Origin of the sequence: Alteromonas salexigens (genome assembly GCF_025628895.1) — a bacterium.
In the GTDB taxonomy this organism is placed as follows: domain Bacteria; phylum Pseudomonadota; class Gammaproteobacteria; order Enterobacterales; family Alteromonadaceae; genus Alteromonas; species Alteromonas salexigens.
Genome location: NZ_JAOTJC010000006.1, coordinates 103,166 through 190,725 on the forward strand (window position 1 = coordinate 103,166; position 87,560 = coordinate 190,725).

Annotated in this window: 78 protein-coding genes and 2 tRNA genes; 45 read left to right on the forward strand and 35 right to left on the reverse strand. The window is 52.5% G+C overall.

Annotated features, from left to right (window positions below; all coding sequences use genetic code 11):
- The first annotated feature begins 224 nt into the window (after positions 1 to 224).
- On the forward strand, positions 225 to 656 hold the full coding sequence (locus tag OCL06_RS04565; protein WP_262992567.1) for an OsmC family protein: 432 nt from the start codon (positions 225 to 227) through the stop codon (positions 654 to 656).
- 38 nt (positions 657 to 694) lie between these two features.
- On the opposite strand, the gene OCL06_RS04570 is transcribed toward OCL06_RS04565, so the two are convergent.
- Positions 695 to 1,207, reverse strand: a complete 513-nt coding sequence (locus OCL06_RS04570) for a PTS sugar transporter subunit IIA (RefSeq protein WP_262992568.1) — start codon at positions 1,205 to 1,207, stop codon at positions 695 to 697.
- Positions 1,207 to 1,590 carry an ACT domain-containing protein gene (locus OCL06_RS04575; protein ID WP_262992569.1) on the reverse strand — a complete coding sequence of 128 codons (384 nt, stop codon included), beginning with the start codon at positions 1,588 to 1,590 and terminating at the stop codon, positions 1,207 to 1,209. The genes OCL06_RS04570 and OCL06_RS04575 overlap by 1 nt, the downstream gene beginning before the upstream one ends.
- A 301-nt stretch (positions 1,591 to 1,891) precedes the next feature.
- On the opposite strand from OCL06_RS04575, the gene OCL06_RS04580 reads away from it, so the two are divergent.
- The 3 genes from OCL06_RS04580 to OCL06_RS04590 all read left to right on the forward strand — a co-directional run bounded on the left by OCL06_RS04580 (position 1,892) and on the right by OCL06_RS04590 (position 3,689).
- Positions 1,892 to 2,260, forward strand: a complete 369-nt coding sequence (locus OCL06_RS04580; protein ID WP_262992570.1) for a VOC family protein — start codon at positions 1,892 to 1,894, stop codon at positions 2,258 to 2,260.
- 175 nt (positions 2,261 to 2,435) lie between these two features.
- Complete coding sequence (locus OCL06_RS04585) at positions 2,436 to 3,485, forward strand: patatin-like phospholipase domain-containing protein (protein ID WP_262993105.1); 1,050 nt, start codon at positions 2,436 to 2,438, stop codon at positions 3,483 to 3,485.
- A 127-nt stretch (positions 3,486 to 3,612) separates the two neighbouring features.
- Positions 3,613 to 3,689 (forward strand) — tRNA-Val (locus tag OCL06_RS04590).
- Between the two features lie 25 nt (positions 3,690 to 3,714).
- Here the strand turns inward: OCL06_RS04590 and OCL06_RS04595 are convergent.
- The 3 genes from OCL06_RS04595 to guaD all read right to left on the reverse strand — a co-directional run bounded on the left by OCL06_RS04595 (position 3,715) and on the right by guaD (position 8,000).
- The gene (locus tag OCL06_RS04595) at positions 3,715 to 4,374 is read right to left on the reverse strand and encodes a DVUA0089 family protein (protein ID WP_262992571.1); all 660 of its coding nucleotides are present in this window, start codon (positions 4,372 to 4,374) and stop codon (positions 3,715 to 3,717) included.
- A 157-nt stretch (positions 4,375 to 4,531) separates the two neighbouring features.
- Entirely contained in the window at positions 4,532 to 6,163 is a 1,632-nt protein-coding gene (locus tag OCL06_RS04600) for a methyl-accepting chemotaxis protein (RefSeq protein ID WP_262992572.1), read from the reverse strand.
- 529 nt (positions 6,164 to 6,692) lie between these two features.
- A complete protein-coding gene (gene guaD / locus OCL06_RS04605; protein ID WP_262992573.1) occupies positions 6,693 to 8,000 on the reverse strand; it encodes a guanine deaminase in 1,308 nt (435 codons plus the stop codon).
- A gap of 236 nt (positions 8,001 to 8,236) precedes the next feature.
- Here guaD and OCL06_RS04610 point away from each other — a divergent pair, with 236 nt between their 5' ends.
- Together OCL06_RS04610 and OCL06_RS04615 are read left to right on the forward strand one after the other, a co-directional pair.
- Complete coding sequence (locus tag OCL06_RS04610) at positions 8,237 to 8,896, forward strand: TetR/AcrR family transcriptional regulator (protein WP_262992574.1); 660 nt, start codon at positions 8,237 to 8,239, stop codon at positions 8,894 to 8,896.
- A gap of 188 nt (positions 8,897 to 9,084) precedes the next feature.
- Complete coding sequence (locus OCL06_RS04615) at positions 9,085 to 9,339, forward strand: outer membrane protein assembly factor BamE (RefSeq protein ID WP_262992575.1); 255 nt, start codon at positions 9,085 to 9,087, stop codon at positions 9,337 to 9,339.
- A 50-nt stretch (positions 9,340 to 9,389) separates the two neighbouring features.
- Here OCL06_RS04615 and OCL06_RS04620 read toward each other — a convergent pair whose 3' ends face one another.
- Positions 9,390 to 10,721: an NCS2 family permease gene (locus OCL06_RS04620; RefSeq protein ID WP_262992576.1), complete on the reverse strand. Its 1,332-nt coding sequence runs from the start codon at positions 10,719 to 10,721 to the stop codon at positions 9,390 to 9,392.
- 273 nt (positions 10,722 to 10,994) lie between these two features.
- Here OCL06_RS04620 and OCL06_RS04625 point away from each other — a divergent pair, with 273 nt between their 5' ends.
- Positions 10,995 to 12,005, forward strand: coding sequence for an adenosine deaminase (locus OCL06_RS04625; RefSeq protein ID WP_262992577.1), 1,011 nt, complete (start codon positions 10,995 to 10,997; stop codon positions 12,003 to 12,005).
- Here OCL06_RS04625 and OCL06_RS04630 read toward each other — a convergent pair.
- Positions 12,002 to 12,562, reverse strand: coding sequence for a DUF924 family protein (locus OCL06_RS04630; RefSeq protein ID WP_262992578.1), 561 nt, complete (start codon positions 12,560 to 12,562; stop codon positions 12,002 to 12,004). The two genes, OCL06_RS04625 and OCL06_RS04630, sit on opposite strands and share 4 nt — an antisense overlap.
- Positions 12,563 to 12,818: 256 nt before the next feature.
- Between OCL06_RS04630 and OCL06_RS04635 the strand changes: the two genes are divergently transcribed.
- Together OCL06_RS04635 and OCL06_RS04640 are read left to right on the forward strand one after the other, a co-directional pair.
- A complete protein-coding gene (locus tag OCL06_RS04635) occupies positions 12,819 to 14,723 on the forward strand; it encodes a S9 family peptidase (RefSeq protein ID WP_262992579.1) in 1,905 nt (634 codons plus the stop codon).
- Between the two features lie 288 nt (positions 14,724 to 15,011).
- Complete coding sequence (locus OCL06_RS04640) at positions 15,012 to 16,088, forward strand: mechanosensitive ion channel family protein (protein WP_262992580.1); 1,077 nt, start codon at positions 15,012 to 15,014, stop codon at positions 16,086 to 16,088.
- Positions 16,089 to 16,095: 7 nt separating this feature from the next.
- Here the strand turns inward: OCL06_RS04640 and OCL06_RS04645 are convergent, their stop codons facing one another.
- From OCL06_RS04645 to OCL06_RS04655, 3 genes are read right to left on the reverse strand one after another with little or no spacing between them, the layout of a single operon-like run.
- Entirely contained in the window at positions 16,096 to 17,130 is a 1,035-nt protein-coding gene (locus OCL06_RS04645; RefSeq protein ID WP_262992581.1) for a DUF3080 family protein, read from the reverse strand.
- Positions 17,105 to 17,851, reverse strand: coding sequence for a pteridine reductase (locus OCL06_RS04650; RefSeq protein WP_262992582.1), 747 nt, complete (start codon positions 17,849 to 17,851; stop codon positions 17,105 to 17,107). The genes OCL06_RS04645 and OCL06_RS04650 overlap by 26 nt, the downstream gene beginning before the upstream one ends.
- A 7-nt stretch (positions 17,852 to 17,858) precedes the next feature.
- Positions 17,859 to 18,746 carry a fructosamine kinase family protein gene (locus OCL06_RS04655; RefSeq protein WP_262992583.1) on the reverse strand — a complete coding sequence of 296 codons (888 nt, stop codon included), beginning with the start codon at positions 18,744 to 18,746 and terminating at the stop codon, positions 17,859 to 17,861.
- Between the two features lie 391 nt (positions 18,747 to 19,137).
- Here OCL06_RS04655 and thrS point away from each other — a divergent pair, with 391 nt between their 5' ends.
- The 7 genes from thrS (at position 19,138) to ihfA (ending at position 26,323) form a co-directional block, all read left to right on the forward strand.
- Positions 19,138 to 21,051 (forward strand): threonine--tRNA ligase, encoded by a 1,914-nt coding sequence (gene thrS / locus OCL06_RS04660; RefSeq protein ID WP_262992584.1) that lies wholly within the window; start codon positions 19,138 to 19,140, stop codon positions 21,049 to 21,051.
- A gap of 81 nt (positions 21,052 to 21,132) precedes the next feature.
- Positions 21,133 to 21,675, forward strand: a complete 543-nt coding sequence (gene infC, locus OCL06_RS04665; protein ID WP_262993106.1) for a translation initiation factor IF-3 — start codon at positions 21,133 to 21,135, stop codon at positions 21,673 to 21,675.
- 110 nt (positions 21,676 to 21,785) lie between these two features.
- Positions 21,786 to 21,983 carry a 50S ribosomal protein L35 gene (gene rpmI / locus OCL06_RS04670; protein ID WP_189403603.1) on the forward strand — a complete coding sequence of 66 codons (198 nt, stop codon included), beginning with the start codon at positions 21,786 to 21,788 and terminating at the stop codon, positions 21,981 to 21,983.
- Between the two features lie 19 nt (positions 21,984 to 22,002).
- Entirely contained in the window at positions 22,003 to 22,359 is a 357-nt protein-coding gene (gene rplT, locus OCL06_RS04675; RefSeq protein WP_262992585.1) for a 50S ribosomal protein L20, read from the forward strand.
- A gap of 281 nt (positions 22,360 to 22,640) precedes the next feature.
- Positions 22,641 to 23,621, forward strand: coding sequence for a phenylalanine--tRNA ligase subunit alpha (gene pheS / locus OCL06_RS04680; RefSeq protein ID WP_262992586.1), 981 nt, complete (start codon positions 22,641 to 22,643; stop codon positions 23,619 to 23,621).
- Between the two features lie 14 nt (positions 23,622 to 23,635).
- Positions 23,636 to 26,020 carry a phenylalanine--tRNA ligase subunit beta gene (gene pheT, locus OCL06_RS04685; RefSeq protein ID WP_262992587.1) on the forward strand — a complete coding sequence of 795 codons (2,385 nt, stop codon included), beginning with the start codon at positions 23,636 to 23,638 and terminating at the stop codon, positions 26,018 to 26,020.
- Between the two features lie 3 nt (positions 26,021 to 26,023).
- Entirely contained in the window at positions 26,024 to 26,323 is a 300-nt protein-coding gene (gene ihfA, locus OCL06_RS04690; RefSeq protein WP_262992588.1) for an integration host factor subunit alpha, read from the forward strand.
- 105 nt (positions 26,324 to 26,428) lie between these two features.
- Here ihfA and OCL06_RS04695 read toward each other — a convergent pair whose 3' ends face one another.
- On the reverse strand, positions 26,429 to 26,680 hold the full coding sequence (locus OCL06_RS04695) for a hypothetical protein (protein ID WP_262992589.1): 252 nt from the start codon (positions 26,678 to 26,680) through the stop codon (positions 26,429 to 26,431).
- Positions 26,681 to 26,930: 250 nt separating this feature from the next.
- On the opposite strand from OCL06_RS04695, the gene OCL06_RS04700 reads away from it, so the two are divergent.
- Positions 26,931 to 27,515 (forward strand): hypothetical protein, encoded by a 585-nt coding sequence (locus OCL06_RS04700; RefSeq protein ID WP_262992590.1) that lies wholly within the window; start codon positions 26,931 to 26,933, stop codon positions 27,513 to 27,515.
- A 10-nt stretch (positions 27,516 to 27,525) separates the two neighbouring features.
- Here the strand turns inward: OCL06_RS04700 and ybaK are convergent, their stop codons facing one another.
- A complete protein-coding gene (gene ybaK, locus OCL06_RS04705) occupies positions 27,526 to 27,993 on the reverse strand; it encodes a Cys-tRNA(Pro) deacylase (RefSeq protein ID WP_262992591.1) in 468 nt (155 codons plus the stop codon).
- A 148-nt stretch (positions 27,994 to 28,141) separates the two neighbouring features.
- Here ybaK and nagZ point away from each other — a divergent pair, with 148 nt between their 5' ends.
- Together nagZ and OCL06_RS04715 are read left to right on the forward strand one after the other, a co-directional pair.
- Entirely contained in the window at positions 28,142 to 29,122 is a 981-nt protein-coding gene (nagZ, locus tag OCL06_RS04710; RefSeq protein ID WP_308445999.1) for a beta-N-acetylhexosaminidase, read from the forward strand.
- Positions 29,115 to 30,485 carry an SLC13 family permease gene (locus tag OCL06_RS04715; protein WP_262992593.1) on the forward strand — a complete coding sequence of 457 codons (1,371 nt, stop codon included), beginning with the start codon at positions 29,115 to 29,117 and terminating at the stop codon, positions 30,483 to 30,485. The genes nagZ and OCL06_RS04715 overlap by 8 nt, the downstream gene beginning before the upstream one ends.
- A gap of 11 nt (positions 30,486 to 30,496) precedes the next feature.
- Here OCL06_RS04715 and OCL06_RS04720 read toward each other — a convergent pair whose 3' ends face one another.
- Positions 30,497 to 30,907 carry a winged helix-turn-helix domain-containing protein gene (locus OCL06_RS04720; protein ID WP_262992594.1) on the reverse strand — a complete coding sequence of 137 codons (411 nt, stop codon included), beginning with the start codon at positions 30,905 to 30,907 and terminating at the stop codon, positions 30,497 to 30,499.
- Between the two features lie 280 nt (positions 30,908 to 31,187).
- Here OCL06_RS04720 and OCL06_RS04725 point away from each other — a divergent pair, with 280 nt between their 5' ends.
- A complete protein-coding gene (locus tag OCL06_RS04725; protein ID WP_262992595.1) occupies positions 31,188 to 31,565 on the forward strand; it encodes a DUF3718 domain-containing protein in 378 nt (125 codons plus the stop codon).
- Positions 31,566 to 31,630: 65 nt separating this feature from the next.
- On the opposite strand, the gene OCL06_RS04730 is transcribed toward OCL06_RS04725, so the two are convergent.
- The 4 genes from OCL06_RS04730 to OCL06_RS04745 are packed head-to-tail and all read right to left on the reverse strand — an operon-like array spanning position 31,631 to position 37,638.
- Positions 31,631 to 32,152 carry a cob(I)yrinic acid a,c-diamide adenosyltransferase gene (locus tag OCL06_RS04730; RefSeq protein ID WP_262992596.1) on the reverse strand — a complete coding sequence of 174 codons (522 nt, stop codon included), beginning with the start codon at positions 32,150 to 32,152 and terminating at the stop codon, positions 31,631 to 31,633.
- Positions 32,149 to 33,501, reverse strand: a complete 1,353-nt coding sequence (locus OCL06_RS04735) for a CsiV family protein (protein WP_262992597.1) — start codon at positions 33,499 to 33,501, stop codon at positions 32,149 to 32,151. Before OCL06_RS04735 ends, OCL06_RS04730 begins: the two co-directional genes overlap by 4 nt.
- 2 nt (positions 33,502 to 33,503) lie before the next feature.
- Positions 33,504 to 36,992, reverse strand: a complete 3,489-nt coding sequence (gene mfd / locus OCL06_RS04740; protein ID WP_262992598.1) for a transcription-repair coupling factor — start codon at positions 36,990 to 36,992, stop codon at positions 33,504 to 33,506.
- 40 nt (positions 36,993 to 37,032) lie between these two features.
- The gene (locus OCL06_RS04745) at positions 37,033 to 37,638 is read right to left on the reverse strand and encodes a PilZ domain-containing protein (RefSeq protein WP_262992599.1); all 606 of its coding nucleotides are present in this window, start codon (positions 37,636 to 37,638) and stop codon (positions 37,033 to 37,035) included.
- Between the two features lie 195 nt (positions 37,639 to 37,833).
- On the opposite strand from OCL06_RS04745, the gene OCL06_RS04750 reads away from it, so the two are divergent.
- Both OCL06_RS04750 and OCL06_RS04755 read left to right on the forward strand, forming a co-directional pair.
- Positions 37,834 to 39,033 carry a lipoprotein-releasing ABC transporter permease subunit gene (locus tag OCL06_RS04750; RefSeq protein ID WP_262992600.1) on the forward strand — a complete coding sequence of 400 codons (1,200 nt, stop codon included), beginning with the start codon at positions 37,834 to 37,836 and terminating at the stop codon, positions 39,031 to 39,033.
- Positions 39,034 to 39,125: 92 nt separating this feature from the next.
- On the forward strand, positions 39,126 to 39,689 hold the full coding sequence (locus OCL06_RS04755) for a phosphoribosyltransferase (RefSeq protein ID WP_262992601.1): 564 nt from the start codon (positions 39,126 to 39,128) through the stop codon (positions 39,687 to 39,689).
- A 55-nt stretch (positions 39,690 to 39,744) separates the two neighbouring features.
- Here OCL06_RS04755 and OCL06_RS04760 read toward each other — a convergent pair whose 3' ends face one another.
- The 3 genes from OCL06_RS04760 to OCL06_RS04770 all read right to left on the reverse strand — a co-directional run bounded on the left by OCL06_RS04760 (position 39,745) and on the right by OCL06_RS04770 (position 41,876).
- Positions 39,745 to 40,404 carry an energy-coupling factor ABC transporter permease gene (locus OCL06_RS04760; protein ID WP_262992602.1) on the reverse strand — a complete coding sequence of 220 codons (660 nt, stop codon included), beginning with the start codon at positions 40,402 to 40,404 and terminating at the stop codon, positions 39,745 to 39,747.
- Between the two features lie 2 nt (positions 40,405 to 40,406).
- Complete coding sequence (gene xthA / locus OCL06_RS04765) at positions 40,407 to 41,216, reverse strand: exodeoxyribonuclease III (protein ID WP_262992603.1); 810 nt, start codon at positions 41,214 to 41,216, stop codon at positions 40,407 to 40,409.
- 75 nt (positions 41,217 to 41,291) lie between these two features.
- Positions 41,292 to 41,876 carry a biliverdin-producing heme oxygenase gene (locus OCL06_RS04770; RefSeq protein WP_262992604.1) on the reverse strand — a complete coding sequence of 195 codons (585 nt, stop codon included), beginning with the start codon at positions 41,874 to 41,876 and terminating at the stop codon, positions 41,292 to 41,294.
- A gap of 82 nt (positions 41,877 to 41,958) precedes the next feature.
- Between OCL06_RS04770 and OCL06_RS04775 the strand changes: the two genes are divergently transcribed.
- Together OCL06_RS04775 and OCL06_RS04780 are read left to right on the forward strand one after the other, a co-directional pair.
- Entirely contained in the window at positions 41,959 to 44,529 is a 2,571-nt protein-coding gene (locus OCL06_RS04775; protein ID WP_262992605.1) for an HWE histidine kinase domain-containing protein, read from the forward strand.
- A gap of 3 nt (positions 44,530 to 44,532) precedes the next feature.
- Positions 44,533 to 46,917, forward strand: coding sequence for a two-component system response regulator (locus OCL06_RS04780; protein ID WP_262992606.1), 2,385 nt, complete (start codon positions 44,533 to 44,535; stop codon positions 46,915 to 46,917).
- 33 nt (positions 46,918 to 46,950) lie between these two features.
- Here the strand turns inward: OCL06_RS04780 and OCL06_RS04785 are convergent, their stop codons facing one another.
- Positions 46,951 to 47,391 (reverse strand): hypothetical protein, encoded by a 441-nt coding sequence (locus OCL06_RS04785; RefSeq protein ID WP_262992607.1) that lies wholly within the window; start codon positions 47,389 to 47,391, stop codon positions 46,951 to 46,953.
- Positions 47,392 to 47,412: 21 nt separating this feature from the next.
- Complete coding sequence (locus tag OCL06_RS04790; protein WP_262992608.1) at positions 47,413 to 48,264, reverse strand: hypothetical protein; 852 nt, start codon at positions 48,262 to 48,264, stop codon at positions 47,413 to 47,415.
- 211 nt (positions 48,265 to 48,475) lie between these two features.
- On the opposite strand from OCL06_RS04790, the gene OCL06_RS04795 reads away from it, so the two are divergent.
- Complete coding sequence (locus OCL06_RS04795; protein WP_262992609.1) at positions 48,476 to 48,883, forward strand: DUF2750 domain-containing protein; 408 nt, start codon at positions 48,476 to 48,478, stop codon at positions 48,881 to 48,883.
- Positions 48,884 to 49,273, forward strand: a complete 390-nt coding sequence (locus OCL06_RS04800) for a SufE family protein (protein ID WP_262992610.1) — start codon at positions 48,884 to 48,886, stop codon at positions 49,271 to 49,273. It begins immediately after the preceding gene.
- A 110-nt stretch (positions 49,274 to 49,383) separates the two neighbouring features.
- Here OCL06_RS04800 and OCL06_RS04805 read toward each other — a convergent pair whose 3' ends face one another.
- Positions 49,384 to 50,547, reverse strand: a complete 1,164-nt coding sequence (locus OCL06_RS04805; protein ID WP_262992611.1) for a glycosyltransferase — start codon at positions 50,545 to 50,547, stop codon at positions 49,384 to 49,386.
- 171 nt (positions 50,548 to 50,718) lie between these two features.
- Here OCL06_RS04805 and OCL06_RS04810 point away from each other — a divergent pair, with 171 nt between their 5' ends.
- Positions 50,719 to 51,762: a 2-dehydropantoate 2-reductase gene (locus OCL06_RS04810; RefSeq protein ID WP_262992612.1), complete on the forward strand. Its 1,044-nt coding sequence runs from the start codon at positions 50,719 to 50,721 to the stop codon at positions 51,760 to 51,762.
- A gap of 184 nt (positions 51,763 to 51,946) precedes the next feature.
- Positions 51,947 to 52,792, forward strand: coding sequence for an HDOD domain-containing protein (locus OCL06_RS04815; RefSeq protein WP_262992613.1), 846 nt, complete (start codon positions 51,947 to 51,949; stop codon positions 52,790 to 52,792).
- Between the two features lie 14 nt (positions 52,793 to 52,806).
- On the opposite strand, the gene OCL06_RS04820 is transcribed toward OCL06_RS04815, so the two are convergent.
- Complete coding sequence (locus OCL06_RS04820) at positions 52,807 to 53,622, reverse strand: acyl-CoA thioesterase (RefSeq protein ID WP_262992614.1); 816 nt, start codon at positions 53,620 to 53,622, stop codon at positions 52,807 to 52,809.
- A gap of 216 nt (positions 53,623 to 53,838) precedes the next feature.
- Between OCL06_RS04820 and OCL06_RS04825 the strand changes: the two genes are divergently transcribed.
- Positions 53,839 to 54,651 carry an alpha/beta fold hydrolase gene (locus OCL06_RS04825; protein WP_262992615.1) on the forward strand — a complete coding sequence of 271 codons (813 nt, stop codon included), beginning with the start codon at positions 53,839 to 53,841 and terminating at the stop codon, positions 54,649 to 54,651.
- Here OCL06_RS04825 and glgC read toward each other — a convergent pair.
- Positions 54,644 to 55,921 carry a glucose-1-phosphate adenylyltransferase gene (gene glgC / locus OCL06_RS04830; protein WP_262992616.1) on the reverse strand — a complete coding sequence of 426 codons (1,278 nt, stop codon included), beginning with the start codon at positions 55,919 to 55,921 and terminating at the stop codon, positions 54,644 to 54,646. The genes OCL06_RS04825 and glgC overlap by 8 nt on opposite strands.
- A 464-nt stretch (positions 55,922 to 56,385) precedes the next feature.
- Here glgC and OCL06_RS04835 point away from each other — a divergent pair, with 464 nt between their 5' ends.
- From OCL06_RS04835 to OCL06_RS04845, 3 genes are read left to right on the forward strand one after another with little or no spacing between them, the layout of a single operon-like run.
- Positions 56,386 to 56,919, forward strand: a complete 534-nt coding sequence (locus tag OCL06_RS04835) for an SRPBCC family protein (RefSeq protein ID WP_262992617.1) — start codon at positions 56,386 to 56,388, stop codon at positions 56,917 to 56,919.
- A gap of 6 nt (positions 56,920 to 56,925) precedes the next feature.
- Complete coding sequence (locus tag OCL06_RS04840) at positions 56,926 to 57,885, forward strand: fatty acid desaturase family protein (RefSeq protein ID WP_262992618.1); 960 nt, start codon at positions 56,926 to 56,928, stop codon at positions 57,883 to 57,885.
- A 46-nt stretch (positions 57,886 to 57,931) separates the two neighbouring features.
- On the forward strand, positions 57,932 to 59,116 hold the full coding sequence (locus OCL06_RS04845) for an MFS transporter (RefSeq protein ID WP_262992619.1): 1,185 nt from the start codon (positions 57,932 to 57,934) through the stop codon (positions 59,114 to 59,116).
- A 20-nt stretch (positions 59,117 to 59,136) separates the two neighbouring features.
- On the opposite strand, the gene OCL06_RS04850 is transcribed toward OCL06_RS04845, so the two are convergent.
- From OCL06_RS04850 to OCL06_RS04875, 6 genes are all read right to left on the reverse strand, one after another.
- Entirely contained in the window at positions 59,137 to 60,042 is a 906-nt protein-coding gene (locus tag OCL06_RS04850) for a hydroxymethylglutaryl-CoA lyase (RefSeq protein ID WP_262992620.1), read from the reverse strand.
- On the reverse strand, positions 60,035 to 62,041 hold the full coding sequence (locus tag OCL06_RS04855; protein ID WP_262992621.1) for an acetyl/propionyl/methylcrotonyl-CoA carboxylase subunit alpha: 2,007 nt from the start codon (positions 62,039 to 62,041) through the stop codon (positions 60,035 to 60,037). The genes OCL06_RS04850 and OCL06_RS04855 overlap by 8 nt, the downstream gene beginning before the upstream one ends.
- 4 nt (positions 62,042 to 62,045) lie before the next feature.
- Positions 62,046 to 62,843 (reverse strand): enoyl-CoA hydratase/isomerase family protein, encoded by a 798-nt coding sequence (locus OCL06_RS04860; protein ID WP_262992622.1) that lies wholly within the window; start codon positions 62,841 to 62,843, stop codon positions 62,046 to 62,048.
- Between the two features lie 8 nt (positions 62,844 to 62,851).
- Positions 62,852 to 64,459: a carboxyl transferase domain-containing protein gene (locus OCL06_RS04865; protein ID WP_262992623.1), complete on the reverse strand. Its 1,608-nt coding sequence runs from the start codon at positions 64,457 to 64,459 to the stop codon at positions 62,852 to 62,854.
- A gap of 78 nt (positions 64,460 to 64,537) precedes the next feature.
- Entirely contained in the window at positions 64,538 to 65,707 is a 1,170-nt protein-coding gene (locus tag OCL06_RS04870) for an isovaleryl-CoA dehydrogenase (protein ID WP_262992624.1), read from the reverse strand.
- Complete coding sequence (locus tag OCL06_RS04875) at positions 65,704 to 66,111, reverse strand: MerR family transcriptional regulator (protein WP_262992625.1); 408 nt, start codon at positions 66,109 to 66,111, stop codon at positions 65,704 to 65,706. Before OCL06_RS04875 ends, OCL06_RS04870 begins: the two co-directional genes overlap by 4 nt.
- A 269-nt stretch (positions 66,112 to 66,380) precedes the next feature.
- Here OCL06_RS04875 and OCL06_RS04880 point away from each other — a divergent pair, with 269 nt between their 5' ends.
- From OCL06_RS04880 to OCL06_RS04895, 4 genes are all read left to right on the forward strand, one after another.
- On the forward strand, positions 66,381 to 67,556 hold the full coding sequence (locus OCL06_RS04880; RefSeq protein ID WP_262992626.1) for a thiolase family protein: 1,176 nt from the start codon (positions 66,381 to 66,383) through the stop codon (positions 67,554 to 67,556).
- A gap of 85 nt (positions 67,557 to 67,641) precedes the next feature.
- Positions 67,642 to 68,451: an alpha/beta hydrolase family protein gene (locus OCL06_RS04885; protein WP_262992627.1), complete on the forward strand. Its 810-nt coding sequence runs from the start codon at positions 67,642 to 67,644 to the stop codon at positions 68,449 to 68,451.
- Between the two features lie 3 nt (positions 68,452 to 68,454).
- Positions 68,455 to 69,690 (forward strand): kynureninase, encoded by a 1,236-nt coding sequence (kynU, locus tag OCL06_RS04890; RefSeq protein ID WP_262992628.1) that lies wholly within the window; start codon positions 68,455 to 68,457, stop codon positions 69,688 to 69,690.
- A 93-nt stretch (positions 69,691 to 69,783) separates the two neighbouring features.
- The gene (locus OCL06_RS04895; protein WP_262992629.1) at positions 69,784 to 71,187 is read left to right on the forward strand and encodes a diguanylate cyclase domain-containing protein; all 1,404 of its coding nucleotides are present in this window, start codon (positions 69,784 to 69,786) and stop codon (positions 71,185 to 71,187) included.
- Between the two features lie 31 nt (positions 71,188 to 71,218).
- On the opposite strand, the gene OCL06_RS04900 is transcribed toward OCL06_RS04895, so the two are convergent.
- Both OCL06_RS04900 and sbcB read right to left on the reverse strand, forming a co-directional pair.
- On the reverse strand, positions 71,219 to 72,877 hold the full coding sequence (locus OCL06_RS04900; RefSeq protein WP_262993107.1) for a flagellar assembly protein A: 1,659 nt from the start codon (positions 72,875 to 72,877) through the stop codon (positions 71,219 to 71,221).
- 89 nt (positions 72,878 to 72,966) lie between these two features.
- The gene (sbcB, locus tag OCL06_RS04905; RefSeq protein ID WP_262992630.1) at positions 72,967 to 74,397 is read right to left on the reverse strand and encodes an exodeoxyribonuclease I; all 1,431 of its coding nucleotides are present in this window, start codon (positions 74,395 to 74,397) and stop codon (positions 72,967 to 72,969) included.
- Positions 74,398 to 74,569: 172 nt separating this feature from the next.
- On the opposite strand from sbcB, the gene OCL06_RS04910 reads away from it, so the two are divergent.
- From OCL06_RS04910 to OCL06_RS04930, 5 genes are all read left to right on the forward strand, one after another.
- Positions 74,570 to 75,595, forward strand: coding sequence for an isoaspartyl peptidase/L-asparaginase family protein (locus OCL06_RS04910; RefSeq protein WP_262992631.1), 1,026 nt, complete (start codon positions 74,570 to 74,572; stop codon positions 75,593 to 75,595).
- Positions 75,596 to 75,750: 155 nt separating this feature from the next.
- Positions 75,751 to 76,170, forward strand: coding sequence for a CBS domain-containing protein (locus OCL06_RS04915; RefSeq protein ID WP_262992632.1), 420 nt, complete (start codon positions 75,751 to 75,753; stop codon positions 76,168 to 76,170).
- A 156-nt stretch (positions 76,171 to 76,326) separates the two neighbouring features.
- Positions 76,327 to 77,640 (forward strand): Na+/H+ antiporter NhaC family protein, encoded by a 1,314-nt coding sequence (locus OCL06_RS04920; RefSeq protein ID WP_262992633.1) that lies wholly within the window; start codon positions 76,327 to 76,329, stop codon positions 77,638 to 77,640.
- 175 nt (positions 77,641 to 77,815) lie between these two features.
- Positions 77,816 to 81,724 carry an ATP-dependent RNA helicase HrpA gene (gene hrpA / locus OCL06_RS04925; protein WP_262992634.1) on the forward strand — a complete coding sequence of 1,303 codons (3,909 nt, stop codon included), beginning with the start codon at positions 77,816 to 77,818 and terminating at the stop codon, positions 81,722 to 81,724.
- Between the two features lie 99 nt (positions 81,725 to 81,823).
- Positions 81,824 to 82,126: a PilZ domain-containing protein gene (locus OCL06_RS04930; RefSeq protein ID WP_262992635.1), complete on the forward strand. Its 303-nt coding sequence runs from the start codon at positions 81,824 to 81,826 to the stop codon at positions 82,124 to 82,126.
- Between the two features lie 61 nt (positions 82,127 to 82,187).
- On the opposite strand, the gene OCL06_RS04935 is transcribed toward OCL06_RS04930, so the two are convergent.
- Positions 82,188 to 83,378, reverse strand: coding sequence for a class I SAM-dependent rRNA methyltransferase (locus OCL06_RS04935; protein ID WP_262992636.1), 1,191 nt, complete (start codon positions 83,376 to 83,378; stop codon positions 82,188 to 82,190).
- 121 nt (positions 83,379 to 83,499) lie between these two features.
- Here OCL06_RS04935 and OCL06_RS04940 point away from each other — a divergent pair, with 121 nt between their 5' ends.
- Positions 83,500 to 84,477 (forward strand): NAD(P)H-quinone oxidoreductase, encoded by a 978-nt coding sequence (locus tag OCL06_RS04940; protein WP_262992637.1) that lies wholly within the window; start codon positions 83,500 to 83,502, stop codon positions 84,475 to 84,477.
- Positions 84,478 to 84,534: 57 nt separating this feature from the next.
- Here OCL06_RS04940 and rnhA read toward each other — a convergent pair whose 3' ends face one another.
- A complete protein-coding gene (gene rnhA / locus OCL06_RS04945; RefSeq protein ID WP_262992638.1) occupies positions 84,535 to 85,002 on the reverse strand; it encodes a ribonuclease HI in 468 nt (155 codons plus the stop codon).
- 86 nt (positions 85,003 to 85,088) lie between these two features.
- Between rnhA and dnaQ the strand changes: the two genes are divergently transcribed.
- The 3 genes from dnaQ to OCL06_RS04960 all read left to right on the forward strand — a co-directional run bounded on the left by dnaQ (position 85,089) and on the right by OCL06_RS04960 (position 87,558).
- Entirely contained in the window at positions 85,089 to 85,808 is a 720-nt protein-coding gene (dnaQ, locus tag OCL06_RS04950) for a DNA polymerase III subunit epsilon (RefSeq protein WP_262992639.1), read from the forward strand.
- Positions 85,809 to 85,820: 12 nt separating this feature from the next.
- Positions 85,821 to 87,290 carry a TIGR03503 family protein gene (locus OCL06_RS04955; RefSeq protein WP_444541955.1) on the forward strand — a complete coding sequence of 490 codons (1,470 nt, stop codon included), beginning with the start codon at positions 85,821 to 85,823 and terminating at the stop codon, positions 87,288 to 87,290.
- Between the two features lie 191 nt (positions 87,291 to 87,481).
- A tRNA-Asp gene (locus OCL06_RS04960) sits at positions 87,482 to 87,558 on the forward strand.
- Positions 87,559 to 87,560: the final 2 nt, after the last annotated feature.

An 87,560-nucleotide genomic window follows, 5' to 3' on the forward strand; every position in this document is an offset into this window, starting at 1 on the left:
CGCCGGGGAAGGCCGCTAGCCACTGTGGAATGCGCAAACCGGAGCGCTGCCAGCTATACGCGGGGTGGGCACACATTCTGCTTAGTTACTGGTTCAGCTATATTCTGGCGAAACCGATGTGGGCAAGCTGGCAGGTGTAACCGGAAGATACCGGTTTCGGGCGCTGTGCTGCCAGTTATACGTTGTCGCCTGCAATATTAACTATCAACATTAACGGAGTGTTTATGGCTATTGTAAAAAACGCCTCAGCAAGTTATCAACCATTAGGTAAAGACGGCAAAGGGCATGTGAGTCTGGGCAGTGGTGCCATGGCCGAGCAACCTTATGGTTTCAATACCCGGTTCGAAGGTAAATCCGGCACCAATCCCGAAGAGTTAATTGCGGGCGCGCATGCCAGTTGTTATGCCATGGCATTGTCGTTTGCGCTGGCCGATGCAGGGTATGATGTCGGTGAGTTAAACGTTGACGCTGCGGTCACGCTGGAAAAAGACGGTGACGGATTTACTGTGACTGAGTCGGCACTGACCTTAAATGCTAAGGTAGCGGCAATTGAAGAGAGTGAATTTTCTGCTATTGCCAATGACGCAAAAGACAACTGTCCTATTTCCAAGCTATTAAAAGCAGACATCAGCCTGGACTATACATTTTCCAATTAATGGCTGCGAAATCAGGGGGCCATGCCCCCTGACTGATCTTACGCATACACCGTGAATAAAGTGTCGTGCTGCGGGGTGACCTGCCGTGCCGAGGTTATTACCAACGCCCGTAATTTACCGGTATTGCGTACTGTAACTGTACAGCAATTCGGAATTTGCTGGCGCTTGAGCCAAACCGGGTTGATTTGTAATACCACCTGACCCGCCTTCACCTGATCGCCGACACGAACCTTAAACTCGCATTTTTCGCCCATCAAGCGAGCAGTATCGAATCCATACGCTATTGTGAGGCGCAGACCCTGTCGGGTATGTAGGAGAAAGCTGTACGACAGCGGGTCGCACGCCACCACTTTACCTGACATCGGCGCAAGAACCTGGTGAGAAGACGTGGTAAGGACGGCACCCTGACCGAGCAAGCCAGCCTGTACTAACGGGTCGGGATGTTCAGACAGTTTGCCAACCCGGCCACTGACCGGTGGGAGGACATGGATTTTTACCCTGGCATCGGCTGGTATTTCCTCAGACAGCCAGGGAGACGAACTAACTAGCATCAGATATTCACGGTATAGCCGTATTTGCGCAGGGCAGCGACGGCGTCATCCAGCTTCTTTTCTTTAACCAGAAAAAAATCTGTTTCAAACGTGGAGACAACAAAAATAGATACTTTGGCGTCCGCCAGTACGGCGCCAATTTGTGCCATGATCCCTACCATGGACAAATGTAAGGGGCCAAGCAATTCCAGAGCGCGCCACTGTGGATCTGACTCCCGAGAGTGTACAGAAATGTCTGCAGGTACAACGATAGATAACTCGTCCTCGGTTTTTCCCAAAAAATATAGCGGACTGGTTAGGACGCTGGCCGGGATCCCGGCATCAGGATCCAGGCTGTGAATAATAAATTCCTGCGGTAACACAGCCAGTGTTTGTTTTGGCATTTTATATACAACATCTCAAATTACCCGGTCGAAACATTAAATCACTATCTGTTGGTAAGTGCTACGTGTTATCCACTTTATCTGTGGATAAGTTTGTTGAGTAGTTTGGGGATGCCGTATAACTTCATGATAAATATGGCTTTAATTAATCGGTCAAACAATGTGCAGTGGATAAGATCTGACAAATCTCAAGCATTTTCCAACCCGTTTGTCTATACTCAAACGTCAAATTCTGTCAGCAGAATCCCGAATCGTTTGCTTGACAGCGAACCCGGAATGACATTCAAAAGGATAACGTAAGATGGATGATGCAATGTGGCTGGACATGACTGTGGATGATGCCGACAGGGTCAGCCGTTTTTATGAACGGGTCATGGGGTGGAGTCGGCAAACTGTCGAGATGGACGGATATGTTGATTACGTAATGATAAAACCAGACGGGTCTCCGGCAGGCGGAATATGTCATAAGCGCGGCTCAAATTCAGCGTTGCCGGGCGGGTGGATCCCGTATTTCACAGTGGCTAATTTAACAACCGCGCTTAATCAGCTTACCGCCGAGGGTGGGGAACAAATAAGTGAAGTGCGGGCCTATGGTGATGCCGCGTACTGTATTATCCGGGATCCTGCCGGCGCTTGCTGTGCGCTATATGCAGAGGATGCCAGTGCGTGATGACGGGCGCCGGTAACTGACTGACACTGGATGCTGCACCTGTCCTTAGGGCCAGACCGGCTCGTTGTCGATTGCATTCCTGATGGTAACTGATAAATTAACGCAATCTACCCCCTGACCAGGAACGCAAGTGGCTGCCCCTGTTGAAATTTATGCCGGCCCCGGCGCAATACATATGCTCCGGCGCTACGGCTTTCACCCGGATCTGTTTAATTACTTTGTGGGCGCCTCAGGTGGACCAAAATGGTTCACACTCGCTGGCATTGACAGGGTGCTGTTTCCTTATTGGTTAGGTTGCCGGAATGAACCGCTGAATATCATAGGATCTTCTGCCGGGGCATTTCGTGCAGCCTGTGCAGTGCAGTCCAACCCATTACGCGCTTTTGACCGGCTAGCGTATTCCTATGTGCATACGGTGTATTCTAAAAAGCCCACCAAGTTTGAAATTACCCAGAAAGCCAAGGCGTTAATCAAGGACTTACTTGGCGAAGACGGGCGTGCCGAACTGGTTATGAACCAGAAACTAAAAGCCCATTTTATTGCTGCGCGCTGCCGGGGCCCGATGCGCAGTGAAAGCAAGGTTAAGCAGCTGGGTGGTCTGGCAATGACTGCTGCCGCTAACGCCATGTCTCGTAAAAATTTACAGCATTTTTATACCCGTACTGTCTTCAGCCACCCTGACAGTACATTGGAAGTAAACGACCCGTATAATTTGCCCACCGAGTACGTGCCGCTTTCTATCCCAAATATTGACGACGCGCTATTAGCGTCAGGTTCTATTCCAATGATAATTGATGGTGTGAGACACATACTGGATGCGCCAAGGGGCGTATATCGGGACGGTGGCATTATCGACTATCATTTCGATGTTGAGTTTGGGCCTGGCCCCGGGTTGGTATTGTTCCCTCACTTTTATCCTAAGCCCATTCCGGGCTGGTTTGATAAAGGGCTTAAAAACCGCATTCCGCACGCGGTCAGCTATTTTAATATGGTCATGCTGGTGCCTTCCGAAGATTTTGTGTCCCGTTTGCCTTACGGAAAGATTCCGGATCGACGTGACTTCGAGGTGCTGGATGATAAAACCCGGATAGCTTACTGGATAAAGGTGCTTAATGAAGCAGAGCGGGTAGGGGAATACTTTCTTGATTTGGTCCACAAAGAAAAAGCGGTGGATGCTATTAAACCCTTGCCCTTTGAGACTATCCCATACAAGCGTGTCTCATAGGGAAGGGTATATTTAAGCATAATTGACGCGTAATTGAGCAACCGCACCATACATTGAAAAATGTGCTTGCACCTTTACCGGTGCATCGCTATTATACGCGCCGTCTGCACCGGCAGATTTCAAATATGCGTCTATAGCTCAGTTGGTTAGAGCGCTACCTTGACATGGTAGAGGTCCCCTGTTCGAATCAGGGTAGACGCACCACCGCTTTCCCCTGGCAGTGGCAAGTTTACGTTTTATTTTGTCTTAGTAACAATAAAGCCAATCCGCACACTAATATAAAGCTTAGCCCGTTGGTGGCTGCAGAGACCCGCTGGGCAACCGCCTGCAAATTGATATTGTCACTGAAATCCAGTCGATAGCCGCCTGTTACAGGGTGATAATTATCACCGCTCCGACCCTGCCACTGCTGATCAAAGTTGATGGTATTGTTTCCGCAACATCCGCCCACCATGGCAATATACCGCCCGGGTCCCAGATCCAGAGACAGAAACGGATCCAGCGAGTGAGTAGTGCGTACAGGATCGGCCAACGAGCCATTGCTGTCGCTCCCATACAACGCATCATCACTGGACGCAATGAGATCTTCCCAGCCCAGTGAGCCGTTTACCCGAAAGACCCACAGCATACTGTCCATCACATCATCAATACCATTGCCATTAAAATCCACGAAATTGCGAGTTAACGGATCAAATTCATAGGCAAGGATATCTAACGAGACAGTCGTCAGAGCCGAAGTTTGAAAGTACCAAAAGTCCACTGTGTGGAGCTCAGAGAATCCGGCGGGCGGAGGCGTATTGTTCTGGTATTCCGTAATGGTACCGGTGACAAACCCCGCGTGAGTAATTGAAGACCAGCAGAGCAGTATGAGTGAAGCTAAACGTAACATAATGATAACATCCCTGTGTGTGTGTAGTATCTATACAGGGTTTGACGTAACTGGTTCACTGGGGAAAGAAGTTTTGGGGAAGGAAAGGGTGGGCTGCTCAGTTTAATACTGGTAAAAATGGCCCCTGAATTTAGTGCTCAGAGGCCGGGATATGTGATTACAGACGAAAAGCGCTGGTAAGTTCGTTCAGCGAGGCCGCCAGGCGAGCCAGTTCGTCTGCCGACACGCTGGTCTGCTCGGCGCCAGAGGCCGTGGAGTTGGATAAATCTTTTACCTTCACCAGATTCTGATCAATCACCCGCGAAGCCGAAGCCTGCTGTTCTGAGGCGCTGGCTATTGACGCATTGCGGTTCTTAATTTCAGCTACGGCGGCGACAATTTCATCAAGCGCTTCTTCAGCATCTTTGGCCATTTTTAAGGTGTCGCCAGCACGTTCGACACTGCGCTCCATCGTTGATACGGATTCTGAAGAGGAGCTGTTAATGACTGCCACCAGATCCTCAATTTCTACTGTCGATTCCTGAGTACGTTTCGCCAGTGCCCGCACTTCGTCAGCTACCACAGAGAAGCCCCGGCCTGACTCACCCGCACGGGCCGCCTCAATCGCAGCATTAAGCGCCAGTAAGTTAGTTTGTTCGGCAATTTCCCGGATAACCTCCAGTACTTTGGTGATGTCGTTCACCTTTTTCGCCAGCTCAATAACTTTTGAAGAAGAGGTCGTCATTTCGTCGGTGAGCTTTTCAATGGCTTCTTCTGTTTGCTGGACCCGTATGCCGCCCTGGCTGGCTTTGTCGTTAGCAAAGTCGGACGACTTCGAGGCCTGCTGAGCGTCGCCCGCCACGGCTTCAATTGCGGCGGTCAGCTGACTGATGGCCTGCGCTGCCTGATCAACCTGTACACTCTGATCCTGGATATGCTGTGAGGAATCGTTGGTGACTGAACTTAACTCTTCCGAGGTGGTGGCCAGTTGTTCTGAAGACTGCACGATGGCGTAAATGGATTCACGCAAACTTTGCTGAGTATGCTGTAACTGGGTCAGCAAGGCGGTAATCTCATCGTTACCGTCCGGGGTGATGGAGTAGGTGAGATCTTTTTGCGAGATCCGTTCGGCTACGGCCAGGGCTTCCCGAATAGGAGGCACGATACTTTTGGTAAATAAAACCGACAACAGCACGACCAGGCCCACGGTGAGCACGATGGCAATAATGATGGCGGCAGTGGCAGTTTCAGATACTTTGTTTGCAGATTTGGTGGCTTCGTCGACTTTTTCCGCCTGATATTTCAGAAACGCATCCAATGCGGCAGAAATTTCACCGGTCAGAGGCAACTGTTGCTCACGACGGAGTTGGTTAGCCTGGCCTGTGTTACCATTGTTAATAAGCGTCAGGTAGCGGTCATGGAGTGTCCAGTAGCGCTTGTCCAGCCGCTGGTAGGTGGTGAGCAACTGTGCCGCACGGTCACTTTCTACTAAAGCCTGGAGTTTACGTTGATTCTCCTGCAGGTTTTCTTTTGCATCCATTAATCGTTGCAGATATCTGTTACGTGACTCCGCGGTATTGGCTGCTTCCACGTTGGCTGTATGAACCCTAACGCGCAGGAATTCCCGGTCAATATTGTTAACCAACTCTGTACTGGGGATACGTTGTTCGGTGACATAGTCCAGTTGCTCGGAGATACGGCCCATTTCATTGAGGGCATACACGCCAAGACATAAGACAATCAAGCCGATAGCGCCAAACGCTATGGTCGAGCGAACGCCTAAAGAAAAGCGGCGGAGAAAGTGAACCATAATACTGTCCTTCACAGAAACGGTTAAATCATTATCAGGCGGCGTATAACGCCACCGTTTTATTTATTGTCGTCACCTGGCCAGAGAATAACCCTGGCAAGTAAAACGACGTTATGTCAGAGAGTTAATCGGTCGAACTGCAAAAATCTTTATGCCTGGCAACAAAGTTTGGGCAACTCACGGCTGCTTGCCTGGCAGGCTTTTGTGCTCCGCTGCTAAATCAGGCTGTTTAGTGTCATTAAACAAGCAGCGCATTGTAGGGCGAAAACGGCAGAGCTCAAGTGACAATCAAAGGGGTGGTCGTTGAAGCCCGGTTCAAGGTCGCAGCACATAGCATTTTTACTACGCTAAAACTCTGATATACCGTTAATTTTTGATAAATGGTACAGCTGCGGAATTATCTTGCCTCGGCGCCCAGTGATACCGGTGTATAAGTCTTTATACGTTTTGGTGGGCAAGTGTCAGGGCGTCCGGGGGACGGAGATCGTGTTGTGCGGATACACGCGTTTTCGGGGTGCATGTCATCCCGTTAACTATCTGAGTTGCGATCCCGGTCATAACAGCAGTGGCCCGCTATCCAGGTTTGCGCTACGGCGCGTTCGTCACCGAGCATTGCCAGCGCAAACACGACATCACTGATATCAGCGGTGGGAGTAAGCCGTAATTTACTTAATGGCGTGCAGCGAGGCTCCAGCAAGACAAAGTCAGCATAGGTGCCTGGGTTCAGGTTGCCTATTTCATGGTCTAGCTGGTGGGCGATAGCCGCTCCCTGCGTGGTCATGTACAGCCCCTGCAACGGGGATAAGGGCGTACCTTGCAACTGACATGTTCTATACGCATCGGCATAAGTAGACAACATACTAAAGCTGGTGCCGGCGCCAATATCCGTGGCCAGTGCCACGTTCACTCCGTGACTTGCTGCCGCCTGCATATTGAACAGGCCGCTACCAAGGAACAGATTTGAGCTGGGGCAGAAGGCGGCGGTCGCCCCCTGACGGGATAAATGCTGCCATTCCTGCGCTTCAAGATGCAGACAGTGACCGAATACTGCTCTGGGACGAACCATATTATGTGAGTCGTACACGTCCAGATAGTAACGACTGTCAGGAAAGAGTGACTTCACCCAAGCCACTTCTTGCTGATTTTCTGACAGGTGAGTCTGAATAAATACATCAGGGTAGGCTTGTGCCAGTTCACCTAATGCCGCCAGTTGCTGATCTGAACTGGTTGGTGCAAAACGGGGCGTGATGGCGTAGCGTAAACGCCCCTGATCATGCCAGCGTTCAATAAGCGCGTGGCTGTCCGCCACTGCGCTTGCCGCTGTGTCGGACAGCGCGTCAGGGCAGTGACGATCCATACAGACTTTACCGGCCACAAGCGTCATATTCATTGCTTTGGCAGCACTGAACAGCGCGTTTGTTGCGCCTTTATGAACCGAAGAAAATACCAATGCGCTGGTAGTCCCGTTTTTAAGCAACTCCCCTAAAAATACCTGAGCCATTACCGACGCGTGCTGCTCATCGGCAAACCTTTGTTCGGCGGGGAAGGTAAAGGTGTTCAGCCAGGTCAGTAGCTGTTCGCCATAGCTGCCCATTATGGCAGTCTGTGGGAAGTGCAGATGACTGTCTATGAATCCCGGCAATAGCCATTTTCCCTGACAGTTGATTTGTTTTGCTTCTGGGTACGCAGCTGTCTGTGCAGAGTACTCACCAACCGCCAGGATCTTTTCGCCCCGAATTACCAGCGCCCCGTCCGGAAACACGGCAATGTCAGTATCGGGCATGGAGGTTTCTGCCGGAAAATGCGCCACGCTGGCTCTGATAAGTTTCGTCTGCACTGAAATCCCTGAAAATTGTAAACAAGCATTGTAGGTTGAGGTGGGCGAACGAATTAGGTTAGCCCCTGCCTGGGTACGTGTGCCGTCTGTTTAAATACTGCGCTATCTGCTGTGTGTACGCAACTATCCGGTAACGGTAACCGCGTAAATGGTTTGCACGTTGGGCGGCCTGTGGCACTATCCGGTTTAGATGTCGGGGGCGCTACCCGTAAGAACACGCATGGAAACAAATAATTATGAGTACACAGAAAGTGTCAGACGCGGGAGTAGGAGCAAAGAACCGGGCTCGAATTCTCACTGCAGCCGAAAAGGCATTCGCCAGTCACGGCCTTAAAGGGACCTCAGTACAACAAATTGCGGATGAGGCTGGGCTGCCTAAAACCAACGTGTTGTATTACTTTAAAACCAAGTTGGCACTGTATCTTACCATCCTTGAAGACACTCTCGCCCTGTGGAACTCCCACTTTGATCAGGCTACGGCTGATGATGATCCTGCTGACGCCTTAGCCAGTTATATCGCTGAAAAAATGGAACTATCCAGAACGCGTCCTTTGGCTTCAAAAATTTTTGCCATGGAAATTCTCAACGGAGCGCCCAACCTGACGGCCTATTTCGAAGAGGAACATACGGTCTGGATGCGCAGCCGTACTGCGGTGATTCAGGCATGGATTGATCAGGGAAAAATGCAGCCAGTTGCGCCGGAGTACCTGTTATTTACGATTTGGGGGAGTACCCAGCATTATGCTGACTTTGCCGCGCAAATTACGCATCTTCGCGGTCCGATGCGCAAAGAGGAGTTTCGGCAGGCTACCCGGGATCTTGTGCGCTTAATTCTGACCGGCTGCGGTCTGGCAGTACCCGAACAGTATCAGGTAGCAGAGGCGCGCCACGGCTGAATGTTTACGGGATGACCTGTAGCAAGCACACGCATTGACGCCGCCAATCCTGCGCGCAATAAGAGCAGTAGTATGCCAGTCATTCTCCAAACCGCATCAGTGCGTGGCAACTTAGTCACCCTTGTGTGTTGCCTGCCGCCACATTCGCAATTATGCTGCAATAAGTTCTGTTTATCTGGAGACTTACCATGAAATACCGTTTACTCCCATTCATTCTTTCAGCACTGCTACTGGCAGGCTGCTCCAAGCTGACCAAAGAAAATTATGACAAATTGGAGGCGGGTATGAGCCGTGAAGAAGTGGAAGCGATTATTGGTGACGCCGATAATTGTAGCAAGGCGATGGGCACGCAGTCGTGCCTGTGGGGGGAAGAAGAGGGTACTCACGTAAAAGTTGTATTTATGGCAGACCGGGCAATAGGTTACTCCTTCGACGGGCTGTAACCTTTGTTTTCACCAAGGGGGAGTAACTGTGCTCCCTCTTGGTGCAGTCGTTACTTCAAGTCAAAGATATACCGCAATAGAAATACTGCAGCCAGCATGTAGGTGATTGCGCTGACTTCGCGGTGACGGCCCGTGCCCAGCATCACTGCTACGTAGGTAATAAAGCCCAGTGCAATGCCTTCGGAGATGCTAAAAGTAAGCGGCATGGCTAATAACGCCACCGATGCCGTGGCCAGTGCACCGGTGTCGTCGAAATCCAGCTGGCGGATGGAGTCCATCATTAAAATACCCACCATCAACAGCGCCGGCGTTGTGGCCATGAGCGGGATCACTTTCATCAGTGGCGTCAAAAATAATGCCGCCAGAAAACACACCGCCACTACCATTGCCGTCAGCCCTGTTCGCCCACCTGACGATACTCCGGCGGCACTCTCAACATAGCTGGTGACCGGCGATGTGCCCAACGCTGCCCCGGCGATACTGGCCGTCGCATCAGCGGTCATGGCGCGGCCAATTAAAGGTAGTTTGCCCTGACGGTTAAGCAGGTTTGCCCGCCGTGATACCCCCAGCAGGGTGCCAATGGTATCGAACATATTGACAAACATGAGGGCGAAAATCAGGTCCCAGGTTTCCGCAAAGTGCTCCAGTGGATACCAGATATCCATGGCCAGTAAGGTGTCGTTGATGGGGTCCGGCATGCCGATTACGGCCTCGGGTGTTGCGGTCAGCACGCCACTTTCTGTAGGTATCAGTGTACCGGCAAGGGTCAGCGCGATGATGGACAATAAAATTGCACCGGTGACGTTCTTAATGACCAGTACAATGGTCAGCAGAATACCGGCCAGCGCCAGCAACACTGCGGGATCTGATAAGTCGCCCAGGGTCACGAAGGTGGCCGGGTGCGAAACCACCAGCCCCGCATTTTTTAAACCGATAAAGGCAATGAACAAACCGATACCACATTGCACGCCGATCTTCAGTTCTGCGGGTATGGCTTCGGCAATGCGGGTGCGCACGCCGGTAAGTGTGAGCAACAGAAACAGAATTCCATTCCAGAATACGATGCCCAGGGCTGCTTCCCAGGGAATATCCCGGGTAATGCATATAGTGTAGGCGAAAAAGGCATTCAGCCCCATGCCGGGTGCGAGAGCTATGGGGTAATTGGTAGACCATGCCATTAACAGGGTGCCAATGCAGGCAGCCAGCGCCGTGACCGTAATAAGTCCCGCAGTGGGCATGCCGCTCAAACCCAGTATGCTGGGATTGACTACCAGAATATACGACATAGCGGCAAAGGTGGTTAACCCGGCCAGGCACTCGGTCTTTACGTTGGTGCCGTGGGCGCGCAGGTGAAACAGGCGGTCAAGAAACGATGCAAACATATTGGCTTCTTTATAGTGGGATTAAGTGTGTGTCCGTCCCCTGAAAATAAAAATACTGACTACGCGGTCAGTATTCAGGGAGGGAAGTGCTATTATTTTAGTCAGTTTACCTGTTTCTATGCCTGCCTGCGAGTATCGGTTTGTTGTAGGGCCTGACGGTAGCGCCGCCAGAAAAAGAAATAACATGTAGACACAGAGAATCATGTCGCAGTTATGCACGGTTTTCAGGGAAATACAGTATAGTGTGCGTAAATCGCAGTCCGGAGAGTTCCTATGTCACTGACCCCTTTGCTTAATTCACTACCCAAAGCGGAATTGCATTTACACATAGAAGGCACCCTGAGTCCCGCCCTCATGTGGGAGTTAGCGGACAAACACCAGGTAAGGCTGCCGTACAATAGCGAAGCAGAAATAGCCGCGGCGTATCAGTTCGATAATCTGCAAAGTTTCCTCGACCTCTACTACCAGGGCGCTGACGTATTGCGTGACGAAGACGATTTTTACCGTCTGATGTGGGAATACCTCAGGGCATGCCACGAACAAAATATCGTTCACACTGAAGTCATGTTTGATCCTCAGACCCATACGGAGCGGGGCATTGGTTTCGATATCTTTATGCCGGGTTTCTTACGTGCGGCGCAGGAGGCCAGACAGGAGTGGGGTATCTCCTGCTATTTAATTTGTTCCTTCTTACGGCATTTGTCTGAACAGGCTGCATTTGAAACTTTAGAGGCCGCCGCGCCCTGGTACCCGGACATTACTGCGTTTGGGCTGGACAGCTCCGAACTGGGCCATCCACCCGAAAAATTTGCCCGGGTTTTTAAGCGCGTGAAGGAGCTGGGCTTTGCAATTGTCGCCCACGCCGGGGAGGAAGGCCCGCCAGAGTATATCTGGCAGGCCGTCGAGCTGCTGAATGTAGACCGTATTGATCATGGCGTGCGCTGCCAGGAGGATCCCCGGTTACTGGCGTTAATTAGAGAGCGTCAGCTGCCGCTAACCGTGTGCCCTCTGAGTAACTTAAAGCTGTGTGTGATCGATGACCTTGCAAAACACAATATTTTGTCTTTGCTGGATGAAGGGTTACTGGTAACGGTGAACTCTGACGATCCTACTTACTTTGGCGGTTTTCTGAATGATAACTTTTCTGCGCTGGAACACGCGTTGGGAATGAATGAACAGCAACTTCAACAGCTTATCGTCAATAGTTTTAAAGCCAGCTTTCTGCCCGAGGCAGATAAACAGTACTGGACAGAAAAAGTAATCAACGCCGGGCAGGGCTGCTAACCACTTTGCTCTGCCAGCCAGGCACTCTCGGCGGGGGTCGGCGTTCTGCCAAGTGCCTCGTTACGGTTAGGGTAGCGCCCGAACTTTACTAACACATTGCGATGCTCCTGCTCATAGCGAAGGTGCTTTTCCAGACCCTCGGCGGCAAATAACTCCATAGCCACTTCATGAACCGCCAGCGATTCGCTGTGCATAAACGGCATGTACAAAAATGCCCGTTCCCGGGCCGTCATTGCTTTGTCGGCATTGGCGCTCACCGCTTCCTGTGCCAGACATAGCGCCATGGTGTCCTGCGCAAATGCCTGAGCGGTATTGCGATACACGTTGCGTGAAAACTGGTCGAGTACAATGATTTCGGCCAGCCTGCCGTGCGGCGTGGCTCGCCAGGGCCAAAGTTCACAGCGCGCAGCACTACGTAACAGGTTACCAAAACGGGAGGCGATCATTTTATCGATGGTCTCGTGGTGCGCGAACCAGTCTTGTTCGTCAAGTTCTTCAAACCAGAACGACAACACTTCACTGGCTTCCTCCATTGCTACGTGTGTTTCTTCGTTCATAGTGACTCCTCTTATACCCATATTTACACTGGCTTGCCTGTCCAACCCATCTCTGGTTACGTGTGGCTGCCTACTCTAAGAAACCGCCGATCCCTGATTGGTTCCCTGGTATCTATATGCAGTATCGGCTAACAGGATCTCAAGTAGGCCATACAGGAACGAAGTATAAGCAGAAACGTTACATTTTTCGGGTGCATTTTTATGTCAGCATGGCTAATCTGATAAATGGAAAATTCTATCAATCAGGGAGAGAAAGATGCGAGTATTCGCCATCGTTGCAATGCTGATAACACTGGCTGCTTGCCAGTCTGCCAGCGAACCGGAAATTGTGCTTGAACAGCCCCGCAATGTGACCACATATTCAGCCGAAACGTTTTTTACTAATGAATCCGTGTTTGGTAATGATATCAGTCATGATGGTAAAGCGGTGCTGGTGACGTCCGACAAAAGCGGAATCTATAACGTTTACCGTTATCCGATAGACGGCGGGAGCCCTACTCAGCTGACGTTTTCTGACAACCACGCCTATCGTGGCGTAAGCTGGTTTCCTAACGACCAACGGTTTTTATTCACTGCGGATGAGGGCGGCAACGAGCTTAATCATTTGTATGTGCAGCTTCCCAACGGTGAAACCCGGGACCTTACTCCCGGCGCAAACGTGAAAGCCAGTTTTATGGGCTGGGATGACGACAACCGTCATTTTTACGTGGTCACTAACGAGCGTGATCCTAAGGCGTTCGACTTATATCGCTACCGCGCGGATAATTTTTCCCGCAGTCTGATTTATGAAAATGACCAGGCATTGACGCTGATGGCAGTGAGCCCCAATGGTCGGTATCTGGCCGTGCTCGAAGCACACAGCAATGTCGATGACGACCTCTACCTGGTGGATTTAACCTACCCAACCCCGAAAACCATCCTGATTACTGACAGTGAGACCCCTGCCAGCCATTCGGTATTTTCTTTTACACCCGATTCGGGGGCACTGTTATATGGTTCCAATGAGAATGCTGAGTTTGATCAGGCATGGCGGTTCGACATTGCCACCGGTGAAAGGTCGCTGGCGTATGCTGCCGACTGGAATGTCACACGGTATGCCTATTCAGACTCTGGCCGTTATCTGGTGTCTGCGGTAAACGCGGACGGTACTACCCGGGTAACCATCACAGACACGGAAACGGGCAAGCCCGTAGAGATGCCCGACTTACCGCAAGGTAATGTCACCGGGGTGACGTTTTCCGATGATGAGTCCACCATGGTGTTCTACCTGGCGTCCGATACCGCGCCCGCTAATTTATACAGTTACCGTCTTGACGGTGACCTGACTCAGCTTACCCACACCCTTAATCCTGCTATTGACCGTGACGATCTGGTCACTGCCGACGTGGTCAGGTTCAAAAGCTTTGATAATCTGGAAATCCCCGGTTTATTGTATAAACCTCATCAGGCTAACCGGGTGAATCCGGTGCCGGCAGTTATTCTCATTCATGGTGGGCCCGGCGGCCAGTCGCGCACCGGTTACCGTGCCACTGTTCAGCACCTGGTCAATCATGGTTATGCAGTGTTTGCTGTTAATAACCGGGGCTCGTCAGGTTACGGCAAAACCTTTTTCCACCTTGACGATCAGCGTCACGGTGAAGACGACCTACAGGATATTGTGTATGGCAAGCGCTATCTGTCCACTTTGCCCTGGGTCCACAGTGACAAAATTGGCGTGATGGGCGGCAGCTATGGTGGCTATCTGACTATGGCAGCGATGGCATTCACTGACGAGTTTGAAGCCGGCATCAATATATTTGGTGTGACAAACTGGGTGCGTACGCTGAAAAGTATTCCACCCTGGTGGGAAAGCTTCCGCGAGCTTCTCTACGCTGAACTGGGTGACCCCGCTACGGACGAAGAGCGCCTCTATCGTATTTCACCTCTGTTTCATGCCGACCAGGTGAAAAAGCCGGTACTGGTGGTGCAAGGGGCCAATGACCCGCGCGTGCTACAGGTGGAAAGTGACGAAATGGTGGCGGCCATCCGGGACAACAATGTACCGGTGGAATATGTTTTGTTCGAAGATGAAGGTCACGGATTCCGAAAAAAATCTAATCGCATCACAGCGCAGAATGCCTATGTGAACTTCCTGAATACTTACCTGAAAGGAAGCAACTAGCGCACTTGCCTGCGTCTGCCATTCCCGGTAGACGCACTTTTTACTCAGTGGATACGTATCGTTAGGTGGTCTGTGCATTTAAGTGTTCAGACCATTTTGATAGTCGTGTGCTTGCTGCCCGGGTATGTCGGAAAAAACGCAGACCCAAATCCGGGGTATACAAACCACAGAGGGATAACGGTTGGCAGGAGCGCAGGTCTGTCTCGCACATGGCAGTCAGCCGAGATAAGGTAAGCTGCACGATATCGGACTTTTCAGTATTTAACCGGCCACAGGGAGGGCAGTACCATGCAACAAGATACCACATCAGGCGAGGGCCCGGCCGGCGTCAGTGATTTTGCGTCCATGTTTTCCGACTTTTGGCTGGAGCTGATGGCCCGGTTACCAGCGATAGGCGTTGGCTTATTACTGCTCATTGCCGCCGTATTGCTGGCCGCGCCGCTGGCCCGATTAGTTTTACGGCCGTTTGATTATGTTACCCAAAGCGACCTTATCCGCTCAGTGAGCCGGCGCAGTGTCAGTATAATCATCATTCTGCTGGGCACCTATCTGTTTCTTAAGCTCGCCGGCTTGACCGAATTTGCAGTGGCAATTATCAGTGGTACCGGGATGATTGGCCTGATCCTGGGCTTTGCATTTCGCGATATCGCTGAAAACTTTATTTCCAGCTTGTTACTGACTGTTCAACGGCCCTTCCGCATCGGTGATGTGGTGCAAATTAACGATTTTATGGGTGTGGTGCAGAAAGTGACATCTAGAGCGACCACCCTGGTCGACTTCGATGGCAATCATATTCAAATACCCAACGCCACCATTTATAAAGGCGTCATTAAAAACTTTACCGCCAATCCCCGCATGCGCGGCCACTTTGTGATAGGGATTGGCTATGACAGTAATGCCAAAGCGGCCCAGTCCCTGGCTTTATCAGTCATGCAGGCCCACCCGAATGTATTAGCAGACCCTGAGCCCCAGGTGCTGGTGGACAACCTCGGGTCTGCCACGCTAAACCTCAAAGTGTATTTCTGGATAGACGTGGAGCAGACCAGCGTCCTGAAAATGGCCTCTGTGCTTATGCGTGACCTGGTAGGGGCCTTTGAAGAGCAGGGGATCAGCATGCCGGATGACGCGCGGGAGATTATTTTCCCAGAAGGGATCGCGGTGAGTATGCAACAGGCTGATGAAAGCAATACACACAAAGCTTCGTCTGAGACAAAGCCGGCCAAGCCTGTTAAGCAGCCTGTGAAACCACAACGTACATCAGCGAAAAGCGATGTTGGCGCCGATGACGTCTCAAGTGAAACTGATGACATCCGGCGTCAGGCTGCCGAAGCCAGGGATCCGGAGGCCGGCGGCAATATACTTTGAGTGGGTATTAGGTGGCAGGGGCGACGGGCGACAAATTGCAGCGCTTGAGAAATTGCTGCCACAGACTAACGTGCTCACTGACAGCCTGCTGATATTGTTCAAAGCCGGTTAGCCGGTCTGTGAGAAACGCTTTAAAGGCGGGCTGCAAATGACTATCGTTCTGCCATTGTGTGAAAGTGGGTTGCAGCTGGTACTGCAGTTCATTCACCTTGCTTCCCACGGGCTGGATGCGCTCAATAAAATAAAGGTAAAACACGTTGCGTAATATTTCCGCCTGCTCGCTGGCTCGCCCGGCCGTGCAGGTCACCGCGCTAAGATGTGGTGTCAGTCGACGGGTAAGCTGACTTAAACTATCTGCCAGCAATTGCTGAGTGGCCCAGAGCCTGGCCGGTAAACGTGCCGATTCAATTTGTTTGAGCTGGGTTTCCAGTTCGCTGAGCGACAAGGTGTCATTATTTTTGAGTTGGGTGAGAAAGCCTAGGGCAGTCACTGCAGCCCGGGCATCACGGTTTTGTTCGGCCTGCAATAGCTCTCGGGGGAGCGACATAGCCAGACGCATGGCTTTGGCCGTTTGAATCAGGTTTGCCCATACCTGTTTACGCTGCTGCTGTTTCTGTGATTTCCACTCGCTGAGCTTTTGTGCCAGCTCGGGGCGCGTGGACCGCAGGTGTTCAGCACAATCATCTATGGCATGCAGCAGGCGTGTTTCGTAGCTGAGGCGCTGAGCCGGGAAAGGCGTTCTGCCTAGTGCGGTGTTACGCTCGGCAACCAGGGTTCCGATTTCACACTGCTGAAGGGCATGAAATTCACGCAGGTTAATGTTCATCGCAGGTACGTGTTGAAATAACTCATCACGGCCGGGAAAAGGCAGCGGCGTGATCTGCGCAGTCATCTCAAGCTCGGCTTCTAACACCCGCCCTAAGCGCCCGTGATACTCCTCCAAATCATCCACCACCGGCGCACTGCCACATCCGGCGATTACCAGCGACACCAACAGCAGCAGAACGCCGGGCAGGTTAGGCAGTGGCATGGGTGTGTACACTGCGTCCACCATCCACATACAGAATTTGCCCGGTAATATAGGGGGCGTTCAGCAAAAAGCTAATGGCCTGAGCGATATCCTCAGGCGTGCCCAGTCGTTGCAAGGGAATGCTGCTCAGTAGTGCGTCCCGCTCGGTGTCGGTCATCTCTCGCTCGGGCCATAGGATGGCACCGGGGCCGACGCCATTTACCCTTACAGCCGGGGCCAGCTCGGTGGCCAGCGACCTTGTGAGACTGGCAAGTGCACTCTTGGCCAGACAATATATACTGTGGGCAAGTAACGGGCGGTGTATATGCATATCCACCAAATTAATAATGTTGCCTTGTCGCTCTCGCAATGCAGGGGTGAGGGCCTGACTCAGAAACAGTGGCCCCTGTACGTTACTGCCAACCAGTGCCTGCCACTGAAGATCGGTAATTTCGCCGAGGGGGGTAGGGAAAAAGGCAGAGGCATTATTTACCAGCACATCAACCTGCCCCCACTGTTGTTGCGCTTCACGGGCCAGTCGAGCCACATCGTTCATGTCGCAGAGATCAGCCTGGAGCGTGACAGCAGAGTTTGCCCGCTCGCTATTAAGTGCACTTGCCAAAGCGTTAGCTTCGTCAGTCGACTGACCGTAATGAATAATCACCCGGTAGCCCGACTGATGTAAGGTTCTGGCGATGACGGCGCCAATACGTTTTGCGGCGCCGGTGACCAGCGCAACTGCTGTTTCTGTCATAAAACTGTTACTGCTTCTGTTGGATAATACCGATCATGACAGATTTTGCCTGTGACCAATAGGGGTCTCCAAATAGCAGCGCATGATTCAGTATATGATAAAGCTGATACACCGGCTCGCGCTCGGCTGCACCTGACGATAACGGGTAGGTGGCCGTATAGCCATCATAAAATGCCGGTGGAAAGCCCCCAAATAAGCGGGTCATAGCCAGGTCTGCTTCACGGTCGCCCACTGATACCGCCGGGTCGAACACAAGGGGACCGCGGTGGCAAAAGCCGGCATTTCCCGACCACAGATCCCCGTGCAAGAGTGACGGCGTAACCTCATGAGCCTGAAGTAGCTGTTGAATCCGGGTGAGTAGTGCATCATTTTGCCGAAACACGTTGCCGGCACTGGCCAGTCGCTCAAGCATGCTGGCAATACGCTGTTCCGTATAAAACTGCGCCCAGCTAGTCTGCCAGCCGTTGGGTTGCACGCTGGCGCCAATGAAGTTGTCATGCTGCCAGCCAAACTCGGTGTAAGCGTCCACTCTGTGCAGGGCGGCAACGTGCTCCCCCAGCGTGTAATAATCGCTTGGCTCGCCGGGGATGAATCTGACATGCTGGAGAACCAGGTACTCATGGGCCGTTGGCTGCTCGTCAGTCACGCCATGACAAATTACTACGGGGGTTCTTACTGTGTTGGTGTCAGCCAGGGCTGCCAGCCCCTCTTGTTCTGACAACAGCGGACGGCTGCCATCATCGGCACGGACTTTGACAAAGTAACGGCGACGGTCATCGCGTAAAATATAGCACTGATGGGTATCACCCCCATGGGCAGGCTGACTGCTCTGGCATACAAACAGCGAGTCGGTTGCACGGGAGATGTGATCGCTTATGAAATGCCACATAGCCATTATTGTTCGTTACCCTGACACCTGAAGTATGGTCAAAAATATGCGCTTTGCTAATCCAATGTAAGCAAGGCCGATAAAAAACGTCTGGCCATCACCCTGCCGGTAATTAGCGGTCAGATGGTTGTTACCGCCGGGGCAGGGCGACTGTTCACTAACGGGATTATGTTCCGTTCAGTACACTGGATGGCCATAACGTCGCCAGTCAGGCTGTGAAAATCATTGGGAAACCTGTTGCCAGCGTTGCAAGTCACTGTATAGCCGTTATAATCCCAAGCCGGTGACAGGCACTGGTATTGCCTTCACCGCCATGGACACCGTCAGGTGTCTTTTTCGTTTCAGACACTATGCACAAGTGGCGCAGAGTAGGCGTCACCACTGTAAAGGAAATAACATGCCTGTAATTACTCTTCCTGACGGAAGCCAACGCGCTTTCGATCACGCCGTCTCCGTTATGGACGTGGCTGCTGACATCGGCCCGGGCCTCGCCAAAGCCACTATCGCCGGCAAAGTAAACGGTGAACTGGTCGACGCCGTAGATCCCATTGAACATGACGCGGCTTTGCAAATCATTACCGCCCGGGACGAGGAAGGCCTGGAAATTATCCGTCACAGCTGCGCTCACCTTATTGGTCACGCCATTAAACAGCTTTGGCCTGATGCAAAAATGGCTATCGGTCCTACTATCGACAACGGTTTCTACTATGACGTCGATATGGACCACAGCCTGACGCAGGATGATTTGCAGAAACTTGAAAAACGCATGCTTGAGCTGGCTAAAACCAATTATGACGTGGTCAAGAAAACGGTAAGCTGGCAAGAAGCGCGGGATACATTTGTTACCCGCCATGAGCCTTACAAGGTAGAAATTCTGGATGAAAATATCAGCCAGGATGATAAACCAGGGCTGTATCACCACGAAGAATATACAGATATGTGCCGCGGGCCGCATGTCCCGAATATGAAATTCTGTCACCACTTTAAACTGATGAAGGTGGCCGGTGCGTACTGGCGTGGTGACAGCGAAAATAAAATGCTACAGCGCATTTATGGCACAGCATGGGCGGACAAAAAACAGTTAAAAGCGTACCTGAACCGTCTGGAAGAAGCTGAAAAACGCGACCACCGTAAGATTGGTAAGTCGCTGGACCTGTTTCACTGGCAGGAAGAAGCGCCGGGCATGGTGTTCTGGCACAACGACGGCTGGTCAATTTATACCGAGCTGGAAAAGTTCGTGCGTCAGAAACTCCGTGAATATAATTATGACGAGGTGAAAGGGCCTCTCATGATGGATCGTTCCTTGTGGGAAAAATCTGGTCACTGGGATAAATATGCCGAAAACATGTTTACCACTGAATCAGAGAAGCGTGAGTATGCGATCAAGCCGATGAACTGCCCGGGGCACGTGCAAATCTTCAATCAAGGCCTTAAATCGTACCGGGATCTGCCGTTGCGTATGGCGGAGTTTGGCTGTTGTCACCGTAACGAGCCCTCTGGTGCACTGCACGGCCTGATGCGGGTACGTGGTTTCACCCAGGACGATGCGCACATCTTTTGTACAGAAGAGCAGATTATGGACGAGGTCTGTAGCTGTATCGACATGATTTATGACGCGTATAAAACCTTTGGCTTTGAAAAGATTGCCGTAAAATTGTCTACCCGCCCTGAAAAGCGCGTAGGCAGTGACGAAATCTGGGATAAAGCCGAGAAAGCACTGGCAGATGCACTGGTATCAAAAGGCATCGAATTCCAGTATTTACCTGGCGAAGGCGCTTTTTATGGTCCAAAAATAGAGTTTACACTGTATGACTGTCTTGACCGTGCGTGGCAGTGCGGTACGGTTCAGGCAGATTTCTCAATGCCTGGACGCTTGGGGTCAACCTATGTGGCTGAAGATGGCGAACGTCGCGTGCCGGTGATGATTCACCGCGCTGTGCTTGGCTCGCTGGAACGTTTCATTGGTATTCTGACCGAGGAATATGCCGGATTTTTCCCATTGTGGCTGGCGCCGCAGCAGATTGTGGTAATGAATATTACCGACAGTCAGGCTGAATACGCCAACAAAACTGTACAAAAATTGCAGGAAATGGGCTTTAGAGCAAAGTCTGACTTGAGAAATGAGAAGATTGGCTTTAAAATCCGCGAGCATACCCTAAAGCGTGTTCCGTACATGCTGGTGGTTGGCGACAAAGAACGAGACGCAGGCCAGGTTGCCGTGCGCTCGCGCCGGGGAGATGACATGGGCAGTATGCCTCTGGAAGAATTCATTTCCATGGCCCAGCAACAAGTTGCCGAAAAATCCATATAACCGTGTTAGTATGGTAAAGTAACGCGCTTGCCCGATGGGAAACGGGCAAGCACACGATTTTAGTTTTTGGAGGAATAGCACATTAAAGGCGCTAATAATAAGGCTCAGGGCAGCAAAGCCCGCATCAACGACGAAATTACTGCCAGAGAAGTCCGTTTAATCGGGGCTGAAGGCGAGCAGGTAGGTGTTGTAACGCTGGCTGAAGCGGTACAAACAGCAGAGGACGCAAGTCTGGACCTAGTAGAAATCAGTCCGAATGCTGAGCCGCCAGTCTGTAAAGTTATGGACTATGGCAAATTCCTCTTTGAAAAAAGTAAAGCTCAGAAAGAGCAGAAGAAAAAACAGAAGCAAATTCAGGTCAAGGAGGTTAAATTCCGCCCTGGCACTGATGAAGGCGATTACCAGGTAAAACTGCGCAACCTGCGTCGCTTTTTGGAAGGTGGCGATAAAACCAAAGTAACGATCCGCTTCCGCGGCCGTGAAATGGCGCACCAAGAGATCGGCATTGAACTGCTAAATCGCGTTAAAGGTGATTTAGAAGACATTGCTACTTGCGAGTCTTTCCCACGTCGTGTGGAAGGCCGTCAGATGATCATGGTGCTAGCCCCACATAAGAAGCAGTAGTGGTCTAAAGTTTTCGGGAATCTGCACCCCGAAACACCCTGCTGTAAATATTAACCGACCACCGGTGCTGCACACCCACAGGTCGATATTAACAATGCGGAGTTTTAGCAATGCCTAAAATGAAAACTGTAAGCGGTGCCGCCAAGCGTTTCAAGAAAACGGGTTCTGGCCGCTTTAAGAGCAAGCAGTCTCACTTGCGTCACATTCTGACCAAGAAGAGTACTAAGCGTAAACGTCACTTACGTGGCAAAAAACTGGTTCATGATGCCGACACCAAATTGGTGCAGCGCATGTTACCTTACGTTTAAGACCAGAGGAGACTGATTAATGGCTCGAGTAAAACGCGGCACGATTGCACGTGCACGTCATAAAAAAGTCCTCAAGCAGGCAAAAGGTTATTACGGTGCCCGCTCACGCGTATATCGCGTAGCAGTACAAGCTGTAACTAAAGCTGGTCAATACGCTTACCGTGACCGTCGCAACAAAAAGCGTCAATTCCGTCAGTTGTGGATTGCACGTATTAACGCTGCGGCACGTCAGAATGGTATGTCATACAGCCGTTTCATCAACGGTCTGAAAAAAGCGTCTGTCGAAATCGATCGTAAGATCCTTGCCGACATCGCGGTACATGACAAAGCGGCATTCAGTGCGTTAGTCGAAGCGGCTAAAGGCGCACTAGCTTAATTATTAACTAATTAAGTTTAAGTTCTTTCGGAAAACGGCGAGCAGGATGCTCGCCGTTTTTCGTTTGCGTTCCCAAAATTTTCCTGTATCTCCCTGTGGTAACCCCGCGATATTCTTTACTCGCTTTCCGGGTAGCAAAATAATTGGTGAAAATCTGTCATTATCAGCTTGTTAGGGTAGCCTGAATAATTGTCTGTCGTGTAAACTAGCGGGCTTTAACACAATACTTGACGGTGACACGCTGTCAGTTATTTCACGCAACAAGTCATTTGAGGATTACAATGGAGCTTGATTCCATTATCAGTCAGGCCAAGGGCCAGATTGACGCTGCCGAAGATGCAGCCACACTCGACCAGGTGCGCGTCGAATTCATGGGCAAAAAAGGCAAACTGACCGACATGCTTAAAGGTCTGGGTAAACTGTCTGCCGAAGAGCGTCCTGCCGCTGGCCAAAAGATAAACCAGGCTAAACAGCAAATTCAGCAAGCCATTGCCGCCAAGGGTGACGCACTGCGCGAAGCAGAAATGAATGCGCAGCTGGCAGAAGAAGCAATCGACGTTACGCTGCCAGGTCGCACGGTATTGCCCGGCAATCTGCATCCGGTGAGCCGCACCATTGCCCGCATTGAATCCTTTTTTGGCGAGCTGGGTTTTGCGGTAAAAACCGGCCCCGAAGTAGAAGACGGGTTTCACAACTTCGACGCCTTGAATATTCCGGCTAATCATCCGGCGCGCGCCGATCATGATACATTTTACTTCAACCCTGACGTTATGCTGCGTACGCAGACGTCCGGCGTTCAGATTCGCACTATGGAAGCGGAAGCGCCGCCATTGCGGATCATTTCGCCGGGCCGTGTGTATCGTAACGACTACGATCAGACCCACACCCCTATGTTTCATCAGGTTGAAGGCCTGATGGTGGATAAAAACGTGAGCTTTACCGAGCTGAAAGGCATTCTGCATGACTTCCTGAACCACTTTTTTGAGGAGTCACTGCAGGTACGCTTCCGTCCTTCGTATTTCCCGTTTACCGAACCGTCTGCCGAAGTAGACGTCATGGGTAAAAATGGCCAGTGGCTGGAAGTGCTGGGCTGTGGCATGGTGCATCCGAATGTCCTGAAAGCTGTGAATATTGATCCGGAAGAATACACAGGGTTCGCTTTTGGTATGGGCGTGGAGCGCCTCACAATGCTGCGTTATGGCGTAACTGACCTGCGGGCATTCTTCGAAAACGATCTGCGCTTCCTCAAACAGTTCAAGTAAGGCCAAGAATTAGTATGAAAATTAGTGAACAATGGTTAAGAGAATGGGTTAACCCTTCGCTGTCTACCAACGAACTGTCTGAACAGCTGAGCATGGCCGGCCTGGAAGTTGACGAAGCGGCGCCGGTCGCTGGCGACTTCAAAGGCGTGCTGGTCGGTGAAGTAGTGGAATGCGGTCAGCACCCAAATGCCGATAAACTGCGGGTGACTAAGGTCAGTGTGGGTGGCGAAGAGTTGCTGGATATCGTGTGCGGTGCACCCAACTGCCGCCAAGGCATTAAAGTGGCTGTAGCGGTTGTCGGCGCTGTTCTGCCAGGTAACTTTAAAATCAAAAAAGCCAAACTACGCGGTGAGCCTTCAATGGGTATGCTGTGTAGTTTCTCTGAGCTGGGGATAAGCGATGATCATGACGGCATCATCGAACTCCCGGCTGATGCGCCTGTGGGTGCAGATATCCGTGAATATCTGAAGCTGGATGACAGCAGTATCGATATTGACCTTACCCCCAACCGCGCGGACTGCCTGGGTATTCGTGGCATAGCCCGTGAAGTGGGTGTACTGAATAATCTGGATGTGTGCGAACCACAGGTTGACGACGTCGAGCCCCTAACCGACGTAAAACGCGACGTTACCCTAGCAGCCCCTCAGGCTTGCCCACGCTACCTGGGCCGGGTGGTCAGCAATGTGAACGTAAAGGCTGAGTCACCGTTATGGCTGAAGGAAAAGCTTCGTCGCAGCGGCATTCGCAGTATTGACCCTATTGTTGATGTGACCAACTTTGTATTGCTTGAATGGGGGCAGCCCATGCATGCCTTCGACCTCAATAGCATTGAGGGTGGTATCACGGTGCGCATGGCAGAACAGGGCGAGTCACTCACACTGCTTGACGAAAATACCGTTGAGCTGAATGACAACACGCTGGTGATTGCCGACGATAACAAAGCATTAGCCATGGCTGGTGTATTTGGCGGCTTGCACTCAGGTGTGACATTGGATACCAATGACATTTTACTGGAAAGCGCCTTTTTCAGTCCGGATGCCATTATGGGGCGGGCGCGTCAGTATGGTTTGCATACCGATGCTTCTCACCGCTATGAGCGGGGTGTCGATCCCCAGCTACAGCGCCAGGTCATGGAGCGCGCCACGGCCCTTATTATTAATATTTGTGGCGGTGAGCCGGGACCGGTGGTTGAAGCCGTAGACAACGCCTCGTTACCCAAGCCGGCCAGTGTCACCTTGCGCCGTGCCCGCTTGCATAAGGTGCTGGGCATTGCTGTGGACGATAATAAAGTCAGTGAGATCCTGCGCCGTCTGGGTATGGATGTGACAGAATCGCAGGAAGGCTGGACAGCTGATGCGCCAAGCTACCGGTTTGACCTGGCGATTGAAGAAGATCTGATTGAAGAGGTTGCACGGGTGTATGGATATAACAATATTCCCAACGAAGCACCGGTTGCGGCGTTGAATATGCTGCCTGCCAGTGAGGGCACTTTACCGGTTAGTACCCTAAAGGCGTTACTGGTAGATCGGGGTTTCAACGAAGCTATTACCTATTCGTTTGTCGATCCAAAAGTGCAGGATGCGCTGTTCCCGGAACATAAATCACTGGTATTGCCGCACCCCATTGCGTCTGACATGTCAGCTATGCGCGTATCACTATGGCCAGGGTTACTTGGTGCGGCCGCGCATAACCAGAAACGCCAGCAAGCCCATATCCGCTTGTTTGAAACAGGGTTACGCTTTATTGCTGACCCAGCGGCGCCAAGCGGCGTGTCTCAGCAAAATGTGATTGGCGGTATTCTTGCCGGACGCCGTATTCAGGAACATTGGGACGGTACTGATGTGCCAGTGGACTTCTATGACGTGAAAGGCGAAGTGGAAGCGCTGCTTTCGCTGACCGGTAAGCAGAACGTGACCTTCGAAAAGGCTCAACATCACGCGCTTCACCCGGGTATGACTGCCAAAGTGCTGATTGACGGTGAAGAAGTGGGCTTACTAGGGGCGGTTCATCCTCAGTTTACCAAGATGCTGGGTGTTTCCGGCCGTCCATTCCTGTTTGAGCTTGATCTGAGTGCGATAACCGGGCGTAAGCTTCCCGACGCACTACCAGTGTCAAAGTACCCTGCAAACCGCAGAGATATTGCGGTTACGGTGAAAGACGAGGTGAGTGTAGGGGCGCTTCTTTCTTTTGTAGAAAAAGTTGGCGTAAATCAATTAGTTGGCCTAAACTTGTTCGATGTGTATAAAGGAAAGGGAATTGAGCCCGGCTATAAGAGTCTGGCTTTGTCACTTATCCTACAGGATCCGGAAAAAACCCTGGAAGAAACGGAAATTCAACAAGCCGTAGACACCGCGGTAAAAAGTCTGGAAACCAAGTTCGGGGCAGCGTTGAGAGAGTAATTTATGGCATTAACCAAAGCCGAGATGGCTGAACACTTATTCGAAAAACTGGGCATTAACAAGCGTGACGCTAAGGAACTCGTGGAGATGTTCTTTGAGGAAATCAAAGAAGCCCTGGAGTCCGGTGAACAAGTGAAACTGTCAGGTTTTGGTAATTTTGACCTGCGTGATAAGAACGAGCGGCCTGGCAGAAACCCAAAAACGGGTGAAGATATTCCTATCAAAGCCCGCCGGGTGGTGACGTTCAGGCCAGGTCAGAAGCTGAAAAGCCGGGTGGAAAATTCCAAGCCTAACGACGAATAGCCGTTAGTTGTTGTTACACAAGCCTGCCCGGCTTGTGGTAGCGCTGCATGATAGAAAGCAGGCCTGAGGGGCCTGCTTTTTGTTTTCTATGGTTCCCGATGGTGGTTAGCCACCGACGCTGCGAGCCAGGCTGGCCAGTGACGGGGCCAGTTCTTCAAGCCGTGGGTCATTTTGAAACACTGTATAGGTAAGCAGGCGCGTATAAAAACTGCGTACATTGTGCAGATACACCAATCCCTCTTCACTGTTATAAGTGGCCGCCCAGCTGGTAAAACGTGGCGCTGCAGTTGAGTGTGCCTGTAGCTGTTGCAGCCAGTGTTGAACCGGCACTTCTTTCCGTAACAGGACATAGGTCATGGCACGGGCCAGCCGATGGAAACGCTACCTGTGAACCAATTCATGATGTGCTCCGTGCGAAACGATGATCTCAGCATTACAAACATTTGGGGGCATTGCATTGAAAAGCGACAATTAACTGCTAACGGGTCACGAACTACCCGTGCGGTGAGTACGCCGTCGATCACGGTGTGGTACCATGTAAACCTGTGATAATCACCGTACAATAGCCATAAATTAACAAGACTTAGCCAGGCATTTCAGGAGACCTATGAAAAAAATAATCGCTCTTATTGCAGTTGTAATGGTAGCAGTGGGTGGCTGGTTTATTTACCTGTCGCAGTCTTCCTCGAACGACGATGCACAGGTGCCTGTTATCACCGTCATGGAAATATTGCACGCCTCTGATTTGACGGACGGCATTAAAACCGCGGTGAAGCAAAACGATGAAGCGGCAATAACAGACTGGATGGCGCAAGCCCGGGCGGTGGGTGAACAGGCTGCCTTGTCTGAAAGCGACATGCAGTACCTGAACTCGCGTCAGGCTCGCGAGTATGTGGTGTTTAATGCCAGGCGCGCATTGTTTAACGACGCATTTGAACAGCGTTTCCTGAATTTGCAGGATATGGGTGAGTTGAAAAGCCAGTACCCGGAAGCCCGGGACTTATTCCCCCAGGCCGAAGCGTTACTCGATAAACGTGACGATATTATTATGCGGATCGCCCAGACACTGGCGGGGGGAGAGCCACCTACTGAGCAGCATATAAAAGATGCACAGCAACGCTGGCGCGAGCGCTATACAAAATCACAGGAATCACCCTCACAGTCAGCAGGGCCGTCGGACGAGCCCTCTTAATACTGAGACATTACGTTGTCAGGTCAGCCCACTTGCCCCGGGTTACCGTGAGCAAATCGGACGGTGACAATGCCAGCTCCCAGCCTCGACGACCCGCACTGACATAACACACGTCGAGATGACGTACCGTGTCACTGATAAACGTGTCGAGTCGCAGCTTTTGTCCGATGGGGCTCACGCCGCCAATCACATAGCCGGTAGCGCTGCTTACACGCGGGGCTGCCGCCAGTGCGACTTTCTTCAACGCCGCCGTACGGGCCAGCTTTTTCATATTGAGTTGACGGTCAACAGGAACCAGCGCCACTAGAAGCTTACCGGTGTCACTCTCCACGATCAGCGTTTTTAACACCTGCTGGGGTGGCAGCTGCAGTGCATGGGCGGCATTGCGACCATAGTCACCGTTTTCTTTACCGGCATCATAATTGAGCAAAGAGAAATTTACGCCAGCCTTTTCCAGTGTTTCTGTCGCTGGGGTCATTGGTCACCTTCGTTTTTTATCTGCACTAACGTTTTCTATCCTGTCGCTACCCAGATTAATTTAGCGCGTGTAATACCGTGGCTTTTTTCTTATCCTACCTGTCTTTAACTCTTATAAGAAGATGCTCGGAGTTGTCATGGGCCCACTGATGCTGGATTGCCAGGAAGCAATGTTACTGCCTGAAGAACGTGAAAAACTCGCTCACCCAAGCACGGGTGGGGTGATTTTATTTGCACGCAATTATTATGAGCCACGCCAGTTGCAGGCACTCATCAGCGATATCCGTAAAGCTGCCGGAAAACCGGTGCTTATCGCGGTAGATCATGAAGGGGGCAGGGTACAGCGCTTCAAAGAGGGGTTTACCCTTTTGCCAGCTATGGGCAGTATTCCTTCGCTGGCCGGGTCCTCAGAGGGGGCCGAAACACTAGCTCAGGCGTGCGGGACCATTGCCGCCTGGGAACTTAAGCAATTTGATATAGATCTGACCTTTGCGCCGGTGTTGGATATTAACGGGGTCTCCCAGGTTATTGGTGATCGCGCGTTTGCAGATAATGCCGAAGAGGTCATTCGGCTAGCGAAAGCCTTTACCGGTGGGGTGAAGCATTGCAACATGCCGGCTATCGGGAAGCATTTTCCGGGGCATGGCAGCGTAGCGCCAGACTCGCATATCGCCTTGCCTGTTGACGACCGTGGCTGGGATGAGATTACGGTAACTGACATGGTGGTCTTTCAGCAGCTCATTGCTGCATCAGATTTAGACGGTATTATGCCTGCACACGTCATCTATTCGCAGCTGGATGATCAACCCGCCGGCTTTTCTTCATTCTGGTTGCAGCAGGTGTTGCGTAAACAATTGCAATTCCAGGGAGCGGTGTTCTCCGATGATCTCTCTATGCACGGCGCAAGTGTGGCAGGTGACTACCTGAGCCGGGCGACGCTAGCACTGCAGGCAGGCTGTGACATGGTGCTGGCGTGCAATAACGTGGCAGGTGCGGAGCAAATTCTTGATGGCTTGCCACATGCACACGCTGATAGCCCTGCGCTGTTGTCGTTAACCCGCCGACCGTTACCGAAGAGTAGCGAACAGGCTTACCGGCAGGCGAAACAAACACTGGCGAAATATGGATAAGGTACGCCCACGCTACGTATGGCTGGCGGTGGTGGTGGCAGTATTGACCGGCGGCGTAATGATGGCGCTGGGATTGCCCCCCGGTATCATTCTGACTGCGGCCATTACGGTATTGGTGGCAGTCTGCTGGGTGACCGAGGCCATGCCGCTGGCAGTCACTTCCTTGATCCCGTTTGTTGCATTTCCTATGGCCGGTGTCCTCACCTACCAGCAGGCGGCAGCCGCGTTGGGCAACCCGGTCATTCTATTACTTATGGGGGCCTTCATGCTGTCCAAAGCGCTGGAAAAGTCCGGCGTTCATCAGCGGCTGGCTATCTATTTGTTACGTCTTACCGGTACCCGCAGTGCCAGACGTCTGGTTCTTGGCTTTATGCTCACTGCAGCAGTGTTAAGCATGGGGGTCTCCAATACTGCGACTGCGCTAATGTTATTGCCTATTGCGCTGGCCGTCATTGCGCCACTGGAATCACACGCTCTGGCTACAGCCATCCTGCTTGGGATTGCCTATGGCGCCAGTGTGGGCGGAATTGGATCACCTATCGGAACGCCGCCGAATGTCATCTTTATGAGTATGTACGAGCAGGCAACCGGCAACACAATCAGCTTTCTGGAATGGATGAAAACCGGGTTGTGGGTAGTAGTCATTGCTATTCCTCTCATGGCGCTGTGGTTAACCCGGGGGTTATCCACTTTGCCTGTTCTTTCACTGCCAGAGCTCACGCGCTGGCGACCGGCTGAACGTCGGGTGTTGTGGGTGTTTACCGCTATTGCATTGGCCTGGGTGTTCCGGCCCTACTGGACAGCCTGGCTGGGTATGCCATTTATTGGTGACAGTAGCATTGCGCTGGCCGGCGTTATCCTGATGTGCCTGATACCAAACGGAGAGGCCACCGGATCCGGGCGGCTACTGGACTGGAAAACCGCTGAGCAAATACCCTGGGGATTACTATTGGTGTTTGCCGGGGGAATATGTCTGGCCACCGCTTTCACGGCCTCTGGCTTCAGCCAGCGGCTGGGAGAGGCGCTTGGCGGCGTGGGTGATTTACCGGTGATATTGTTGGTACTGGTGCTGTGTGTGGCAGTAAGTTTTCTTACAGAAGTCACCTCGAATACGGCGACAGCCACCTTGCTAATGCCGATCCTGGCCAGCGTGGCAGTGGCGATAGACATCGACCCTGCGCTGTTGATGATGCCAGCAGCAATGAGTGCCAGCTGTGCATTCATGATGCCGGTTGCTACGCCGACCAATGCTATAGTGTATAGTAGCGGCAAACTTGCCATTGCGGATATGGCAAGAGAAGGGCTGATACTGAATTTACTGCTGGCGGTCATTATCACCGGCGTCGTGACAATGACAAGATAAAGAGATCATCTCTACAGCAGAGATAACAGTGAAGCCAGAATAACCCAGTGACGGTAAGGACGCTGGGCGTGGGGGGCATCTTCAACCCCACATAAGCGATAGCCAATACCGGGTAGCGTTTCTATCTGCAGTGGGTCAGGTGTGTCAATGCTGGTAAGTTGCTTGCGTAAACGACAAATAGCATGATTAATGACGTCATCTGATACCACGGCATGGCCCCACAACTGAAAACGGATTTCGTCACGACTCAAAGTGTATTTCGGCGCCCGCAAGAACAACCCGAGTAAGGTGCCCGCTTGCTTGCTCAGCGTCCAGCGCGCGGCCTGGTGTTTTGAGGACAACTCATGCGTTGCAGCGTTGTAATGGTAGGTGGTACGGGCATAGGGTGCTGTATCTGCGTGACTGTCTGCGAGACTGTTCATTCCCTTTCCCCCCCCGATTTTGCGGTAAGAGTAAAGTATAGTTCATGCCTTTGTGAGGCTGCCGAACCTTTGGTCGTATTCTCTCATAACTTGGTCGCAAATCGGTCAGACTACGATAACTCAGGTTCATTGAGACCAGCAGCTTATTTCCTGAGGCAGGCGGTATGACGGGGGCTGCGGGCTTTTATTTCATGTGATTGTCATCGCTCTACGCTGAGACTTACATACACTGTTCAGTGAGGCATGTTGTCTCGAACGTTTGAGATAGATGGAGCAGAACATGAAAACAAGAACCGTAATGACAGTAATGGGTCTGGTCGCGGGCGTATCAATGATAGCGTTTCCTGCAGCGGCTATGGATCGGTATATTGAACAGGCACTGGTCGGCTTTTGTGAGTCCACAATGGACAATAACCGCATGAAGCTCGATAAAAGTATCCGCGCATACCGGTTAGATCACCAAACTGTTGCCAGCAAAGTGGTGTGTAATGGTCAGCCTATTATGGCTTTTGCTGAATATCACAATGCCGACCAGACGCTGGCTGCATTTGAAAACCGGCTGCCTGCCAGATTACGCCCGGTGACAGAGATCCGGGATATCACAGTGATGACTACCGATGACGAAAAATGGTATGTCACGATTGATGAGAATCGCTAATTATGGCCAGACTGTGTGGTTGTATAAAAATGCCGCCCTGGGGCGGCATTTTTTATGGTAAGCAATCAGACCGGGGCTGGCGTGATACCGGCCTGAGCATTTAGCGTTCTGGCAAGCGTGTAGAGGTAATCCGACAACCGGTTAAGGTAAGCCATTACCGCTTCTGGCACTGTGTGATGGCCGGCAAGCCGGGTTACTGTGCGTTCGGCGCGCCGACACACTGTGCGGGCAATATGGCACTGGGCAGCAGCCTGACACCCCCCTGGCAGCAAAAACTGCGTCGGTGCTGGCAGGTTTTCAGAGTGTGTGTCTATTGCTTTTTCCAACGTGGTGACGTCGTCTGGGGTAAGCGTTGAGGACGCAGAAATGGCAAACCCGGCCTGAAAAAGCGTGCGTTGTATGCCTTCCAGGAATGGCCGTTCTTCATGATCCTCACCGAGCAGACACACCAGTAGGCCCACGTGACTGTTAAGTTCGTCGATATCGCCGTATGTATCTAACAGAATGTCATCTTTACTGACTCTGAGTGTCTGAGTAGCATAGACCTGAGTGTTGCCAGTATCACCGGTGCGGGTATAAATTTTCATTGCTGACCTGCTGGTAAATCTGGCCGCTCATAACGGCGAATTTCAACCACCACGCCGAACAAAGGGTGGTCAAAATAATGCAGTTGTTTACTGATAACCCGCCGTAACTGCTTCAGTGGCACCGACGCCAGTTTATACTCCGGGGCGCTGCCATTTTCTGTGCCCTGCACAGGTACCGGCTGACGATAAAATAATTCACTGTCGATATGCAGGTAAGGTACCCGGTTTATATATTTCAGAAACACCCGCATATAGCCGTCGACTTCCCAGATAGGCGTGTGCTCGTCAATGTGACGTATCGGGCCTGGCTCATCTGTGCGGACTTCTTGCTGGCGTTGCTGCAGCACCTCTGAGAAATCCACCGGCGTATTGGCATTCAAACGGGTCTGTAATTCACCGAAAAAGTTGTCCCCCAGTAAGCTGCGGGGCTCTGCTTCCGGTTGCTCGGAGACGAGCGGGGTTTCCACGGGGCCGTCTGACTTCTCTGTACCCAGCAGGGTAAACTGGGAAGCATAATTTTTGCCGGCAAAAAGCCTTACCCGGGCGGCATTTTCCTGTCCAAACATCACTTCTTGCCGCCAGGTGACATGCAGCAGACGATTAAGATCGCGGGACCGCCGGATCTGTGCAGACAGCTTTTCTAACTCTCTGGCATCGACAGACAACAAGTGGGCGTGGGCGGCTCTTGGCCAGTCATTGCCATTCAGCTCTACCGGTAACTGATCAGGCGCGGGCAGACGGTTATCGGGAGTATGCCGCTGCCACCCTTGCTGGGTATATGCCAGCCAGGGCGGGTTATCTTCGCAATAACGGAAACGGGGCACCGTTACCGGCTCAATGTTTTCAATACCGCTGAAGCTTATCCAGTATGAGGCAATCTGCTGATCATCTGGTGCCGGGGGCGCGCTGCCGGGTTCGTCCGCAGGCAGGCGGGTCACCACGCCACTGCCACCGCCAGAGAGCGTGGCAGGTGTATCGGTGATGATATTTGTGTGCTGTGGTTTGGCGTCTGCTGCTTGCATAACGTCGCCATACCGGGCAACAAGATCGTCCAGAGGCAAGGGTGGCGCATACAGGGGCGCATCGCTGCCATCACACCGGGCCAGGCCTTGCTTCAGTCTGCTGATATCCGGGTGAACAACATCACCAATCACGTCCGCGTCGGCGGTAGCAGGATAAACGTTGTCTGCCAGCTCGAACTGCTCTTCCAGCTGAGAAAGGGCGGTGTTGCGATCAAAAATTATTACTTCGACGTCAAACCACCATTCTTCGGCGGCTTTTGCGGGTAACATAACACTACTCAGTGCTAAAGCACTGGCAAGCACAGTGCCTGCACGGGACACATTCATAATTAGCGCGACTCCTTGGCAAAATCCGCGATGATGTCTTCAACCACTTGTAACCGTTCTTTGGCTGATTCGGTTTGTGACACAATACGTAACTTCTGGCTGCCTTCAAACCTGAAAGTTTGCGGTTTGGTTTGAACCAACTGGATAATATAGCCGGGATCCACAGAGGTAGATTCCTTAAACTCTATGGTGCCACCCTGAGCAGACAAATCAATCTTCAGTATGCCCAGTGCTTTTGCTTTCAGTTTAAGCTCGGCCACGTGGATAAGGTTTTTAGCGGCATCTGGTAACAGACCGAAGCGATCAATGCACTCAACCTGAAACTCATCAATGTCTTCCTGCGAAGTGCATGATGCCAGACGTTTGTACAACGAGAGACGGGTGTTTACATCGGCGATATAGTCTTCCGGCAATAGCGCAGGAATTTTCAAATCCACTTCTGTTTGCGCTGACAGGGCGTCGTCCAGCGAGGGTTCTTTGCCTTCTTTTAACGCCGTGACGGCTTGATCCAGCATATCCATGTACAGACTGAAGCCAATACTGGCAATTTGTCCGGACTGATCATCACCTAACAGCTCACCGGCGCCACGGATTTCCAGGTCGTGGGTGGCCAGCGCAAAGCCGGCGCCCAAGTCTTCAAGCTGGGAAATGGCATCCAGTCGCTTGGCGGCGTCCCGGGTCATGCGCTTGGGATGGGGTGTGAGCAGGTAGGCATAAGCCTGGTGATGTGAGCGGCCAACGCGCCCCCGCAACTGGTGCAATTGGGCCAGGCCAAGGTGATCAGCGCGGTCCATGATAATGGTATTGGCGGTGGGGACGTCGATTCCGGTCTCGATGATAGTGGTACACACCAGCACATTATACCGCTGGTGGTAGAAGTCGCTCATTACGCCTTCCAGATCCCGCTCACGCATCTGTCCGTGCCCCACCGCAATGCGGGCTTCAGGCACAATTTCGGCAATTTCTTCCGCAGTACGGGCGATGGTTTCCACCTCGTTGTGGAGGAAGTACACCTGTCCGCCCCGCAAAATCTCTCGCATTACTGCTTCGCGAATAATGGCTTTATTTCGTTGCTGAACAAAGGTTTTGATTGATAACCGACGGGCTGGGGCGGTAGCAATAATAGATAAATCGCGCATTCCCGACAGCGCCATATTCAGCGTTCGGGGAATGGGGGTTGCCGTGAGGGTGAGGATGTCTACATCGGCCCGTAGCGTCTTCAGCTTTTCTTTCTGACGCACACCGAAGCGATGCTCTTCATCAATAATCACCAGTCCCAGATCGGCAAATTTAATGTCGCTGGAGAGCAGCTTGTGAGTGCCCACGACGATATCAACGTTACCGTTGGTAATGCCTTCTATGACCTCTTTTTGCGCTTTGCCACTGACAAAGCGGCTCATTACCTCGATACGGAAGGCCCAGTCCGCAAAGCGATCTTTAAAGTTTTCATAATGTTGCTGAGCGAGCAGGGTGGTTGGCACCAGAATGGCCACCTGCTTGCCCTGACTGGCAGCCAGAAAGGCGGCGCGCATGGCCACTTCCGTTTTACCGAAGCCCACATCACCGCAAACCAGACGATCCATCGCCTGAGGGCTTCCCATATCCTGAATCACAGCGTTGATTGCCTGCAGCTGATCGGCGGTTTCTTCAAACGGGAAACTATCGGCAAATCGCTGATAATCTTCCCACTCAATGGGGTAAGCAAAGCCAGGCTTGGCGGCGCGGCGCGCGTATACGTCGAGCAGTTCAGCGGCCACATCACGAACCTTTTCGGCCGCTTTCTGCTTGGCTTTCGACCAGGCGTCATTGCCCAGCGAGTTAATTGGCGCATGGTCGGCATCGCCGCCGGTATAGCGTGAAATTAGGTGCAGCGACGCCACCGGCACGTAAAGTTTCGATTGTTTCGCATACTCTATGGCCAGGTATTCGGTGGTGACGCCGCCGGCATCCAGCGTCTGCATGCCAAGGTAGCGACCGACACCGTGATCCAGATGCACCACGGGCTGGCCCACCGATAATTCGGCCAGGTTGCGGATAATGGCACTTTCGTCGGTCTGGGTACGTTTTTCCCGGCGTCTGCGCTGGCTGACTTTATGGCCAAGCAGTTCGGTTTCGGTGATAAACAGCAGCTCACCCTGCTGGCCGCGCCAGCGAAAGCTGTGTTCTACCATGCCAATATCAATCCCCACCGGAATATCGCTGGCCATAAAGCTGGCAAAGCTTGTCGTGGGGGCAGGCTTGATACCGGCTTTGTTAAGTACGCTCAGCAAACTTTCCCGGCGACCCTGTGATTCGGCGCAAAAGAGCACTTTTGCCCCACTTTTCTGCGCATCCTCCAGGGTTGCCTGTAAGCGCGCAGCGGGTTGTTTCTTATTACTGTTAATGCCGATGTCATCGAGTTTTTCACAACCCAGGTTATGGAAGCCGGCTTTCTCCTCCAGCTCTCCCGACGACAGGCTGACTCGCGGCCAGCGCTTGATGTGCCCAAATAATTCGTTAATGGGCAGAAAGACCTGGTCGGGCGGTAACAGCGGGCGAGCCGGGTTATAACGATGCTGTTCGTAGCGTTCATTCACATCGGCCCAGAAAAACTCACTGGCATCCTGGACATCACCGTGGATCAATACCAGTGAGTCGGCGTGCAGATAATCGAACAGTGACGCAGTGCGTTCAAAAAACAGCGGCAGGTAGGACTCGATGCCGCTGGGCATGGTGCCTTTGCTAACTTGGTAAAACACCGACTCTTTGGCGTTGCTGGCATCAAACCGATCCAGAAACTGCTGGCGGAACAGCGTTATGGCATCTTTGTCGGTAGGAAACTCCCGGGCGGGCAACAGTCTGATTTCGTCGACCGTTTCTCCCGAGCGCTGGGTGTCGGTGTCGAAGTAACGAATGGTGTCTATTTCGTCATCGAACAAATCGATTCGGAATGGCTTGTCGCTACCCATAGGGAACAGGTCGATAATGCTGCCCCTGATGGAGAACTCACTGTGGCTCATGACCTGACTGACATGCAGGTATCCGGCCTGTTCAAGGTTGCGGCGAAACTGATCCCGGTCCAGCTGATCGCCTTTATTCAGCATTAGCAGGTATTTCGCCAGATAGTCAGTAGGTGCCAGACGCTGCATCAGGGTATTCACCGGCACGATAAAAATGCCGTCCCGTTGCTGAGTAAAGCGAAACAGCGTTTCCAGGCGTTGCGAGACAATATCCTGATGGGGCGAGAAGTTGTCGTAGGGAAGCGTTTCCCAGTCTGGGAACAGAGTTAACGGAGTCCCGTCATCCTGGAAGTACTCCAGCTCTTTTTCCAGCTTCAGCGCGGACGGGGTATCGGCGGTGATGAGTACCACCGGGCCCTGGTGCTGTTTTACCGCCTGACTGATGGCCAGCGCAGGGCTGCTGCCATGTAGCTGCCCCCAGTGCTGGTGATCCTGGTTACCGGTCTCTTTACGCGTCTTGGGTAAAGGCAAAGAAAGTATCGTGGCTGTCATGTCACCTTACTTAACTATTTATCGGGTTGGGGCCTGGCGTTTATTGCTCAGTGCCGTCCTGCTGCTGTCGGGTACGTTTGCGCAGCTGTTGAGACTGTAAGTGCAAACTGGCACGCACCAGAAGCTCCTGATCCTGTTCGCGGATCCGGTTAAAGAAGAACGCTATATGGTAGTCATTGTCGGATTGCTGGCAAGAAATTACTTCGCCGAAACAATAAATGGCTGCCGCCTCTTCATCCAGGAACAGTTTGATTTCTGCTAATTGCCCCACTTTTACAGGTTCTTCGCTGGAGACGATCATTCCGCCACCGCCAAACTTTACTGTAGTCATGCGGTGCGCTGCATCATCCTGCTGATGCAGAATAAACGACATCATTAAATCGATTTTACGTGATTGATGATTCAGAAATTCCGCTAAAGCCTGAGCGTGATCGCCAAGCTGACGCAGCGGCCGAAGGGCCTTTGTTTCGACATCTGCCATTTCTGTGGCAATACGAAAGGCGTAGGGCATATGTTCTTCAAGCTGGTGATGCGGCGGTAATTCGGCGTCCTCTGCCAGTGGCACAACATTCACGTTGATGCGATGTGCAATCATGAAAAACTCGTCGAACTGAGCTTGTTTTTGCTCCAGCGTTAATGTGTCCATGGGCTGTCTCCTACCACCAAAATGTTGTGCGCACAGTAGCTTACACGTAGTATACCAGCATTACGAGTAAACCGCCGGGTTGCCGGGGTTGCCTGCCCGATTATGTCGCCTGGATCAGGCAGATAGCAGAGCATCCTCCCGCCAATCCCATTAATGTCACGCTAAAAACCATGGCGTGCTGCGAGTCAGACAACTATGTTTCAACCTGTCGCTGCCTTTGTGGCACTGCGTTATGCCACTGGCGGTAAGCACAACAGCTTCGTGGCGTTTATCAATAAGTTTTCGGTGGCCGGAATTGCGTTAGGGTTGATGGCGCTGATAGTGGTGTTGTCGGTCATGAACGGGTTTGAATCCCAGCTTAAAGACCGGGTGTTGGGGATCGTACCGCAAGTTGTCACTGCAGAGCCGGTACCGGCCGACGCGTTGACACAGCTGAATGGCGTGCGCGCCGCCATGGCGTTTCGCGAAACCGAAGGGGTGGTGCAGTCCCGGCAGGGGTTACGGGGGGTACAATTGCATGGCATTGAGCCAGAGGTCATGCACACGCACAGCATAGTCAGCGAGCATCTGCTCACCGGGCGCTTTAGCCATCTGCAACCCGGCAGTTTCAATGTCATTCTCGGCAGAGCCCTTGCCACTCAGCTGGACATTCAGCCCGGGGACAGAGTCAGGGTTATGCTGGCGGGCGCCAGTATATACACTCCATTCGGGCGCATGCCCAGCCAACGCCTGGTAACCGTAGCCGGTATTTACGACGCGGGCTCGCAAATGGACAGCAAAGTTATTTTTATGCATCTGGAGGATGTGGGTCGATTATTACGTCTGCCAGCTGCCAACCAGGCACCCACGCGGTTATTTTTACACGACGCCTTTAATTATCAACAGGTGGTGACTCAGTTACAGCAACGGAACATTGCCAGCGAAAACTGGCGTAGCCGCCAGGGACCGCTATTCGATGCTGTAAAAATGGAAAAGAACATGATGTTTATGATGCTGTTGCTGATTATTGCGGTGGCTGCATTTAACATTGTTTCCGCACTGGTGATGGTAGTGAGTGAAAAACACGGGGATATCGCCATTTTGCAAACGCAGGGCATGACCGGCACGCGGCTGATGATGGTATTTATGCTCAACGGTTTGTTTAATGGCGTTAAAGGCGCCGGCATCGGGCTGGTGACAGGGTTGCTTCTGGCATTTAACCTGAATGGCCTGTTAGCGTTAGTCGGAATACAGCTTGCTCTATCGGCTGACGGCGGCGGAGTGCCTGTTGCTGTGAATGCTGCGCAGGTAGTATGGGTAACAGTTTTTTCGCTGGCGTTGTGTGTGCTGGCCAGTCTTTACCCCGCGAGTCGCGCACTGCGGGTGAATCCGGCCAGGGCACTACAGAATGAGTAGCTAAGCCACTGAATATCGCACATTATGCCGTGCATTATTTGATGAATTTCACTATACTCCCGGTCTTTTCATATCCGGATCGGTGAGACGACATGCAAAAGAATTTTATTACCTCTCAGGCGCTTCTTCAGGACTCTTTTCGCCTTGCTGCCCAGGTTTATAATGACGGTTTTCGTCCCGATTTTATTGTAGGGATTTGGCGCGGTGGTGCTCCTATTGGCATAGCAGTGCAGGAGTTCTTTGAATTTCAGGACACGCCAACGGATCATATTGCGGTGCGTACGTCCTCCTATTATGGCATCAACAAGCAGTCTAAAGAGATACGTGTGCATGGTTTGCACTACCTGGTAGAGAACGCCAATGCCGGCGATAAATTGCTGATTGTCGATGACGTGTTTGACTCGGGCCGCAGTGTTGAGGCACTGATCAAGCAAGTGAAAAAGCTGATGCGTCTGAACATGCCTACCGACATCCGTATTGCCTGCCCATGGTACAAACCTGCCAATAATAAGACCGACATTGAGCCTGATTATTTCGTTAATAAGAGTGACGAGTGGCTGGTGTTCCCCCATGAAATAGCGGGTTTAAGCGAAGCTGAAATTCGCGAGGGTAAATCAGAGCTTGCCGATGTAGTGAACATGCTGTTCCAGAAATAAAAATCTGAGATATCCATTGAAAACGCCGGCATTTGCCGGCGTTTTTAGTGGTTCACTACACTTTCGGGTCGAGGTAAAACTTATCGTGAAAAGTGTATACCCATTCCGGTTTATAAATAATCAGCAGCGTCATCACCACACCGTTGATAAATGCCTCCGGAAAAACCACCAACGGTATTAGCTGCATGTAATTATTAATCACCGTATCCCAGCTGTAGATATTATCCAGTGCATAATAGCTGCCCACCAGCGCCAGTTTGAGCGCAATGACCAGCGCGGCCGGAAAAAAAGTACAGATGAAAATGTACACAAACAGGTGGCGGGGAATTTTGTGGAAGGATATCCAGTACACCAGATACGAGACACACACCGGTATAACCACACCCAGCAGCCCGTTGATACCGAACATGGCCCAGCTTTCGTTGGCAGCAACCGTGGCCCCAAGCAGGGCCGCAATACCTGCGAATATGGCCAGCCGGAAGCCCAGGGTGAGGGTTAGGGCAGTCAGACACAGAAAATGCACATCCAGGCCTTCGAATATACCGGCCCGGAATACCCATAAGAAACAGGTTAGTGCCGTGGCACCAAATAACACGTGCTGACGTTGTTTATCCCGGAGTAAAGCCGCCAGGGGCAGATGCCTGGCAAGATAGCTGAGCAATATTACTAACAGGACCCACCCTGACCCTTGCAGGGTGGTGAGAGAGTCAAACATACTTATATGTTGAAGGTGGCCCAGATGGGGGCGTGGTCAGAGGGTTTCTCAATGCCACGTAATTCATAATCTATCCCGGCGTCGGTAAGCGCTGCGTGCACAGCCTTGGATGACAGAATAAGATCGATGCGCAGCCCGCGGTTGTCATTAAAGCCCTTTGAACGGTAATCGAACCAGCTGTACTGATCGTCAGTGTCAGGATACAGCGCGCGAAAGCTGTCATATAACCCCCAGTCAAATACTCGCTCGATCCACTCTCGCTCAACCGGCAGGAAGCTGCATTTGCCGGTACGTAACCAGCGTTTTTTATTTTCTTCACCAATGCCGATGTCGGTGTCGCGGGAAGAAATATTCATATCGCCCATCACAATGACGTTATCCTCAGCACTGTGGTGCCCGTCCAGGTAACCCATCAGGTCAGCATAGAATTTGCGTTTGGCAGGAAATTTGGTTTCATGCTTTTCGTTCTCCCCTTGCGGGAAATAACCGTTCAGCACAGTGACGGGCTCGCCTTGCTTATTCTCCAGGGTCACCATGATCATTCGACGCTGGGCGTCTTCATCGTCGGTAGGAAAGCCACGCTGAACCGCTTTTGCCGGCTGTTTAGTCAACATTGCCACGCCATAATGACCTTTCTGACCATGAAAATAGACATGGTAGCCCATCTCTTCTACCGCGCTGACCGGGAACTGCTCGTCATGGACCTTAATTTCCTGCAAACCAATGACGTCAGGCTGATGTTTGTCTATAACTGCCTGTAACTGGTGTAAGCGGGCGCGAATACCGTTGATATTAAAAGAGATAACTTTCATAACTGACTGCTGATAGAAAATAAGGGGGATATGCTAGCAAAGATCCATATAAGCTGGCAGCCCTTTTTGTCGCTGTCAGCTGGCTTCAGTAAGGTGCTCAGTAAGTTTATTCGCAGCACTACGCAGCTCCTCAAACAGCGTTTTCGCCACCAGGCAGCAGCGTTGTGTTTCGGATTCGTTAAGCTGAATGCCTGACGTGTAACGGCGGAATTCAGCCCAGTTCTTGCTGCATGCAGCCAGGCTGGCATAGTAGGCGGTCGGCTGGTGAGGATGCTGCTGGCTTAGCCAGCGCGCAATCATTTTACCGCCCATAGATGAACCCAGCCACACGTAGCCGCAGGCGAGTACATCGGCGCGGCAGGCTGACAGAGAAAGCGGGAAGTTGAAGGGGCTCGCTTGTGGGCCGGTGATCGTTGTACGGTCCCGTTCCAGTGCCTGCAGTATGGTATCGCAGTGTAGCATGTGCACCACGGGATGGGCGTGCAAGCCCTCCATCGCACTGGCTATCTCCCGATGAAACCCATGCAGCACAGTAAGTACTTGCCCGTACTGCTGGCCAGAAAATGTGGCGCTCATTAATGCGTTGAAAGGTGGCGTATTTTCAAGCGCCGTATGCTCTGCTGCTGTTGCCTGGCGCAGCCTGTCTAAAATTATGGTCATAACGTCCTGAACATTGGTCACTTGGAGGGGACTGCGATACCCTGTCATTCATTAGAACATTAACTTTTTTTAAAGACAATCCATGGCAGATTTAACCCCCACAGGCTCTGTCGATCTGACTAACTGCGATCGTGAGCCAATTCACAAACTGGGTTACATTCAGAGCTTCGGTGGCTTTCTGGCACTGCGCGCAGACTGGACGGTGGCGCAGTGTTCAGCAAACATTTCCGCCTATCTTGGCGTGCCAGCTGATGAGGTGGTAGGCGGCGCGCTGAATGAATGGTTCTGCAAGACCACCCGCCATCACCTGAGGTCGGCGGTTCAGTCTGCTATGATCACCCGTCGTAATGAACGCTTATTTGGCCAAATGATTGCTGCCACAGGCAAGCAGATCGATGTGTCTGTGCATCACAACGGCGAGTTCGTGATACTGGAATTTGAGCCCAGTCAGGGCACACAGCATAAGCAGGATAACTTTGTTCGCTCACTGCTTAGCCAGTTCTATGCGGCGCCATCCAGTCAGGCACTGGCAGAAATGGTCACCCAACAATTGAAACTGGTTACCGGCTACGACCGGGTGATGTTGTACCGGTTTTTGCCGGATGGCGCGGGTGAAGTCATTGCAGAAGCCAAAGACCGGGGTCTGGAAGCCTTTTTAGGGTTGCGCTATCCCGCTTCCGATATCCCAAAACAAGCCCGTGCGCTGTACCTTAAAAATCTGTTACGGGTGATTGGCAATGTGGACGACACCGTGGTGCCCATTATCCCCGGCTCAGGCAAGGACGACGACCCCGTTGACTTGTCTTATTCCACCCTGAGGGCGGTGTCGCCTGTTCACCTTGAATATCTGCGCAACATGGGAGTCTCAGCGGCGTTATCAGTCTCAGTTATCGTGAATGGTAAGCTGTGGGGACTTATCGCCTGCCATCACCATACTCCTAAAATTCCCTCTTATTTCCAGCGCACGGAACTGGAACTGTTTGCTGAATTCTTTGCACTCGAAATGGGCGCCCGACTGAATAGCGAACGAGAGGCTGAAGCCAGCCGAACCCGCGAGTTTCATCGTAGGTTGATGACTACCATGGCGGTAGACGGGGCGTTTATTGACACACTGGAAAAGCACTTTCCCACACTTCAGGAGATTATTCCCTGTGACGGTATATTGGCACAAATCAATGGTCAGCGCGTCGCCACGGGCCTGAGCATGCAGGATGAGGTGCTGGAAAAGTTAATACGCTACCTGAATAGTCGGGCAGCGCATGAAGTTACTGGCATTAACGGACTGGCTGACGTGCTTACAGAGTACGATACCCAGGCGCAGAGTGTTGCCGGTGTCATGGCATTGCCAATTTCCCGTAATCCCAGAGATTACGTGCTGTTTTTCCGCGCGGCGCAAACACAGACAGTAGAATGGGCAGGCAACCCCAATAAGCCGGTCAGCACAGGGCCTAATGGCGATCGCTTGCTGCCCCGTTCGAGCTTTGCGCTGTGGAAGCAAACCCACCGGGATCAATGTCATCACTGGAGCGAACAAAATTACCGTGATGCAGAGTCTTTGCGTGTTATGCTGCTTGAAGTCATGATCCGGCATATGCAGGAGCGCGATTCACTGCTTCTGGAAGCCAGCCGAAAGCATGAATTGTTGATATCAGAACTGAATCACCGGGTACGCAATATACTGAATCTGGTTAACGCCATCATCTTGCAAACCGACCAGCACAACCGGTCAGTGGCTGACTTTGTGGAGGTGCTGACAGGACGGTTAGTGGCGCTGGCGTCAGCCCATGACCAGTTAACCGCCTCTGAATGGCGAGAGGTTAACTTCCGGCATATTCTGGAAACAGAAATTCAGGCTTACATAGACCTGGAAAGTCATATCACGCTAAGTGGGCCGGAAATTACCATAAAGCCTGAGGCAGCCACACCAGTGGTGCTGGTGATACACGAGATGTTTACCAATGCGGCGAAATATGGCGCGCTGGCGGCTTCCCGGGATAAAGGCCAGGTCACACTCAGGTGGTCGTTCGATAAGGATCGGGGGCTATGTATGGACTGGCAGGAACTCGGCGGCCCCCCAGTCAAGCCGCCGACCCGGGAAGGCTTTGGTATGACCCTAATACGTTCGGTGATCCCCCATGAGCTTGGCGGTGAGCTGGATATTACTTTTGACCCACATGGGGTCCACGCCAGTATGCAAATACCTGCCAGGTATGTGCTGGTTAAGGCGGCGCCCGTTACCAGTGAGCCTGGTGAGGAGTGGCGGGCGAAACCGGACAAGGTTACTCCACCATTGCCGGAGAAAGCGCTGGTGGTGGAAGACAACCTGGTAATTGCTCTGGATATGCAGGCAAAACTAAAACGGCTGGGCATTGCCGAGGTAGCAGTGGCCGGTAATCTTAATACGGCGCGCTCGTTGTACAATAAACATCGTCATGGGCTGGTCATATTTGATGTGCATCTGGGCAATGAAACCACCTTAGGCTTATTGCAGGAAATTGCCGGGAACCAAACCCCGTGCCTGATTGTCAGCGGTTATGGCGACGAATTAAAGTTACCGGCTTCATTTGAGGATATTCCGGTATTAAGTAAACCTGTGGCAGAGCCCACGTTGAGGAAACGAATTATGTCGCTGTTTGCGGTCGACAAGGATTAAACGATGAGCCAGATAACCGGAAAACGTGTACTTGTGGTGGAAGATACCACTATTGCGGCGACCTACCTGGCCAGAGAGCTGACCACGCTGGGTGCGGAAGTCGTGGGTCTGGCTCGTTCGGAAGAGCAGGCCCTGGAAGCGGTTGAAAAATACCAGCCGGAACTCATCCTGATGGACATTAACTTGTCTGAGGGAGGCAGTGGTATTCAGGCAGCCCGACAATTAAATCAGCGCTTTGATATCCCGCTGATATTTACGACCTCATATTCTGACGATGCCACAGTCAGTCAGGCAATGGAAACCAGCCCTTATGGCTACATCGTCAAACCCTTTGATACTAAAACCATTAAGACTGCATGTGAAACTGCGCTGCACCGGTTCGCCCTTGAGCAACGGGTAGCCTTGTCGGAAAAACGCTTCAAAATGGCTTCAGAAGCGGCCCAGTTTGGTGTGGTGGAGTTACGTGAGTGCGGGCAGGACTTTGAATTTTCCGGTGCCAGCAGTTTACAAAACCGGTTTGGCGCCAGTACTTCCTTATCGAAAGAGCGTTTCTTGGCGCTGTTTCCTGCGAAGGAGCGCCAGGACGTTATCGACGCTATTGAAAGTGGCTCAAGCTTGCGTAAAACCATCAAGGTCACGCAGGACGACAGCGAGCCCATGTGGATTGATGTGGTGTTCAGCGATGTCAGTGTGGCCGATAACAAGGTCATGGTGGGCGCGGTCATCGACGTAACTGAGCGTCAGCGCAAGATGCGCCGCTTAAAATTATCCAATGTCATTCTCGATCAATTAGCGGAAGGGGTGGCAGTACTGGATGCAGAATTTATAGTCCGCGACGCTAACCGTGCCCTATCCCGGCTGTTCGGAAGCTCGGCTGATACACTGACCGGCTCGACACTGGGTGACTTTGGCCTGACCAGAGAAGATCTCTGTGACGGTCACCAGGAATTACCAGCCGGCCATATCAGCAGGCAAAAGCTCTCACTGGTTAACGCTCAGGGGCAGGACTTTTCCGCCTTCGTCACCTGCGCCGAGCTGGAAGAGTTGCATGGTGATTTACGCTACGTGGTGACAATTTCAGATATTACAGAGTTGTCACAGGCAGAAAAGCGCCTGGAAACCCTGGCTTTTACTGACCCGCTGACGGGGGCCGGAAACCGTAATTACCTGAAGCTGGTACTGAGTGAAAGTGTGTATGCAGGTCACTTGCAAGCGCTTATCTTTATTGACATAGACAGCTTCAAACTGGTGAATGACACCTACGGCCATGATGTGGGCGATGAGGTACTGGCGGCCTGCGCTGAGCTTATTAAACAGGAAATTCGCCGGGAAGATATTTTCATTCGTCATGGCGGTGATGAATTCGTGGTACTGGTACAAAGCGAACAAGATGTGGATGCGCTGTGTAATCGTATTCTCACCACATTTACCAAGCCAATTACCATTGATGCCGGCGAGTTAAAGATGAGCGCCAGTATTGGGGTGGCAGAAAGCCGCGATGCAGATGAATCGACCGAATTACTGAAGCGCGCAGACATTGCGATGTACGAAGCGAAAAAGCGCGGCAAGAACCAGGCGGTCCGCTATTCCCAGGAGCAAAACGACGCCATTGAATACCGGTTATACGTAGAGCAGGGGTTATACAACGCGCTAACCAACAAAGAGTTACATGCTACGTTTCAGCCTATTGTAAATAGCGACAGAAAAATTGTGGCGCTGGAAGCCTTGTGCCGGTGGCACAGCCAGGACATTGGCAATATCAATCCGGCCTCCTTTATTCCGGTTGCGGAAGAGACCGGGCTTATCAATGCGTTAGGCCTGAAAATGTTGCGGGAAGTGTGTATTGCGCACCGTTTATTGCGAGAATCAGGCCATCCTCATATTAAGCTGCATGTAAACGTATCTATTTTGCAGCTGAATTCGGCGATGATGGTGCAGGAGTTTCTGAATTACCTGGCTGACTTCGGGGTGGTGCCTGAAGACCTGGTGCTGGAAGTGACGGAGTCCGTTATGCACGACTTCAATACCCGCAAGGTACTCAAAGAACTATCACAAAAAGGTTTCGGCATAGCCATTGATGATTTCGGGGCGGGCTATGCATCCGTATCCGAGTTGTCCGAGCCCTTCACTACAATAGTGAAACTGGATAAGAGTCTGGCGCCCACCAACGATGAAAACAGTAAGCAAAATATTATCGCTGAGTCGCTGGTGAATTTATGTCACCGACTGGACAAAAAGGTGCTGTTTGAAGGAATAGAAAGTGAAGCGCAGGCTGATTTTGCGACCAGGGCGGGCAGTCATTATATGCAAGGCTACCTGTTTGCCCGGCCAATGTCCTTAATGGAGGTGGTCTCGCTGCTCGATAGTGTTGAACAGCAGACCAATTAACACAGCCGGCTTTTAAACAGGAATTCAGCCTACTCAGCTCAGTTTTTGCTGTAAAAACGCCTGTGTGGATGTGGTGAGGACGGTAATTTCAGGCAGACCAAACTCATCCGGACAGGGCAGGCTTTGTAGCTGCGCTTTGGCCTCTTCAGGCTGCGTCGACGCAATCACCAGCATACAAAAAAGTTTGGACACTTCCGCGTACACAATCACGCCAGAGTTAGCCGTCAACTCCTGTTGGTAGTGTAACGCCAGCGCTTTGCACGATTGGGGTAATGTATAGTGGTGAGCCTTACGGTTTTGTTGCTGAGACTCCGCCGTCCACGGAAAATTAATGGTGAGCAATGTTTGCGACTCATCCGGCTGGCGCGTTTCAATCAGCCACATAGCAAAGTTACGGTAATTAATGCCGATAGCATCACGAAAGTGATAGGGCATGCCCGTAGTGTCGGTAACAGTAGGCATGGCAAGCTTCATAACGTACTCATCCACGAGGCACTAAACATAATCAGAATCCATGTTGTGATTGTTGACGTACATTGATAACGGGAATTTGTCATAAACTTTCTCGTGTCTTGCGCTGGTCTTGTGCACAACAAACAAGTTGTCGTGCTCTGTGCCATGTTCGGCAATAAACACATTTAAAAATTCCAGCACTGTGGCGTTTGCCTCATCAGCCACGTCTTTAACCAGCTCGAGTGCAACGTGATGTAATCGCTCCACGCTTTCATTGAATTGGCCGAATACTTCCATCAGGTTCACCGGTGCTTTTATTTCATCAAATACCAATGCCCGGAACTCTGCGGGGCCGCCGATAAAATCTTTTTCCACCATGGCTTTGAGGCCATACTGACGGGACAGGGTGCCATCAGCCTTCTCACTGACCACACTCTCCATGATCAGGGTATGAATACTAATGCCATACAACGACACGTAATCATACAAACTGTCTACAAAACGGTAGGCAAACGAGCCGTGATACTCTCTGTCGATAGCTTCTGTGAGTTGCTGTTGGGAGCGTCTGTTCTGAGGAAGACAAGCCTGCACATGTCTTTTCAGCTGACTGGTAAACATGCGGGAACTGAGGATGAAATTGTTTACGCAGGCGTTCAGATGAGGCTTGGCCGTTTCCATGGCCTCAATACCAGCCTGTTCCACATACAATTGCCCCAGCCTGGCCATAGCATCAACCGTCATTTCAAAGTTGGCTTTCACCAGCCGGTATTTATGCGCTACCGCGAAAGACGATGATAATCGTTTCTTTGCCCGCTTAAGCTCTTTAAATTGTACCTCGGTGAGGGCAACGATATGCTGATTGTTGCGCGAGGTAATAAAGTACTCAGATTGCATAGCTAATGCTAACTTCACGTAGGAAAGAAGCAGGTTAGCATGGACTTTGTCCGCGGGAAAATACTATTTGATGGCAATCCCCGCCAAGGTGGGTCCACTCAGGCTAACTACCTGTATTCTGTCAACAAAATGAACGCACGGATATGGGAGTTATGGTGCTTCTGCTGGCAGATGTTATACTTAATATCTGACTTATTTACCGTAAACGCCTATGTTTCCTGCAACTGTTACCGAAAAGCTGGCCGCACCCGTAGTTCAACAAGCCACCTCCCTCAATGCTGATGAGCGCCAGACCTTATTTCTGGATTACACGGAAAAAGCCGACGCAGTGTGGTTGCTGAAAGGTGAACAGGGTTTCGTCATGCTTGCTCAGGATGGCGTAGAACGGTTACCGGTGTGGCCACATTACGACCTGGTTTCAGCGTGGATAAGCGACGAAGCGGAAGCGGTAGAGCCGGTCAGTGTGTCGTTGCAGCAATTCAGGCAGGACTGGTTGCCCGGGCTGGGCAAAAACGGTATTGAGCTGGTGCTCTTTCCCTGTCGCGAAGATGAAGAAAACAGCGTGCTGAGCGCAGAGGAATTGCTTGCCAGCTTTGATGACAGTGAGCCGGCTGCCTGAATGCCTGCAACCTTATTACCGCTGGCGCAGTCGGTGTCAGATGCGTCCGGCTGGGACAATACCACCCGGGCGATCATGCTGGCAGGGAAGGCGTTACCGGTGTTGCCCGACTCATTACGAATCGACGATAACCTGATCGAGGGCTGTGACAGCGATGTGTGGATGGCCCCGTTACCTACGCAGCCAGCAACTCTTGCGGCATGGTCGCCCAGTAAGATATTACGCGGAGTGCTGGCGGTAGTGCTCGAAAAAGCCAATCAGCTTACCCCGTCTGAGCGCGCAGACTATGACTTTGCCGCTTATCTGGCAGCCTGTGATTTATCCCGTCATCTTAGTCAGTCACGTGGAAACGGGCTAAGGGGAGTGGTGGACCGCATACAACAAGGGTAGAGCACCCACTCATTAGACGGTCTGCCATTTTATGCCTGCAGGTCACCTGCTTCACGGCCGGACCACTATTAAGCTTCGACGCGCTATACGGTCCGGTAGATTCCCGATACCTAAGGTTCCGGCAGCCGGTTTTTGGCTTCTATCCATTGTGACATATAACGGGTACTGCTCAGGGTCTGATGCCAGAGCAGGTGTTGCAAAAAAAGTGTGGCACGATGATTGTCGATATTGCCTGCAAGAGCTTTGACCCGCTGCACCATATCTTGGGTGGGAGCCGGATCTGCAAAACGTGTTGCAATACTTAAGCCTCGTTGCTGGGCACGGGTAAACCGGGTGGCGTCCTCATGTAGCTGGTAGCTCGCATCCGCCATGGCGGTTATATCTGAAGAACAGGCGCCCGGCCATTCACCAGCTTCACAGATCCCCTCTGCGCCAATCTCCGTTGTCACTGACGGTGTACCCGATGCCATGGCCAATATTAGTTTGCCTTTCAGTCCGGCACCGAACCGCAGTGGCGCTAACAGCACCCGGGCATTGCGTACTACCTCTGCCGCATCTTCTGCCCAGCCTGCAACAAAAAAGCCTTCTTTAGGGTTATGCAATTGCGTCGCCTTTTTAGGCGGGTAAGCGCCGTATACCTGCAGTTGAGCCTTGGGTAAGCGAGCGCGGATTGCCGGCCAGAGATGTTGCTTAAGTTGTAAGACAGCATCCCAGTTCGGTGCATGGCGAAAGTTACCAATACTGACAAAACCGTTGCGGGCGTTAAAACCGGGCGGGTTGTTGATATCGGGCAACGGCAGGTGCAGTGGCACGTGACAGAGTTGCTGCTGGGGGACCTGGTAATAAGAGGTCAGCAGCGCCAGTTCCACCGGGGAGATCACCAGCGTAATGTCACTGCGTAAGATGGCCGCAATTTCCCGTTGTGCCAGCGCGGTGTTGCGATCTGCCTGTTCCGGGGGGCGGCCGGCTTTAACCACCTGATGGCGCGCGTCACGAAGGCTATGCAGGTCCTCGGTATTCAGTATTCTTACTGCTGCAGGGCAGACCTCGCGGACACGCCAGGAGAATTGCTCCTCGGTCATGTACCGGTCGAACAACACCGCATCGGGGGCAAGCTGGGCAACGCGGTGGTTAAAACTGCTGCTGTTTAGTGCCACCGGCTCGCTGGCTATCCCTAAGGCGGACAAATCTGCTTTGTGCGGGCTGTCTGTAGCAGCCGTAAGAAAGGTTATCTGCCAGCCAGCTAACTGAAACGCATTGATAATGGTCAACATGTTTTGCCCCGCCGCTGATGAATCAGGCTCGGGCCACACATAACCAATAATAACCAAATGAGACGCTGATTGGGGCATAACACTTCGACTCGAATTAAAAGTCGCGTATTGTATCAGAGCACTCAGCGCGAATAACCACAAATCAACGGATAAACGAGCCACAGGATGCACATGGAACATTCATCAGAACATCAGCGGCCCTCTCATCTGGTATTTGGCAGTGGCTTGATAGGCAGTTATATAGGCGCAATCTTAACGCTGAATAACCAGCTACCAGGGGTAGTAGCACGAGGCAGTTGGCTGACCAGACTCGGGCATCCTTTAACCCTCACGGATTATCTCGGACAGCGTGAGGCAGTGCCGCCGCTCATGCAGGATGAGCAGGCCAAACCCGCACCCGCCGATATTGTCTGGCTCACCGTTAAGTGTACTGCGATAAAAAACATAGCCGCCCAGCTAAGGCCCGTCTTACATACCAGCACTATCATCGTATGTTGCCAGAATGGGATTGGTGCGTATGAAATGATTAAAACCCAGTTTCCGCAACATACTGTTATTCGTGCGGTGGTGCCCTTCAATGTGGTCAGTTTAGAACCCCAACATTTGCATCGCGGATCAGAGGGTACGCTTGCGCTAGAGGCGACCGGCACATCGTCAGACAAGCTAATTCTGAACGCGCTACAGCATCATATGCTCAGTGTGGGACTGGTCGATGATATCTATGCCATGCAATGGGCAAAGCTACAGCTGAACCTGGGCAACGGCGTCAATGCCCTGGCGGGCGTGCCGGTGCGCACTATGTTAACTCAGCGGGGATACCGGCGGGTGATTGCGCAGTTAATGGACGAACTCCTTGCGGTTTGCCGTCCAATGCGGATTCGACTGCCCAGAGTTGCCCGCTTACCCGGCTGGGCCTTGCCCTCGGTGTTGCGACTCCCTGACTGTGTATTCCGGCGGGTAGCTGGCCAGATGCTGACTATTGATGACGAAGTAAAAACATCAATGTGGTGGGATTTACACAATGGCCGGCCCACGGAGCGTGGTTTTATGTATGGCGCAGTAATCGAAGCCGGCCAGCAGTATGGACTTCGCTGTAATGCCAACCGGGCGATTAACCGGTTACTTCAGCAGGCAGAGCAGAGGAGTAATCGAGGAGAACCTGAGTCCAAATTATCGCCAAGCGAGTTGGTGAGCGCGATTGCTGGCACGAAGTGATACATTTTGTTACTACTTTCAGCAGGTAAAGCCTGTTTTACAGGCATTTTTCGGCAGTAAATTTCGAAATAAATGGCGCAGCTAAGTATAATGTTCTATACCATATGCTGATGGATATATTTAATCGCACAGGGACTTGCGTGAGTATCAGAAGGGAAAAGGACCGCCAAGGAGCAGCCTTACAATGAATGCGCACGAATTAGCCAAGCAAGCCGGTGAGCTTTTTGTCTTACCAGACTCCGTGACACGACTGAAAGAATGCATGGATGATGACGCTGCCAGTATTGATGACGTCGCCGATGTCATTGCTTTTGACCCATCTTTGACCGCACAGTTATTACGGGTGGCCAACAGCGCGCTTTATCGTTTTCCAAATAAAATCGACACAATCAGTAAAGCGCTGCAGGTTATCGGCACCCGCTCTGCCTACGATCTCGCGTTAGCCTATGGGGTAACCCAGGCGTTCAGCGAGGTGGACAGCAAGGTCATTGATCTGGATAAATTCTGGGAGCAAAGTGTGTCTTGTGGCTTGCTGGCTAAATATTTTGCTGAGCGGGAACGCATTCGTGAGTCGGAACGATTGTTCGTGGCCGGCCTGCTGCACAACGTAGGCGAACTGGTAGTGGTCGCCACTAAGCCAGACGAAGCCCGTCGGTGTATGGCATTTAATGCCAGAGTTACTCCCAAAGAACTTCAGGAAGCCATTCTGGGTTTTTCCTATGCTGAGTTATCCGCGGCCCTTATTCGCGAGTGGGGGATCCCGGAAACTATCTACAAGCCGGTAGGCGAGATCCATAACACCGACCAACCTGCTTACGACAAAGAAGTGCAAATTGTGCAACTGGCTTATGTTCTGGCACTGGACAACGTGAACCCCGACATCTACCCCAGTTACAGTAATTTAGAGGCTCATCAGCACGAAGTACTGAAGCTGGACAGAGAAGACCTGGAAGATGCGCTGGATATTACCAACTTGCAGTGTATCAGTGTCATTTCACTGTTTAATCCTAACGCCTTTATTCTCTATTAACGCAGTTTCCGCCGTTAGTCGAACACCGCCACAGTTTGTCGGCTCAGTGCAATCACATCACCGTGACTGTTCCAGATCGTTGCCTCGGTGTGACCATAGCCATCTGCCGCCTGTCGGGTATGCGCTTTATAAGCAAACCAGGCATCAGGGCTGACCTCATGGTGGGGATGGATAAATTCAATATTCCAGCTCACTGTGCTGGCCGGCGCCGGTAGCTTCATCATTTGTAGCAGGGTGGGCGGCCACGCGTCGATTAGGGTGATTACATGGGCATCGGTAATAACCTCAGGGGCCTCTTTGAAACGCATAAATCCCTCATAAACACTGTCTTTCTTCCATGTGAAAGGAAGTCCGCCTTTATCCACTGACAGTTCAAAATGACGCAGAAAGCGGGGTGTTACTTTTGGAATCTGCGGGATGAAGTTGGCCTTGGCAGGGGCTTCCAGTTGATGCTGTTCAGTATTTTCCACCCGAATTTTCGATTTTCTGGCTTGTCCGAAACATGCCTGACAGAAGACACATACCCGGTCATGCTGAATAATCTGGCCGGTAAGCTGTGATACATTTTTGCCTTCGCGTAACCGTGATACCTGCACGGAAAAGGGCGCATCCAGCGTCAGAGGCCCGACAAAGTTCGTGGTAAATGAGCGTAACAGGCGGCCTGTTTCTACTTGCGAGCCAATGGCCTGAAATACCAAGCCTGCTGTGATCCCGCCAAAGGCAGTCCGTCCCTGGCCCCAGTCGGCAGGTATGACAAGGTTTTCAAAAAGCCACGTGTTGTCGTCGGACTGTTGGGGCTCTGGCAGTAAAAAAAGCTGGTCTGCGTGCATAGTGCTATCTGGTCTGATGAGTGTGGCGTTATCGTACCTGAACTCGACGTAATCACCAAGTGGGGTCGTTGGCCATTACTAAAAGGGTACGTTGTCTCATGATGGGTTTTGGTCCGGTACCTGGTTTGTGAGAGACTGACATACGGTGGCGCAAGCCTTTTTTGCCAGCCGTAGTCTGGCCCCAGCTATCCGTATTAAATGAAGAGATCCTCAGCTATGTCACATTCAGCGCCTGTGTATCATTTTGCTCATGCCAATGGCTTCCCTGCTAATAGCTACCAGCAGTTGTTTGCGGCATTGCCGGACGCCTGGCACCGGATAAGTATTGATAAGTTCGGGCACAACACACAGCTGCCGGTTAATGCGAACTGGCGAAACCAGGTGGCAGAGATGATAAATTATATCGAGAGCCACCGTCCCGGCAATCAGCCCGTCATTGCTATTGGCCACTCATTTGGTGCTGTGGTGTCCTATATGGCTGCGTGCGAAGCTCCCGAGCTGTTCAGCGGGTTGATCATGCTTGACCCGCCACTGGTTACCGGCTTGCCCAGCGCCTTGTTTAAACTGGCGAAATTTACGCCTTTGATCGACCGCCTGACGCCAGCCAGCCTGGCAGTGACACGCCGCACACGATGGCCCAACTCAACAGATATGGCCGCCTATTTCGCCGGCAAAGGATTATTCAAAAACATGGATCCGCGCTGCATCCGCGACTATGTGAACGCCGTAATCGCTAAGCGTGGAGAGCACTGGCAACTGACGTTTGACGCCGATATTGAGGCGGCGCTGTTCAGGAACGTTCCGCATAATTTACATCGCTATTATGGCCGTTTGCAGTGCCCGGCGACGCTGGTGGTAGGTGCAGATAGCAAGGTATGCCGGCCGGCTATGCGACAGCGATTTTTAAAAGGCAATAAAATGACGAATATGAAGGTGGCGGGTGGGCATATGTTTCCTCTGGAGCACCCGGAAAAGGTTGCGGCCACACTGCAACAGATTGTTGCCGCGTGGCCATCAGAGGTTAGTTAGCGGTTTTCAGGCCGCCGACCGGCTGGCCGAGCATTTCCCGGGTAACCAGAACCACACCCTTTTCTGAAACGCGGAAGCCCCGTTCCCGATCGTGGTCATGATCGTAACCAATCACCATGCCTTCAGGGATGGTACAGCCGCGGTCAATAATGACCTTGCGCAGTTTACAATGGCGCATTACCTCAACGTCCGGAAGCATAACCGCTTCCTCAATCAGACCATACGAATGTACCCGCACGTTCGAGAAGCACAAGCTACGGCGCAAGGTGGAGCCTGATATAATACAGCCGCCGGAGACCACAGAGTTAATTGCCTGCCCCCTTCGCTCCTCGTCTTCCCAGACAAATTTCGCGGGGGGTAACTGTTCCTGATAGGTCCAGATAGGCCAGTGGTGGTCGTACAGATTTAACTGGGGAACCGGGGCCACCATTTCCATATTGGCTTCCCAGAATGAGTCGATGGTACCGACATCACGCCAGTACGCATTCGCGCCCGAGCCTCCCTCGAACGGGTATGCACACACCATGTGGTCTTTAATAATAGAAGGAATGATATCTTTACCGAAGTCGCGCTGTGACTCGCTTTTTTCTGCGTCACGGCGAAGTTGTTCGAACAAAAACTCCGTGTCAAATACGTAGTTACCCATCGATGCCAGGCAACGTGTGGGATCATTGGGGAGCGGAGTAGGGGACGCAGGCTTTTCTTCAAAGCCCAGTATCCGGTAATCCTCGTCAACCGACATTACGCCGAATGCGCCAGCCGCTTCTTCGATGGGCACTGACATGCACGACACTGTCATTTTGGCGCCACTTTCTTTGTGCCGGGCAAGCATGTGGCCGTAATCCATGCGATAGATATGGTCACCCGACAGGATCATGACGTACTTAGGCAACTCGTCACGAATAATGTCGATATTCTGAAATACCGCATCGGCGGTGCCTTCGTACCAACTCTCGGAAAATCGCTGAGAGGCCGGTAAAATTTCTACTGATTCCCCCAGTTCTTTTTTAAAGTGCCCCCAGCCACGCACCAGGTGGCGAATGAGTGAGTGAGATTTGTACTGGGTCACCACGCCAATCCGGCGGATACCTGAGTTCACACAATTAGATAAGGGGAAGTCTATTATTCGAAACTTGCCACCAAAATACAGCGCGGGTTTGGCACGCCAGTTCGTCAGCTCGTGCAATCGGGAACCCTTACCGCCTGCAAGGATAAGTGCATAGGTGTCGCGGGTAAGGTTACTGATATAGCGTGACGGATTATCTGCCATCTCTTCTTCTCCATTGATCTGGACACGGTACCACTGTGTCGGGTAAGTCCTGCGCACACTCAGCAACGCGTGTGACAGCGGGCTCCTCGTAAACCCGAGGGGGGCAGTCAACGGTGCTGGAGCACTGTTTTTCATTAAACTTGTGGTTTCGCGTACTCTCAACTTCCTGTTGTCTGAGAACGTCAGGAGCTAATGTGCGGTTAGCTCTAAGTCCATACTACACAAAGATAATCATAATGCCACGACTGCTTACAACAGGCTCAACCAGTTAGTACCTGGCAGTAGCGGACTGAAAGCGGGTAAACGTGGGGTGATCTGGGCCAATGCTGAACTAAAAGCCTGTTTCGCCGGTTCCGAAACCGCCTGTCTTACCCTTCCTATCTGAATAGTAGTACGTGATGCTGCCATTTGTTAATCTTTTGTTATATTGTGTGTGGTGCAGTGAATAATCCATGGAGACAGGCATGTCTGTGCTAAAGAAACTGATTTACGGAGTGGTGATTGTCATTGTTGTGATGGCAGCCGTAGGACTTTTGCTTCCCAGTGAATATCGTATTGAACGCAGCATTGTCATAGAGGCCGAGCCCAATGCTATTTACGACAATGTGGTAAATCTGAAAGCCTGGCCTCGTTGGGGGGTATGGTTTCAGCGGGATCCTAACATGCAGGTAAATTACGCGGGGCCAGATCGCGCGATTGGCATGCGTTCAGAATGGGCCAGTGAATCCCAGGGCAATGGGGAGATGGAAATAACTGAGCTGGTCCACAACCGCAAAGTTGAATACAGCCTGTACTTCCCTGAATTTGATATGGGCTCGACAGGCCGTTTTACCTTAGAGCCCGTGCCCGAGGGGACGCGGGTCACCTGGACCGACGAGGGCGCCGTAGGTAATAACCCGGTAGACCGGTATTTCGTTCTGATGATGGATGGTATGATCGGACCAGATTTCGAAACCGGCCTGGAAAATCTCAAAACCGTGGTAGAAAACCAGGGGTAACCCGCCATGCAGGATTTCCAGCGTGAGCTGCGACAACTGAATACCAAGCCCTTCCTGAGGCGCAGCAACGTGCGCGCCGCCGCTATGCTCATTGTTAATCACGGCTTAATTGTGTTGGCCTTTGTGCTGCCCGGGGTATGGCTACACCCGGTAACAATTGTGCTCAGCCTGGTGTTGCTGGGTAACCGGCAGTTAGGCCTGGGTATATTAATGCATGACTGCGCCCATCGGGCGCTATTCCGTCAGGCTAAGATGAATGATTATGTCGGGCGGTGGCTGTGCGCAGCGCCAATCCTGGCGCAGTTCGATGGTTATCGGCACTACCATCTTAAACATCACGCCAATGCTGGCACGGTTGACGATCCCGATTACCCTAATTACCGCCCTTATCCGGTGACCAGACGCAGCCTGCTACGTAAATTAGGGCGCGATGTAATAGGGCTGACCGGGATAAAAAACACGGCCATTCTTTGTATGATGCATGCCGGTCGGGTTGAATACGACATGGCATACACGAATACACAGGCCACTGAGCAGCCCTCGGTGTTTCAGTCACTGACGTGTCTGGCGCAGAATTTATGGCCGGCCTCCATATTTCATATGGGTCTTTTTTCTATTCTGACCCTACTTGCCAGCCCCTGGCTGTACGGACTTTGGTGGTTGGCATACCTCACTACGTTTCAGCTATTCTCCCGGCTTCGGAACGCAGCCGAACATGCAAATGTGCCTGATCTGCTTGATAAAGATCCCCGTAAACATGCCAGAACAGTCCGTGCAGGACTGCTTGCCAGGCTGACAGTAGCACCCAATCATGTGAATTATCATCTTGAGCATCACTGGTTACCCTCGGTGCCACCATACCGGCTGGCGGCGTTTCATTCGTACCTGCGAGCGTCAGACGTGTTGGAAGGTGCTCAGATTTTGCCAGATTACGGGGCAGTAATTCGCCAAATGATCCGGCGTTAATCCTTTCGGTATAAGCTGGCCAACGCAGTTCATTCAGGAGTTCGCCTTGGCGTTAAGTAATAAATATAAACTGGTAGCCGGACTGGCGTGTAACAAGCTGGCGGATTTACTGGTCTCCCCGAAAACCACCTTACCTGCATTGTTAATTACCCTCGGCGCACCGGCCTGGATGGTGGGGTGGCTGGTGCCCATCCGTGAGTCCGGTGCATTATTACCCCAGGCGGGGATCGGCGTGATCTTACGTAAACATGCCCCCCGCCATCCGGTATGGCGAATCGGTATGTTAATTCAGGTAGTCGCTGCTACTACCATGCTGGCATCGGCCCTGGTCCTATCCGGGGCACATGCGGGCTGGGTAATCCTGGGGGCTCTGGCTGCACTGAGTCTGGGCCGGTCGGCGTGCTCATTAACAGTCAAGGATATGGAAGGCGATGTGGCCGCGAAAGGGGAACGGGGCAAGCTGGTGGGTATAGCGTCTACTGCGTCGGGCGTGGTTACGCTTCTGGTTGCAGTGCCACTGGTCTATTTTGAGCAACAGCTGGGCAATAACATTATCTACGGTTTGTTGGGCGCCGCAGCATTATCCTTTCTGATCACCTTTATCGTTATTTTCCCCATTAAAACCTATGTCGATGTACAAAAAGGGGAAACCAAGCGTGATAAAACCCGTTTCTGGCAATTCGACAATGTGGTTTACCGCTTTGTCTTAGTGCGAGGGCTGTTTGTGCACTCGGCGCTGGTAGCGCCCTATTTTATGCTGGAAAGTGACTATGGTGCAGAACGCTTGTTGCCACTCTATCTGGCAGCGCAGGCAGCGGCCACTATGCTTTCCTCGTTCTTCTGGGGCGCCGTGTCTGATAAAAGCGCGCGGCTTACATTACAACTGGCCGGCGCATTAGCCATTCTCGCATGCGCAGGTTTACTTATTTTGAACGACCCGTCTCTGTGGCTGTCAGCAATGCTGTTCTTCGTGCTGTCGGTGGCACATTCCGGGGTAAGAACAGGTCGTAAAACCTATAGTCTGGATGTGAAAAGCGGGCAGGATCGCACAGAGCTGGTAGGGTTCAGTAATACCGCAATCGGTCTCATATTACTGGGTTTCGGGGGCTTTTACGCCGCCATTAAACCGTTACTTCCGTTTTCGGTAGTGTATCTGATGGCAGGGTTTCTGGTATTGGGGATTGCGCTTACGCTAATATTACCGGCAGAAAAAAGCACTGAGGCCGGCTAATCATCGGCCTCAGCGTCAGCTTATTTTGCGGCCATAGCGGCGGCAACTTTAGACACCGGCGGTCGGCCCAAGACGGTACTGATCATGTCAGTGGCTTTTAACAGCCCGGGCATAGAGACTCCAGTGTTTATGCCCATGCCATCCAGCATGTACAAGACATCTTCGGTGGCCACGTTACCGCTGGCCCCTTTCGCGTAAGGGCATCCGCCCAAACCCGCTACCGCGCTGTCGATGGTAGCGATGCCGTGCTCCAGTGCCACCAGCAAGTTTGCCAGCGCCTGACCGTAGGTATCGTGAAAATGCGCGGCCAGTGCGTGTGCCGGTACCTGCCTGAGTACCGCTTCCAGCATCCGGGCCGTTTTCACCGGCGTGCCAGTGCCAATAGTATCACCCAGCGAAATTTCGTAACATCCCATATCCAGCAGGGTTTTGCTGACATCGGCAACGGCCTGGGGAGCAATTTCGCCTTCATAAGGGCAGCCCAGTACGCAGGATACATACCCCCGCACCCGCAAACCGTGTTCTTTGGCAGCCTGCATAACAGGCTCAAACCGGGCAAGGCTTTCAGCAACCGAACAGTTGATGTTCTTCTGTGAAAATGATTCCGACGCGGCACCAAACACCGCGACTTCGTCGGCGCCGGCGGCCACCGCATTTTCAAAGCCTTTCATATTTGGTGTCAGCGCCGAGTAGGTGACCCCCGACTTGCGGGTGATACCGGCAAATATATCCGGGGAGTCAGCCATCTGCGGCACCCACTTGGGCGAGACAAAACTGCCGGTCTCAATACGGGTGAGCCCGGCGTCGGCCAACAGATTAACCAGCGTAATTTTTTGCGCACTGCTGACCTGCACCTTTTCGTTCTGCAGCCCATCCCGGGGCCCCACTTCCACCAGGCTGACTGAGTCAGGGTAGCGCCTACTCATTGTCTTCAAACGCCAGCAACGTGGCGCCCCCGTCAACCAGTTCGCCGGGCTTGAAATAAAACTCACTGACTTTGCCGTCGGTGTGCGCCTTGATACCGTGCTCCATTTTCATGGCTTCCATGACCAGCAGGGTGGTACCTTTCTTCACATCTGCACCCGGCTCAACCAGTAAGTCCACAATGGTGCCATTCATCGGTGCGGTGTAACCGCCGGGGCCCGCAGCGTCTGCATCATCGCCGTAATCCGGCAGTTGCTCGCTGAAGTGGTACGCTGCGTCGGACGCGAACAAGACATAGTTGTTTTGCTGTTGCGACCAGGTGAAGCGTTGCCGGTGCCCGTCAATGTGTGCGTGCAGAGCGTGTGCTTCGATGTGGCCTGATACTGTCCAGGCATGCTCGGCAGCAGTAATGCGCCAGGTGGGTGCAGCGCCCTGACTGGAGGGGAGTGTCGCTACCGTCACCTCGTGCTCATCGTCACCGTAGAGCAACGTGATCGTTTGGGTGTGCGCTTCATTGGCGCGCCATGCTGTGGGCTGGGCCCATGGGGAGGTGGCGTCTCCGGGGGCCACGGCGCAGCCATGTTGTTTCTGTAACAGCACCAGTAACGCCATCACGGGCAGCCGGTCAACATTCAGGCTGCCGCGGGCAGCGAACAGGCTGTCCTGATGCTTTTCTATAAAGGTAGTAACCAGCTCGGCGTCACGGAAGGCTTTGTTGGCAGCCACATTGTATAAGAACTCAATATTGGTGGTCACGCCGTCTATATGGTACTCACGCAATGCTTTGAGTAGCCGTTCCAGCGCGATGTCGCGGTTTTCACTCCATACCACCAGTTTGGCAATCATCGGATCGTAATACACTGACACTTCATCGCCTTCAACCACCCCGGTATCTACCCGCACATGGGTATCTTCCTGCGGTGGCTGGAGCAGGCTAAGGGTGCCAGTGGCCGGCAGGAAATCATTGTCAGGATCTTCTGCATAAATGCGCGCCTCAAAGGCATGCCCACGAATGCTGAGCGTACTCTGCTCTTTTGGCAGCGGGTTGCCTTCTGCAATGCGGATTTGCCACTCTACTAAATCTTCTCCGGTAATCAGCTCGGTTACCGGGTGCTCTACCTGCAGGCGGGTATTCATTTCCATAAAGTAGAAGGAGCCGTCGGCATCCAGCAAAAACTCGACGGTACCGGCACCAACATAGTCAATGGCCTGAGCCGCCTTGATCGCCGCTTCACCCATGGTGGAGCGCAAGGCTTCGGTCATACCCGGGGCAGGCGCTTCTTCAATAACTTTCTGGTGTCGGCGCTGTACCGAACAGTCGCGTTCAAACAAGTAGACGCCATCACCTTTACTGTCACAGAAGACCTGGATTTCCACGTGGCGGGGCTGGGTAAGATATTTTTCAACCAACATAATATCGTCGCCGAAGCTCGCCATGGCTTCCCGTTTCGCTGCGGCTAATGCTTCGTCGAACTCGTCTTCAGACCAGACCTGACGCATACCTTTACCGCCACCGCCGGCGGCGGCTTTCAGCAATACCGGGTAACCCATTTTATCAGCGGCAGCTTTGAGGGTGTCCCGGGCCTGATCGTCACCATGGTAGCCAGGTACCAGCGGCACGCCGGCTTTTTCCATGATGGTTTTGGCCGCTGATTTGGACCCCATAGCTTCAATCGACGACGCCGGCGGCCCGATGAATATCACATTATTTTTCGCACAGGCGTTGGCGAAGGCTGCGTTTTCTGACAGAAAGCCGTAGCCCGGATGAATCGCATCAACGTTTAGCTTTTTGGCCGCCTCGATGATCCGGTCGCCCTGTAGGTAACTGTTTTTGGAGGGGGCCGGGCCAACGTGGATAGACTCATCGGCCATCTTTACATGCAGGGCATTCACGTCGGCATCCGAATAAACGGCTACTGTGGCAATGCCCAGACGACGAGCAGTTTTAATCACACGGCAGGCAATTTCGCCGCGATTAGCAATTAGTAGTTTGCGGATCATAGTGTTACTCCTGCCAGCGTGCCGGACGTTTTTCAAAAAAGGCGTGCAGACCTTCCTGGCCTTCCTCTGATACCCGGATATTTGCAATCATCTTGCTGGTATCTTCCATCAGTGTGTTATCTACCGGGCGGTAGGCAACGTCACGGATCAGCGCTTTTGCCTGACTGACTGCTGTCGGTCCATTCTTTAACAGATTGCCAATCAGGTCATCAATGGTGGTATCCAACTCTTCCTCGGTTACCGTCTCGCTGAGCAAGCCAAGCCGGCGTGCCCGGCGCGCCGAGAACACTTCTGCTGTCTGGAAGTAGCGGCGACAAACCCGGGGCCCCATTGCCTCGATCACATACGGGCTAATGGTGGCCGGAATAAGGCCAATTTTCACTTCGCTTAAACAGAACTTACTGAGTTTACTGCCCACTGCCATATCACAGCAGGCAATCAGTCCTACCGCGCCGCCAAAGGCAGCACCCTGAACCCGTGCTATAGTCGGCTTGGGGAGCGTATTGAGTGTATGCAACATAGTCGCCAATAACATGGCGTCGGCATGGTTTTCTTCGTAACTGTAGTCAGCCATGCGCTGCATCCAGCGTAAGTCGCCGCCGGCGCTGAAGCTCTTGCCTTCGGCCTGTAGCACGACTACGCGCACGGCGTCATCCGCGCCAGCCTGTTTAAAGTAAGCCGTCAGTCCGGCAATCATTTCATCGTCAAAAGCGTTATGTTTTTCTGGGCGGCTCAGCGTGATGTAAGCTACGCCTCGTTCATCGATGTGATACTGAATAGCGTTGTTGTCGGTGGTCATCATGTCTGTCCTTACATCCGGAAAATGCCGAAGCGGGTTTCGTCTATCGGTTTATTCAGGGCGGCAGACAGTGACAAGCCCAGCACCATGCGGGTGTCTGCCGGATCAATCACGCCGTCATCCCAGAGCCGGGCTGAGGCGTAGTAGGGGTGTCCCTGGCGCTCATATGTGTCGACGATAGGTTTGCGGAACGCGGCTTCATCTTCTTCGCTCCAGCTTTCACCGGCGCGATCTTTCTGGTCGCGTTTAACCTGGGCCAGTACTCCCGCGGCCTGCTCCCCGCCCATGACGGAGATGCGTGCGTTAGGCCACATAAACAGGAAGCGCGGATCATAGGCGCGGCCACACATGCCATAGTTACCGGCACCGAAGCTGCCGCCAATCAGGACGGTCATTTTGGGGACCTGGGCACAGGCCACCGCAGTCACCATCTTGGCGCCATGTTTTGCGATACCGCCGGCTTCGTACTGCTTACCTACCATAAAACCGGTGATGTTCTGTAAAAAGACCAGAGGAATTTTGCGCATGGCGCACAGTTCAACAAAGTGTGCGCCTTTTAACGCACTTTCGCCGAATAGGATGCCATTATTTGCCACAATACCCACGGGATAACCGAAGATGCGCGCAAAGCCGCAGACCAGCGTGGTGCCGTACAAGGGTTTAAACTCGTCAAACTCAGAGCCGTCTACCACCCGGGCAATGATTTCCCTGACGTCAAAAGACTTACGGGTATCTTTGGGCACAATGCCGTAAATCTCACGGGTATCGTATAGCGGCTCCACCACCGGACGGACGTCCAGCTGCACGTCTTTCTTGCGGTTCAGTCGGCTGACGGCATCGCGTGCCAGTTTCAACGCATGGTGGTCGTTATTTGCCAGCTGATCAGCCACACCAGAGGTACGGGTGTGAACATCGCCGCCACCCAGTTCTTCGGCGCTAACCACCTCACCGGTGGCCGCTTTTACCAGCGGCGGGCCGCCTAAGAAAATGGTGCCTTGTTCCTTAACAATGATGCTCTCATCCGCCATGGCAGGCACATAGGCGCCACCGGCAGTACAGGAACCCATGACCACGGCAATCTGTGGGATATTCTGGGCCGACATGTTGGCCTGATTGAAGAAAATACGGCCAAAGTGGTCTTTATCCGGGAATACTTCATCCTGGCGGGGCAGGTTAGCTCCGCCGGAATCTACCAGGTAAATACAGGGCAGATTGTTTTCCTGGGCAATAGTTTGCGCACGCAGGTGTTTTTTCACAGTTAGCGGATAGTAAGTGCCGCCCTTGACCGTGGCATCGTTAGCCACAATCATACATTCCACGCCAGCCACCCGGCCGACACCGGCAATGACGCCCGCAGCGGGGACATAGTCATCGTAAACTTCCCAGCCTGCCAGCTGACCGATTTCTAAAAAGGGCGAGCCGTCATCAAGCAGGGCATTAACCCGGTCACGGGGCAGTAATTTACCCCGTGACTCATGACGGGCAGCCGCATTTTCGCCACCACCCAGTTTAATCTTTGCAATTTTGTCTAGCAGGTCGTCGACCTGAATCTGCATATGGTCGGCGTTTTCTTTGAAGGCTTCAGATTTAGTATTTATTTGTGTACGTAAGACGGGCATACACCCTCCTGTGTATCCTGAAAAAGCGCCACACCCGGCTGCTACCGGGGTGGCATGCTGTCATAATAAAGTGTGCGGTTACTGAGACTCTTTAAACAACTCGCGCCCAATCAGCATGCGGCGGATTTCGGACGTGCCGGCACCAATTTCATAGAGCTTGGCATCACGCAGTAAACGGCCAGTCGGGTACTCATTGATATAGCCGTTGCCGCCTAACAACTGAATGGCATCCAGCGCCATTTTGGTGGCCAGTTCGGCTGAATAGAGAATTGCCCCTGCGGCATCTTTACGGGTGGTTTCACCGCGGTCACAGGATCTGGCTACCGCATACACATAGGCACGCGCAGCATTCATCTGGGTATACATATCGGCGACCTTGCCCTGCACGAGCTGGAACTGACCAATAGACTGGCCAAACTGCTCACGGTCGTGAATATAAGGCACAACCACATCCATGCAGGCCTGCATGATACCCAGTGGCCCGCCGGACAATACCAGGCGTTCATAATCAAGGCCGCTCATGAGTACGCGTACGCCGCCACCCACTTCGCCGAGAATATTTTCTTCAGGCACTTCGCAGTCTTCGAAAACCAGTTCACAGGTATTTGAAGAGCGCATACCCAGCTTGTCGAGTTTCTGTGCCTGACTGAACCCCGGGAAATCCCGTTCAATAATGAAGGCAGTGATCCCTTTCGGTCCCGCAGCAGGGTCCGTCTTCGCGTATACCACGTAAGTATGGGCATCCGGGCCGTTGGTGATCCACATCTTATTGCCGTTCAGAATGTACTTGTCACCGCGCTTTTCAGCTTTAAGCTTCATGCTGACCACGTCAGAGCCGGCGTTGGGTTCACTCATTGCCAGCGCGCCGATGTGCTCACCAGAAACCAGTTTAGGCAGGTACTTTTCACGCTGGGCGTCGTTACCGTTTTTGTAAATCTGGTTTACGCACAGATTAGAGTGCGCACCATAGCTCAGTCCGATGCCCGCCGACGCGCGGCTGACTTCTTCCATTGCCACTGTATGCGCCAGGTAGCCCATATCTGAACCGCCATATTGTTCTGATACTGTGACACCCAGCAAGCCCATGTCGCCAAGCTTTGGCCACAGCTCGTTGGGGAAGGCGTTTGCTTCATCCGCTTTTTCTGCCAGCGGCGCAATTTCGTTTTGTGAAAACTGGTAAACGTGGTCGCGAAGCATATCGATATCTTCGCCGAGGCCGAAATTCAATGTAGGGTACGGAGTATTCATGCAAGTTTTCCTCTTTTCAGTTCTGCCAACTCTTCGCGGCAGCGCGCTTCTACTTCGTCCAGTTCACTCATTAACATTTGAATGTCTTCAAGTTGCTGGTTAAGTACCGCACGTTTTTGTTCAGTTAACTCCAGCATAGTTTCCAGCTGGGCTGCGGAATTTAAATGCGTATCGTAAAGATCGAACAGGGTTTTGACTTCGGCCAGCGAAAATCCCAGACGCTTGCCCCGTAATATGAGCTTTAACCTTACCCGGTCTTTATTACAGTAAATACGGTTCTGGCCAGTACGTTTCGGACTCAGTAACCCCTGCTCTTCATAAAACCGGATGGATCTTGGCGTTATGTCATACTCTTTCGCCAGTTCCCCAATTGTAAAGGTTGGTTCATTATTGTGCTTGGTCATGTCACATACCTTGTGATGGACACCATGTGGTTGCCCGTGTTTACGCGCCAGTCACATCCATCGCGGAACAGACGTTGACACATAATTCATTCGAGTTTACGTTAACGTTAATTACAATTTACGTAAAGGTAAAGTAACATTTTGCTAACGTCAATGTATCAGACGGGCGAATGGGACCGTACCACCAAAGTATTGTGTTTAATTTTGTATACGCGCAGTAGGCTAAGGCAGCGTAAACAGCGAAGAACAGTGAACAGAGGCAGAAGAATATGAGTAATGAAGCGGTAGTGATTGTTGCGGCAAAACGTACGCCGATGGGCGGCTTTAATGGCAGCCTGGCAGGGGTGCCTGCCACCGAACTCGGGGCCGTTGCCATCCAGGCGGCCTGTGATAATTTTGACGTCAGTCAGGTAGATGAAGTTGTGATGGGCTGTGTGTTGCCAGCCGGTCTCGGCCAGTCGCCGGCCAGACAGGCATCACTGAAAGCGGAGTTGCCCCTGAGTGCCGGAGTGACCACCATTAATAAAGTATGTGGTTCTGGCCTGAAAGCGGTGATGCTGGCCCATGATCTGATAAAAGCCGGTAGCGCTGAGACGGTCATTGCCGGTGGCATGGAAAGCATGAGCAATGCGCCTTATATGCTGCCAAAAGCGCGTACCGGCTACCGCATGGGTCATGGTCAGGTATTGGATCACATGATGCTGGACGGGCTGGAAAATGCGTACGACGGCAAGGCCATGGGTTGTTTTGCCCAGGATACCGCTGATGATGAAGGGATCACCCGCAGTCAGATGGATGAATTTGCATTAAGTTCGCTGTCAAAAGCCAGCGAAGCGATAGACAGTGGCGCGTTCAGCAATGAAATTGTACCGGTCACCATTTCCGGCCGCAAAGGCGATATCACTGTCGATACAGATGAAGGCCCAGGTTCCGCCCGTCCGGAAAAAATCCCAAGTTTGCGCCCGGCGTTTAAAAAAGACGGCACGGTAACCGCGGCGAACTCCAGCTCTATTTCTGATGGCGCCGCGGCGTTGCTGGTAATGAGCGAGTCGAAGGCGGCAGCCCAGGGCCTGACGCCGCTGGCCAAGGTGGTGGCTCACGCGACTCATTCCATTGAGCCGGAAAATTTCACAGTAGCCCCGGTTGGCGCGGTGGAAAAAGTGCTTGAGAAGGCCGGCTGGAGCAAAGATGAAGTTGACTTGTTCGAAATCAACGAGGCTTTTGCCATGGTGACCATGCTGGCGATTCGTAAGCTGGGTCTGGACGAGAACAAAGTAAACATCCATGGCGGTGCGTGTGCCCTGGGTCACCCTATTGGCGCGTCGGGCGCACGGATCCTGGTTACTTTGCTACATGCCCTTAAAAAAGAAGGCAAGCAAAAAGGCGTGGCAACACTGTGTATCGGCGGGGGCGAAGGTGTGGCCGTCGCGGTGGAAATGCTATAGGCCGAATACTGCTGGGCATCCAGTGTGATTTTACGCACAATGGCACCTTCGGGTGCCATTTTTTGTGAGCGGGAAGGAGAGGGGAATGAAGCGTATAGTGGGGTTGCTGTTAGTTGTGGTGGGTAGCCAGTTTGGTTGCGTCTCCAGCGAGTCGGGTCAGGGGGTAAGCTACCAGCAGGTGGTCGAACTCCCCTCCCGGTCCGCGACGTCGATCTACCGTTATGGCGAATCACCGTTACAGGTTATCCATCATTATGCGGCTGCCCAGCCGGCTCGTACGGCGCTGGTCTTTGTCCATGGCGGATGTTGGTTGCAGGCGTATGACATTTCTCACAGCAAAGGCTGGATGACCCACCTGGCCGATGCCGGTATTGACGTATACGGTATCGAATACCGCCGTACCGGTGATGAAGGCGGTGGCTGGCCAGGCACCAAAAATGATGTGGTGGCTGCACTTAACTGGCTGGACAGCCATTTCAAACAAGCAGGTCAGCCTGACAAGCTGGTGGTGGCGGGACACTCAGCCGGTGGTCACCTGGCGCTGCTCACTGCCAGTAAGACAACTCTCAATGCCGATAAGGTGATCGGTCTGGCCGCCATTACCGATATCACCAGCTATGCTGAGGGCACGAATAGCTGTCAGCAAGCCGTGCCCGCGTTTATGGGCGGCGAACCACAACACAGGCCAGATGCGTATCAACAGGCACAACCTGACTTCAACCAGATAAATACTAAGGTCACTTTGCTGCAGGGACAGGCTGATACTATTGTGCCGGTTGGTCAGGCCAGCGTAGCTGGGGTGCAAACCGAGCTGGTTGAGGGGGCGGGGCATTTTGACTGGCTGTATCCGCAGTCTCCGGCATTTTCACTTTTTTACAATCAGGTTATTCAGTAGTTTATGAATTCAATAAAAGCACAAGCCCGCGAACTCGATCAAGCCGATCCGTTAGCACATAAGAAAAGCGAATTTTATCTGCCTGAAGGTGTGATCTATCTTGATGGCAATTCATTAGGTGCATTACCACACAGTGCACGGGTTCGGGCGAAAGACGTGGTCGACGCTCAATGGGGTGACGGCCTTATCACCTCATGGAATCAACATGGCTGGATAGATTTACCACACCGGGTGGGTAGCAAGCTGGGTAAATTACTGGGGGCAGCTGATGGTCAGTTGGTATGCTGCGATTCAATATCGGTAAACCTGTTTAAGTTGCTGAGTGCCGCGTTGAAAATGCGGCCAGAGCGTCACGTGATTGCTACCACCGCTGAAAACTTTCCTACCGATATCTATATCGCTGAGGGGCTCATAGAACAGTTAGGCGGAAAGCATGAGCTGCGGCTGCTCGAAGAACAAAACCTGTGCGAAGCGTTAACTGACGACATTGCGGTACTCATGATCACCCAGGTAAATTTCCGCACGGGGCTGAAGCAGGATATGGAGGCGGTGACGCGTCTTGCTCATGAGAAAGGTATTTTGGTTATTTGGGATCTTGCGCACAGTGCCGGTGCGTTTCCGGTCCGGTTAGATGCAAGTGAAGCAGATTTTGCGGTGGGGTGTACCTATAAATACCTCAACGGCGGTCCGGGCGCGCCGGCGTTTGTGTATGTCGCCAGCCGTCACCAGGCAGAGTACATCCAGCCGCTAAGCGGCTGGATGGGACACGCTGAACCGTTTGCGTTTTCGCCTCATTATCGCCCCGCGCAGGGGATCCGCCAGAACCTCTCCGGCACACCGGGTGTGATTGGCATGAGTATACTGGATGCGGCGCTGGAGGTATTCGAAGATGTACCACTGACCGCGCTGCGCGAGAAATCCTTGGCGTTGATGCGCTTTTTTGAAAACTGCCTGGAGGCCCATGACATCGCCGGTTACCTCACGCCCTGCTATCCTGAAGAGCAACACCGTGGCAGTCAACTGGCCTTCCGTCATCCGGACGCCTATGCTATTTGTCAGGCGTGGATTGCCGACGGCGTGATTGGCGATTTCCGGGCACCCGATATTTTACGTATTGGCTTTGCACCGCTGTATTTATCCTATGCTGATATTGAACAGGCGGTCTCACGACTGGCGGCTATTCTTAATGAGCAGCGGTACCAGGACCCGGTTTTTCAACAGAAACTGCATGTTACTTAAGCAGTTGCGCGTTTGCGTATTGCAAATCACTAACTAGCCAGTGATACTGACAATAATGGAAATTATCTAGATAAGACAAGGTTTTACATTAGCTTGCAACGGATCTTTCGAACCCTGTTAGGGGGGCTGTTATTCACGGCCGGGTGGGTGACACCTGCGTCTGCAGAAACGGTGACATATTGTATTGATCCGGCCTGGGCTCCCTACGAAGCACTCAGAAACAATGAGCACATTGGCATTTCCAGGGACTACCTGGAGCTGGTGAGCCGCCGAACGGGCATAAACTTTGTGCTGGTACCCAGTGACTCTCTGGAACAGTCGCTGGCGTTCGTACGGGAGGGCAAATGTCAGATGATTACTTTGTTGAATGCCAGCCCGTCCCGCAAGCAGTTTCTTGACTTCTCCCTGCCTTATTTTGAGGCGCCCAACGTATTGGTAGGACAACGTGGTACCCCGATGATCCAGGGCTTCGATGCGGTGGGTGAACGGTTGGTCGGCGTGGTGGAAGGTTATCGTCACGCCGAGTATCTGGCCCGTTATTACCCGTCGGTTAATGTACGCACGGTGGACAGTGAGGCGCTTGGCCTGGTCAGTCTGGCGCGGGGTGAAATTGACCTGATGATTGGCTCGCTGCTTAGTGTGTATTTGCATATGAATAATATGGAGCTGGATCAGTTGGAAGTAGTGGGATATGCCGAGCCTTTTGATTCGCTGGGCTATGCGGTGAGTAAATCTGTCAGTGACACATTGTTACCCCGGCTGAACAAAGCTTTGCAAGCGATCCCCGAATCCCGCCGGGTGAATATTTACAAAAACTGGACCGATGTACGCATACGTGACGAGCGTAGTTATCTGACCCTGGTACTGGCGCTCACCGTAGTGGGCTTAATCATATTAGGGTTTTATTTGCGGCACCGCGCGCTGGCCGCTTACTCCAGCGAGTTATTACAGAAAAATACCAGTATAGAGTCGCTGCAGGCCGCCTTACTGGAGAAGAACCGCACCCTGGAGTTTTTGTCTAACCATGACGCGCTGACCGGCCTGTTCAACCGCAATCATATGATCCATAAAGCGGAGGAAGAAATATCCCGTTTTTCGCGGTTTCATACACCGGCCAGTCTGATCATAACGGAAATAGATAATCTCTCAGAGCTGAACGCAAGTCATGGTTCTCAGCATGCCGATGACTTGTTACGGGCGGTGGCCGCGACCTGTGTTGATACCGTGCGTGAAGTGGATGTGGTTGCGCGCTGGAGCGGCGAACAATTCATTATACTGTGCCCGCAGACAGATATAAATTCAGCCAAAGTGCTCGGCGAACGCTTGGTGAAAGGGTTATACAACAATGACGTGGTGATGGCCCGCAATCCTGACATCGCGGTGGGATTAGCCGTGGTGCACAGCAGCGAGTCATTTACCGACTGGTTCGACAGGGCGGCCAAGGCACTTTATCAGAGTAAACGGCAAGGGTACGGGGTACCCTGTACAGCAGAATAATCTTAACCTTGCCGACAGATGGCTAGCCTGGCTAGTTAACGATCGGTTCGAAATGCCACTGATGGGCATCGTACTTTACCCGTGACCGGTCATACTCGCGTTCAGAACGCCAGGTGCGGTTGTTCAGTTTAACCGAGACCCCCGGATAAAGCCGCTTGTTGGCCACCAGCTTAACTTCTGTCTGGTAGCTGTCCTTGGCGGTTTTCATTTCTTTGGCTTTATCTTCTATCCAGCTAAGTAACGCTGACTCGTTTTTAAGCAGCTCTTTGGCTTCCTGTACTTTTTCACGCATCTCCTTAGGTACAAACTTGGCCTGTATAATGGAAATTTTTTCCTGGTGGCGCAGGTTATTTTCGCGTAGTTGCTTCAGCAGCTCATCCAGCGCATCTTTACGCTCAACAATTAAATTGAAGCCTGGGGAAAAGTCGACTTTCAGGGTACTGCCAGATACTGCACCCAGCGTACCGGCAGTGACAGCCGCCTGACTGACCACATCGCAGGCAAACAGATTGCCCTGAGGGTTGTCTATCTGGCCTACTGTTACCGAGCCTCCGCAGCGCAGCTTGCTGTATGCCAGCTGGCGTCCGACGGTAATGTTGCCAGCACACTGGATATCCAGGCCCTGACCGTGCTGCACATGTACGCTGCCGGCTGCGATAAGCTGGCAACTGTAGTCGGTTTGGGTTTCGTTGACTTTACCCATGCCGCCTTCGGTAATAATAATGTCGCCGCCTGATTCGATCCGCGCAGACTCGACAAAACCGTTTACGGTGACGTCGCCGGTGGCTTTTATCACCATTTTCTCGGTGACATCACCGTTGACCAGTACCGCGCCTTCATAATTAATATGCCCGGTGCCCACATTGACGCCACTACAGATGTAGGTGTCGTCAATATTCATGGTCAGCTCCTGATATTTCGGCATGCCGGCAATGGCGGCGATGAGCAGGTTTTCGTCGTGATCGCTGACCACGGTGCCCTCACCCTTTTTGAACTCTACCCAATCACCGGGTTTTGCCTCAAGGCCGTTGCCCCTTACGTCGAAGCCATTACGGCCCTGGGTAGGAGGGGTGCGGCGGAGCACTTCGGTATTGGCTTTAACACAGATAACCTCACCCAGATTACGCATATCTACCCGTTTGCCATCGTTGGACTGCGGACGCAGTACACGTTCAAGTGCATTGGGAACCAGAGGTATGAAACGGGAAGACTTACCGTCGCGGGGCGGCAAGCCACGTGCAATTTCCCGTTCCACAATATTACCTGGCGTGCCCTTGGCGGATTCTTCCAGCAAGGCTGTGATTCGTTTAATACTGACGCCACGGCGAATCCCGTTTTTGTTGGCCAGCGCCAAGATCGTTTCCGCTGTGGGCATTTTCCCGCCGAACGGAGCGGTAAGTACCAGGCTGGCTGACATACCGTCTTCCGGTATGCGAAACTCAACCTCTGCGTTACGTCGCTCGCCGATGCGTTCAGTTACCTGAGTCCCGTCCTGGGTTTTGAAGAAATGATTTGCCTTGTCGCACGCCGCCTTAACGGTCGACTCTGAAATATACAGCGACTTATACTGACCTTCACGAAGACTGCTGCAAAGAGCTTTGGCATTAATTTCATTATCAAACTCAGCGGGGCTAAGCGTCAGCTCCACATAGTTTTTGGTATTGTCGAAATCTACTGAAACGCCATTCATTACATCTTCCATTGTATTGCCCGATGGTTTCTTATCGGCATACTAGCCGTTGCCTTAACTGTTAATTTATAGCCAGCACAGGGTTGCCGTCAAAGGTTTTCAGCGTATTGATACAGCGCCCGCAAAATGGCCTGGTTGTCTGGGTTGTCAGCGTGTGCCTGAGCCAGGGATTCCAGTGTAAGTAAATAATTTTCCATAGTAATCGATGCCGGCGAGCCGGCATCGGTAAGCCGGGCCTGACGGTGGTGCTGCCAACGCTGCATTTCATCGGCGGTCAGGGTATGCGGAAAATTACGTGCCCGGTAACGAAACAGCAGCGTTCGCAAGCGTGGGTTGTGTGTGTCATCAGCCAGTGCGGGCAGTTGATAAGGGTCGGCTTCTCTGACCCGTTCGCACCAGCGCCGGTCCTCGTCATTCAGAAAACCGCCGCTGTACAGGGCATGGTCGGCGTCATCATCACTGTCAGGATGAGGCTCGTCGTATACCTGCAACAGTTTTTGCCACACCTCGGGATGCTGACTCATTAGTTTAAAGTTTGCCAGGCAGGCCTCCCGATCCAGGCCTAGTCGTTCGGCATTAGCTTCGGTCATGGCTTTGGCGGTGGTAACAAAGGGCGAGCGATTGATGTAAATCAGTTTCAGGCCGGGTCGTGACGCCGGATCGTCCAGCTCATCCTGACGGGCATACAACGCCTGACGAATTTCTTCTACACTGCCGTTGAGCAGTAAATCTGTGCTGCGTGATAAGTCGAGTACCACCACCGCATTCGGGTTATTCGGGTGCATACCCACAGGCATCACCCAGGTAGAGCATCCACTGTGGGCCGGCAGACGTGATGACACATGCAGCAATACCGAGGGGCGCGAAAAATCGAACTGTTTGAGCACCGCCTGCTTACTGCGCAGTGAAAACGCATAGTCATACAACTTAGGCTGGTGTTTGCGGATAAGTCTGGCCAGCGCTATGGTCGCTCTCACATCGGCAAGCGCATCGTGGGCGTCACCGTGATCAATTCCATTCGCCGCTGTGAGGTGTTCCAGTTTAAAGCTCGGCGCGCCGTCCTCGCGGGTTGGCCACTGTATCCCATCGGGACGCAACGCATAACAGGCGCGCGCCAAATCAATAATATCCCAGCGGCTGTTACCGTTGCGCCACTCACGGCTGTAAGGGTCGTAAAAGTTACGATAAAACAGGTAACGGGAAACCTCATCGTCAAAGCGAATACTGTTATAACCCGCTACACAGGTATTCGGCTCGCTCATGGCCGCAAAGACTTTGTCTGCAAACTCTGCTTCAATCATGCCGTCCCGCAGTGTTTGCTGCGGGGTGATGCCGGTCACCAGGCAGGCCTGCGGGTGGGGCAGGTAGTCATTGGCAATCTGGCTCACAATGTTGATGGGCTTGCCAATTTCGTTCAGCTCGCTGTCGGTGCGGATGGCCGCAAACTGACAGGGCAGATCTTTCTGCGGACTGGTGCCAAAGGTTTCGTAATCGTGCCATAGCAGCGTCGGTTCAGTCATGATCTGTCGCGTTTTCCTGTTAAATGCCAACTGACTAAACGGCGAAGTGTACACTGCCTGTTACCCAATACCAATGGTGGATAACCGGTAAATAGCTCGGTTTCAGGCATACAGCTTTTTTCCACAAAGCCATGTAGAGTAGCTAAAACACTAACTGCACTGGAGCAAAATAATGAAATCAGGAACCCTACTAGCCACTGTGCTGCTGAGTCTGCTACTAACGGGAAGCGCTATCGCCGCTGATAAGCCACAGGTCGCCATTGTCATTCACGGTGGCGCCGGCACCATTTTGAAGGAGAATATGACCCCGCAACTGGAGCAGGCTTATCTCGACAAACTACGGGAAGCTGTTACCAAGGGACATGCCATGCTCAAGGCAGGCAAGCCAGGTGAAGAGGTAGTGGTAGCCACTATTCAGATTCTGGAGGCATCGCCGTTGTTTAATGCCGGCGTAGGCGCGGTTTATACCTATGACGGAGAGCATGAGCTGGATGCCTCCATCATGCATGGCGGTACCCGCAACGCCGGTGCTGTCGCGGGCGTAAAAACCATTGGCAGCCCCATTGCCGCTGCGCAGGCCGTCATGAATCACTCTCCCCACGTGATGCTTGCCGGTGCCGGCGCGGAAGCCTTTGCCGAATTGCAGGGTATGCAACCGGTGGATAACACTATGTTTAATACCGAGCGTCGTCGAGATGCACTCAAGCGCGCGAAAGCCAGGATGGAGCAGGCCGGACTTTATCACGGTGGTCAGCAGGGCAATGAGCGCTTCGGCACGGTGGGCGCAGTGGTGCTGGATGCAGCGGGCAATCTGGTTGCCGGGACGTCTACTGGCGGAATGACGGCGAAACGGTTTGGCCGGGTAGGGGACTCGCCCATTATTGGAGCGGGTACATTTGCCGATAACGACAGCTGCGCAGTATCTGCCACCGGGCATGGAGAGTTCTTTATCCGCTATCAGGTAGCCGCAGATATCTGTGCGCGTATGAAATACAGCGGCCAGACGCTGCAGGCTGCTGCCGACACAGTAATCAATGGTGTGCTAGCGGATGTGGGTGGTGACGGTGGCGTTATCGCCGTCGACAGCAAGGGGAATATTGCTACCCCATTTAACTCCGCGGGTATGTACCGGGCAAAAGTGGAAGCCGACGGCAAGGTCTCAGTAGGCATTTATCAGCAGTGGGATGAGCGGTTGTAAAATAAATGCAATAAATTGCAATTATCAGCACTAAAAACATAGCTGTATGCCGGTTCTGGGTCTAGGCTTGAAGTGTGGGGGCGAAAGCGAATACACGCTGCCACTCACAATATAATACTTACAGAGTTTTACATGTGCGCACATGGGGAGGCGAAATGGAATCCTTACAGGTTTGTGACTATATGAATATCCACCCGGTTAAACTCAGAGTGGATATGCCGGTAGCTGAAGCAGTGGAAACCCTGTTGTCAAGCGGCCAGACCGGTGGTCCGGTGGTGGATAATCGCGGTAAAGTGGTGGGTTTTCTGTCAGAGCAGGACTGTATCAAGCAAATGGTTGAGTCGAGTTATTACCGGGAGCAAGTGTGTCGCGTGGCCGACATTATGCGCACACCAGCACTCACCATTAAACCGTATATGTCTGTCGTCGAACTGGCGCAAATGCTTTTGAAAGAAAAGCCCCGTGTGTATCCCATCGTTGATGATGATGGAGTACTGGAAGGCACCATCAACCGCACATCGGTGTTAAAAGCCATCGATGTTCAGCTGCGCTCCGGCTACAAAGCCGTAAGCTAACGGGCAACTAACTAAAAGCACACGGACTGCCTGGTAAGCAGTCCGTTAGTGGCAGGTATTCTCACCTTTCCGCTCTGTCTTATAACCAATTGCGCTTGCAACGGGTATAAATAGGCTTATTCTGACGGCTTTTTCTGGTCGTAACAGGAGCCGCTCGTGCAATCTGATGCCCCCGCTAATCCGCTGGGCCTGCTTCCCATCGTTTTCTTTGTCGTACTGGTTATTGTGACCGGTTTGCTGGCCGGTTCCATGACCGCCATGCCTATTCTGGTGGCTTTTTTGTTATCAGCCGGACTGGCGTTAGGGCTTAATCGGCGGGACGAAAAACTCTCACTCAGCGAAAAGCTGAATATATTCTGCCGCGGCAGCGGTGAGCGTAATATTATGCTGCTGGTGTTTATATTCCTGTTGGCCGGCGCATTCTACGCACTTACCATTGATATTGGCGCCCGCGATGCCACGGTCAATCTGGCGCTACGCTGGATCCCGGCAGATTTGGTGCTACCGGGCCTGTTTCTTATTTGCTGCTTTATTTCATTTGCCATGGGGACCTCCATGGGCACCATTACTGCACTGTCGCCGGTTGGCGCGGGTCTGGCAACCAGCCTTGGGATCCCCGTGCCTATGGCGCTGGGGATTGTGGTGGGCGGCGCCATGTTCGGTGATAACTTGTCGTTTGTTTCTGATACCACCATTGCCGCAACCCGCAGCCAGGGCGTCAGGCTCGCCGATAAATTCAAAGCTAACCTTATTATTGCCTTACCCGCCGCGCTGGTCACTATGTTGTTACTGGTAATGGTACCGGTGTCGACCACCAGTACGCCGGATGCAGAGGCCATTAACGGGTTTCTTATTGTGCCGTACCTGGTGATCATCATCAGTGCCCTGGCCGGGCTCAACGTGATTGCGGTGCTGGGGTGTGGTATCGCGACAGCCGCCCTGACGGGGCTTGCCACTGACAGCTTTACGCTGCTTGGCATGCTCACCAGCATGCAAAAGGGACTGGGCTGGATGCAGGACCTTGCCATGATTGCTATCACCATTGGCGGCATAGTGGCGTTGATGCATGCTTATGGCGGGATCCGCTGGCTGATTACGGTATTAACCCGCCGGGTGTCGGGTCAGCGCGGCGCAGAAGGCAGTATTGCAGCATTGGTGAGCTTTCTGGATGTTTCCACCGCGAACAATACCATTGCCATTGTCACTGCGGGGCCGGTAGCGAAGGAGTTAAGCGAACAATACAATGTGGATCCCCGCCGCACTGCCAGTTTGCTGGACGTATTTTCGTGTGGATTTCAGGGGTTGGTGCCTTACGGGGCACAGCTATTAAGCGCGGCGGCCGTAGTGGGTATTTCGCCCCTGTCGGTGACGCTTTACAGCTGGTACCCCATGCTTATTCTGGTATTCGGTGTGTTGGCCATTCTCAGCAGACGCCCACGGTTTGTTTCCAGACCACAGCGTGCGGTATAGCAGCGCACAAATTTCGCCAGTCATAACAGGTCCCGCCTGACCCAACCTGCTCCGGTTGGTGTAGTGATAAGTAGCCGAAACGGGCCGTCCCGGTGGCTGGCTTTTGCTGCCGGGCTGGAAATCCAGCCGGCTTTCTTCTAGTATCGGCGGCCTGTCAGACCCAGAGGACTTAGTCTTGCCAACACCCAGTGACGCCTTACCATCTCCTAAACAGTTGTTCGCCGAGTTAGATAACTGCTTGCTGGCCGATCGTTTTCGCCTGAAACGGCGTCTGCAGAACGTGCTAAGCATGCAGAAAAAGGGGCAGGCCGGGGCGGAAGAAAAGCTGGCTGCTGTGAACAAGGCAATTGCTGCTTCGTCGGCAAAACGGCGTACCCGGGCAGAACAGGTCCCCACGGTAACCTATCCGCCGCTGCCGGTGAGCGACAAAAAAGAGGCTATTAAAGATGCCATAGCCAGTCACCAGGTGGTAATTGTCGCGGGGGAGACGGGCTCGGGAAAAACCACGCAGCTACCTAAAATATGTCTGGAAATGGGACGCGGTGTGGACGGCATGATAGCGCATACTCAGCCTCGCCGGCTGGCAGCCCGCAGCGTGGCTAACCGTATTGCAGAAGAACTGGACACGCCACTGGGTGAAAAAGTCGGCTTTAAAATCCGTTTTTCTGATCAGGTAAGTGAGCAATCGTATGTCAAACTGATGACCGATGGCATGCTGCTGGCAGAAATGCAGCAGGATCGGTTTTTAAACCAGTACGACACGATTATTATTGACGAGGCTCACGAACGCAGCCTGAATATTGATTTTCTGCTGGGGTATCTGAAACAGTTACTGGCGAAACGGCCCGAGTTAAAACTCATCATAACCTCAGCCACCATCGATCCAGAGCGGTTTTCCAGCCACTTTAACGATGCGCCTATCATTGAGGTCAGCGGCCGTACCTATCCGGTGGAAGTGCGCTATCGGGATCCGGCAGAAATGGGCGATGATATCGATCAGACCGATGCCATTGTTGCCGCTGTCGATGAGTTGTTCCGCGAGGCACCCGGTGACATTCTGGTGTTTTTAAGCGGTGAACGGGAGATCCGTGACGCCCAGGAGGCGTTGAACCGGCAGCAATACCGGCATACGGAGGTTGTGCCTCTGTATGCTCGGCTTTCAGCCTCCGAGCAAAACCGCATTTTTCAGTCCCATTCCGGCCGCCGCATTGTACTGGCGACGAATGTAGCTGAAACGTCACTGACGGTTCCGGGCATTAAGTATGTTATCGATCCGGGGTTTGCGCGGATTTCCCGGTACAGTGCTCGCAGTAAAGTGCAGCGTTTACCTATCGAACCGATTTCTCAGGCCTCGGCGAATCAACGGGCGGGACGATGTGGACGGGTTTCCGACGGTATTTGTATTCGCCTGTATAGTGAAGAAGATTATCTGGGACGCCCAGAATTTACCGATCCTGAAATTCTGCGGACCAACCTGGCATCGGTTATTTTGCAAATGCTGGCGTTAGGTTTAGGTGAAATTACGGCCTTTCCTTTTGTGCAGCCACCGGATAACCGGAATATTAACGACGGCATCCGCCTGCTCGAAGAAATACAGGCTATTACCCGTAAACAGGGGCGCCCACACCTTACCCAAATGGGCAGACAGATAGCCCGGCTGCCGATTGATCCCCGCTACGCACGAATGGTGATTGAGGCCGCCAGCAACCAGTCACTTCGTGAAGTTATGGTGATTGCTGCCGGCCTGTCTATTCAGGATCCTCGCGAGCGTCCCCAGGAGAAACGCCAGCAAGCGGATGAAAAACACAGTGAATATACGGACAAAGATTCCGACTTTATCAGCCTGTATAACCTTTGGACCAAGTTCCGCGAACAGCAATCGGCATTAACCCAGAATCAATTGCGTAAATGGTGTAAAGCACAGTTCATTAACTATTTGCGTATGCGGGAATGGCAGGACATTGTCAGTCAGCTGAAAAAGTCGGTAGCAGAACTCGGCATGGGGATCAGTAATCAGGCCGCAGATTACGATGCGATCCATAGCGCCCTGTGTACCGGCTTGCTGTCACACCTCGGCTTTAAAGACAAAGACCGGGAATATCTCGGCTCCCGTAACACCCGCTTTATGATCTTTCCCGGCTCAGGCCTGTCAAAAAAGCAGCCGAAATGGGTGATGGCCGCCGAGTTGGTAGAAACGTCCAAACTGTTTGCCCGCATGGTGGCGCGCATCGATCCCCAGTGGGTGGAGCCACTTGCCAGTCATGTCACTCAGTCAAGCTATTCTGAGCCTCACTGGTCGAAAAAGCGCGGTGCGGTGATGGCATGGGAAAAGGTCACCCTGTTTGGTCTGCCCATCGTGATGAAGCGGGCCGTGGTGTACAGTAAAATTGACCCCGCGGTCTGTCATGAGCTATTCATTCGTGAAGCACTGGTAGAAGGCAATACCCGGCTTCACTTTGATTTTCTGGATGATAATCAGGCATTGCTGGCCCAGGCCGATGAACTTGAACAGAAAACCCGTCGCCGGGATCTCATTGTTGATGAACAGCAGCTGGTGGATTTTTACGTCAGCCGAATTCCGGTTGAGGTAAACAACGACGCCGCTTTTCGCAAGTGGTGGAAGGGACTGAAAGATAAAGACAGCCTGCGGTTTACTGAAGAGGATGTGTATCGTCAGCAACCCGGCGTGGCGGTAGATAATGCGTTCCCTGACGTATGGCGGCAGGGCAATCTAACTTTGCCGTTGCGCTATCATTTCGAGCCAAACGCCCCCGACGACGGGGTAACCGTGGCCATTCCTTTACCCTTACTGAATCAGGTAGAGGACAGCGGGTTCGACTGGCAGGTACCGGGCCTGCGTGAAGAGCGCATTATGGCTATGATCCGCGGGCTACCCAAGCGGATTCGTAAAAACTTTGTGCCTGCGCCGAATTTTGCCCAGGCGTGTATGGCCGATATCGCGCAAACTGACAAAAAAGGCCGGCCACAGTCACTGCAGACAGCCGTCACCGATAAGTTACGCCGCATGACGGGGATCACGGTGGACGATGAAGACTGGCAACAGGTGAAGCTGGACACCCACCTGAGGTTGCACTTTGCCGTGGTGGATGACAAAGGCGAGGTGGTCGCCAGTGGCGACGATCTGCACCAGTTAAAACAACAATGTCAGGGTCAGGTAAAGGAAACCTTCGAACAGGCGGCTACGCCGGAGCTTGAGCGTAGCGGCCTTACTGAATGGGATTTCGACAGCCTGCCGCAGACCTTCGAACAGTCAATGGCCGGCTTTAAAGTGCAGGCTTTCCCGGCTCTGGTGCCCCAAGGTGACAGTGTCGATATTGAGCTGGTGGACGAAACTGACAAAGCGCAGCAATTGCACCGTCAGGGCGTGAATGTACTGGTGAAAAATGCCATGCCATCGCCGCTGAATTACCTCCAGAGTAAACTGCCAAATAAAGCCAAGCTGGGGTTGTACTTTAACCCCTTTGGACAAATTAAAGCGTTAATTGATGACTGCATTATGGCCGGTATCGACGATTTGGTCTGCCAGTTCTGTACCACCCACAATACTGACATCCGTGAACGGGAGGCCTTTACGGCATGTGTTGACTGGGTGCGCGAACAAATCAACGAAGTGGTGCTGGATATTGCCCGGCAAGCCGAGCAGGGACTGACACTGGCTCATCAGTGTCAAAAGCAGATGAAAGGCAATGTGCCCCTGACCATGGTAAGCGCGTTAGGTGATTGCAAAGCTCACCTGAACCAGCTGGTGTTTCCCGGCTTTGTCAGCGATATCGGGCGGGCGCGCCTTGATGACTGGAATCGTTATATTAAAGGACTGGCCCGGCGGCTGGAGAAATTACCGGTAGATCCCAACCGGGATCGCATGCAACAGGTGACCATTGAAAAAGTCACCACAGCCTGGGAAAAAGTGCAGGCGAAGTACCCGGGCACCCAGCGGCCAGCCGCTCTTGAGGAGGTCCGCTGGATGATTGAGGAGCTGCGGGTAAGCCTGTTTGCTCAGCAACTTGGTACGGCGTATCCAATATCTGCCAAACGTATCCTGACACGGCTGGAAGAGTTCTAAACTGCATTTTCACATTGACAAGGTGCCACCGGCACCCTATAACGGGATGTACAGGTAGATGATGCGCCATGCATGCAGAAGTGAGGCAGGAGAAGTAAGATGTTGGGATACGATGATAAACGCAATTTCTTCAGAATGATGGTGAATTCGCCATGTCAGCTGGAGATAAACGACGAAGAGTCGAGCCGTACCCTCCAAGCGGTTTGCAAGGACATCAGCGCAACCGGTATGTCGTTAGAAGTTGCCGAACCTTCTGTCGAGCTGGGCACCAAGGTGAATGTGTCCATTGACTCCACCAGTTCACAGATACCGTCGCTGTCGGCCGTGGCCACTGTGGTCAGGTGTGTACCGGAGTCAGACGCCAGCTGCATTCTTGGTGTAGAAATTTCCGAGATGAATTAAGCTCACCGGCCGGCGGGGGCATTGATAACTCCCCCAGCCCGGCCGGACAGCCTTCCAGTGGTTAATCTACCACCTGGCAAACCAACCCTTTCAGATAGTAACCCTCAGGGAAACTACCGATGGTGGGGTGGTCGGTGGCCTGAGATAAGCGCTCGATAATCTTAATGGTTCTGCCAGCATCCAGAGCGGCATCAGCCACAATCTTCTGAAATAAATCTGCCGGCATCAGCCCGGAACAACTGAACGTCATCAGAATGCCGCCTGGTTTAACGGCATGGATCCCATACATATTAATGTCTTTATAACCCCGTGACGCCCGTGGCAGAGACGCCTTACTGTCGACAAACTTAGGCGGATCCAGTATCACCATGTCAAACTGTTGCTGTTGTTCATGATAGCGGCGCAACACCTGAAAGACGTCTTCGTTAACCATGGTGCACTTTTCGGGCGCTAGCTGATTCAGGGTAAGATGTTGTGCAGCCAGGTCCAGCGCGGCTGCGGATACATCTACATTAGTGACATGACTGGCTCCACCTGCCAGCGCGTAACACGCAAACGTACCAGTGTAACTAAAACAGTTCAGTACCGTGGCGTCTTTCGCGTAGCGTCCTGCCGTCGCGCGATTGTCTCGCTGGTCGAGATAAAAGCCCGTCTTATGACCCTGTTCAATGTCTACCAGAATGCGAACGCCGTTTTCAGTAATCGTCACCTCCCGTTGGGGTTCACCTGACAGCGTCTGCACTAACGGCTCCAACCCCTCTTTCTTTCTCACGTCCACATCGCTACGTTCATACACGGCGGTATCAGGCAGAAGTTTATTCAGGGCCCAGACAATTTTATCGCGGTGTTTGTCGGCGCCGGCGCTAAGAAGCTGAACCACCGCCACTTTGTCGTAGATATCAATGGTCACGCCGGGCAGGCCGTCAGACTCTGAGGCCACCAGTCGGTAGCTGTTAGTGTCCTTGCCGGCAAACAGCCGTTGTCTGAGCAGATGGGCCTGCTCAATACGACGCAGGAAAAAACCGTTATCGATGCTTTCAGATTGTGAAAAAGTCCACATGCGAACCCGGATCTGTGAGTCTGGCGAATAGGCGCCGCGACCCAGCCAGGTCCCTTCTGCGCTGATTACGTCTACCGTATCGCCGCGGCGGCATTTGCCTTTTACCGTATTGACGGCGCTGGCAAATACCCAGGGATGACGACGTTGTAACGAGCGTTCCCGCTCAGGATTCAGAGTAACGGTGGCAGACATAGGCGACCTTTTGTTTGTAGCAATTCGTGGCCGCGCAGTATACCGACTATCATAAGTGGCTGCGACTGTTGTCTCGCCGGTCGTCCTGCTACAGTTAAGAAAAGCACAAGGAGTCAGTACTATGCGATTTATCGACCACGAACGAGGTGAGGGGCCTGGCGGCTTATTTATCAGCAATACTGCACGCCCGACGCTGGCACCGGGCTACGTACGGGTGCGGGTTGCCGCCTTTGGTGTCAACCGGGCAGATACCTTACAACGCAAAGGCATGTATCCGCCACCGCCAGGCGAGAGCCCGATCCTGGGACTGGAAATAGCCGGCGAAGTGATTGAACTGGGGGACAGTAAGTGCCAATGGCAGGCAGGCGACCGGGTCTTTGGACTGGTCGCGGGGGGCGGCTATGCTGAAGAGGTGGTGGTGCTGGCCGACCATTTGATGCGCTGCCCGGCATCATTGTCTTTCGAGCAGAGCGCCGGGCTGGCCGAGGTGTTCCTGACGGCGTTCCAGTGTTTATACCTGATTGCGGATATCCAGAAAGAACAGCGGGCATTAATTCATGCCGGTGCCAGTGGCGTTGGACTGGCCGCGATTCAGTTATGCCGACTGTTTGGGGTGGAAACTGCCACGACGGCGTCATCGCCTGAAAAGCTGGCGCTATGCAAGGAGATGGGCGCCAGCCTGTTAATTAACTACCGGCAGGATGACTTTAAAGAGGTGGTGTCGCAGTCATGGCCTGACGGTGTGCACATGGTGCTGGATGTGGTGGGGGGTGACTACCTGAACCGTAATCTGTCACTACTGGCGCGGGATGGCACGGTGGTTTACCTGGCAATGCTGGGTGGGCGGTATGCCGATAAGCTGGATATGGCCAGTTTGCTGGGCAAACGGGCTACCATTCAGGGCACTACGTTACGTAACCGCACTGACGGATATAAATCCAGTCTTATACAATTATTCACGGAACGCTGCCTGGCTGCGTTTGATACCGGCGAGCTAACCGTGCACCTGGATACGGTGTTTGCCGTGGACGATATTGCGCAGGCCCATCAGCGCCTCGAAAATAACGATAGCATGGGTAAGTTCGTAGGCAGGTGGTAACGGCTTACGCGCCTGCCATTCTCAACGGACAGTGATGCCGCTGCCGGTCAACGTTCGTTAACTGGTGAATCCGCTATCCGGCTGAGTCGGTTTCGCTTCGGCGGCGGCCCGTGCTAAATCGTCACAACGTTCGTTTTCAGGGTGACCCGAATGGCCCTTCACCCAGTGCCAGTTGATTTTGTGGCGGCTGACCGCTTCATCTAGCTGTTTCCAGAGATCAGCGTTTTTCACCGGTTTTTTGTCTGCAGTACGCCAGCCATTCTTACGCCAGTTGTGGATCCACTGGTTAATGCCATTTTTAACATACTGACTGTCGGTCGTTATCTCGACATTGCAGGGTTCTGTCAGGCTGTTGAGTGCCATGATCGGCGCCAGCAATTCCATCCGGTTGTTGGTGGTATGGGCATAGCCGTCACTGAGTTCTTTACGGTGTGACTTGTACACCAGTACAGCACCATACCCGCCAGGACCCGGGTTGCCCAGGCAGGAACCGTCTGTATAAATATGAATCGTTTTCTGTGACACCCGTATACCTCTTTTTATATGTTTGTCGTAGCGTGCAGCGATGGGCTTGATATACTAGCAAAAAACCATGTCAAAGCAGAGTTATCATGCGTCAGATTGTTCTTGATACAGAAACCACCGGTATTGATCCCAAAGAAGGCCACCGCATCATTGAAATCGGCTGCGTGGAAGTGGTCGATCGTAAGTTAACCGGCAACCACTTTCATGTATATATAAATCCGGGACGCCAGATTGAGCAGGAAGCCATTGAAGTGCATGGCATTACCAATGAGTTTTTGGCCGACAAGCCGGTATTCAGAGACGTAGCCGAAGACTTTGTGAATTTTATTCGCGGCGCTCAACTGGTCATCCATAACGCCCCCTTCGATGTAGGGTTTATGGATCACGAGTTTGCCATGGAGCCCAAAACCCGTTCGGTTAAAACGGCTGACATCTGCAGTGTTCTCGATACCCTGGCGGTAGCGCGGAAAATGCATCCTGGCCAGAAAAACAACCTGGATGCGCTGTGTAAACGTTATGGCATAGATAACAGCCACCGTGAGCTTCACGGTGCACTACTGGATGCCGAAATTCTGGCCGATGTTTATCTGCTAATGACGGGCGGACAGACCCGACTGAACCTGGCCGGTAAAAATAGTGAGTCTGGGGAGTCAGCAGATGCGATACGGCGGGTTAAGCGAAACGGAAATAAATTAAAGGTTATTAAAGCCAGCGCCGATGAATTAACACAACATGAGGCGCGTTTAGACATTGTGGAACAAAGTGGTGGCAAATGTTTGTGGCGCACACCCGCTAATCAAGAATAGTTTCAGGAGTGAGTGGTGGTGAAGTATTTGCTGGTGGGAATGGCCGTGTGGACGCTAAGCAGCGTCGTGCACGCACAGGATACCCAGTCTCCGCCGGCCGGACCGGAGAATGCCCCGGCCACGCGCTCTGAGCCAGCCGGTACAGACGCTGCGCAGGAAGCCGCCCCCTCGCCACTGACCGAACTTGGCTCAGAATACCAGAACTCTATTGAGCTGCTGCGCAACCGCTTTCGCATTGATTACAAAGTTGACGAAATCACTATGGTGTTTTTCCGTGAATATGGATCGGCGCCGGTGGTGTTGGTCAGGCCTGACGGCTCGAAAATATTCCAGAGTCAGGCCGAGGGCGATGGCATCTTCTGGTACGATGCTGACACCTTTGACATGGTTAATATTAAAAACCCGGTGCCAGGCCCCTGGCAGGCAGTCGGGCGCATCCTGCCAGAAAGTCGGGTTATGGTGTTATCCGACATCGCCCTGCACGCTGAACCGCTACCCAACATTATCTTCTCAGGTGAAATACTGAAAAGTACCGCGTACCTGACTAATAATGGTAACCCCATAAACTATAACCAGTTTCGTGATGTGGTAGAGCTGACCATTGAAATGACCAGCACCAATAATCCGGATTATGATAATTTTGGTGCCAACGACCAATTAATCGCGACCTTTGAAGATAACGGTCGGGGGATGGACGAAGCTCCGCTGGACGGTACGTTCACCGGCCAGTTCAACCTGTCGGTACCGGCGGGCGAGTGGACACCTGTATTCCGGGTGACGACCCCCATGTTCACCCGTGAGCAGGTTGACGACCCCATTCGGTTGTATACCAACCCGGTTGAGCTTGATGTTGAGTTAGACGGCGGCGGCGACGGTTATCATAAGTTGCTGATAGACGTGAACCGTGAACTTGTTGACATCGAATCGTTGCTGGTCGATGGCAAAGTACGTTTCCCCAATGGTGACATGCAGACGTTTTCGATCACCGAGCCCAGCAGCAACGCTCGCGAGCACCTAATTGTGGCATACGAAGAAGGCGTGTTCCGGGTAAAACTTACTGCTTATGGAACGACATCGGAAGGACGGGACTTTATTCTGGATGTCCCGGAATATACATTTCTCGCCGAAGCGCCAGAACCGGAAGTTGTCGACCCTATGCTCAATGAAGCGACTGACAGCCAGTCGACACCTGACGAATCCGTCATGACCGAACCCGAAGTGAGCATCGCGGAGGCTGAAACGCCTCCCGAACAGGAAGAAATGGGGACCGGCAAACTGATGACCCTGTTACTTGTCGTCAACGGCACAATTATCGGGATAGGCATAGTCGTCGCGGTATTCATTATGCTGCGCCGGCGTCGGGGGATAAAATCAGCGCCACCGATGACGGGAGATGCGCCGCCTTCAAGCACGGCAAAGTCGGGTATGCTGGATAAGCTCACCGGGCTGTTTAAGAAGCGTACACCTGCAGATAAGCATTAAAATAGCCCGTGAGCGACAGAATTGTTGATATTTAAAACATTCTGATGAAATTGCGTGCAAACGACCTGCGGATAACGATTTTATTCAAAAAAAGCATTGACTCTATTTGGGTGAAACCGTATTATCTGCGCCGCAGTGAGGGCAGGGCGATTCACCAATCGTAATTAACTCACTGATAGTATTGAAAAAGTGGAGCGGTAGTTCAGTTGGTTAGAATACCGGCCTGTCACGCCGGGGGTCGCGGGTTCGAGTCCCGTCCGCTCCGCCACT

Coding starts and splice junctions, on each gene's coding strand:
- OCL06_RS04565 (WP_262992567.1), top strand. CDS start 225: ATGGCTATTGTAAAAAACGCCTCAGCAAGTTATCAACCATTAGGTAAA.
- OCL06_RS04570 (WP_262992568.1), bottom strand. CDS start 1,207: ATGCTAGTTAGTTCGTCTCCCTGGCTGTCTGAGGAAATACCAGCCGAT.
- OCL06_RS04575 (WP_262992569.1), bottom strand. CDS start 1,590: ATGCCAAAACAAACACTGGCTGTGTTACCGCAGGAATTTATTATTCAC.
- OCL06_RS04580 (WP_262992570.1), top strand. CDS start 1,892: ATGGATGATGCAATGTGGCTGGACATGACTGTGGATGATGCCGACAGG.
- OCL06_RS04585 (WP_262993105.1), top strand. CDS start 2,436: ATGCTCCGGCGCTACGGCTTTCACCCGGATCTGTTTAATTACTTTGTG.
- OCL06_RS04595 (WP_262992571.1), bottom strand. CDS start 4,374: ATGTTACGTTTAGCTTCACTCATACTGCTCTGCTGGTCTTCAATTACT.
- OCL06_RS04600 (WP_262992572.1), bottom strand. CDS start 6,163: ATGGTTCACTTTCTCCGCCGCTTTTCTTTAGGCGTTCGCTCGACCATA.
- OCL06_RS04610 (WP_262992574.1), top strand. CDS start 8,237: ATGAGTACACAGAAAGTGTCAGACGCGGGAGTAGGAGCAAAGAACCGG.
- OCL06_RS04615 (WP_262992575.1), top strand. CDS start 9,085: ATGAAATACCGTTTACTCCCATTCATTCTTTCAGCACTGCTACTGGCA.
- OCL06_RS04620 (WP_262992576.1), bottom strand. CDS start 10,721: ATGTTTGCATCGTTTCTTGACCGCCTGTTTCACCTGCGCGCCCACGGC.
- OCL06_RS04625 (WP_262992577.1), top strand. CDS start 10,995: ATGTCACTGACCCCTTTGCTTAATTCACTACCCAAAGCGGAATTGCAT.
- OCL06_RS04630 (WP_262992578.1), bottom strand. CDS start 12,562: ATGAACGAAGAAACACACGTAGCAATGGAGGAAGCCAGTGAAGTGTTG.
- OCL06_RS04635 (WP_262992579.1), top strand. CDS start 12,819: ATGCGAGTATTCGCCATCGTTGCAATGCTGATAACACTGGCTGCTTGC.
- OCL06_RS04640 (WP_262992580.1), top strand. CDS start 15,012: ATGCAACAAGATACCACATCAGGCGAGGGCCCGGCCGGCGTCAGTGAT.
- OCL06_RS04650 (WP_262992582.1), bottom strand. CDS start 17,851: ATGACAGAAACAGCAGTTGCGCTGGTCACCGGCGCCGCAAAACGTATT.
- OCL06_RS04655 (WP_262992583.1), bottom strand. CDS start 18,746: ATGGCTATGTGGCATTTCATAAGCGATCACATCTCCCGTGCAACCGAC.
- thrS (WP_262992584.1), top strand. CDS start 19,138: ATGCCTGTAATTACTCTTCCTGACGGAAGCCAACGCGCTTTCGATCAC.
- rpmI (WP_189403603.1), top strand. CDS start 21,786: ATGCCTAAAATGAAAACTGTAAGCGGTGCCGCCAAGCGTTTCAAGAAA.
- rplT (WP_262992585.1), top strand. CDS start 22,003: ATGGCTCGAGTAAAACGCGGCACGATTGCACGTGCACGTCATAAAAAA.
- pheS (WP_262992586.1), top strand. CDS start 22,641: ATGGAGCTTGATTCCATTATCAGTCAGGCCAAGGGCCAGATTGACGCT.
- pheT (WP_262992587.1), top strand. CDS start 23,636: ATGAAAATTAGTGAACAATGGTTAAGAGAATGGGTTAACCCTTCGCTG.
- ihfA (WP_262992588.1), top strand. CDS start 26,024: ATGGCATTAACCAAAGCCGAGATGGCTGAACACTTATTCGAAAAACTG.
- OCL06_RS04695 (WP_262992589.1), bottom strand. CDS start 26,680: ATGACCTATGTCCTGTTACGGAAAGAAGTGCCGGTTCAACACTGGCTG.
- OCL06_RS04700 (WP_262992590.1), top strand. CDS start 26,931: ATGAAAAAAATAATCGCTCTTATTGCAGTTGTAATGGTAGCAGTGGGT.
- ybaK (WP_262992591.1), bottom strand. CDS start 27,993: ATGACCCCAGCGACAGAAACACTGGAAAAGGCTGGCGTAAATTTCTCT.
- nagZ (WP_308445999.1), top strand. CDS start 28,142: ATGCTGGATTGCCAGGAAGCAATGTTACTGCCTGAAGAACGTGAAAAA.
- OCL06_RS04715 (WP_262992593.1), top strand. CDS start 29,115: ATGGATAAGGTACGCCCACGCTACGTATGGCTGGCGGTGGTGGTGGCA.
- OCL06_RS04720 (WP_262992594.1), bottom strand. CDS start 30,907: ATGAACAGTCTCGCAGACAGTCACGCAGATACAGCACCCTATGCCCGT.
- OCL06_RS04725 (WP_262992595.1), top strand. CDS start 31,188: ATGAAAACAAGAACCGTAATGACAGTAATGGGTCTGGTCGCGGGCGTA.
- OCL06_RS04730 (WP_262992596.1), bottom strand. CDS start 32,152: ATGAAAATTTATACCCGCACCGGTGATACTGGCAACACTCAGGTCTAT.
- OCL06_RS04735 (WP_262992597.1), bottom strand. CDS start 33,501: ATGAATGTGTCCCGTGCAGGCACTGTGCTTGCCAGTGCTTTAGCACTG.
- mfd (WP_262992598.1), bottom strand. CDS start 36,992: ATGACAGCCACGATACTTTCTTTGCCTTTACCCAAGACGCGTAAAGAG.
- OCL06_RS04745 (WP_262992599.1), bottom strand. CDS start 37,638: ATGGACACATTAACGCTGGAGCAAAAACAAGCTCAGTTCGACGAGTTT.
- OCL06_RS04750 (WP_262992600.1), top strand. CDS start 37,834: ATGTTTCAACCTGTCGCTGCCTTTGTGGCACTGCGTTATGCCACTGGC.
- OCL06_RS04755 (WP_262992601.1), top strand. CDS start 39,126: ATGCAAAAGAATTTTATTACCTCTCAGGCGCTTCTTCAGGACTCTTTT.
- OCL06_RS04760 (WP_262992602.1), bottom strand. CDS start 40,404: ATGTTTGACTCTCTCACCACCCTGCAAGGGTCAGGGTGGGTCCTGTTA.
- xthA (WP_262992603.1), bottom strand. CDS start 41,216: ATGAAAGTTATCTCTTTTAATATCAACGGTATTCGCGCCCGCTTACAC.
- OCL06_RS04770 (WP_262992604.1), bottom strand. CDS start 41,876: ATGACCATAATTTTAGACAGGCTGCGCCAGGCAACAGCAGCAGAGCAT.
- OCL06_RS04775 (WP_262992605.1), top strand. CDS start 41,959: ATGGCAGATTTAACCCCCACAGGCTCTGTCGATCTGACTAACTGCGAT.
- OCL06_RS04780 (WP_262992606.1), top strand. CDS start 44,533: ATGAGCCAGATAACCGGAAAACGTGTACTTGTGGTGGAAGATACCACT.
- OCL06_RS04785 (WP_262992607.1), bottom strand. CDS start 47,391: ATGAAGCTTGCCATGCCTACTGTTACCGACACTACGGGCATGCCCTAT.
- OCL06_RS04790 (WP_262992608.1), bottom strand. CDS start 48,264: ATGCAATCTGAGTACTTTATTACCTCGCGCAACAATCAGCATATCGTT.
- OCL06_RS04795 (WP_262992609.1), top strand. CDS start 48,476: ATGTTTCCTGCAACTGTTACCGAAAAGCTGGCCGCACCCGTAGTTCAA.
- OCL06_RS04800 (WP_262992610.1), top strand. CDS start 48,884: ATGCCTGCAACCTTATTACCGCTGGCGCAGTCGGTGTCAGATGCGTCC.
- OCL06_RS04805 (WP_262992611.1), bottom strand. CDS start 50,547: ATGTTGACCATTATCAATGCGTTTCAGTTAGCTGGCTGGCAGATAACC.
- OCL06_RS04810 (WP_262992612.1), top strand. CDS start 50,719: ATGGAACATTCATCAGAACATCAGCGGCCCTCTCATCTGGTATTTGGC.
- OCL06_RS04815 (WP_262992613.1), top strand. CDS start 51,947: ATGAATGCGCACGAATTAGCCAAGCAAGCCGGTGAGCTTTTTGTCTTA.
- OCL06_RS04820 (WP_262992614.1), bottom strand. CDS start 53,622: ATGCACGCAGACCAGCTTTTTTTACTGCCAGAGCCCCAACAGTCCGAC.
- OCL06_RS04825 (WP_262992615.1), top strand. CDS start 53,839: ATGTCACATTCAGCGCCTGTGTATCATTTTGCTCATGCCAATGGCTTC.
- glgC (WP_262992616.1), bottom strand. CDS start 55,921: ATGGCAGATAATCCGTCACGCTATATCAGTAACCTTACCCGCGACACC.
- OCL06_RS04835 (WP_262992617.1), top strand. CDS start 56,386: ATGTCTGTGCTAAAGAAACTGATTTACGGAGTGGTGATTGTCATTGTT.
- OCL06_RS04840 (WP_262992618.1), top strand. CDS start 56,926: ATGCAGGATTTCCAGCGTGAGCTGCGACAACTGAATACCAAGCCCTTC.
- OCL06_RS04850 (WP_262992620.1), bottom strand. CDS start 60,042: ATGAGTAGGCGCTACCCTGACTCAGTCAGCCTGGTGGAAGTGGGGCCC.
- OCL06_RS04855 (WP_262992621.1), bottom strand. CDS start 62,041: ATGATCCGCAAACTACTAATTGCTAATCGCGGCGAAATTGCCTGCCGT.
- OCL06_RS04860 (WP_262992622.1), bottom strand. CDS start 62,843: ATGATGACCACCGACAACAACGCTATTCAGTATCACATCGATGAACGA.
- OCL06_RS04865 (WP_262992623.1), bottom strand. CDS start 64,459: ATGCCCGTCTTACGTACACAAATAAATACTAAATCTGAAGCCTTCAAA.
- OCL06_RS04870 (WP_262992624.1), bottom strand. CDS start 65,707: ATGAATACTCCGTACCCTACATTGAATTTCGGCCTCGGCGAAGATATC.
- OCL06_RS04875 (WP_262992625.1), bottom strand. CDS start 66,111: ATGACCAAGCACAATAATGAACCAACCTTTACAATTGGGGAACTGGCG.
- OCL06_RS04880 (WP_262992626.1), top strand. CDS start 66,381: ATGAGTAATGAAGCGGTAGTGATTGTTGCGGCAAAACGTACGCCGATG.
- OCL06_RS04885 (WP_262992627.1), top strand. CDS start 67,642: ATGAAGCGTATAGTGGGGTTGCTGTTAGTTGTGGTGGGTAGCCAGTTT.
- kynU (WP_262992628.1), top strand. CDS start 68,455: ATGAATTCAATAAAAGCACAAGCCCGCGAACTCGATCAAGCCGATCCG.
- OCL06_RS04900 (WP_262993107.1), bottom strand. CDS start 72,877: ATGAATGGCGTTTCAGTAGATTTCGACAATACCAAAAACTATGTGGAG.
- sbcB (WP_262992630.1), bottom strand. CDS start 74,397: ATGACTGAACCGACGCTGCTATGGCACGATTACGAAACCTTTGGCACC.
- OCL06_RS04910 (WP_262992631.1), top strand. CDS start 74,570: ATGAAATCAGGAACCCTACTAGCCACTGTGCTGCTGAGTCTGCTACTA.
- OCL06_RS04915 (WP_262992632.1), top strand. CDS start 75,751: ATGGAATCCTTACAGGTTTGTGACTATATGAATATCCACCCGGTTAAA.
- OCL06_RS04930 (WP_262992635.1), top strand. CDS start 81,824: ATGTTGGGATACGATGATAAACGCAATTTCTTCAGAATGATGGTGAAT.
- OCL06_RS04935 (WP_262992636.1), bottom strand. CDS start 83,378: ATGTCTGCCACCGTTACTCTGAATCCTGAGCGGGAACGCTCGTTACAA.
- OCL06_RS04940 (WP_262992637.1), top strand. CDS start 83,500: ATGCGATTTATCGACCACGAACGAGGTGAGGGGCCTGGCGGCTTATTT.
- dnaQ (WP_262992639.1), top strand. CDS start 85,089: ATGCGTCAGATTGTTCTTGATACAGAAACCACCGGTATTGATCCCAAA.